We start from the raw sequence: 82,815 nt of genomic DNA on the forward strand, positions 1-82,815 counted from the left end.
CGCCGGGTCGAAGGCCTCCAGGCAGGCCTCGCCCCAGGACTTCGAGTCGCCCGCGTGGTGGATCTCGTCGAGGATCACCAGGGTCTTGCGCTGCTCGCACCGGTTGCGGTGCAGCATCGGACGCACGCCGACACCCGCGTACGTCACGGCGACGCCGTGGTAGTCCTTGCTCAGCGGGCCCGCCGAGTACTCGGGGTCGAGCCGGATGCCTATCCGGGCGGCGGCCTCGGCCCACTGCTTCTTCAGGTGCTCGGTCGGCGCGACGACGGTCACCTGCTGGACCACGTGGTGGTGCAGCAGCCAGGACGCGAGCGTCAGCGCGAAGGTGGTCTTTCCCGCGCCCGGGGTCGCGACCGCGAGGAAGTCCCGCGGCTGGGTCTCGATGTAGCGGTCCAGCGCCCCCTGCTGCCAGGCACGCAGCGCGTTGGCGGTGCCCCAGGGGGCACGGCCGGGGAAGGCGGGTGAGAGGTGGTGGGAGGCGGTAGTAGTCACGGTCTCCGGTTCGTGCTCTCGGCGTACTCGCGTACTGGTACGGGCAGTCGTACGTAGGACAACCGGGCCACCCTACCGGCCCGGGCCCGCCCCTCGCGGAGGGACAGGCCCGTGACCTCGGGCAGTGCGGCGAGCGTCACATCCGGCGCAGCCGCTCCGCGATCCGCCCGGTGTCCGGCTCGTTCCCGGCCGCGACGTCGATGACCAGGCCGTACGCGCGTTCCTGGTCGACGTCCCCGAAATCGACCCCGTTCACGGTGAGGAAGGTCGCGGCGGCCAGCCAGGCGGTCCGCTTGTTCCCGTCGACGAGGGGGTGGTTCACGGCGATGGCGTGGAGGAGGGCCGCTGCCTGCTCGTACGGGTCCTCGTAGGCCGGGGTCCCGAACATCCGGGCCCGGGGCCGGTGCACGGCGGACTCCAGCAGCCCGGGGGCGCGCAGCTCGACGGGCTGCCCCCGGGCGAGGCAGGCGTACCGGGCCAGGTCGAGCACCTCGGCGAGCGTGAGGTGCCGTACGGGGGCGGCGGCGGCCCCGGTTGCGGCGGTCCCGGCGGCGGCGGTCCCGGCGGCGGCCGGGTGGCGCGCCGTCACGAGCCGAGCCGCTTCAGCAGCGCGGAGTGCCGCTCCGCCAGCCCCTCGGCGGCCGCGCCGACCCGGGCGCGCTCGGCCCGCAGGTGGGCCCGTACGGCCTCCAGGGCCACGGCCTCGGGGGTGCTGCCGACGGCGTCGGCCAGATCGGCCAGCTCGGCGCGCTCGGCGGCGTCCAGCCCGATGATCGTCTCGTCCATCCGGCGACCCTAGCGGCGACGGGCACGGAACTCCCCCGGGTTTCGGCGGGGGCCCGGGGGCCGGCGGCTGACGGCCCGCGTCGGCGCCGGCGGTCAGCGGCCGGCGGTCAGCGGTCGGTCGGGGCCGAGGCAGGGGCAGGGGGCCGGTCGGTGTGCAGCCGGGTCGCCACCCAGGCGCCCACCAGCGCGACGCACGCCATCGGCAGGAAGACCACCACGAAGGCCCCCGGGTGCGAGGCGCCCGCATCGGCGGCGTCCGCCACGGCGTGCGCGGCCCCGACCGAGCCTCCGCCGAGCGCGGCGAACGCGGCGCCGCCCCCGGCCAGCAGGACCACGTTCGCCAGCGCGTCGGAGATCTGCAACGCGGCGGAGTTGGTCCCGGCTTCCTGCGGCGCGGACAGCTTCAGCAGCAGCACGCTCGTCGAGCCGATGACCAGGCCCATGCCGAGGCAGCCCAGCGCCCAGGCCAGTGCCAGCGTCCACACCGGCACCGACTGGATCAGCACCGCGGGGGCGGCCGCGATGGCCACCGCCACCATGATCATCCCGCCGACCATCAGCCGTTCCCGGTACGGGGCCATCCGCCCCTTCGACTGCACCCACGAGCCGGCCGCCCAGGTCACGCCGCCCAGCGCGAGCGAGAACCCGGCCATCGTCGGGCTCAGGCCCCGCTGGGTGACCAGCATCAGCGGCACGAAGCTCTCCGCCGCGATGAACGACCCCGCCGCCACCCCGCGCAACAGCACCACCGACGGCAGCCCGCGCCGCGCCCGGTACGTCCCGCGCGGCAGCAGTCCCAGCACCGCGGGCACCATCAGGGCCGCGCCGGCGGCGGCCGGCAGCAGCGACAGCCACCGCAGGTCCTGGGCGGCGTACTGGAGCAGGCCCGCGCCCGCCGAGATGCCGAGGGCCAGCCGGATCCGGCGCCGGTCGAAGGCGGCGGGCGCGCCGCCGGTGTCGACGGGACCGGAGGCCGTCCGGCGGATCGCAGGCAGCGCGACGACCAGGGGGACGACCACGAGGGCCGGTATCCCGAGGAAGACCCACCGCCACCCGAGGTGCTCGGTCACCGTCCCGGAGGCCAGCGGGCCCACGATGGACGGCACGACCCAGCTCGCGGCGAAGGCGGCCATGATCGCGGGGCGCAGCCGTTCCTCGTACGCCCGGCTGACGACGACGTAGAGCGCGACGATCACGAGCCCGCCGCCGAAGCCCTGCACGGCCCGGCCGAGCACGAACACCCACATGGCGCCGGCCGTCCCCGAGAACACCAGCCCGGCGGCGAAGGCCCCGATGCCGACGGTCAGGGGCCGCAGCGGCCCCTGCCGGTCGGCCCACTGGCCGGAGAGGACCATGCCGAAGAGGCTGGTGGTGAAGTAGGCGGAGAACGCGAAGGCGTACAGCGCGATCCCGTCGAGCTCGCGGGCGGCGACGGGCATGGCCGTGCCGACGGCGGTGGCCTCGAAGGCGATCAGGAAGACGACGGAGATGATCCCGATGCTGAGCGTCCGGTACGCGGACCCCAGAATGCCGCCCGCCGGCGGGATCGGAGCCGGGGCGGCCATCTGGGGCACACGGGGTTCAAGGGCACTCATCGCCCCAGAGTAAGGGGCGTGGACACATTTCAGCCCTGTCAATTAGGCGGATCCCCTCTCGGTCCCCGGCCTTAGGACCCGGACCACCGGCCCCTCATCCGAGGCCGGGACGGCCGTTCCGCGCTGCCCACTCGGGCGCCCGGGGCGCGGTCACGGTCACGTACCGCACTGCGTCTGCTGCTTCGCGACGTCCATGAGCTTCGTCATGAGGCCGTTGAAGTGCGGGCGCGAGGTACCTCGCTTCATGTGCTCCACGGAGCCGCTGATCGTCAGTCCGAGCCCGAAGGAGTCCTGCGTGCCCTTGCAGGCGAAGGTGACGAACGCCCCGGTGTCCCATACGTAGCCCTTGTCGCCCAGGGGCAACGGGTCCGGGGCGGGCTGGCCCGGGTCGGGCTGGAAGAAGAAGCTCTCCCCGAGAGGCTGTCGCCTGACCGTGACGCTCACCCGGTGTTCGCCGTCGACGACGACCTCGCACATCGCCTCGCGCCGCGTCGCGGTCAGCCGTGCGTCGATCGGCGACGTCTCCTTGGCGGTCTTCCCGGGCCCCATCAGCGGCTCCAGGTCGGACCGGGTGAACGCGCCGAAGCAGGTGCGTTCGGGCAGATGCGAGGAAGCCGCGGGCTGCTCCCCCGAACAGCCCGCCAGTACCGCGGCCGCGACCAGCATGCCCCCGGCCGCGCGAAAGACCCGTACGCACTCCATCACTGGCCTCCGTTCGACGTGGCAACCTGACCGCGGCCGACCGCGTGGCCGTTCGCCGTCTCGGACGAGGCCACACCGGCCAGCGCGTCGATGCTCCGCTGGTTCATGCCGGTCCCCTCAGCAGCCCTGCGCACCGACTCGGCCGCGGAAATGCCCGCCTCCTTCTGCGCATTCGTGTAGTCGAGTACGGCCGCGTCATCGGCTTCGTCGTTCTTCTTCGCCTGGTCCTTCTTGGCTCCCTCGACCACGCTCTCCGTGATGTCCTCCTGGACCCATTCCAGGACGTCCCCCGCCAACGGGACCAGTTCGAGGTACTTCCCGCCCGCGGCGCTGATCCCGCGGTTGATCCACTTCGCGTTGTCCTCGACGCCCTTGACGTATTCCTCCGCCTTGTGGCCGTTCTCCGCGAACGAACCCTCGGCCCTCGCCTCCGACAGGATTCCCGCGATCTGGCCGCCGGGGTGCACCACGGTCTTGATCGCCGCATCCAATTCTTCGTACTCGTTGCGATGCTCGAAGACGTCGTTGATGAGCATCGTCGTGTAGGTCCGCTGGGAGGTGGTGATGGCGCCGTAGGCTCCGGGGTCCTGGGCCACCGCGCCGATGAAGTCCGTCATGCTCTTCTTGTCGAACACGGCCCGTTCCCCGTTGGCCTTCATCATGTGGCTCGCGTCGTCGGCCGATGCCTGGATGTCCGGCGCGTACTCCGCCGCCATCTGGCCGAAGTGACCGGAGAGTTCCTTCAGCGGCCCGTCGGGCTCGCCCGGCTTCGCCGCCACGAGTTCCGGCTTGTCGCCGATCTTCTCGACGACCCGTTCCATGACGGATGCCATCTCCTTGGTGTGCGCCACGGGAGGCGAGTCCTGATCTCCTGGGCCGCGGTGGGAGACGGCGGCCATGAGCGCGTCGCCCACGGCCTGCTGGGCCGGGTGCAGGTCCCCGGTCCTGGTGATGTCGAAGCTGTCCATGTAGGGCTTCTTGTCGAGCACGTAGTCGACCATGCCCTGGCCCTCGCCGTGCTTCCCGCCGACCGCCTTGTCGTCCTTGGTGACGATGCCGTCGTGGTTGCTGTCCTCGCGGACCGGTTCGTTGAAGAAGGCCGTCGCCGCGTCCGGGTTGTTGCCGAGGGCCTCCATGAGCCCCGTCAGCGGGTAGAAGCCGCGGCCGCCGCCCTCGCCCTGGTTGAGCGCCATGTCCATGCTCATGGGGGTGGTGTACTCCCACACCTGCGGGTCCTTGCGGTCCATGGCGATCATGTCCCGCCCGACCGAGGTCAGGAACTCCGTGTCGTACTTCCCCTCGCGCAGCAGCGCGCCGAGCGCCTGGTAACCGTAGATCTTCGTCACTCCGCCGGTGACGTCCATCTCCTTACGGCCGGCCTTCATGAGTCCGGTCGTCCAGGCGGCGTCGAGGTGGTGGGGGACGTCCTTGTGCGTGGCCAGGCCGAGCATGGCGCCCATGTCGCTCTGGATGTTCGCCACCATCAGCGCGCGGTCCCGGCCGATCGGTCCGAGGCCCGTCGCGTCGAGCGACATCTTCGAGTACATCTCCAAGGTCCCCTCGGGACCGATGGTCCGGTAGAAGCCCGTCGCGAACTCGGGGTCCTCCCGGTTGTCGTCGAGCAGGTCCTCCAGTTCGCGCAGCGCCTCGACGTTCCGGGCCGTGCCGCCGTCGCCGGTGACCTTCTTCATCAGGTCGGCGGCCCGCGCCGCCTGCTCGGCGTCCAGCGTGGTGAACGCGGGTCCGCTGAAGTCGTGCTGGTCCCCCACGTTCGCCCGCAGCACGCGGCAGAGCGACTCGTCGGCGTCCGCCGCGTCCTCGACCGCCCGGTTGATGCGGGCCTGCCAGGCGTCCCGGTTGGTGCGCAGCGACTGCTGGTAGTCGGGGTCGTGCCGCGCGGCGTTCCGCTCCCCCTCCGTGGCGAGCGGCAGGGCCGTCACGCGGCCGGTCGCGTCGACCTGGAAGCCGGCCGCCGGAGCCTCCGCGGCGAGCTTCTTCAGCTGGTCCTGCGCGGCCTTGAAGGTGGCGTGGGCATCAGCGAGAACGCCGTGCATGCCCGTGGCTTCCTTGGCGGCGTCCTCGAACTCCTTGGCAGTCTTGGTGACGAACTCCCGCGCCACACCGGCGGTGACCCCGCTCCACTGGGCCTTGTCGGCCTTCGCCTTCATGCCGTTGCGGGCCGCCTCGGCCATCTCGTCCAGCTTGCCCGCCATCGCCTTCCAGTCGGTCACTGCGGTCTGGAGCTGCCCCAGGGGGGCGTTCATCACGTTCTCGTACGTCAGCACGGGGCGCCTACTTGAGATATCCGTCGAGGGCGGACGTGGTGAAGTCGGCGTGGAGCTGCTGCTCGTCCTTGGCGTGCGAGGAGAGCGAGTAGTTCAGGCCGTTGGAGATGTTCGCGCAGGCGGCCACCAGCGTCTTGACCTGGCTTTCCCACGTGCTCTGCGCCTTGGAAAGCGCCGCCCCGCTCGCGAAGTTCTCCTTCGTGAGCGCACCCGCGGCCTCGGTGGTGGCAGTCGCCGCGTGCTTCCCGTCGGTCTGCAGGCGCGCGTGCAGCTTGTAGGCCTCGGAGCCGACCGCACCTATGTGGTCCTGGTTGACCTCGAGGTCACCTCCGCCACCGCCCCCGGGCTCGGGGGCCACCTGGTTGAGCCGCATGGAGACCTTGGTGGTGGCCGCGGCGCGCGCCGCCGACCATTCCTCGTCGAACGACATCGCGTGAACTCCCCAGTACAGGTCGGATCGGGTCAGCGGTTGGTGCGGCGTACGACCACGGCGGTGACGGCGCCGCCGATCAGCAGGCAGGCACCCAGCCCGATGCCGAGCCAGGGCAGGAGGCTGCTGCTGTCTTTCTCCGCCGCCTCGGCCCGGGGCGCGGGCGTCTCCGCCGCTTTGCCGTCGGCGGAGGCGCCGGGCGCCGGCGACTTGGCCGCGGCGTCGGCGGCCGCGAGGTCGGGCAACGGGTACACGTCGGCGGGCCCGGGGTCCCCGGGGGTGGGCAGTGCGATGCGGGGCCGGACGACGCCGTAGCCGACGTAGTCGTTGCGCTCGGCCCCGTCGGTGGGCTTGCCGGCGGTGTTCAGCAGGACGCGAAGCACCTGGTTGTTGGTCCAGTCCGGGTGCACGGCCCAGAGCAGGGCGGCCGAGGCGGAGGCGAGGGCGGTGGCGTCACTGGTGCCATGTGTTTTGCACAGGCCGGTCTTGCCCTTGCAGGCCGAGACGATGTCGATGCCAGGTGCGGCCATGTCGATCTGGGGGCCGTTCTGTGATTCCTTGGTCGGCATACCGTTCGCATCCACGGCACTAATGCCGACCACTCCGGGAGTGGCAGCGGGGTAGGCGACCTCATTGGTCGTATCGCCCGAATTACCCACCGCGGCAAAGATCAGCTTCCCCTTCGAGAGTGCATACTTCACCGCAGCGGCCCGGCCTTGATCTTGCTCAGGCTTACCGGGCAGACCCATAGAAATATTGATGACCTTGGCATCTGAATCCGCCGCATACCGAATGGCTTCGACAATGGACGGAGTCGAGGCCCCTTCGAGCATGTCCGGTACTCGAATCGGAAGGATCTTGGCACCGGGTGCGAGGCCGTAAGCACCGTCGCCACTGGGGTGTTTTCCGGTGCCGGCAATCATGGCGGCCATCCCGGTGCCGTGTCCACGGTAGTCGTTATCCTTATCGCCCTCGGCGTCACCGACGGGAAACACCGCACCAGGGAGGACTTGTCCCTCAAGTTCCGGAATTCGGTCAACCCCTGAGTCGATCACCGCGACGGTGATCCCTCTACCCGTGCTGATCTTCCACAAGTCGTCGGCCTTCATGGCGTCGAGATGCCACTGCTGCGAACGAATCGTGTCTGCGTGGGCCGGGGTCGCGGCGACCCCGGCCAGCAGGAGACCCACGAGGGCCGAGGTCGCCTTGCGCATGCGCATCCGGTACAACGTCCGTTCTGTTCAGTCGATCACTGGCGGGACAACACGACGGTTGCCCTGCCAGGTCTCTTCGTCCTCGGCCAGGTAGTCGGGACGTTCGCCCGTCTGATCCTCGCGCCTCTTGCCCGCCGTCCGCGCACCGGCGCCCCCGTGGCCCATGGCTCCCGCACCCGTGCCGCCATTGGCGTTCCGTACGAGACCTGAACCGCCGGGAGTGAACGGCTGTCCCCCTGCGGTCGGGCGACCGGCCGCACCCGCCGGGCGTCCTCCGACGACGCCGCCGTGCTCCATGGCCAGTCGGCGGCCCGCGGCAGAACCTGCGGCGCCGTGTCCGCCGCCGAGACCTCCGCCCATGCCGCCGCCCATTCCGCCCATGCCGCGGCCCGCCTGCGCCCCTTCGGCACCGATGACCGTGCCCCGGGGAATGCCCGCGCTGGGGCCGCCGGACGCCACCGGCCGACCGCCGACGATCCCGCTGTCACGCGGAGGCATCCCGGGGAAGCCGCCGACGCCACCGACCTTTCCGGCGCCGAAAGCGCCGGGGCCGGTCGTTCCCGGAAGGTGGCCGATGCCGCCCGGGCCAGGGCCGCCGTGCGCCGTCGCTCCACTGATTGGCGGAAACGTCAACGGGGGCACGAAGCCGCCACCAGGGTTCACACTGCCGCCGGTCGGCAGCGGACTCGGCGTGCCCAGCGTCGGGGGCACAGTTGTGATCGGCAAGGTGGCAACACTGTCAAGGTCCACGTTTACGTCACGGTCCGGAACCCATGGGGTGGGAGTGAGTACGGGCGCCGTGGGCGTCGGAGGAGTGTTGCCCTCTCGCAGAGGGGTACCGGCCGTAGACCCGGGGGCGTCCGAAGGTCCTCCCCCGGGGCCGCCGGACGAGCCATGTGGAGTGAAGACCGAATTACTCACTCCACCCTGGACGCCCCCGCCCCCTCCAGAACGAGCCATGTCCACACCGGAGTCGTAGCCGCTTGGTACCAGCACATCCGGCGGAGGCGGGAAAGTAGGAGCCTCCGCCTTGTTCATCTCCGTCGACGACAGCTCGTACGCCTCGGCAAGCTTCTTCATCAGCTGCACGGCCTCGGTGTGGTCCGTGTTCAGCTTCGACTGCGCCTGAGGGCCGATCGTCCGGGAGTCCGGGTCGTTGTGGTACTTGCGGGCCGCTGCCAGGTTGGCCGCGGCGTCCGTGTCGTAGGCCGGCATGGTCTGCGCCTCATACATCTTCTGGACGGCCTGCGTCATCCAGTGTGAGCCGTGGGCGCTGTACTCGCTCAGTCGCAGCGTCGCATTGCCCGCCCGGCCGACCCACTCCTGGAAGGCGACGGCTCCGGCGCCCTCCCAGCCGGTCACCTGGTGCTTCTTGAGCTTCTCCGCGATCTTGGCGATGTCATCCGCAGCCTTCTTGAGCTGCTCGGCCCGCGCCTTGACCGTCTTCGGGTCCAGCGCGTCGCTCATCGCCTTGAGCTGCTGGTGCGTGAACGCCTCGAAGTTCGTTGCCATCAGACAGTGCCCCCCGTCGCGTTGCCATCGTGAGCCGAAGGCTCGGCGCCCGCGTTCTTGCGCTGCTCCTCAAGGTAAGGATCACGGGAGGGTACGTAATGACGCTCCGCCTCTTTGGCGATGGCCGCCATGCGCCGCTTGGTCTCCTCATCCACACCCGCATACCCCGTGCCCGCCGACAGCACCGCGATGCCCAAGGCCTCGATCTGGCCCGCCAGACCCTTCGAGAGCTTTTCCAGCTCCGTCGTGACCGTGTTGTACGACGCGTAGATGGCCGTCGCCTCCGCGAAGCCCTGGCCCAGGGCCGCCTGGGTCAGCGTGCCGTTCGCCAGGCGCTTGTGGTCCGCCTCGGACCCGCCCAGTTCTTCCAGCAGGGCATCCACCATGCCCTTGTACTCCTTCAGCGAGTCCTGCTCGACCGCCAGGGCCGCCGCCTGTGCCCTGATCGCGTCCGCGATGCCCGCCGTAGGGCCCGGTCCGAACAGGCCCGCCCCGTTGTCCTCTGCCACGATGGCCTCCCCGACTCCCCGTCATCCCCGTAGGCGCGGCGTCTCCGCCGCTCCCCGTCCCCGTTCGCACCCGTTCGCGCGCGAACGCGAGCAGGCTCACTGATCACTCTAGCGACCGGCGCCGACAGTCCCAACCCTGGGTTGCACGTGCAATGCGCGTCACACGGTCACGAGTTGGGTGCGGCCACCGCCGCCGACGGCCTGATCGGGAGCCTGTTCACCGGTCGCCCCGTCGCCGCCCGCACCGCCGAGGCCACCGCCGCCGGCGTCGTGACCACCGGGACCGCGCTCGCCGCCTTCGCGCCGAACGGAGCCACCACGTCCCGCTCCTCCACCAGCTTGACGATCCGCACCGCCGGGGCGTCCAGGGACGTCGGCAGGGCGTAGCCCGTCAGGTCCGGGTGGCGGACGAGACCGCCGACCGTGCGGAGGTTCTCCGTCAGGGCCGCGCCGACGCCCTGCGTGACGCCGGCCTCGATACGGGCCTCCAGCTGGCGGGGGTTGAGGACGCGGCCGACGTCCTGGGCGACGGCCAGTTCGACCACCCGTACCGAGCCCAGCTCGATGTCCACGTCCACCACCGCCCGGATCGCGCAGAAGGCCAGGCCGACGAAGGCGTCGCCCTGGCCGTCCGCGTCCAGGGGCTCCGTCGGGTGCGGGCGGCACTGGGCCGTGGCCCACAGTTCCTTGCCCTCCATGGCTTCCGGTACCGGCATGGAGAACGCGCCGTCGTACGAGGTGATCCGGCCGTCCGTGATCTGCAGGAGCTCGGTGGACATGCCCAGCTTGTGCGCCATCGGCTGCAGCAGCTGGGTGCGGACCATCTTCGCCGCCCGCTCCACCGCGCCGCCCGACACCCACGTGTGGCGGCCGTGCGCCGCCGGACCCGCCGGGGGCTGGTCGGTGTCGACCGGGGCCATCGCGACCTCGTCGACGCCGAGCACCTCCTGGACGATCTGGCGGGCGAGGGTGGCGAAGCCCTGGCCGGTGTCGACCGCCGCGCAGATGACCGTGGCGACGCCGCCCACGACCTTCACGGTGGCCGTCGAGACCTCGTCCGCGCCCTCCGCGCCGAGCATGTGCACCATGCCGACGCCGTACCCGACGCCGCGCCGCACCGCGCCCGGTTCGCCCGCGCCCTCCGGGCCGCCGGGCAGCAGCCACTCGTCCTCCGAGGTGTCCTTCGGGAGGGCCGGCAGCTCGAAGTCGCGTACCGCGCGCAGGAGTTCCGCCACCGGCGCCGGGCAGGTGACCGTCTGGCCGGTGGGCAGGAGGTCGCCGGTGGCCAGTACGTTGCGCATGCGCAGCTCGGCGCCGTCGATGCCGAGGGCCGCGGCCAGCTTGTCCATCTGGCCCTCGTACGCGGCGCAGACCTGCATGGCGCCCTCGCCGCGGACGTGCCCCGACGGCGGGTTGTTGGTGCGTACGACCCAGCCCTCGACGAAGGCGTGCGGGACGACGTACGGGCCGCAGGCGAACGCGACCGCCGCCGCCAGGGACTCCGAGGAGGAGTCGGCGTACGCGCCCGCGTCCATGAGGATCTGGGCCTCGACCTTGACGAGGCGGCCCTCGGCGTCCGCGTGGTGGCGGTAGCGCAGCAGGGTGGGGTGGCGGTGCGTGTGCCCGAGGAAGGACTCCTCGCGGGTGGCGGCCAGCTTGACGGGGCAGCCCGTCCGCAGCGCGAGGAGGCCCAGCGGCAGCTGGAAGGCGGCGTCCTCGCGGTCCGCGGTCGCGCCGGGGACGCCGGTGACCACGACGCGGACCCGGTCCGGCTCCAGCCCGAAGCAGGCGGCGGCCAGGTCGCGGTCGGTGTGCGGGTCGGTGGAGGCGGTGTACAGCTCCACGCCGCCGTCGGGGCGCGGTACGGCCAGTCCGGCCTCGGCGCCGATGGGCGCGGGGTCCTGGCGGCCGATCCGGTAGAGGCCCTCGACGACGACCTCGCCGGTGGCGTCCGGGTCGCCGTAGCGGAGCGGGATGTGCCGGATCAGGTTGCCGTCGGGGTGCAGGGGCTCGGCGCCGAAGGACTGCTCGGGGTCCGTGACGGCGTCGAGGAGTTCGTATTCGACGGCGATCGCGGCCGCGGCGAGCCGGGCGGTGTCGGGGTGGTCGGCGGCGACCGCGGCGATGGCCTCGCCGTGGTGGCGCACGAGGTCGTGCGCGAACACCGGGCGGTCGGCGACCCGGCGGCCGTGCGTGGTGGCGCCGGGGACGTCCGCGTGGGTGACGACGGCGCGCACGCCGGGCATCTCGGCGGCGGCCGAGGTGTCGATGGACAGGATGCGGGCGTGGGCGTGCGGGGAGCGCAGTACGGCGGCCCACAGGAGGCCCTCGGCCCACAGGTCGGCGGCGTAGGGGAAGGTTCCCTCCGCCTTGGCCCGGGTGTCGGCGGCGGGCACGGAGGCGCCGATGCCGCGCGGCGGCTGGTCCGGTGCGGCCTCGGTGGGGTCGCCGGCCGCCTTGGCCGCGACCGAGTTGTTGACCGCTGTCGTCGCCGTCGCCGCGTCCTGCCCGCTCACTCCGTGCCCCCGCTCACTCCGTGCCTCCGTGGTGGATGCCGCCCTCGCCGGGCGGTGCCTGGTGCGGAATGCGCGGCTCGTGCCCGCCCTGCGCACCGGACCCCGCCGGTCCGGCGGTTCCGGTCTGCGTCGCCTGCGGTTCGGCCGCGGCCGCCTCGCGGCCCGCGACGACCTCGCGGACGGCGTCGACGACCCCCGCGTAGCCGGAGCAGCGGCAGAGGTTGCCGCACAGGGCCTGGCGGGTCTCCAGCTCGTTGGGGGCGTGGTTGCCCTCCAGCAGGTCGTGGATGGTCATGGCCATGCCCGGTACGCAGAACCCGCACTGCACCGCACCCGACCTGCACAACGCCTGTTGGACGTCCGAGAGTTCCCCGTCGGTCGCGAGCCCCTCGACGGTGCGGACCTCGCTGCCGGCGGCCGTCGCGGCCGGCACGAGGCAGGAGGCGACGAGCCGGCCGTCGACCTGCACGGCGCAGGCGCCGCACTCGCCCTGCGAGCAGCCGTCCTTGGCGCCGGCGAGGCCGAGGCGCTCGCGCAGCACGTACAGGAGGGACTCGCCGATCCAGGCGCCGGTGACGGGCCGGTCGGCGCCGTTGACGCGCAGGACGTAGGAGGCCGCCGGGTGCTCGTGATGGGCGACGGCGGCGGTACCCGTCTCGTCCTCGTACGCCGGCCCCTCCGCCGGGACCTCCCCGGCAGCGCCCGCGCCCCGGAGTTCCACGGCGCGGTCGGCGGGGTCCGCGTCCGGCGCGTGCGCGGCCCCGGTGTCCGCGGGGGCCGGGCCCGCCCCGGCGAAGCCGCGGCCGTCCGTGTCGGCGTGCTCCGCCGCGGGACCGCCCGCCCCGTCGCCGGCGGTACCGTCCGCGGGGACGGTCCCGTACCCCGACGCGGCCTCCGGGGCCGGGTCGTAGGCGGGATCCGGCGCCGGGTCGTATCCGGCGTCCGGGGCCGGGTGGTACTCCGCGTCCCGGGCGGCGCCGAACTCCGCCTCCGGGGCCGGGTCGTAGGCGGCGTCCCGGTTCGGGCCGCGCTCCGGGTCGGACCGCGCCGCCTCGGGGGCGGCTCCGGCCGGCAGGCCGGCACCGGGCTCGGGAGCCGGACCGGCCCCGCGCCCGGACCCGTCGCCCCGCTCGGGCGCGCGGCCGGGCTCCGGGGCGTGGTCCTGCTCCGGCGCGCGGCCGAAGGCGGCGAAGCCGTGCCCGTCGGTGTCCGTGTCCCGCGCGGCCCGCGCCGAACCGGCGGACGGCTCCGCGGGCTCGGGCAGGGGCTCGGGTTCGGCGCGCACGCCGCCGAAGAGGTCCAGCCCGCCCGGGGCCGGCCGCTCCCCCGGCTCCGGCGTCGCCGCCGGGCCGTGGGCGGCGTCGATGTCGTGCGGGGCCGGGTGCGCGGGCTCGCCCTCGGACACCGGTTCGGCGTCGGGCAGCGGGGTTCCCACGCCGGGGCCGCCCAGCACGCGCGGTCCGCGGCGCGGGGTGCCCGCGCCGGGGCCGCCGGTGGCCCGCCCGGCCGCGGCGGCCGCCACGGCGGCGTCGGTGCCCGGCAGGACGCCCGCGCCGCTCTCGCCGGAGGGCTGCTGCGCGGCGTAACCGCGGGCGCCCTCGAAGTCGGGGTGGTTCGCCCACGGGGCGGGGGCGCCGCCCGGGAGCGTCGCCGGGGCCTGGCTCCAGTCGGCGTCCAGCCCGCCGTGGCGGAACTCCCCGGTCCGGCCGGAGGCGTCGCCCTGGCCGTACGGGGCGGAAGCGCCGCTGAGGTCGTACTGCCCGGACACCTCGCCGGACGCGTACGGGTCCGGCGAGCCGCCCGGCGCGTACGGGCCCGTCGCGGCGCCCAGGTCGTACTGCCCGGAGGCGTCGCCGCCCGGCACGTACTGCCCGGACACGCCGCTCAGGTCGTACTGGCCGGACACGCCGCTGAGGTCGTACTGCCCGGACACATCGCCCTGTTCGGACAGTTCGGGCAGGACCCACTGCCCCGTGCCCGCGTCCGGGACGGTGCCCGCGGCCTGGGCGGCCTGCGCCGCCTCCGGGAACCGCCACTCCGCGGTCCCGCCCTGCCCCTGCCGGTGCTCCTGGACCTGCCCGTGCTCCTGGACCCGGCCCTGGGCCTGGGCCTGACCGTGCCGCTGTTCCCGCTCCTGGTCCTGCTCCGCGGGGGCGAACGCCGCCGCCACCGACGCCGGCAGCGGGATCGACGCCGGGATGGGACCCCCGACCGGAGCCGGCCCCTGGCCGACCACCCTGCCGGAGGCGGTGCCGGGCGCCGGGTCGGCGGGTGCCGAACCGGCCGCTTCCGGCCACTGCACCGGGATCGTCCAGGTGCCGGTGGCGGCCGGGTCGGTCGTGGCCGACCCGAGCGGCACGATCATCGGCGGCGGTACGTACCCGTGGCCCGGCGCGGCCAGGGGCTCACCGGTGCCGAGCGCGTCCAGCATGTCCTGCGGCAGCTTCACGAAGGCCGTCGCGTCGGAGTCGTACTCGCCGCCGTGCGGCACCGGCTCCCAGCCCCATTCGGGGCTCGCGGAACCCGCGTTGCCCGGGTCCCCAGTCGCTCCGCTCACGTACCCGTTCCCGTTCCCACTCATGAGGTCAGTGCCCTCCCCAGGGCCCTCCGTGCCAGTACGGCCACCGTCCGCCGCAGATGCAGGACTCCGGGAGCCACCGGTTCGCCCTGGTCGGGCACGCAGGCCGCCGCGACGTACTCGCCGAAGGCCTCCAGCGCCTCGGGGGCCAGGCTCCGCTCCCCGTCCCAGTCGATCAACGAGGCCACCCACTGCTCGGCCTCCAGCGGACGCAGCGGCATCGGGGCGACCGCCCCGATCGCGCAGCGCACGCCCCGGCGCGCGGGGTCCAGTACGAGTCCCACCGACGCCACCGCGCGCCCCGGCCCGGTACGGCCCGTGGCCTTCAGGAACACCTGGGGCGCGTGCAGCAGCGGCACCCGCACGAAGCCGATGAGCTCCCCGGGCCGCAGCATCTCGCGCCCGGCGAGCAGGTACGACACGGGGATCTCGCGCGATCCGCCCGGGCCGACGATGACGAGCACGGCCTCCAGCGCGGCCAGCACGGGCAGGGCGTCACCGGTCGGAGCGGCGGTGGCGATGTTCCCGCCGAGGGTGCCGGCGTTGCGGATCTGCGGGGGTCCGGCGGCGCGCGCGGCGGCGGCCAGCGCGGGGATCAGGGCGGCGAAATCCGGCCGCCCCATCCGGGCGTGGGTCAGGCCCGCGCCGAGCAGCGCGTGGCCGTCCTGGTACTGCCAGCCGCGGATCTCGTTGATCCGGCCCAGGCCGACGAGCGCGGCGGGCCGCAGCTGTCCGGCGTTGACGGCGGCCATGAGGTCGGTGCCCCCGGCGACGGGGACGGCGGCGGGCATGGCCGTGAGCGCCGCGACGGCCTCGTCGAGCGAGACCGGCAGCGTGACGGACTGCGCCGCCTTCGACCCCTGGGGCTCGTGGAGCCCCTGAGGCGCCTGAGGTGAATGCGATGCGTGCGGTGCGTGCGTGGTCAACCCAGCTGCCCCTTCCCGATGTCCCGGTCCCGGCGCTCACGCCTGTCCGCCGTACGGTACGTGCTCACCGCCGGGACGTGGCAACTCTGGCACATCTTCCGGGCCGCCCGGCGCGAGGGTCGGCCGGGCGGCGGCCGCCCCCGCCCACCTCGGGCGATCGCCCGGTTTTCCCCGTATCCACCGAAATCGAGGAAGAGTTCCGGTTCGGAGGGTTTCGCAGGGCCCGGCCGCCCGCCGTCACGCGTTCGGGGGTTCACCCTCGATCGGACGTCCGAGGAGACCGGGCCGGCGCTGCCAGGGCAGCGGTCCGCCCGGCGGCCGGTAGCCGACGCCGAGGGCGTCCAGCCGCCGGTAGTGCGTCGTCATCCGCTCCTCGAACCCGGCGAAGTCCCGTTCCTCCGGGGCCGGCCGCCCCGACCACACCACCTCGGCGAAGGCGGCGAGGCGGGGGAAGACCTGGTAGTCGACGCGGCCCTGATGTTCCATCACCTCGGTCCACACGTTGGCCTGGGCGCCCAGGACGTGCGCGGCCGCCTCCGGCGACAGCCCGGGCGGCACCGGTTCGAAGCGGTACACGTCCTCCAGCGACCGCACGTACCCGATGGGCACCGGCTCGTCGGGGCCGCCGTCCTGACGGTGGTCCAGGTACACCTGCTGCTCGGGGCACATCACCACGTCGTGCCCGGCCTCGGCGGCGGCGATGCCGCCCGCGTAGCCGCGCCACGAGGACACGGCCGCGCCCGGCGCCAGCCCGCCCTCCAGGATCTCGTCCCAGCCGATCAGCCGCCGGCCGCGCTCCGCCAGCCAGCCGTCGAAGTGCCGGACGAACCAGGACTGCAGGCCGTCCTCCCCCTCCACCCCCAGCTCCGCGATCCTGTCCTGGGCAGTGGCCGAGGCCCGCCACTGCGCCTTGGGGCACTCGTCGCCGCCCACGTGCACGAACGGCGAGATCTCCGCCGGGAAGAGGTCCAGGACCTCCTCGAAGACCCCCTCGTAGAACCGCAGCACGGCCTCGGTCGGCGCGAGCACGTTCTCGTTGACCCCCCAGTCGTCCCACACCTCCAGCGCGGCCGTGTCCACGACGTCGGTGTTGCCCAGCTCCGGGTAGGCGGCGATCGCGGCCTGCGAATGCCCCGGCACGTCGATCTCGGGAACGATCCGGACGTGCCGCTCCGTCGCGTACGCGACGATCTCGCGGATGTCGTCCCGGGTGTAGAAGCCGCCGTGCGGGGTCTCGCTCCACAGCGGCGAGGCCCGGTGCCCCCACCGGCTGCGCGCCCGCCAGGCGCCGACCGCGGTGAGGCGCGGGTAGCGCTCGATCTCGATGCGCCAGCCCTGGTCGTCCGTCAGGTGCAGGTGCAGCACGTTCAGCTTGTGCGCGGCGAGCAGGTCGATGTACCGCAGGACGCCGTCCTTGGGCATGAAGTGCCGGGCGACGTCGAGCATCATGCCCCGCCACCCGAACCGGGGGGCGTCGGCCACGGCGGCGTACGGCAGGCTCCAGGTCCGGCCGGGCAGCGGCGCCCTGCGGTGGGCGTCGGGCCCGAGCAGCTGACGCAGCGTCTGGGCGGCCCAGAACAGCCCGGCCGCACTCGCGCCGGTGAGCTCCGCGCCGTCCGCGCCGATGTCGACGCGGTACGCCTCCGGGCCCGACCCGCCGGCCAGCTCGGGGTCGATGCGCAGCCGCAGCCCCCCGGGCGCCCCCGGTGCGGCGTCCGGCAGGCTCCAGCCGGTGGCCGCGCCCAGCTCGCGGCGCAGCCAGCGCGCGGTGTCCGCGGTGCCCGGGCCGGCGTCGAGGGCCGGGTCGGCCCGGAAGGCGTAGCGGTGTCCGTCCTCGTGGGGAACGGCGTTCCGGGGTGCGGGGATCAGGTCCATGCGTCAGCCCTTCGCGGCAGCCAGTCCGTTGCGCACTGTGCAACGTCCGTTCCACAGTGTGCTCATGCGGCCGACCCTAACCCGCTCCGCGGGCACGGCAAAGGCCCCCGGGGTGCGCCGGTGCGCACCCCGGGGGCCCGGGTCCTGCTCGGAGCGGCCGGACCTACTTGTCCTTGCCGCCCTTGTCCTTGTCCCCGCCGGGGCCCATGGACTCGTAGATCTCCTTGCACATGGGGCAGACCGGGTACTTCTTCGGGTCCCGGCCCGGCACCCAGACCTTGCCGCAGAGCGCGACGACGGGGGTGCCCCCGAGCGCGCTCTCCATGATCTTGTCCTTCTGGACGTAGTGGGCGAAGCGCTCGTGGTCGCCGTCACCGTGGGAAACCTGCGGCGTCGGCTCTACGAGGGTCCCCGTGCCAGTCCCGCGATCGGGCTCAAGAGTGCTCATGGACCCAGGGTACCGACCCCCGCCCGGGTCAGTTCAGCGACGGGTCGTCCGGATAAGTGGCGACCATCGCGAGGTCGCCGCGCTGGCGGCGCAGCACCGCCCGCCAGAGTCGTTCCGGATCGGGGAAGGCGATGTCGCCGGGCTCGGACTCCACCACGTACCAGGCGCCCTCGCCGAGCTCGCCCTCCAGCTGGCCGGGCCCCCATCCGGAGTAGCCGGCGAAGATGCGCAGGCCCCCCAGGGCCGCGGCCAGCAGCTCCGGCGGGGCCTCCAGGTCGACCAGGCCGATGGCCCCGTGCACCCGGCGCCAGCCGAGGGGACCCTCCTCCCCCGGGATGACGGCCACGCCCAGCGCCGAGTCCAGACCCACGGGTCCGCCCTGGAAGACGACGCCGGGCTCGCCGGCCAGGGGCGCCCAGGGCAGCAGGACCTCGCCGACGCCCACCGGGGTCGGCCGGTTGAGGACGACGCCGAGCGAGCCCTGCTCGTCGTGGTCGAGCAGCAGCACCACCGCGCGGTCGAAATTCGGGTCCGCGAGGGCGGGGGTGGCCACGAGCAGTCGGCCTGTGAGGGAGGACACCTCGGTCATGCCGCCATGATCCCGCACATTCGTCCGTCCGGGGGATCGGACGGCGAGATCGAATTCCGCGCAGCTCAGGGCACCCGGCGGCGGCGGGCGGCCCGCGCCGCCGGAGCGGGCGGAACGCGACACTCCGCCATGGGGTGGATACGGAGGGTGTTGTACCGAATTCATGACAGTCCTACGGCCGCGTCAGCCCTACGAACAAAGGGGTGGTGGCCCTTACTCTTCTCACTGGCCCCCTGCCCACCCCTCCCGGAACGCGAGATTCATGACCGGCATCAGTGACGATGTACTGCTTGTCCACGGCGGTACCCCGCTCGAGGGCGAGATCCGTGTCCGCGGTGCGAAGAACCTCGTGCCCAAGGCCATGGTCGCGGCTCTGCTCGGCAGCGAACCCAGCCGGCTGCGCAACGTTCCCGACATCCGTGACGTGCGCGTCGTGCGCGGGCTGCTCCAGCTCCACGGGGTGACGGTCCGTCCCGGCGAGGAGCCGGGCGAGCTGGTGCTCGACCCGACCCACGTCGAGAGCGCGAACGTCGCCGACATCGACGCCCACGCGGGCTCGTCGCGCATCCCGATCCTCTTCTGCGGCCCCCTGCTGCACCGCCTCGGCCACGCCTTCATCCCCGGCCTGGGCGGCTGCGACATCGGCGGCCGGCCAATCGACTTCCACTTCGACGTGCTCCGCCAGTTCGGCGCGACCATCGAGAAGCGCGAGGGCGGCCAGTACCTGGAGGCTCCCCAGCGCCTGCGCGGCACCAAGATCCGCCTGCCCTACCCGTCGGTCGGCTCGACCGAGCAGGTGCTGCTGACGGCCGTACTGGCCGAGGGCGTCACCGAGCTCAGCAACGCCGCGGTGGAGCCGGAGATCGAGGACCTCATCTGCGTCCTGCAGAAGATGGGCGCCATCATCTCCGTCGACACCGACCGGACCATCCGGATCACCGGTGTGGACCGTCTCGGCGGCTACAACCACAAGGCCCTCCCGGACCGCCTGGAAGCGGCCTCCTGGGCCTCCGCGGCCCTGGCCACCGGCGGCAACATCTACGTGCGCGGCGCCCAGCAGCGCTCGATGATGACGTTCCTGAACACCTACCGCCGCGTCGGCGGGGCGTTCGAGATCGACGACGAGGGCATCCGCTTCTGGCACCCCGGCGGCCCGCTGAAGGCCATCGCGCTGGAGACGGACGTGCACCCCGGCTTCCAGACCGACTGGCAGCAGCCGCTGGTCGTGGCCCTGACCCAGGCCTCCGGCCTCTCGATCGTCCACGAGACGGTCTACGAGTCCCGCCTCGGCTTCACCTCGGCGCTCAACCAGATGGGTGCTCACATCCAGCTGTACCGCGAGTGCCTGGGCGGTTCGGCCTGCCGCTTCGGCCAGCGCAACTTCCTGCACTCGGCGGTCGTCTCCGGCCCCACCAAGCTGCAGGGCGCCGACCTGGTCATCCCCGACCTGCGCGGCGGCTTCTCGTACCTGATCGCGGCGCTGGCGGCCGAGGGGACCTCGCGGGTCCACGGCATCGACCTGATCAACCGCGGCTACGAGAACTTCATGGAGAAGCTCGTGGAGCTCGGCGCGAAGGTCGAGCTGCCCGGCGGCGACCTCGTCTGAGCCGTACCACCGGCGCCCGAAGGCCCCCCGGACCCCGCTAGGGGACCGGGGGGCCTTCCCGTGGCCCCGTACGGGCCCGTACGGGGCCGCACGGCCCGCCCGGGCCCCGGAGCCTCCCCCCGGCGGCCGCGGGCGGCCCCGCACGCGCCGAAGGGCGGCCACCCCGTGCGGGGTGGCCGCCCTTCGGCGTTCCTGCTGTCACGCTGCCGTCCCGGGGGCCGGTGCGGCCCTCGGCACAAGGGCGGACTACTTGCCCTTGGCGGCTTCCTTGAGCTTGGAGCCCGCGGAGACCTTCACGCTGTAGCCGGCCGGGATCTGGATGGGGTCGCCGGTCTGCGGGTTGCGCGCGGTGCGAGCGGCACGGTGGGTGCGCTCGAAGGTCAGGAAGCCGGGGATGGTGACCTTCTCGTCGCCCTTGGCGACGATCTCGCCGACGGTCTCGGCGAGCGCGGCCAGAACGGCGTCGGCGTCCTTGCGGGTCACCTCGGCGCGCTCGGACAGAGCGGCCACCAGCTCACTGCGGTTCATGTTGTACTCCCGTGTTCAACTTGCCTTAGAGGCGTGAGATCGAAGCCGATGCTGCCAGGGCCCTCGGACAGTCCCCGGACCCGGGTCTGAACGTCAGACCCTCTCGCCCGGTTACGCATCCTGCCCCCACCAGCGGCGGGAAAGCCAATCCGGCACCCGCCGGGGTCACACGAAAAGCGCCACAGTCACGCGGCGGTGACGCTCCGTCCGCCTTCGGTCGATGCGGACCGCGGACCACACGGGCATCCCCGCAACCCTAGAGGCGGCCCGCCGGGCCCGCATCTCGCGACGCGCCGGGATCGGGGGGCGTGAGGGCGCTCACAGGGACCGTCAGGCCCCCGAGGCGGCCTTGCGGACGGCCCCGGCGACCGCGCCCGCGACCTTGTCGTTGAACACCGACGGGATGATGTAGTTCGCGTTCAGCTCGTCCTCGCCGACGACGTCCGCCAGCGCGGCCGCGGCGGCCAGCATCATGTCCGTGTTCACGGTGCGGGACTGAGCGTCCAGCAGGCCGCGGAAGACGCCCGGGAAGACCAGCACGTTGTTGATCTGGTTCGGGAAGTCGGAGCGGCCGGTGGCCACGACGGCGGCCGTCTGGCGGGCGATCGCCGGGTCCACCTCGGGGTCCGGGTTCGCGAGAGCGAACACGATGGCGCCCTCGGCCATGGCGGCCACGTCGTCGCCGGAGAGCACGTTCGGGGCCGAGACGCCGATGAAGACGTCGGCTCCGACCACGGCCTCCTTCAAGGTGCCCGTGTAGCCCTCGGGGTTGGTGTTGTCGGCGATCCAGCGCAGCGGGGAATCGGCGGCCGCGTCGACGAGGTCGGGGCGGCCCGCGTGCACGACGCCGTGGATGTCGGCACTCACCGCGTTCTTCACACCCGCCGCGAGCAGCAGCTTCAGGATGGCCGTACCGGCCGCGCCGGCGCCGGACATGACGACCTTGACGTCGCCGACCGCCTTGCCGACCACGCGCAGCGCGTTGGTGAGGGCGGCGAGCACCACGATCGCGGTGCCGTGCTGGTCGTCGTGGAAGACGGGGATGTCGAGGGCCTCGCGCAGCCGTGCCTCGATCTCGAAGCAGCGCGGCGCGGAGATGTCCTCCAGGTTGATGCCGGCGAAGCCCGGGGCGATCGCCTTGACGATCGCGACGATCTCGTCGGTGTCCTGGGTGTCGAGGCAGATCGGCCAGGCGTCGATGCCGGCGAAGCGCTTGAAGAGGGCCGCCTTGCCCTCCATGACGGGCAGCGCGGCCATCGGGCCGATGTTGCCGAGGCCCAGGACGGCGGAGCCGTCCGTCACGACTGCGACGGAGTTGCGCTTGATGGTGAGGCGGCGCGCGTCCTCGGGGTTCTCGGCGATCGCCATGCACACGCGGGCCACGCCCGGGGTGTAGATCATCGAGAGGTCGTCGCGGTTGCGGATGGGGTGCTTGGACGCCATCTCGATCTTGCCGCCGAGGTGCATCAGGAAGGTCCGGTCGGAGACCTTGCCGAGGCTCACGCCCTCGATGCCGCGCAGCTTCTCGACGATCTCGTCCGCGTGCGCGGTGGACGTCGCGGCGATGGTGACGTCGATCCGGAGCTTCTCGTGGCCGGAGGCGGTCACATCGAGGCCGGTGACCGAGCCGCCGGAGGACTCCACGGCGGTGGTGAGCTGGGAGACCGCGGTTCCGCTCGCGGGCACTTCCAGGCGGACCGTCATCGAATACGAGACGCTGGGCGCCGTTGCCATGGCCGTGTTCCTCTTCTGTCCCTGGTTTTCGCTGTACACACAGAGCCCCGCGCACGGCAGGCGTGGCAGGACCTGTTGTCCGATCGTCCCACCTACCTGCCGGTACAAGGTAACCAGCTACAAATTTCGGAAAGACACTTCCACCATACGAGAGAGTTGAGGCGCGCGGAATGGTGGGTTGATACAAAACAGGTCCGCGCCCCCCACGGAGTGGAGGGCGCGGACCTGGTCTGACTGCTACTTCGGGTACTGCCGGGTACTGCTGACGTCTATGACACCGACCCGCCATGCTCGCCTCGCGGCAAGTGGTCGCTCTAAGCGACGAAGGTTGGGCCCGGGGGCTTGGATCGAGTCGGTGCCGTTCTCAGGCTAACAAAGGATCGCCGGAAGCGAGCCCCCTCCCGGGGGTTGATTTCGGACACCACGCTCCCGGTCGCCGACCATCCGGCCGTACGCCCCCGGCGGCCAGGCCGTGTCTTTCGGATCGGGGCGGATCAGCCCGGGGTGTCCGGTGCCGTGCGTCGCAAGGCCGAGGAGGGAGTCGACGTGGTGTGTCGGCGACCGAGGAGAACGCCGCGAGGCGCGGTGCCGGACAGCCCGGGCCCGCCATGATCCGAAAGACACGGCCCAGGGGGTGTCGTCACATTCGTTTCGTACGCCCGGAGGGCGGGCCGTGCGGTGTCCGGTGCGTGCGCTCGCAAGGCGGAGGGTCGCCCGTGTACCGGATGTACACGGGCGATCCCGACAACGCGGCGAGCGTGCGTGCCGGACACCGCACGGCAGGAACGAATGTGACGACACCCCCTAGGGCAGCAGCAGCTCCGGCACCCCGTCCGCGCCGGGCCGGTCGCGCTCCGCGGAGACCACCGTGAGCTGCTGGGTCGCGCGCGTCAGCGCCACGTACAGCACCCGCAGGCCCGCCGGGGACTCGTCCGCGATCTCCGCCGGGGAGACCACCACCGTGGCGTCGTACTCCAGTCCCTTGGCCTCCAGGCTGCCCAGCGCGACCGCCCGGTCGCCGAGCTCCGCGAGCCAGCCCGCGGCCTCCGCGCGCCGGTCCATGGCCACGACCACGCCCACGGTGCCGTCCACCTGGTCCAGCAGCCGGCGGGTCTCCTCCCGCACGGCGGCCCCCAGGTCCTGCCCGGCGGCCGTGAAGCGGGGCTCCAGGCCGGTGGAGCGCACCGCGGTCGGCGGCTCCATCCCCGGCATCGCCAGGCGCAGTACCCGGGAGGCCACCTCGGCGACCTCCGCGGGGTTGCGGTAGTTCACGGTGAGGGTGAACCGGCGGCGCGGACGGCTGCCCAGGGCCTCGTCGCGGGCGGCGGCGGCCTCCTCCGGATCCGTCCAGGAGGACTGCGCCGGGTCGCCGACCACCGTCCAGGTCCCCATCCGGCCGCGGCGGCCCACCATCCGCCACTGCATGGGCGTCAGGTCCTGGGCCTCGTCCACGATGACGTGCGCGTACTCGGTGCGCTCCGCCGCGAGCCGCTCGGCCCGCTCCCACTGGGTCTCCTCGCGGGTCGGCATCAGCTCCTCCAGCCCGCTGAGCTGGTCCAGCGGGTCCATCTCGCGCCGCCGCTTGGGCCGGGCGGGCGCGCCGAGGAGCAGCTGGAGCTCGTCCAGCAGGGCCACGTCGTGCACCGACAGGGGGCCCTTGCCGTCGGGGCCGAGCCGGCGCAGCGAGCGGGCCAGCTGGCGGGTCTCGCGGGGGGCCAGGTCCCGGCGCGACCAGCGGCCGAGCCTGCGCTCGTCGGCCATCGAGGCGAGGACGGCGCGCGGGGTCAGCTCGGGCCACCAGGCGTTCAGGAATCCGATGAAGGCGTCCTCGGTGGAGACGTCCTCGTCGAAGGCGGAGCGCAGCTCGGCCGCCAGCTCCGGGTCGCTGTGCCGGCCGGAGCCGCCGGACTTCGCGTACAGCGCGTCGAGCAGCAGCTTGCGGGCGCGCGGACGCAGCAGGTTGACGGGCGCGGTGCCGCTGAGCGCGTTCTGCCGGATGCGGTCGAGCTCGGCGGACTCCAGCTCCTGGCGGCGCCCGAAGGCCACGACGCGCAGCCGGTCGGGCGCGTTCCCGAGCTCCAGGGCGCCCCGTACGGCCTTGCGCAGCACCTTGAGCATCCGGGAGGAGCCCTTGATCCGGGCCGTGGCCGGGTCGTCGTACGTGGTCGCCTCGGCGCCGTCGACCAGCGAGCCGAGCGCGCGGATGGCGACCTGGCCCTCCTCGCCGAGGGACGGCAGGACGCCCTCGGTGTACGCGACGAGCAGCGGAGTCGGGGAGACGATGAGGATGCCGCCGGAGTAGCGGCGCCGGTCCTGGTAGAGCAGGTAGGCGGCGCGGTGCAGGGCGACGGCGGTCTTGCCGGTGCCCGGCCCGCCCGCGACCTCGGCCACGGACGCGGCGGGCGCCCGGATGACCAGGTCCTGCTCGGCCTGGATGGAGGAGACGATGTCCCGCATCGAGTGCGTGCGGGCCCGCCCGAGGGCGGCCATCAGGGCGCCGTCGCCGATGACGGGCAGCTCCCGGCCGTCCAGGGAGGCGGTGACCTCCGGGCGCATCAGGTCGTCCTCCACGCCCAGCACCTTGCGGCCCTTGGAGCGGATGACGCGCCGGCGCACGACGCGGCCGGGCTCCTTGGGCGTGGAGCGGTAGAACGGCGCGGCGGCCGGCGCGCGCCAGTCGATGACCAGCGGCGCGTAGTCGGAGTCCAGGACCCCGATCCGGCCGATGTGCAGCGTCTCGGCGATGTCGGCCGTGAGGTCCTCGCGGATCGCGTCGTCCGCCGGCTCGACGGAGGTGAACGCGCCGTCCGGCCCGCGCTCACCGTCCTTGCCGCGCACGAGGTCGATGCGTCCGAACAGGAAGTCCTCGAACTCGTTGTTGAGCCGGTTGAGGTGGATACCGGCCCGGAAGACCTGCGCGTCGCGCTCGGCGAGGGCGCCGGGCGTCCCGACCTGGCCCCGCTTCGCGGCGTCGTTCATCAGGAACTCGGCCTCGTGGATCTTCTCTTCAAGGCGTCGGTACACCTGGTCGAGATGCGTCTGCTCGACCCCGATCTCCCGATCGCGGACGGAATCCGCCGTGCTGTCGACAGCGGCATTCTGCGCGGCCACCAAGGCCCCCTTCTGACGTGCATGGGCGACCGTCAACCGTACGCGAATCCGCGGCCTGTCCGCATGCCCGTTCCGGAACCGGTCTCGCGGGCCGGGACGCAGCCTTACCGCGGTCCGGCCGCCAGGGCCCGCCGGCGGTGCCGGGCGACGCGCTCGCGGTTGCCGCACAGCTCGCTGGAGCACCAGCGGCGCCGGTGGCCCCGGGAGGTGTCCAGGTAGACCCGGGTGCAGCCCTCTCCCTCGCAGCTCCGCAGGAGCGCCAGGTCGCCGGGGTCGGTCAGCAGCTCGACGGCGTCCCGGGCCACGGCGGCGAGCAGCGCGCCGCATCCGACGCCTCCGCACAACTCCCGTACGAGGTGCCCCTCCCGGTCCCGCACCGCGCACAGGCCGGGGGGTGGTCCGGCGGCCAGCGCGTTGACCCGGGCGAGGGCCCGCGCCGTGCCGGCGTGCGGGGCGGGGGCGGGCGGGGCGGGCGGGTGCGGGGTGCCGACGGGCGGGTGCGGGGTGCCGGCGGGCGGCTGCGGGGTGCCGGCGGGCGGGTCGGCCCCCGGACGCGGCTCCGCCCGTACGAGCACCTCCACATCGCCGCGCAGGTCCCGGAAGGCGGCGACCCAGTCGGGCCCAGGCCGGACCAGCGGCGTCCGGTCGGGCACCAGCCCGGCCCCGACGAGCCACAGCTGCAGGTCGTCGCCGTCGGCGAGCCCCTCGTGGGGCGCGCGCGTGGCCAACAGGTCGAGGCAGAGCCTCCCGGAGTCGAACCACATGCCCGTCACCGCCTCGCCCGCCGGAGCCCGGCCGCCGTCGCTCCTCCCAGAGTGCCCGCGGGCCGGGCGGGGCGGAAGCCCCCGTGCGGACCGGGACGGGCCGCTTCGGCGCCCGTCAGCCGCCGGCGGGCGGCGGGTCCCCGTGCAGGAGCCGCTGGAACAGGCAGTGGTCGCGCCAGGCGCCGTTGATGTGGAGGTAGCGCGGGGCGAGCCCGTACTGCTCGAAGCCCGCCTTCGCCAGGACCCGCTGCGAGGCCACGTTGTCCACGAGGGTCCCGGCCTCGACCCGGTGCAGGCCCACTTCGTCGCGGGCGGCCCGGCAGACCGCCTCGACCCCGGCGGTGGCCAGCCCGCGGCCGTTCCACGCCCGGTCCACCCAGTAGCCGACGCCGCCGCTGCGCAGCGGCCCCAGCACGATGTTGCCGAGGTTGATCGAGCCGACGGGCGCGCCGGTCGCCGTCTCGACGAACACGTACGGGACGATGCGGCCCGCGTCCCGCTCGGCCAGCACGCCTTCGATGCGGGCCCGCTGGCCGGCCTCCGTGTAGAAGGCCTCGGGCCGGGACGGCTCGAAGGGGGCCATGTACGCCCGGTTGCGGGCCAGCACGTCGGCGAGCCCGGCCGCGTCCCCGGGCTCCAGGCCCCTCATCTCCACTCCGTCGACGATCACCCCGGCACGCTAGCCGACGACCGCGGACCCTGCCCGGACCCGGCCGCGACCGGACCGGCCCGCGCCCGCGGAGCGCCGTCGGGCGTCATCCCCGGGGCGCGTCCGCGTACTTGAGGTCGCCGCCCGCGTCCAGCGACAGCCGGTACCCGCGCTTGACCACGGTCTGGATCAGCTTCGGCGACCCCAGCGCCACCCTGAGGCGGGCCATCGCCGTCTCCACGGCGTGCTCGTCGCTTCCGGCCCCCGGCAGCGCCCGCAACAGGTCCGCCCGCGACACCACCCAGCCGGGCCGCCGCGCGAGCGCCCGCAGCAGCGCCATCCCGGCCGGCTGTACGGACCGCAGCTCCGCGTCCAGCAGCACGGCGTGCCCGCGCACCTCCAGCCGGTGCCCGGCCACCGGCAGGACCCGGGCCCGGCCCGGCAGTTCCTGGCAGAGCAGTTGCACCAGGGGGCCCAGCCGGAAGCGCTCCGGATGCACCGTGTCCACCCCGTGCGCCTGGAGCGGCAGCGCGGTGACCGGTCCCACGCACGCGGAGAGCACCGGGCCCCGCAGCGCCGCGAGCACGGGTTCCCGTACGCCGCGCTCCGCGGCCCGGGACAGCAGGGAGGCCGCGGCGGGCGCCGAGGTGAAGCTGACCGCGTCCACCGTGCCGCCGGCCACGGCGTCGAGCAGCCGGTCCAGCGGCGCGAGGTCCTCCGGCGCCATCCACCGGTACACGGGGACGACGACCACCTCGGCGCCGGCCGCCCGCAGCGCCTCCACGAAGCCGGGCAGCGGCTCGCCGTGCAGCTGGAGCGCGATCCGCCGCCCCGCCACGCCCGTCGCCAGCAGCCGCTCCAGCACCTCGGCGAGCGACTCCGACTCCGGCGACCAGGTCTCCACGAGCCCGGCGGCCCGGATGGCGCCCTTCACCTTCGGGCCGCGCGCGAGCAGTTCCGTCCGGCGCAGCCGCTCCAGCAGCACCTCGCCGATCCCCCACCCGTCGGCGGCCTCGATCCAGCCGCGGAACCCGATGGCGGTGGTGGCGACCACCACGTCGGGGGCGGCGGCGAGCAGTTCCTTGGTGGCGGCGAGCAGCTCGCTGTCGTCGGCCAGCGGCACGATCCGCAGCGCGGGCGCGTGCAGGACGGTGGCCCCGCGGCGGCGCAGCAGGGCGATCAGTTCGTCGGCGCGCCGGGCGGCGGTCACCCCCACGGTGAAGCCCGAGAGGGGGCCGGGACCGGTGTGCTGCCTGTGCTCGTACATGTGACCTGCCTTGCCCAGTGGGTCGGTGTCGCGCCGCGGGAGGCGGGGGGTGAGCGGGCGCGGGCGCGGGAACCGAGCCTGCCCGCACGGCGTGTCAGGCTCGGTTCCGCCGTATTTCGCGGCCGTTAACCGCCGTTACACCGAGGTGAGCTGCGCCTTCGCCGCCGCACCCGGCTGCGCGACGATCACCGGGGCCGGCCGGCGAAGGTATACCGCCCAGGTCACCGCGCAGCACACCGCGTAGAACCCGAGGAAGGTCACGAAGGCGGCCGTCCCGGAGCCGGAGGCGGTGAACGCCTGCCGGAACACCAGGTTGATGCCGAGTCCGCCGAGCGCCCCGACGGCGCCGATCAGTCCCATGGAGGCGCCCGACAGCCGACGCCCGTACGCCGCCGCGCCCTCGCCGTCCATGCCCCGGGCCAGCGCCTTGGCCTGGAAGATCCCCGGGATCATCTTGTACGTGGAGCCGTTGCCGAGCCCGCTGAGGACGAACAGCGCGACGAACCCGACCAGGAACACCGCCAGCGACTCCCGCACCGAGGCGAGGACGACGACCCCGGTCGCCGCCGCCATGGCCACGAAGGTGCCCAGCGTGATCCACGCGCCGCCGAACCGGTCGGCGAGCGCCCCGCCGACCGGCCGGATCAGCGAACCGAGCAGCGGCCCGACGAAGGTCAGCGAGGCGGCCTGGAGCGGGGTCCGGCCGAACTGCGTCTGCAGGACCAGCCCGAAGGCGAAGCTGTAGCCGATGAACGACCCGAAGGTGCCGACGTACAGGAACGCCATGATCCAGGTGTGGGGCTCGCGCACGGCCTCCCGCACCGCACCGGTGTCGTTCCGCACGGGCGCCAGGTTGTCCATCCGCAGCAGGGCCAGCACGGCCGCCGCCACGATCAGCGGGAGGTAGGCGGCGAGCAGCAGCCTCGGGTGCCCGGCTCCGGCGGTGGCGATCACCAGCAGGGCCGCGAGCTGCACCACGGGGACGCCGATGTTGCCGCCGCCCGCGTTCAGGCCGAGCGCCCAGCCCTTCTTGCGCAGCGGGAAGAAGGCGTTGATGTTGGTCATCGACGAGGCGAAGTTCCCGCCGCCCACCCCGGTCAGGGCGGCCACCAGCAGGAACGTGCCGTACGAGGTTCCCGGCTCCATGACGACCAGCGCGGCCGCGGTCGGCGCGAGCAGCAGCAGGGCGCTGACGACGGTCCAGTTCCGGCCGCCGAACCGGGCGACGGCGAAGGTGTACGGCACCCGCACCAGGGCCCCGACGAAGGTGGCGGTCGCGATGAGGAAGAACTTTCCGGCGGGGTCGATCCCGTAGCCGGGGCCCATGAAGAGCACCATCACGGACCACAGGGACCAGATGGAGAAGCCGATGTGCTCGGACAGAACCGAGTACAGGAGGTTGCGGCGGGCGGTCCGCTCCCCCGTCTCCTGCCAGAAGGCCTCGTCCTCGGGGTCCCACCGCTCGATCCAGCGGCCCCCCTTGCGCGGTGCGGTCGTACCGGTCATCACACGCCTCCACAGCTGTCGCGTCCGTGGTGACGACGGTAGGAACGGCGCGTTTCAGCCCCGGTCCCCGCCCGATGACCGCCGGGATACCGTGCTCTCACCCGCCCCGGGGCCGGGCTGTGAGCCGCCCGGGGTCCAGCTGCCGGCGGGCGGTACGAGCCACCCCCGCTCGGCGGCCAGCCCGGCGGCCGCGGTGCGCAGGGCGTCGAGCCCGGGGTGGCGGAAGCCCTTGCGCCACACCATCGACAGCGGCGACAGCGGCACCGGCCCGGTCAGCGGCCGCTTCACGCAGCCGGGCATGTCGGGGAAGTCCACCGCGACCAGCACCGGATTGCCGGTCTTGGCCATGACCCGCCCGAACTCCTCCTTGCCCATGGCGACCGGCGCAGGCGGCGCCACCTCGATGCCCCGCCCGGCGAACAGCTCGCGCGCCAGCGCCGTCCACTCCAGGGTCCGCGGGTTCCCGGCGCCGGCGTACACGGACTCCCCGGCCAGCCCGTCCAGCGGTACGGCCTCCCGCCCGGCCAGGGCGTGGTGCTCGGGCAGCAGCACGGCGAGCGGTTCGTACCGCACGGGGCACCGTTCGAGGCGCCCCCGCAGTGCCGGGCCGAGCCCGTCGGCGTACCCGAACGAGACGTCGAGCCGCCCGGCCGCGATCTCGGCGGCGGCATGGGTCAGCCCGCTCTCGAAGCGGGCCATCAGCTCGCAGTCCGGGGCGAGTTCGCGGGCCCGCTCCAGGACGGTGCGGCCGGTGCCGGGCCCGTCGGTGTTCACGTCGACCAGGAGCGGTCGGGGCTCGCCGTCCCCGCCGAAGGCCGCGGCCAGCTCCTCGTGCGCGCGCAGTACGCGGCGGGCCAGGGGCAGCAGGCGCTCCCCGTCGGGCGTCAGCTCCACCTGCCGGGTGGTCCGTACGAACAGGGCGGCGCCCAGGTCCCGTTCGAGCCGCCGGACGTCCCGGCTGAGGGCCTGCTGGGCGACGTACAGGCGGGCGGCGGCGCGGGTGAAGTGCAGCTCCTCCGCGCAGGCGACGAAGCCGCGCAGCAGCCGGGGTTCCACATCGCGGGGCATCACCCCCGGAGACTAACAACGCAGGGGCGTGAATGGGTCCTGAACAGGTGTTGGACCGGAGCCGGGAGCGGGCCCGAGGCTGTGACCATGCCCACCGCGCCCGCCCGCCCCGCCTCCGCCCGCCCCGCGCCCGCCCGGCCGCCCCGGATGACCGTCACCGGCTCCACCCTCGTCATCGCCGCCCCGGTCGGCCCCGGCCCCGGCGCCGCGGCCCGGGCCGCCGGCCGGGCCCCGGCCCGCGCCCGGCGGGTCCGCGCCCGCGGCCCGTACCGCCGGCTGTTCGACCTCCCCGGAACCCGGGCCTTCACCGCCGGGAACCTGCTCGCCCGGCTCCCGATGGGCATGTTCGGGGTCAGCGCGGTCATGATGATCGCGGGCCAGCGCGGCTCGTACGCCCTCGCCGGGGCGGTCACCGCCACCGGCCTGGCGGCCACGGCCCTGGTCGCCCCCTGGACGGCCCGGCTGGTCGACCGGCACGGGCAGGCCCGGGTCGCCCTCCCCGCGGCCCTGATCGCCGTCCTGGGCTCCCTCTCCCTCGTCGCCTGCGTCCGCCTCGACGCCCCGGCCTGGACCCTCTTCGCCTCGTACGCCGCGACCGCCACCACCCCGAACATCGGCGGCATGTCCCGCGCCCGCTGGACCCACCTGCTGCGCGGCTCCCCGGCAGCGCACCACACCGCGATGTCCTTCGAACAGGCCGCCGACGAGCTGTGCTTCATGCTCGGCCCGGTCCTCGCGGCCGTGCTGTGCACCTCCGTCTTCCCCGAGGCGGGCACCCTCACGGCCGCGGCGCTGCTCCTGGCCGGGATGCTGGTCTTCACCTCCCGGCGGGCCACGGAACCCCCGGTGTCGGCGGCGCCGCGGGGCGGCGCGTCGCCGCTGCGCGCCCTCGGCCCGCTCCTGCCCGTCTTCCTGGCCACGGGCGTGGTCTTCGGCTCGATGGAGGTCGCCTCGATCGCCCACCTCGCCGGGCACGGACTGGGCGCCGCCTCCGGGCCGGTGCTGGCCCTCCAGGCGGCGGGCTCCTGCGCGGCCGGCCTGGTCTACGGCACCCTGCGCCCCCGCGGCCTGCCGTTCTGCCTGGCCGCGATGGCCGCGCTGATGGCCCTCCCCTGGGCCGCGGCGGCCGCCGGCTCCCTGCCGGCCCTGGCGGCCGCGCTCCTGCTGGCCGGGATGGCCACGGCCCCGACAATGGTCACGGCGATGTCCGAGGTCCACGCCCGTACCCCCGAGGGCCGCCTCAACGAGGGCATGACCCTCGCGGTCACCGCCATCCTCACGGGCATCGCCGCGGGCTCCGCCTCGGCCGGCCTGCTCGTGGACCGCTTCGGCACCACCACGGCCTACCTGCTGCCCGCGGCGGCGGCCGCGCTCGCCCTCCCGGCGGCCGCGTCCGGCGGATTCGTGCGGCGGGCGAGTGATCGTTCCCGCGTGGTACGCACCGCTTCCGGCCGGGATCGGACATAACTGGGGTGTCTCCCCAGCGCCCTTCCCTTTGCGGAGGAACTTCCCGTGCCTTCTTCCCGTTCCGTACCCGCTGCCCTGATCGTCGCGGCCGTGACCGCGACCTGTCTGGTCCCCGCCGTGCCGGCCCTGGCCGACTCGGCCGGCCTCCGCTTCTCCCAGCCGTACCTGCCCTCGATCGCCCCGGGGCGCACGGGCCGCGTCGTCATCGCCGCCGTCAGCGGTGCGGAGCCCGTCTCCAGCGGCACGTTCCGCATCACCGCGCCGGACCGTACGACCTTCCCCGAGGCCCGCTTCTACTGGAACGGGCAGCGTGCGGCCGCCCCGTGCACCCGCTCGTCCGACGCCCGGCTGCTGACCTGCGAGGCCGGAACCCGCGCCGGCTTCGCCTTCCCCCGTGACGCGCGGACCCAGCTGGGGGTCGCGCTGCGGGTGGACGCGGACGCCCCCGAGGGCACGACGCTGGGCGGCGGCGAGTGGGCCACCGGCACCGGCGAGTCGGCCCTGTTCGGCGTGGCGACCCCGGTGACCGGCCCGAAGGGCGACGACGGCAAGCCCGGCCACGACGGGAAGCCCGGCCACCACGGCAAGCCGGGGCGCCCCGGCCCCCAGGGCGAGAAGGGCGACAGGGGCGAGAAGGGCGACCGCGGTGACCAGGGAGAGCGCGGCGACACCGGCGCGACCGGTCCCGCCGGGCCCCGCGGACCCGAAGGACCCCGGGGGGAGCAGGGCCCGTCCGGCGGCCCCAAGGGCGACAAGGGAGACAAGGGCGACCGCGGAGACCGGGGCCCGCGCGGCGACCGCGGCCCGGCCGGCCCCAAGGGCACCAAGGGGGACCGGGGAACCACCGGCACCCAGGGCCCGAAGGGCGCCAAGGGCCCCAAGGGCCCCAAGGGCGACCGCGGCCCGATCGGACCGCAGGGACCTCAGGGCTCCAAGGGCCCGAAGGGCGACTCCGGGAAGCCCGGGAAGCCCGGCACCTGCACGAAGTGCGGCGGTCACCACGAGACCCCGAAGGCCCGCATCGTCTCCCCCGGCAAGGGCCTCGGCATCCACTCCGGCCCGGGCACCGGGTACGCGAAGAAGGGCAAGGCCCTGACCGGCGACGTCGTCGCCGTCCAGTGCAAGGTCAACGGCCAGACCGTCGACGGGAACGCGATCTGGTACAAGCTCGCCGACGGCCGCGGCTGGATCGCCGCCCGCTACGCGAAGAACCTCAACAAGGTGCCGGTCTGCTGACAGCCCCCCGCCGCACCCCCTGACGAAGGCCCCGCAGCCCCGACCCTGCGGGGCCTTCGCCTTCGCTCGCCCGCCAACGCCCGGCGGCTCATGGAAGCCGTGGCCCGTGACCGCGAGAGCGCACCCACGGTCGCCAAGACCATGGACGAGCTGAGGGATCTGGCAGGAGGCGAGGAGTGAGGAGTGTTCACTTCGACCCGGACGCCTGGGAAGACTTCCTGTTCCGGCTCGGCTCGGACCGCAGGACAGCCCGCAGGATCACCCGCCTGATCGGTGAGATCCAACGCGACCCCTTCAGCGGGATCGGCAAGCCCGCGCCGTTGAAGGGCGAGCTGTCGGGCTACTGGTCACGCCGCATCGACGACGAGCACCGTCTCGTGTACCGGGCGGACGCCAAAGAGGTGAAGATCCTCAAGGCGCGCTACCACTACTGACCCGCGCCACGAGAAAACCCCCTGACCTGGCGAAGTTCTCGCAGGTCAGGGGGTCTTTTCACATGGGGTGGTGGAGATGGCGGGAATCGAACCCGCGTCCAACGGTGCAGAAGCAGGGCTTCTCCGAGCGCAGTCCGCTGCGCTTTTCTCAGCCCCGGAGATCACACGGACAAGTCTCCGACGGGCTCAGTCACTGTTTGATTTCCCTCCAACCCCCGTGACCGGGGCTAGAGGTTTAGATCCCTAATTGACGCCAGGATCCGGACCGGGACCACTTCCGGGCTGACGCTCCTCACAGAGGCTTCAGCTCACTGTTATTAGGCAGCGAGGGTGAAGCGGGAGTTATCGCTCTTGGTGTTGGCGATTATTGTTTGCGACATGTGGTTAGCGAGATCATTGCCGCTTCCTCGGCTCGCTTCCCCTGCATCGACATCCGCTGTCGAAACCGATCATCCCCATGTTTTTTTATCAACGTGCCCCACCGCGAGCGGGAGGCGCTGACGCCATCCTACGCGAAGTGGACCACCGCGTGCCAGGCGATTAAACCGTGCCCCGCTGCTTGCGCCGTACGGCCGAGATCGCCCGGTTCGTCTCGCGCGTGTCCTGCTTCTCGCGGAGCGTCTGCCGCTTGTCGTACTCCTTCTTGCCCTTGGCCAGCGCGATCTCGATCTTGGCCCGGCCGTCCTTGAAGTACAGGGCGAGCGGCACGATCGTGTGCCCCGACTCCTGCGCCTTCCGCTCCAGCTTGTCGATCTCCTCGCGGTGCATGAGGAGCTTGCGCTTGCGCCGGGCGCTGTGGTTTGTCCAGGTCCCCTGGCTGTACTCCGGCACGTGGACGTTGTAGAGCCACGCCTCGTTGCTCTCCATCGTCACGAAGCCGTCGACCAGCGAGGCCCGGCCCTGGCGCAGGGACTTGACCTCGGTGCCCGTGAGCACGAGACCGCACTCGTAGGTGTCGATGATCGTGTAGTCGTGGTGCGCCTTCTTGTTCTGGGCGATCAGCTTGCGCCCTTTTTCCTTAGCCATAGTGCGGTCATTTTCGCACTACGGACCCACCCCGAGGCCACCCAATACCGTGGCGGCCCGTTCCTCGGCCCCGTCGCCCGCCGCCAGGTCCGGGGTGATGCCGCCGCCGTCGAGGCTGCGGCCCGCCGGGGTGCGGTACGTGCCCACCGTCAGCTCCGCCACCGAACCGTCCGGCAGCGCGGTCGGCATCTGCACCGAGCCCTTGCCGAAGGTGCGGCTGCCGACGGCCACCGCCCGGCCGCGGTCCTGGAGGGCGCCGGTCAGCAGTTCGGCCGCGCTCATCGTGCCGCCGTCGACCAGGGCCACCAGCGGCCGGGCCGTGTCGCCGCCGGGGGGTGCGTACAGGGCGCGCTCGTCGCCGCGTACGTCGTACGTGGCCACCAGCCCGCCGTCCAGGAAGGCGGAGGCGGCCGTCACCGCCTCGGCGACCAGCCCGCCCGGGTTGCCGCGCAGGTCGAGCATGACCCCGGCGCCCGCCGGGGCCTCGCGGACGGCGGCCCGCACCCGCTCGCCGGAACCGCGGGTGAAGGAGGCGACCTTGATGACGGTGATCCCGCCGGGCAGCCGGCGTACGGTCACCGGCTCGGTGCGCAGCTGCTCGCGGCGGACGGTCTCGGTGAGGTCGGAGCCGCCGCGGCTCAGGTTCAGGACGACGGGGGTGCCCTCCTCGCCGCGCAGCAGGGAGATGACGTCGTTCACGGCGAGGCCGGTGACGGCGCGCCCGTCGACGCTCAGCAGCCGGTCGCCGGCGCGCAGGCCGGCGCGGGCGGCGGGGCTGTCGGGCTGGACCTTGTCGACCTCGATCATGCCGCCCGGGCCGCGTTCCGCCCAGAGGCCGACGCCGGTCCAGCGGCCGTCGAGGCCCTCCGCGAAGGCCGCGTACTCGCCCTGGTCGTAGACGGTGCCCCAGCGGTCGCCGCTGCGGCTGACGACCTCCTGGGCGGCCTTCTTGCCGGACTTGCCCTCGGCGACGGCCTCGGCCGCGGCCCGGGCGACGGCCTCCCGGTCGGCGGTGCCGCTCGCGCGGGGCGTCGCGGTGGGCTCCGGGGTGCGGGCGCCGGCCGCGAGGACGGCCTGGGCCGCGGGTTCCTCGCGGTCCCAGCAGCCGGTGCTCGCGGCGGTGCCCACGGCCGCGAGGAAGGCCAACGTCAGGACGGCCCCGCGACGCAGGTCGCGGGGCCGGAGACAGAGGCTGGGCAGAGCCGGCATGGCGCCGAGTCTAGGACAAGCCCCGCGCCGGTACGGAGGGTTGACCGGACCGCTCGCGGGGCGCTTGTCACACCTTCAGGTACTTGCGCAACGCGAGGAAGGCGGCCATCGAGGGCATCAGGAGGCCGATGAACAGCACGTACGGGAGCTTGCCGATCACCGAGCTCCAGCCCATGAAGTCGATGATCTGGATCTTGGTCCGCAGTTCGAAGCCGTGGTCGATCACGAAGTACTGCCCCGAGACGAGCATCAGGCAGGCGATGACCGCGCCGATGAGGCCGGCGACGGCCGCCTCCATGATGAACGGGACCTGGATGTAGAAGCTGGAGGCGCCCACCAGCCGCATGATCCCGGTTTCCCGCCTCCGGCTGAAGGCGGAGACGCGCACCGTGTTGACGATCAGCAGCAGGGCCACGATCAGCATGATCAGCATGATGCCGAGGGCCGCGATGTTGACGTAGTTCAGGATCTTGAAGAGGACGTCGATGGCCTGGCGCTGGTCGTCGACGGTGTGGATGCCGTCCCGCCCGGCGAAGGCGGAGGTGACGACCTTGTACTTCTCCGGGTTCTTGAGCTTGACCCGGAAGGACTCCTGCATCTGGTCCGGGGTGATGGAGGAGGCGAGCGCGGTGTGCCCGTACTGCTCCTGGTAGTGCTTGTAGGCGTCGTCGGCCGACTCGTACGCGACGGACTTGACCAGGTCCATCTGCTTGAGCTCGGTCTCGATCTGCTTCTTCTGGTCGGCCGTCACCGCGCCCTTGCGGCAGGTGGCGACGCCCGCGGCCTGCGTGACCGGGCCGTCCGGCTTGGTCGTGGCCTCGCTCGCCTCCTCCGCGTCCTGCTTGTTGCAGAGGTAGATCGAGACGTTGGCCTTGTCGTACCAGTAGCCCTTCATCTTGCTCACCTGCTCGCGCATGAGCAGGGAGCCACCGAACAGGGCCAGCGACAGGGCCACGGAGATGATGACCGCGAAGGTCATGGTGAGATTGCGACGGAGGCCGACGCCGATCTCCGACATGACGAACTGGGCGCGCATGGCGTCCTTTCAGTGCTGGTAGCCGTAGACGCCGCGCGACTGGTCGCGTACGAGACGGCCCTGTTCGAGTTCGATGACGCGCTTGCGCATCTGGTCGACGATCTGCTGGTCGTGCGTCGCCATGATCACGGTGGTGCCGGTCCGGTTGATCCGGTCCAGCAGCTTCATGATGCCGACGGAGGTCTGCGGGTCGAGGTTGCCCGTGGGCTCGTCCGCGATCAGCAGGGCCGGCCGGTTGACGAAGGCGCGGGCGATGGCCACGCGCTGCTGCTCGCCGCCGGAGAGCTCGCCGGGCATCCGCTGCTCCTTGCCGCCGAGGCCCACCAGCTCCAGCACCTGCGGGACCGCCTTGCGGATCTCGCCCCGGGGCTTGCCGATGACCTCCTGCGCGAAGGCGACGTTCTCGGCCACCGTCTTGTTGGGCAGCAGCCGGAAGTCCTGGAAGACGGTCCCCAGCTGGCGCCGCATCTGCGGGACCTTCCAGTTGGAGAGCTTGGCGAGGTCCTTGCCGAGGACGTGCACCTGGCCGTGGCTCGCCCGCTCCTCGCGCAGGATCAGCCGCAGGAAGGTGGACTTGCCGGAGCCGGAGGAGCCGACCAGGAAGACGAACTCGCCCTTCGCGATGTCCAGGGAGACATCTCTGAGTGCGGGGCGGTTCTGCTTCGGGTAGGACTTGGAAACGCTGTCGAATCGGATCACGGATGCACCACGGTCGCCGGGAGTAGGTGTGCGTGACCATACGCGAACGGGCGCGGGGTGTGGACCCGGCCTCCGGAGTTGCCCGTTTTATCCCCGGGTCCGGAGGGGTCCCGACCGGGACTGCCCGGAGGGGCCGCGCCGAATGTCGGCGAAGCTGGCACAGTGGTAGGGGGAACGGACCGGTTCCCACCGCCGTTGTACCCAGCGGAACCGAGGGCGAGAGGAGGAGCGCATGACATATGACCGGCTCGTGTGCGCGAACTGCGCCGCACCCGTCAGCCAGGGCCGCTGCCCGGTGTGCCGGGCGAACCGGGAGCGCCTCCAGCGGGAGCACGAGGGCCCCTTCTCCGGCCTGAATCCCGTGACGCTGATCGCGCTCATGGTGGTCCTCGCGGTGGCGCTGGCCCTCGTGGTCCAGCAGACCGCGTAGGAGGCGGACGCCGGCGCGGCCGCGCCGCGTACCGATCACCCCGGCAGGACGAAGGGCCCGGACACCTGCAGGTGTCCGGGCCCTTCTCCGGTCCGGGAGCCGTACGGCTGCCGGATCCGGACGGCTCTAGGCGGTCTGCTCCTGCTGCTTGCGCCAGCGGATCCCAGCCTCCAGGAAGCCGTCGATCTCGCCGTCGAGGACCGCCTGCGGGTTGCCGACCTCGAACTCCGTCCGCAGGTCCTTGACCATCTGGTACGGGTGAAGGACGTAGGAGCGCATCTGGTTGCCCCAGGAGCTGCCCCCGTCCTTCAGGGCGTCCATCTTGTCCTTCTCCTCCTGGCGGCGCCGCTCCAGCAGCTTGGCCTGGAGGACGTTCATGGCGCTGGCCTTGTTCTGGATCTGCGAGCGCTCGTTCTGGCAGGAGACGACGATGCCGGTCGGGATGTGCGTGATGCGCACGGCCGAGTCGGTGGTGTTGACGCCCTGGCCGCCGGGGCCGGAGGCGCGGTACACGTCGACGCGCAGCTCGCCCTCGTCGATCTCGACGTGGTCGCTGGACTCGACGACCGGCAGCACCTCGACGCCCGCGAAGGAGGTCTGGCGGCGGCCCTGGTTGTCGAAGGGCGAGATCCGCACGAGGCGGTGGGTGCCCTGCTCGACGGAGAGGGTGCCGTAGGCGTACGGGGCCTTGACGACGAAGGTGGTCGACTTGATGCCGGCCTCCTCCGCGTAGGAGGTCTCGTAGATCTCGGTCGGGTAGCCGTGCCGCTCGGCCCAGCGCAGGTACATGCGCTGGAGGCGCTCGGCGAAGTCGGAGGCGTCGACGCCGCCGGCCTCGGCGCGGATGTTGACGAGGGCCTCGCGCTCGGCGTACTCGCCGGAGAGCAGGGTGCGGACCTCCATCTCGTCCAGCGCCTTGCGGACGGAGACCAGCTCGGCCTCGGCCTCGACGAGGGTGTCCGCGTCGTCCATCTCCTGGGCGAGCTCGAAGAGGACCGCGAGGTCATCGATGCGCCCGCGCAGGGTCTCGGTCTTGCGGACCTCGGCCTGGAGGTGCGAAAGCTTGCTCGTGATCTTCTGGGCGGCCTCCGGGTCGTCCCACAGGGACGGCGCGGCGGCCTGCTCCTCGAGCACGGCGATATCTGCCCTCAGCTTGTCGAGGTCCAGGACGGCCTCGATCGACCCCATGGTCGAGGAGAGGGACTTGAGCTCTTCGGAAACATCGACGACTGCCACGGGTCCAGCGTAGCCGGTCCCCGGAGGGCGCCGTCCGGGCAGGCCGAATCACCCGTACTGGTGGCGGGGCGCACGGGCGTACGCTCACGTTATGACCGTTCTCGTCGTCACGCGCCTCGTCAAGCGGCGTCATGTGGACCACATGCGCGTCACGACGACGGGCTGTCAGCCGCCGGACCCTCACCGAGCCTGATCCACCCCGATCCGACTTGGGTCCTGTACGCGGCCCTCGCGGTCCCGGCGCCACCCCTGCCGGCGACCCCTCCCCCTCCGCGGCCCCGCCACCCCCCGGGAACAGGACCCCGTGACATCCGAAACGGAGCCGTCATGCCGTCCGCGCACACCCTCCCCGTCCTGGACCTCTCCCGTGCCGACGATCCGGCCCAGCGGGCCGCCTTCCTGGACCAGCTGCACGCGGCCGCCCGGGACACCGGGTTCCTGCACCTGACCGGGCACGGCATCACCGATGCCGAGACCACCCGGATCCTGGAGCTGACCAGGGCCTTCTTCGCCCTACCGGAGGCCGACCGGCTCGCCGTGAGCAACCTGCGCTCCCCGCACTTCCGCGGTTACACCCGGATCGGCGCCGAGCTGACCGGCGGGGCCTCGGACTGGCGCGACCAGCTGGACGTGGGCGCCGAGCGGCCCGCGCCGGTGATGGGGCCGGACGATCCGGCGTACCTGTGGCTGGAGGGGCCGAACCAGTGGCCCGCGGCCCTGCCCGGGCTGCGCACCGCGGTGCTGGAGTGGCAGGCGCGGCTGGCGGCGGTGGCCCACCGGCTGCTCCGGGAGCTGCTGGCCTCGATCGGCGCCCCGGCCGACTTCTTCGACGCGGCGTTCGCGGACCGGCCGCACCTGCACACCAAGCTGATCCGCTACCCCGGCTCGTCCCCGTCCGGCACCGACCAGGGCGTGGGCGCACACAAGGACTACGGGTTCCTCACCCTGCTGCTCCAGGACTCGGTCGGCGGTCTCCAGGTGGTCCGCGACGGCGGCTACCTCGACGTGCCGCCGCTGCCCGGGGCGTTCGTGGTCAACCTGGGCGAGCTGCTGGAGATCGCGACCGAGGGGTACCTGACGGCGACGGACCACCGGGTGATCAGCCCGCCGGGCGCGGTGGAGCGGTACTCGGTGCCGTTCTTCTACAACCCGCGGCTGGACGCGGTGGTGGAGACGGTCCCGGGCGACTACCTGCGCGCGGCGCCCGGGGTCGCGCACGACGCGGACAACCCGCTGCACGCGGAGTACGGCCGCAACGAGCTCAAGGGCTGGGTCCGCGCCCACCCGGAGGTGGCCCGCCGCTGGCACCCGGAGCTGGTGGCGGCGTAACCGGAGGGGCCGCCGGGGAAGCGGGGCCGTCGCGGGCCGCCGTCGGGGCGGAGGCGGTCCCCGGCGGCCGGCCGGCTACGGCGCGCGGGTTCCGGAGTTCTTGGTGTCCTGCGGGGGCGGGGTCTCCTCGCCGCCGGAGAGCGCGAGCCACGTGCCGACCCCCACCACGGCGGTGAGCGCCAGCGCGGAGGCGGACAGCACCAGCCGCCGCTTGCGCGCGGCCTCGGCGCGGTGCCGGGCCGAGCCCGGGCGGTGGCCGCCGGCCGGGCGCGGGACGCGGGCGGTGCCGAGCGCGCCGCCCGCCAGCTCGTCCGGGCCCGGTACCCGCATCGAGGTGTGCGTGTCCCGGTTGGAGTCGGTCGCCGAACCGGGCACCAGCGGAACCACGCCGCGGCGCCGCACGGGGTCGGCGGGCGGCTCCTCGGCCTCCGGTTCGCCCGGACCGGCGTCGTCCGGCTCGTCCACGTCCAGCGGCGGCATCCCGGCCAGCAGGGGCAGCAGGTCGCGCAGCCGCGCCGAGAGCTCCGACGCGCGCAGCCGCGACGCCGGGGCCTTGGCCAGGCACTGCACGACGAGCTGCCACAGCTCGTCGGGGATCCCGGGCAGCGGGACGACCGTCTCGGTCACGTGCCGGCGCAGCACCGCGCCGGGGTGGCCGCCGCCGAACGGGGTGAACCCGGCCAGCAGCTCGTACAGGACGGTGGCCAGTGCGTAGATGTCGACCGCCGCCCGCGGGGGCAGGCCCTCCACGATCTCCGGGGCCAGGTAGTCGGGGGTGCCGATGATCCGGGTGGCCGGGGCCGAGGACCGGCCCGTGGCGGCCCGCCGCGGGGAGTCGATCAGCTTGGCGACGCCGAAGTCGGTCAGCAGCGCCGGGTGGGCCCCGCCGGGGCCGAGCGGGCCCTGCATGTCGAGCAGGACGTTCTCGGGCTTGACGTCCCGGTGGACGACCCCGGCCGCGTGGGCCGCGGCCAGCGCGTCGGCGACGTCCGCGACGATGGCCACGGCCGCCTCGGGGGCGAGCCGCCGCTCGCGGTCGAGGCGCGTGCGCAGGTCCGTACCGCGGACGAGGTCCATGACGAGGGCGAGGTCGTTGCCGTCCACGACGAGGTCGCGGACGGAGACGACGTGCGGGTGGTCCAGGCCCAGCAGCGCGCTGCGCTCCTGGACGAACCGTCCGACCAGCTCCTGGTCGGACGCGAGGTCCTCGCGCAGCAGTTTGACGGCGACGGGGCCTTCCGGCCCCTCGCCCAGCCACACCGTGCCCGCGCTGCCGCGCCCAAGGATCTGGTGCGCGGTGTACCGGCTGCCGATCTTCCGTGCCACGACTGCTCCCTCAGCGGCTGGCGTACGCACCAAAGCTACGCGGCCGGGTGGGGGTTGGAGGCCAGTAGGGGGCCCGATTTGCGGCGACCTTCGCTTCTGGGGGCGAAATCACTCCCCAGAAGTCGACAAATCTACGAACTCGGCATCAATGCGGCCCGGTTCAGGGCGCTCCGGAGCCTCCGGACCCCGTGGAGTCGCCGATGGAGCCGAGGAAGTCGGCGGCCTCGGTGCCCCACGTCCACAGTTGGTCCCACCAGCCCCGGCCGGTGCCGACCCACTCCTGGAGCGGGGTCAGCTCCCAGACCAGCCAGCCCGCGACGAAGAACAGCAGGATCATGACCAGGCAGCCCTTGAGGCAGCCGAGGCCGGGGATCCGCACCGGGTTGGCGCTGCGGCGGCGGGGCTCCCGCGGTTCACGGGGCTCCCGCGGCGGCCGCTGCTGCGGCGGGCCCTGCGGCGGCTGCTGCGGCGCCTGGGGCTGCCGGTACTGCGGCTGCTGAGGCTGCTGGTACTGCTGGGGCTGGTGCTGCTGCGGCTGGTAGTGCTGCGGCGGCGGGGGCGCGTACTGCTGCTGCGGCTGGTACGAGGGCTGCTGCGGCTGCTGGTACTGCTGCGGCGGCGGGCCCTGGCGGTACGGCTGCTGCTGCGGCGCGCCCTGCGGGGGCCGCTGCTGCGGCGGGGGCGGCGGAGGCGCCTGCCGCTGCGGGCGCCGGCGCAGCGGGTCCTCGCCCGGGTCGAGGTACTGCATCTGCGTCTGCTCGTTGCGGTCGCGGACGGCGCGCATCTGCGACTCCCACGGGTGCGGCTGGTCGGGCCGCTGCACCGGGGGCATCACCGAGGTCGGGTCGGCGCCGCCGGCGGGGCCGGTGCTCGGCAGCACGGAGGTGGCGTCGGCCGCGCCCACCGGGGGCAGGACACTGGTCATGCCGTTCGGGTCGTAGCCGCCCATGGGCGAGCCCGCGGAGCCGGGCAGGACCTGGGTGGCGTCGCCGACGCCCGGGGTCGCGGGGACCGGCGCGGGCGAGGGGTCGGGGGCGAGCAGGGCGCCGACGCCGAGCGCGGCCTCCACCTCGGAGGGGGCGGAGTGCACGCCGATGCCGGCGGCGACCACGCGCAGGCCGCGGGCCAGGCTCTCGGCGCTGGGGCGCTCGTTCGGCTCCTTGCTGAGGCAGCGCTGGATGACCGTCCAGAGCGGCTCCGGCAGGGTCGAGGGGCGCTGGGGCTCCTCGCTGAGGTGGCGGTGGAGCACTTCGAGGGCGGTGCCGCCGGCGAACGGCGGGCGACCGGTGACCAGCTCGTACAGCAGGATGCCGGCGCCGTAGATGTCGACGGCGGAGGTCTGCGGGCGGCCCTCGGCGGACTCGGGTGCCACGTAGGCCGGGGTGCCGACGAACTCGTGCGTGCGGGTCAGGCCCGGGGAGTCCGCGAGGCGGGCGATGCCGAAGTCGGTCAGCATCGGCTTCATCTGGCCGCCGCGCTCGTCGAGCAGCACGTTGGCGGGCTTCAGGTCGCGGTGGACCACCCCGTCGGCGTGGCTGGCGGCGAGCGCGTCCGCGATCTGGGCGGTCAGCAGGCTCGCGGCGACGGGGGTGAAGGGCCCGTTCTGGCGGAGGTACTTGTGCAGGTCCGGACCGTCGATGAGGTCCATGACCAGGGCGAGCAGGTCGCCCTCGACGACGAGGTCGCGCGTGCGCACGATGTTGGGGTGCGTCAGGCGCAGCAGGACCGAGCGCTCGCGCAGGAAGCGCATGACGATGTCGGGATCGTGGGCCAGCTCCTCCTTGAGGACCTTGATGGCCACGGTCTCGCCGGGATGGCCGGCGACCGCCGCCTCCGCGCCCGCGGCCTCCCTCTGGCGGGCACGCCAGACGGTGCCCGTGGCGCCGCGCCCGAGCGGCTCTTCGAGCAGGTACTTGCTGCCGACTGGCCGCACGTCTCGCGCTCCCTGCTGTCGTCTGCCGGCGCGTTTTCGCGCCGCCGTCCCTCGATGGGTTTTCCGGCCCACTCTAGGGGGTGTCCCCGGGGAAGACGCCGGGCGACGGAGGTTGGTTGCCGCACATATGTACGGAGGGTGATGTTCGCGGCGTATGCCGGGGGCGATTTTCCCCGCTTTCCCGGGCCCGCTGTCCGGATCCCGACGGGTCGGGGCGCCCCCGGCGCCGATCAAGATCACTTGTTGCCGGGTGCCGGGCGTGTTGTCGGCGACAGGTGCGAGGATGCACCCGTACGGACGGCACGGGACGGGAGCCCCGCCTTCCGGCAGACCTGACCGGACGACGCGTCCGTGCCGGGTGGGGGGCGACCGGGCAGCCATGTCCCGCGGTTCTCCTGCCGGGCGCACGCACCGCGCACCGCGCAGAAGGGACCGCTGACTGCGATGCAGATCCGGCTGACCGTCCTTGGGTCGCGCAGCGGCCACCAGACCGCGCCCGCCCCCGCGACCTGTGACGTGCTCGTCACCGCGCCCGCGGGCACGGCCCTGGCCGCCGTCGCCTCCGGGCTCGCGGCGACCGTCGGCGGGCCCGACACCGGCGGCACCATCGTGCTCTACGCCGGCGCGGAGCGGCTCGACCTCCAGCGCCGGGTGGTCGGCGAGCCCCCGCTGGTCGACGGGGCGGTGCTGGCGCTGAACGCGCCCGTGCCGGACGTGCTGCCGGAGGACGGCCTCGGCGCGCCCCAGCTGCACGTGGTGGCCGGGCCCGACGCGGGCGGGGTGCACCTCCTGCACAGCGGGCAGATCCGGGTCGGGCGCTCCGCCGACGCCGACGTCCCGCTGGACGACCCGGACGTGTCCCGGATGCACTGCACGGTCACCGTCACGGGGGACGGCCGGGTCTCCGTGGCCGACCTCGACTCGACGAACGGCACCACCCTCGACGGCTCCCCCGTGGGCCCCCGGCCCGTGGCCCTGCCCCCGGGCGCGCTGCTGCGGGTCGGCGAGTCCACCCTGCGCCTCGCGGCCGGGAGCGCGGCCCCGCTGGCGGTCGCCCCCGACCTGGAGGGCCACCTCGCGGTACGGGGCCGCACCGCCCCGAAGCCGGCGCCCGCCACGGCCCCGGCGCCGGACGGGACCGGCCCGGGTGACGGCGCGGCCCACGCCCCGGGCCACGGCGGCGCCCCCGCCGCGGACCACGGCCGGGGCGACGGCCGGGGCGACGACACCCCCGCGTCCGGGACCGCCCGGCCCGGCGGCCCCGGCTACGGCGGCCCCGGCTACGCACCGGGCGGCCGGGGCTCCGGCGCGGCCGGCCCGGGTGCCGCCCCGGTCCCGCACGCCCGCACCGCGCCCGGCGGGCCCTCCGGCGGCGCGGCGGGCCCGCCGCGCGCCCCGGGCGCGCCGTCCGCCGCCGGCCGCGCGCACGCGGACGCGCCCGAACCGGCGTACGGGCCGGCGGACGCGCCCGATCCGGCGGAGCCCCCCGCGGGCCGCCGCAGGGGCCTCGGCGCCTGGGCCCGCAAGTGGGTCCGCGGGGACGAGGCGTACGAGGTCCCGGCCGAGCCGGAGGCGGTGCCCGCCCTCTGCGTCGCCCCCGACCCCGACGACCCGGCCACGCTGCTGCTGGCCGCCCTGGGCCCCACCGAGCGGCTCTGGTCGCGCGGGCCCGGGCACCCCGGGGTGCTGGACCTCGGGCTCGGCGCGGGCAGCCGGGTCGACCTGCGGGCCGTCGGCTCGCTCGGCCTCGCCGGACCGCGCGCCCGCCTCGCCGGGGTGGCCCGCAGCGTGGTGGCGCAGCTGGCCGCCCTGCACGCGCCGGGACAGCTGGAGATCGTGCTGGTCTGCACCGACCGGGCCCGCCCGCTCGCGGAGCGCCGCCGCGACTGGGGCTGGCTCGGCTGGCTCCCCCACGTACGCCCCGCGCACGGCCAGGACTGCCGGCTGCTCCTGGCCTACGACCGCGACCAGGCCGCCGCCCGGACCGGGGAGCTCACCCGGCGCCTGGACGACGGCCCCCTCGGCACGCACTGGGCCGCCGCCGACCCCGAGGGGGTCCGGCAGGCCGCCCGCGTCTACCGGGGCCCGTACACCCTGCTCGTCCTCGACGGCGATCCCGGCGCGGGACCGCTGCGCGACGTCACCGGCCGGCTCGCCTCGCACGGGCCGGCCGGCGGCATCCACGTGCTCGCCCTGGCCGACGCCCCGGCCGCCACCCCCGCCTCGCCCGTCGCCGATACGTACGAGACGGCCTGCGCGGGCACCCCGGCCTTCCGGGACTGCGGCGCGGTCGCCCTGCTCAGCGGGGACGTCGCCACGGCCGTACGCACCTTCGCCGTGACCGGCGGCCGGCCGGTGCCCTCCGGCGACACCGTCACCGCCGACGCCGTCTCCGCCGCCTGGGCCGAGCGGTTCGCCCGCGCGCTGGCGCCGCTGCGCGCCGACGGCGGTCCGACCGAGCCCTACCGCCCGGCCGCGGCCGCCCTGCCCGCCACCGCCCGGCTGCTGGACGAACTGGGGCTGGCCCGGGCCACCCCCGCCTCCCTGATGGCCCGTTGGGCCGAGGCCACCGATCAGGGACAGGGCACGGGCGGGCTCGCCGAGATCGTGCTGGGCAGCGGGCGGCGCGGACCCGTCGGCGCCGAACTCGTCCACGACGGCCCGCACCTGCTGATCGAGGGGCCCGCCGGGAGCGGCCGGACCGAGCTGCTGCGCTCGGTGGCCGCCTCGCTGTCCGCGGCCGCCCGGCCCGACCGGCTGGGCCTGGTCCTGCTGGACGGGGCCGGCGGGGAGCGCGGCGACGGGCTGCTGCCCTGTACCGAGCTCCCGCACGCCTCCGCGCACCTGGTGGCCTCCGACCCGCTGCGCATGCGGGAGTTCGCGCAGGCCCTGGGCGCCGAGCTGAAGCGGCGCCACGAACTGCTCGACGGGGTGCCGTTCGCGGAGTGGCACGCCCGGCGCGAGCTCGCCGACCGGATGGTCTCGCCCCGCCAGCCCACCCCGGGCGAGCAGCGCGGCGACATCGACCCCCAGCGGACCGGGACCCTGCGGCTGCGCGCCGCGGCCCTGCGGACCGATCCGGCCGGGCCGAGCCCGCTGCCCCGGCTGGTGGTGCTCGTCGACGACTTCGACGCGCTGGTCGCGCCGGGGCTGGGCAGTACGGGCCGGCCCGCCGCCGGCTCGGTGGTCCGGGCGCTGGAGGCGGTGGCCCGCGAGGGCGCCCGCCTCGGGGTGCACCTGGTGGCCACCACCGCCCGTCCCGACCGGACGGCCGAGACCGGGCTGGCCCGGCTGACCACCCTGCGGGTGGAGCTCGACGCCCCGGACCAGCCGGGTCCCGGCCGCGGCGTGCTGCGGTACGCGGACGGCCGCACGGTCCCGTTCCAGGCGGGCCGGGTCACCGGGCGGATCCCGCGCACCGCGACCCTGAGGCCGACTGTGGTCCCGGTGGAGTGGGAGCGGATGGGCGACCCGCCGGCCCGCCGCCCGGTCCGCGAGCTGGGCAACGGGCCGACGGACCTCGCGCTGCTGGCCAGCGCCCTGGACCGGGCCTCCCACCTGGTCTCGGCGACGCCGGTGCTCTTCCCTCCGGCCCCCTGAACCCCTGCGGCGCCCCCGTGACGCGGTATTGCGGGGGCGCCCGGGTCGGCGTAGACCTTGTGGTCCGGGACACACCACGGGCATCGGGGGCACAGCCATGCGCAGGCACGGATCGCGTCGTACGACACTCAGCTGGGCGGCCGCGGCCGCCGCGGGCGTGCTCGCGCTCAGCGCCTGCGGAGGCGGATCCGACAAGGAGGAGCCGGCCCGGGGCGGTACGGCGGCGCCGGGGCCCACCGTGGAATTACCGAAGCTGACGGGCGAGAAGCTCGAAGTCGCGGCGGTGTGGACGGGCGCGGAGCAGGAGAACTTCACCAAGGTCCTGAAGGAGTTCGAGAAGCGGACCGGGGCCACCGTCACCTTCGTGCCCGCCCAGGACCCGATCGTCACGTTCCTCGGCTCGAAGATCGCGGGCGGGGCCCCGCCGGACGTGGCGCTGCTCCCGCAGGTCGGGGCGCTGGTCTCGGCGGTGCAGAACAAGTGGGCGCAGCCGGTGGGTCCGGAGGCGAAGGCCCAGCTCGACGCCAACTACTCGGCGGGCTGGAAGACGCTCGGCGCGGTCGAGGGCACCCAGTACGGGGTGTACTACAAGGCCGCGAACAAGTCGCTGATCTGGTACAACGCGAAGGCCTTCGAGGCGGCGGGCGTCAAGCCCCCCACCACCTGGAAGGAGCTGCTGACGGCGGCGGACACGCTCTCCGCGTCGGGCACCCCGGCGGTGTCGGTGGCGGGTGCGGACGGCTGGACCCTCACCGACTGGTTCGAGAACGTCTACCTCTCCCAGGCGGGTCCGGAGAAGTACGACCAGCTGGCCAAGCACCAGATCAAGTGGACGGACGACAGCGTCAAGCAGGCGCTGACCACGCTGGGCGAGCTGTTCGGACGCAAGGACTTCCTGGCGGGCGGGGCGAGCGGGGCGCTGGCCACCGAATTCCCGAAGTCGGTGACGCAGACGTTCACCGGCGGCGACCGGCCGGCGGCCGCGATGGTCTTCGAGGGCGACTTCGTCGCCGTGAACATCGCGCAGACCGAGGCGAAGGTCGGCACGGACGCGCTCGTGTTCCCGTTCCCGGCGGTCGGCGCGAAGTCGCCGGTGGTCTCGGGCGGTGACGTGGCGGTCGCGCTGAAGCCGTCGAAGGGCGCGCAGGCGCTGCTGACGTTCCTGGCGTCGCCGGACGCTGCGGAGATCCAGGCCCGCCTGGGCGGGTTCGTCTCCCCGAACAAGGCGGTCGATCCGGCCGCGTATCCGAACGACATCCAGCGGGGCATCGCCAAGGCGCTGATCGCGGCGGGCGACGACTTCCGCTTCGACATGTCGGACCAGGCCCCGGCGGCCTTCGGCGGCACGCCGGGCGCGGGCGAGTGGAAGGCGCTCCAGGACTTCCTGGCGAACCCGTCGGACGTGGCGGGGGCCCAGGCGAAACTGGAGGCGGACGCGGCCAAGGCGTACGGGAACTGATCCCGTGACGTCCCAGGCCAAGCCGGTCGCGGCCGCCGCGGCCGGCAGGTCCGCCGAGGCGCGGCGCCGCCGGCTGATCGCGGCGGCGTTCCTCCTCCCGGCCCTCGTGCTCCTCGGCGCGCTCGTCGTGCACCCGATCGGCTACTCCCTCTACCGCAGCTTCTTCGACCGCTCCGGCTCCGGCTTCGTCGGCGGCGACAACTACCGGGAGATATTCGGCGATCCGACCATCCGCACGGCGCTGAAGAACACGGCGGTGTGGGTGGTGCTGGCGCCGGCCACGGCCACGGCGCTGGGTCTGATCTTCGCGGTGCTCACCGAACGGGTGCGCTGGGGAACGGCGTTCAAGCTCCTGGTCTTCATGCCGATGGCGATCTCGATGCTGGCGGCGGGCATCATCTTCCGGCTGGTCTACGACCACGACCCCGACCGGGGCGTCGCCAACGCGGTCTGGGTCGGAGTCCACGACACGTTCGCGGAGTCCTCGGCGTTCCCCAAGGCCCGCCCGGGCCGGGACTCCCCGCTGGTGGACGCGGGCAGCGGGGCCTTCGCCACCCGCGACCCCGTACGGGCGGGCGTCCCGGTGCTGCTCCCGCTGGTCGGGGTGGCCCCGGAGGCGCTGCCCGCGGGAACCGCGGTCGCCAAGGCGGCCGGCGCCGACCCGGGGAAGGTCACCGGCACCGTGTGGCAGGACTTCACGCGGGGCGGGGGCGGCACGGTGAACACGGTCGACCCCACCGAGTCCGGCTTCGCCGGGATGCGCGTCGAGGCGGTGAAGGACGGGAAGGTCGTGGAGAGCGCCACCGCGCGCGGCGACGGCACCTTCGTCCTGTCCGCGAAGGCCGACGGGGCGCAGCTGCGGCTGCCGGCGTCCAACTTCCGGGAGGCCTACGCGGGCGTCCAGTGGCTGGGCCCGGCGCTGGTGACCCCGGCGGTCATCGGGGCGTACGTGTGGATGTGGGCCGGCTTCGCGATGGTGCTGATCGGGGCGGGGCTGGCGTCCATGCCGCGGGAGCTGCTGGAGGCGGCCCGGGTGGACGGGGCGAACGAGTGGCAGGTGTTCCGCCGGGTCACCGTGCCGATGCTGGCGCCCGTGCTGGTGGTCGTGCTCGTCACCCTCGTCATCAACGTCATGAAGGTGTTCGACCTGGTCTTCGTGATCGCTCCCGGAGCGGTGCAGGACGACGCGAACGTGCTGGCGCTCCAGCTGTACCGCACCTCCTTCGGCACGGACGCCGATCCGGGGCTGGGCAGCGCCATCGCCGTCCTGCTGCTCGTCCTGGTGCTGCCGGTCATGCTGGTGAACATCCGCAGGCTGCGGAAGGAAAGGTCCCGATGAGCGGATTCGAGCGGACGCCGGACCGGTCGGCCCCGGCCGGGTCGCCCCCCGGCGGACCGGCGACCGGGGCAGGAGCCGGTACGGGGGCCGAAGCCGGTACGGGCACCCTGACCGCGTCCGGGACCGGGACGGCCGCGGGGACCGGGACGGCCGCGCGCTCCGGGGCCACCGCCGGCTCCGGGGCCGTCGCACGGGCCGGGCGGGGTCTGGCGGCCCGGGCCGCGGGCGGGGTGCTGCGCCTGTTCCTGATCGCGGCCGCGCTGTTCTGGCTGCTGCCTACCCTCGGCCTGCTCGTCTCCTCCTTCCTCGCCCCCTCCGACCTCGACAAGGGCGGCTGGTGGGGGGCGCTGACCGCGCCGTCCCGCCTCACGGCCGACAACTACGCGCGGCTGCTGGCCAACGACACGATCACCGGGTCCCTGCTGAACACCCTCGCGATCGCGGTGCCGGCGACCCTGCTCGTGCTCGTCCTGGGCGCGTTCGCCGGATACGCCTTCGCCTGGCTGGAGTTCCCCGGCCGGGACTGGCTGTTCCTCGTCGTCGTGGGGCTGCTCGTCGTCCCGGTCCAGGTGGCGCTGATCCCGGTCTCCGAACTCTTCGGCACCATCGGCCTGTTCGAGACGACGGCGGGGGTGGTGCTGTTCCACACCGCGTTCGGGCTGCCGTTCGCCGTGTTCCTGCTGCGGAACTACTTCGCCGAGATCCCGCGCGAGCTGCTGGAGGCGGCCCGGCTGGACGGGGCGGGCGAACTGCGGCTGTTCGCCCGGGTGGTGCTGCCGCTGGGCGGTCCGGCGATCGCCTCGCTCGGCATCTTCCAGTTCCTGTGGGTGTGGAACGACATGCTGGTCGCGCTCGTCTTCGCCGACTCGGCGAACCCGCCGGTCACGGTCGCGCTCCAGCAGCAGGTGCGGCAGTTCGGGAACAACATCGACGTGCTGGCGCCGGGTGCGTTCCTGTCGATGGCGATCCCGCTCGTCGTCTTCTTCGCCTTCCAGCGGCAGTTCGTCTCGGGGGTGATGGCCGGCGCCGTCAAGTGACGTCCGCGCGCCCTTCCGAAGCGCGCCGAGGCCCTCTGGATCACGGTGCCGACGTGCGGAGTTGACGCTCCGTAACCCGAATGCCGCACGCCGCGTAACCCGATCGCCACACCGGGGGTTCCTGGGCCATATGCCCGCCCGCAGACCCCTGGATGTGCCGTGCCCCGGTTCAGCGTCATCGTGCCCGCGTACAAGGTCCAGGCGTACCTCCAGGAGAGTCTGGACTCGGTCCTGACCCAGTCGTACCCGGATCTGGAACTGATCGCGGTCGACGACGCCTCCCCGGACGCCTGCGGCTCGATCATCGACGAGTACGCGGCCCGGGACCCCCGGGTCACCGCCGTGCACCTGGCGCACAACCTGGGGCTGGGCCCGGCCCGCAACGCGGGTCTGGCCCGGGCCACCGGCGACTACCTGGTCTTCCTCGACGGCGACGACACCCTCGCCCCGGGCGCCCTGCGGGCCATCGCCGACCGGCTGAAGGCCACCGGCTCCCCCGACGTCCTCGTCTACGACTACGCGCGCACCTTCTGGACGGGCGAGCTGGTCCGCAACCGGCTCTCGGACCGGCTCTCGGAGGAGGGCCCGGCCAGTTTCCGGCTCGCCGACCGCCCGGCCCTGCTCGGCATGCTGATGGTGGTGTGGAACAAGGCGTACCGCCGGGAGTACGCGGAGCGCGAGGGCCTGTCCTTCCCGCCCGGCTTCTACGAGGACACACCCTGGACCTATCCGGCGCTGCTGGCCGCCGAGTCCGTCGCCGTCCTGGACCGGGTCTGCGTGCACTACCGCCAGCGGCGGACCGGCTCGATCCTGACCACGTCCAGCCGCCGCCACCTCGACGTCTTCGACCAGTACGACCGGGTCTTCGGCTACCTCGCCGGCCGCCCCGAGCTGGAGCGCTGGCGTCCCGCCGTGCACCGGCGGATGGCCGAGCACTTCTGCGCCCTGTACGCCGACCCGCGCCGCCTCCCGCGCACGAGCCGCGCCGAGTTCTTCGCCCGAGCCTCGGCCCTGCTGCGCCGCTACCGGGCCCCCGGCGGGGGTGCTCCGGCGTCGCCCCCGTCGCGCACCGACCGGGTCCGGCACTCCCTGATGCGGCTGGGCGCCCGGCGCGCCTACCGGCTGCTGTCGGTGCTCCGCTCGGCGGGACTGGCGGCCCTGCGGGGAGCGGCCGTCCTGGGGCGGGGGCTGCGGGAGTGCGCGCTGCGGCTGCACTACCGGGTGCAGCGGCTGCTGCCGCTCCGGCCGGAGCTCGCGGTCTTCTCCGCGTACTGGCACGGCGGTTACGCCTGCAACCCGGCGGCCGTCGAGGCGAAGCTGCGGGAGCTGGCGCCCCGGATGCGCACGGCGTGGATCTGCGACCCGGCGCACGCCGCCACGCTCCCCCGCGAGACGGTGGCGCTGCGGCCCGGCTCGGCCGCGTACTGGAGCGCCCTGGCCCGGGCCACGTACCTGGTCACCAACGTCAACTTCGACCGCGCCCTGGTCAAGCGGCCCGGCCAGATCCTGGTGCAGACCCAGCACGGCACCCCCCTCAAGCGGGTCGGCCTCGACCTCCAGGACCGGCCGGCGGCCACCCCGACCACGGACTTCGCGGGCCTGCTGCGCGGCGCCGACCAGTGGGACTACCTGCTCTCGGCGAACCGGCACTCGACGCTGGTGTGGGAGAAGGCGGTGCCGTCCTCGTACACGACGCTGGAGTACGGCTACCCGCGCAACGACGTCTTCCACCGGGCGAGCCGGGCGGACGTGCTGGAGCTGCGCGAGCGGCTCGGCATCCCGCCGGGCTCCACGGCCGTCCTGTACGCGCCCACGCACCGCGACTACCGGCGCAGCCGGCCCGACCACCTGGACTTCGAGCGGGTCCTGCGGGACCTCGGCCCGCGCTTCACCCTGCTGGTCCGCACGCACCTGACGTACGCCGGCCGGGGGTGGGCGCCGCAGCCGCACCCGCGGCTGGTCGACGTCTCCGCGTACCCGTCGGTGGAGGAACTCTGCCTGGCGTCGGACGCGTTGGTGACGGACTACTCGTCCCTGATGTTCGACTACGCGGCGCTGGACCGCCCGATCGTGATCCACGCGGACGACTGGGAGGCGTACGAGGCGGCCCGGGGCACCTACTTCGACCTGCGGGCCTGTCCGCCCGGGGCGATCGCCCGCACCGAGGACGAGCTGGTGGACATCTTCGCCACCGGGCACTGGCAGGGCTCGCGCTCCGCGCAGCTGCGGGCGGCGTTCCGCTCGCGGTTCTGCTCGTACGACGACGGCCACGCGGCGGAACGCGTCGTGCGCCGGGTCTTCCTCGGGCAGGCCGTCCCGATTCCGGCGGTCGTCCCGCTGGAGGAGCGCCGTCCGGCACCGGCCGCGCCGTCGGCGGTCCCGGAGCCGACGCTGGCGCACCTGACGGCGGGCCGGATGCCCTTCTGACGGGTGCGGGCTGCCGGGGCCGCCGCGCGGGTCGGGCGCCGGTCCGCCCGGCCCCGGCGCCGGTCCGCCGGGGTCAGGCGGCCCGCAGGCCGGCCACCACCGAGCGGGCCAGGTCGTCCAGGTAGTCCTTCGGGACGGCGTCCCGCACCACCACCTGCCGCCAGTACAGCGGCCCGATCGCCAGGTCCAGCGCCCGGTCCGGGCAGGTCCCGTCGGGCAGCTCTCCGCGCGCGACGGCCTCGGAGACGATCCCCTCGGCCATCCGCCGCTGCCCGTCGAGCAGCGCGCCCCGCACCGCGTCCGCGATCTCGGGGTTGCGCGCCGCCTCGACCAGCAGGTCCGGGATGACCGCGGAGGCCACCGGGTGCCGCAGCACGTGCGTCATGACCTCCAGCAGGGCCCGTACGTCCCCGTACAGGGATCCGGTCGACGGCACCGGCAGGCCGTCCACCGCGAAGGCGCCCACCAGGTCGAGCACGAGGTGCAGCTTCGACTTCCACCGCCGGTAGACGGCGGTCTTGCCGACGCCGGCGCGGCGGGCGATGCCCTCGATGGACATCCGCGCGAAGCCGACGGCGGCGAGTTCCCCGACCACCGCTTCCCGGATCGCCTCGGTCACGTCCTCGCGCAGGACGGCGGCGCCGGCGGGCGGGCGGCGGGCGGGGGTGGCGGCGGGGTCGGAGGTCATGCAGAGAGCATAGCCGCGCACTTCGTCACGACGATACGGTTGCGTCCCGACGTCCGACGCCCTACTGTCGCCGTAGCGACGATACGGACCCGTCCCATCGCTCGCGACGCCCCGACCCCGGCGAAAGCGACCCTTGTGACCACCGCGACCGCACCCTCGACCGCCGCAGCAGCCGCGGCCCGCCCGATCCCGCCGGAACTCACCCGGCTCGCGGCCGAACACGGCCTGACCCTCAGCGGCGCCCGGCCCACCCTTCCCCGGTACCTCGCGCAGCTGTGGGGCCGGCGCCACTTCGTGACCACGTACGCGACGTCCCGCATGCAGGCGCAGTACAGCACCGCGAAGCTCGGCCAGGTCTGGCACCTGGTGACCCCGCTGCTCAACGCGGCGGTCTACTACTTCATCTTCGGCGTCGTCATGCGCGCCAGCCACCACGTGCCCGACTACGTGCCGTTCCTGATCACGGGCGTCTTCGTGTGGGACTTCATCGGCAGCTCCGTCAACGCCGGAACCCGGGCCGTCCACAGCAACCGCGGCCTGGTCCGCGCCCTGCACTTCCCGCGCGCCAGCCTGCCCATCTCCACCGTCGTCCAGCTCTTCCAGCAGCTGCTCGTCAGCATGGTCGCCCTGGTCATCCTGCTGCTGGCCTTCGGCCAGACGCCCGCGCCCTCCTGGTTCCTGGTCGCCCCGGTCCTGGTGCTGATGGCCCTCTTCGCGGCCGGCTGCGCCATGGTCATGGCCCGCATCGGCAGCAAGAACCCCGACGTCAGCCAGCTGATGCCGTTCGTCCTGCGCACCTGGATGTACTCCTCGGGCGTCATGTGGTCCATCGACCAGATGCTCAAGACCGACCAGCTCCCCCACTGGGTGTCGACGGCGCTGAAGCTCAACCCGGCGGCCGTCTACATCGACCTGATGCGCTTCGCGCTGATCGACAGCTTCTCCGCCCACTCGCTGCCGCACCACGTGTGGCCGGTGGCCATCGGCTGGGCGCTGCTCGCCGGCATCGGCGGATTCATCTACTTCTGGAAGGCCGAGGAGGAGTACGGACGTGGCTGACACCTCGACGACCCCGACGACCCTGACGACCCCGACGAGCTCGATCACTTCGACGGGCACCCGGCCCGCGCCCGCACCGGCGGCCCCCGGGGCCCGCGTGCCCACCGTCATCGCCCACGACGTGCACGTGGTCTACCGGGTCCAGGGCAGCGGCGGCCGCAAGGGCGGCGCCACCGCCGCCCTGAGCCGGGTCTTCTCCCGCAAGCAGGCCCCCGCCGCGCGCGAGGTGCACGCGGTGCGGGGCGTCGGCTTCACCGCGTACAAGGGCGAGGCCATCGGCCTGATCGGCTCCAACGGCTCGGGCAAGTCCACCCTGCTGGCCGCCATCGCCGGCCTCCAGCCGGTCGCCGCGGGCGCGATCTACTCGCACGGCCAGCCCTCCCTGCTCGGCGTGAACGCCGCGCTGATGAACGACCTGACGGGCGAGCGGAACGTGGTCCTCGGCGGGCTCGCCATGGGCATGAGCCGCGAACAGATCAAGGAGCGGTACCAGAGCATCGTGGACTTCTCCGGCATCAACGAGAAGGGCGACTTCATCTCCCTGCCCATGCGGACCTACTCCTCGGGCATGGGCGCCCGGCTGCGGTTCTCCATCGCCGCCGCCAAGGACCACGACGTGCTGATGATCGACGAGGCCCTGGCCACCGGCGACGCGGCCTTCCAGCGCCGCAGCCAGGCCCGCATCGAGGAACTGCGCGAGCACGCGGGCACGGTCTTCCTGGTCAGCCACGGCATCAACACGGTCCGCGAGACGTGCGACCGCGCGATCTGGCTGGAATCCGGAGTCCTGCGCATGGACGGCCCGTCCGCCGAAGTCTGCGCCGCCTACGAACGCTTCACCCGCTCCTGACCCCACCCCACCCGACCCCACCCCACCCCCGTCGGCCTTTGAGGCGCACCACCCCACCCCAGCCCCGCCGGCGCATGAGGCACCCCACCCCACCCCCGCCGGCCCATGAGCACCCCACCCCAGCCCCGCCGGCGTTTGAGGCGCGGGGGTCCGGGGGCGGAGCCCCCGCGGCCGCCGCCCGGCCGGACGGGACGCACAGGACGTACGCGGAACGGGCCGGGCCCGGGACCACTCAGGTCCCGGGCCCGGCCCGTTCCGCACCACGGCCGATCGGCAGCGCCGATCGGCCGCACCGCTCAGCTGTGCACGCGCAGCAGCGACCGCATCGTCCGCATCGCCACCGACAGGTTCGCCAGGTCGAAGTCGTCCGAGCCCCGGATCTCGTCCAGGGTCGTCCGGGCCCGCGAGATGATCGCCGCGTTCTTCTCCTCCCACGCCTTGAAGCGCTCCTCGGGAGTCGAGGTGCCGTTGCCCACGGACAGCACGTCGGCCGTCAGGGCCGCGTGCGCCGCGAACAGGTCCTCACGGATGGACGCGCGGGCCATCGACTGCCAGCGGTCGGACCGCGGCAGTTCGATGATGCGGTCCATCAGCTGGGTGATCTCCAGGCGGTCGGCGAGGTCGTAGTAGACCTCGGCGACGTCCAGCGGGGTCACGCCCGTGCGGTCGGCGATCGCGACGATGTCGAGCGTCGGGAAGGCCGAGGAGAAGCCGGCGACCTTGGCCGCCAGTTCCTCCGGCACGCCCTCGCCGATCAGCTCGTCCGTGATCGACTGGTACCACTCCAGGTCGGCGCCGCGCACCAGCTTCGGCACCTCGTCCCAGACGCTCCCGACCCGGTCGCCGAAGAACTCGATGGTCTCGGTGATCTCCAGCGGCTGCGGCCGGTTGTTGAGCAGCCAGCGGGTGCCGCGCTCCACCAGGCGCCGCGAGTGCAGCCGGATCCGGGTCTGGACACTGGCCGCGACCTTGTTGTCCAGCGCCTCGACCGCTTCCCAGACCGCGGCCAGACCGAAGATCTCGCGCGCGGCGAGCTGTGCCCGCACGATCTCCTCCGTGGAGGCCCCGGTCTCCTCGCGGAGGCGGTGCAGGAAGGTCGAACCACCCGTGTTGACGGTGTCGTTGACCAGGATCGTGGTGATGATCTCCCGGCGCAGCGCGTGCGCGTCGATCTGCTCGGGGAACTTCTCGCGCAGCGCGCTCGGGAAGTACGCGTAGAGCAGCCGGCGCAGGTACGCGTCGTCCGGCAGCCCGGTGGCGATCAGCTCGTCCGCCGTCGTGATCTTGGTGTACGCGAAGAGGACGGCGAGCTCCGGCTGGGTCAGGCCCCTGCCGTTGCCCAGCAGCTCGCGGATCTGCCGGTCGGTCGGCAGGAACTCCAGCTCGCGGTTGAGCAGTCCGGCCCCCTCCAGGCGGCGCATGAAGCGCTGCTGCGCGTGGAGCAGGCTGGGGGCCTGGGCCGCGCCGTTGGAGAGCGCCACGTTCTGCGCGTAGTTGTTGCGCAGGACGAGGTGGCCGACCTCGTCGGTCATCTCGGCGAGCAGCTTGTTGCGCTGCTTGACGGTCATGTCCCCGTCCGTGACCACCGCGTTCAGCAGGATCTTGATGTTCACCTCGTGGTCGGAGGTGTCCACGCCCGCGCTGTTGTCGATGGCGTCGGTGTTGATCTTGCCGCCTTCGCCGCCCGCGCCGGTCCGGGCGAACTCGATGCGGCCGAGCTGGGTCAGACCGAGGTTGCCGCCCTCGCCGATGACCCGGGCCCGCACGTCGGAGCCGTTGACGCGGATGGCGTCGTTGGCCTTGTCGCCGACGTCCGCGTGCGTCTCGGACGTCGCCTTGACGTACGTGCCGATGCCGCCGTTCCACAGCAGGTCCACCGGGGACTGGAGGATCGCCTTCATCAGGTCGGCCGGCGTCATCTTCGTGACGCCCGCCTCGATCCCGAGGGCCGCGCGGACCTGCGCGTTGACCGGGATGGCCTTCGCCGTGCGCGGGTGGACGCCGCCGCCCGCCGAGAGCAGCGCGGTGTCGTAGTCGGCCCACGAGGAGCGCGGCAGGTCGAAGAGCCGGCGCCGCTCGGCGTAGGAGGTCGCCGCGTCCGGGTTCGGGTCGATGAAGATGTGCCGGTGGTCGAAGGCGGCGATCAGGCGGATGTGCTCGGACAACAGCATGCCGTTGCCGAAGACGTCGCCGGACATGTCGCCGACGCCGACGACGGTGAAGTCCTCGGTCTGGGTGTCGTGGCCCAGCTCGCGGAAGTGCCGCTTGACGGACTCCCAGGCGCCGCGGGCGGTGATGCCCATGCCCTTGTGGTCGTAGCCCGCCGAGCCGCCCGACGCGAAGGCGTCGCCGAGCCAGAAGCCGTAGGCCTCGGCGACCCCGTTGGCGATGTCGGAGAAGGTGGCGGTGCCCTTGTCCGCGGCGACGACGAGGTAGGTGTCGTCCTCGTCGTGGCGGACCACGCCGAGGGGCGGCACGACCTCGCCGGCCACCATGTTGTCGGTGATGTCGAGCAGCGCCGAGATGAAGATCTTGTACGAGGCGATGCCCTCGGCGAGCCAGGCGTCGCGGTCGACCGACGGGTCGGGCAGGTTCTTCGCGACGAAGCCGCCCTTGGCGCCGACCGGCACGATGACGGTGTTCTTGACCATCTGCGCCTTGACCAGGCCGAGGATCTCCGTACGGAAGTCCTCGCGCCGGTCGGACCAGCGCAGGCCGCCGCGGGCGACCTTGCCGAAGCGCAGGTGGACGCCCTCGACGCGCGGGGAGTACACCCAGATCTCGAAGGCGGGGCGGGGCGCCGGCAGGTCGGGGATGGCCTGCGGGTCGAACTTCATCGACACGTAGCTGTGCTGCTCGCCCGCGTCGGTGAGCTGGAAGAAGTTCGTCCGCAGCGTCGCCTTGATCAGCGTGAGGAACGCGCGCAGGATGCGGTCCTCGTCGAGCGAGGCGACCTGGTCCAGGGCCCCGTCCAGCTCCTCCAGCATGGCGTCCACGAGCTCGCTGCCGGCGGTCTGCCGGGCCGGGGACATCCGGGCCTCGAAGAGGGAGACCAGCAGCCGGGTGGTGTGGACGTTGTTGCGGAGGGTGTCCTCCATGTAGTCCTGGCTGAAGGTGGAGCCGGCCTGGCGCAGGTACTTGGCGTACGCGCGCAGCACGACGGCCTGCCGCCAGGTCAGGCCGGCGCCGAGCACCAGGGTGTTGAAGTTGTCGTTCTCCGCGTCGCCCTGCCAGACCGCGGCGAACGCGTCCTGGAACCGCTCGCGGGCGTCGTCGGCGAGGTAGCCGGAGCCGCCGGCGTGGTCGCCGTTGCCGCCGGAGACGGGCATCCGCAGGCCGAAGTCGTAGATCCAGGCGCTGACCCGGTCCGAGCGGCGCAGCTCGTACGGCCGCTCGTCGGTGACCTCGACGCCCAGGCGCTGCAGGACGGGCAGGACCGCGGACAGCGAGACCTGCTCACCGGTGCGGTAGATCTTGAACCGGCGCTCGCCGGGGCCCGCGCCGACCGGCTCGTACAGCGAGAGCGCGAACTCGCGGTCGCTGGCGGAGAGCCGCTCCAGGTGGCAGAGGTCGGCGACGGCCGCGCGCGGCGAGTGGTCGGCCTTGTAGCCCTCGGGGAACGTGGTGCCGTAGCGGCGCAGCAGCTCGGCGGCGCGCTCCTCGCCCAGCTCGGCGACCAGGGCCTCGGCGAAGCCGTCGGCCCAGGAGCGGGCGGCGTCGACGAGCCGGCCCTCGATGCGCTCGACGTCGGCGTCGGTCAGGACGGGCAGTTCCTTGCCCTGGGGGACGCGGACGACGAAGTGGATGCGGGAGAGGATCGACTCGGTGTTCCAGGCGGTGAAGTCGACGCTGGTGCCGTCGAGCTCCTCCTTCAGGATGTCCATCAGCCGCAGCCGGACGCCGGTGGTGAAGCGGTCGCGCGGCAGGTAGACCAGCGCGGAGTAGTAGCGCCCGTACTCGTCCTGGCGCAGGTAGAGCCGCAGCCGGCGGCGTTCCTGGAGGTACAGGACGGAGGTGACGATGCCGCGGAGCTGGTCGACGGGGGTCTGGAACAGCTCGTCGCGCGGGTAGGTCTCCAGGATCTGGAGCAGGTCGCGGCCGTCGTGGCTGCTCGGCGCGAAGCCGGCGCCCTCCAGCACCTCGGCGACCTTGCGGCGCACGACCGGCACCCGGCGCACCGACTCGGTGTAGGCGGCGGAGGAGAACAGGCCGAGGAACCGGCGCTCGCCCACGACGTTGCCGTCGGCGTCGAACTTCTTGACGCCCACGTAGTCGAGGTACGAGGGGCGGTGCACGGTGGAGCGGCTGTTGGCCTTGGTCAGCACCAGCAGGCGGTGCTCGCGGGCCTTGGCGCGGGCGTCGGCCGGCAGCCGGTTGAAGGACGGCGAGACGGGGTGGCCGTCCTCCTTGCCGCTGTGCAGCGGGTCGGAGCGCAGGATGCCGAGGCCGGTGCCGGGCACGGCGGTCAGGGCGTCCCCGTCGACGAGGTTGTACTCGCGGTAGCCGAGGAAGGTGAAGTGGTCGTCGGCGAGCCAGCGCAGCAGCTCGCGGGCCTCTTCGAGCTCGTACTCGCGCAGGTCGGGCGCGGTGGGCTCGTTCGGCAGCTCTTCGGCGATGCGCATCGCCGCGTCGCGCATCTTCTCCCAGTCCTCGACGGACTCGCGTACGTCGGACAGGACGCGCAGCAGGTCGGCGGTCATCTGCTTGAGGTCGGCGCGGTCGGTCTCGCGGTCGATCTCGACGTGGATCCAGGACTCGACGAGGGAGTCGTGGGGGCGCTGGGTGCGCGGACCGTGGGCGTCGCAGTCGGGGCCGAGGATCTCGATCAGCTTGCCGGTGACGTCACGGCGGACGACGACCTGCGGGTGGATCACGACGTGGATGCCGCGGCCCTGGCGGGACAGCTCGTTGGTCACGGAGTCCACGAGGAACGGCATGTCGTCGGTGACGACCTCGACGACCGAGTGGCTGGAGGTCCAGCCGTTCTCCTCGACCGTGGGGGTCTGCACGCGCACGTTCGCGGTGCCCTGTGGCCGGTTCTCGGCGAGCCGGTAGTGCGAGAGCGCCGCCCCGAACACGTCGACCGGATCCCGGTCCAGCAGATCCTCTGGGGCGGTGTGCAGGTAGTAGCGCTGGAGGTAGGAAAGAACGGTGTCCCGGTGCGGACGCCCTCCCTTGTCTGACCCAGTCGGAAGTAGCCCCCCGGCCGGGCTGTTCTCAGCTACCCGGGCCGCCCTCGTGAGCAGCTCGGCCTTTGCTTCGTCCAGCTTGGTCTGCATGTCCTCTGGCTCCTGTCGCGCGCCATTGCGTGACGTAGGTGAAGGAAGGAACGGCACAGCGCCGCGGTGAGGCGGGATGTCCGTCCGTAATCGGGATCGACGCTATGTCGTCGAGAAAGCCGACCGGGAGGGTTTCGGCCATGATCGCCGAGTTCCGGTGGCGGGGACCAGCGATGGCCCGGGCACCGAAGTGCGCCGGGCTGGGTCCGGGGGCATCGGTGCCCCCGAGGACTATCGCGCTGATCACGGGTCAAGGCTATCCCCACCCACCCCCGGCCCGTCATGAGCTGTATGTGTACAAATCCGGGGGTGGAACTTTGACACTCTGGACAGCGACGCGGCGGGCCCGGCGTGCACGGCGCTATTCGGCCAGCTCGCGAGCTGTCCGTACGGCTTCGGCCAGCGTGTCCACGACGGGCACACCGGCTGATTCCAGACTGCTGCGGCTGTGCGAACCGCCCGTGTAGAGCACGGCCCGGGCCCCGACGTGAGCGGCGGCGAGGGCGTCGTCCACGGCGTCTCCGATGAGGACCGTACGGTCCGCCGTCACGCCCGTCCCCTCCAGGGCGGCCAGGTGGCGTACGAGATGTCCTGCCTTGCTGGTGTGGGAGGGGCCGATCCGGCCGTCGACCCGCAGGAAGTGCCGCTCGATGCCGTGGAAGCGGACCAGCGGCACCAGCTTCTCGTGGGGCGCCAGGGACAGCAGGGACTGCGTGAGCCCGTCGCGCTGCCACCCCTGGAGCAGCTCCAGGGCCCCGTCGGTCAGCCCGGCGTCATGGGCCTCGGCCCAGTAGTGCCGGTGGAAGGTGTCGTCCATGACGAGCCACTCCGCCTCGGTGGGCAGCCGCCCCATGAGGCGCTCGTAGAACTTCGGCACGGGGACGACGTACAGGTCGCGGTAGGTCGCCAGGGTGATCGCCGGGAAGCCGAGCTCGGCGAAGGACGCGTTCGTCGCGGCTATGACGGCGTCGATGTCGTGGAGCAGCGTGCCGTTCCAGTCCCAGACGATGTGGGTCGGGTGGTGCGGGGCGGCGGTGCTCACTTCAGCAGCCCCGGGATCTCCTGGACGCCGAACCACAGCAGCTCGTGGTCCTCGGCGCCGTCGACGGCGGACTGCGCGCCGCGGTCCCCGCCGTCGGCGGCCGCGAGGGCCTCGGCGGCCGCGGCGACGGCTTCCCGGGCGTCGTCGGCGTCGAGGTGCACGGCGGCGGCCAGGGTGAGCCGGGCGGCGTCGGCGAGGGCGACCCGGCCGAGCGCGGCCTCGTCCTCGCCGGGGGCCTCCGCGGCGGCCCGGTCGGCGACGTCGAGGGCGATCACGACGCGGGTGCGCGGCGCGGCGGCGTCCTCGGCCAGCATCCGGAGGGAGGCGGCGGCGGCCCGGCCGAGGGCCGCGTACTCCAGCTCCTCCTCGTCGTCCGACGCGTACCACTCGCGCAGCCCGGGGGTGACGGCGTACGCACGCAGCGGGGCGGGGCCCAGCTCACCCGCCTGGTGCGCCGCGGCGAGCCCGGGGAGGGTCAGGGGGACGTACACGCGCATGGCCGGCTGCTTTCGGTAGTCGGAAACGCCCCCAGGATACGACCGGCCCCCTTCCCCCCGCCCGCCCCCTCGCGCGAACCCCCGGCGCGGCCCGCCCGCCGCGGCCCGGCCGGCCCGGGGGTCCGGCCGAGTGACGGCCGCCGTCCCCCATCGGGGTGCCGGGCCGGGCTCCGGCGGCGTCCACCGCCGTACGCGTCCGTGCGCCGCGGGGGCCGCCGGCGGGGCCCGGCGGCGCTTCGGCGCACTCGGATAGGTGAACCCGCGGGCGCTCCGCGGCGGGCCGCGGGGCGGTTGCGGAGCGTGTTCGGCCGCCCGTAGAAGGTCCCCATCAAGTTACCGCCCGGTACCGCTCCGGGCCCGGCCCGTACGGGGGCAGATCGCGATGGACACCACGACGCGCGGCACGACGATCGGCGGCGAGGGGAGCCGGCGGCGGCCGGCCGCCGGCCCGGGCCGGACCCGCCCGGCCGGACGGCGGGACACGCGCCGCCCGGCGGGCGGACCTCCACAGGCCCTGCGGCTGGGCCCCCACCACTGGTTCGCGGAACGCCTGCTGGCGGTGGTCAGCGGCCGCCGCCCGGTCCACTCGCTCCTCGGCCACACCGTCGGCCCGGCGTACCAGCAGCTCGTCGGCCTCGCCCCCGACGGGCCCCTGCGGGACCGGCTCCGCCCCGTCATCCGCCAGTGCGGCCGCTTCACCCCCGGCCCGGGCGTCATCGAGGCCTTCGCCCGCATCGCCACCGGCGACCGGGTGACGGCCATGGCCTTCCGCCTCGAACAGGGCCCGGACCTGCGCTGGCGCTGCGCGGCCGTCGAGATGCAGGCCCCCCGCCCGTGACCCGGCCCCACGACGCGGCCGGGGCCGGACACCACCCACGGTGTCCGGCCCCGGCCTGCGCCCTACCCCTGCGGGGTCACTTCTTGCGGCGACGCCCGCCGGAAGCCTTCTGCGCCTTGCGCCGCTCCGCCCGCGTCATCCCGTCGCCGGAACCGTCGGCGTCGCTCTCGAAGTCGCCCTCGATCACACCGCCCTCGCCGTCCACGGTCGGCGCCGAGAAGTGCAGCCGGTCCGGACGCTGCGGGGCCTCCAGCCCCTTCGCCCGGATCTCCGGGCGGGCCGGGGCCGCGTCCTTGGTCAGCGAAGGCGCCGCGTCCTGCACCGGGACCTCCTCGACCTGCTGCTCGACCTGGACCTCCAGGTTGAACAGGTAGCCGACGGACTCCTCCTTGATGCCGTCCTGCATGGCGTTGAACATGTCGAAGCCCTCGCGCTGGTACTCGACCAGCGGGTCCTTCTGGGCCATCGCCCGCAGGCCGATGCCCTCCTGCAGGTAGTCCATCTCGTACAGGTGCTCGCGCCACTTGCGGTCCAGCACCGACAGCACCACGCGCCGCTCCAGCTCGCGCATGATGTCGGAGCCGAGCGTCTTCTCGCGCGTCTCGTACTGCTCGTGGATGTCGTCCTTGACGGACTCCGCGATGAACTCGGCGGTGATGCCCGCGCGGTCGCCCGCGGCCTCCTCCAGCTCGTCCACCGTGACCTTGATCGGGTAGAGCTGCTTGAAGGCGCCCCACAGCCGGTCGAGGTCCCACTCCTCGGCGAAGCCCTCGACCGTCTCGGCCGCGATGTACGCGTCGATGGTGTCGTCCATCATGAAGCGCACCTGGTCCTGCAGGTCCTCGCCCTCCAGGACCCGACGGCGCTCCCGGTAGATGACCTCGCGCTGGCTGTTGAGGACCTCGTCGTACTTCAGGACGTTCTTGCGCGTCTCGAAGTTCTGGGTCTCGACCTGCGACTGGGCCGACGCGATCGCCCGCGTCACCATCTTGTTCTCGATCGGCACGTCGTCCGGCACGTTGGCCATCGCCATGACCCGCTCGACCATCTGTGCCTTGAACAGGCGCATCAGGTCGTCACCGAGCGACAGGTAGAACCGGGACTCGCCCGGGTCGCCCTGACGGCCGGAGCGGCCGCGCAGCTGGTTGTCGATGCGGCGCGACTCGTGGCGCTCGGTGCCCAGCACGTACAGGCCGCCGAGGTCCTTGACCTCTTCGAACTCGGCCTTCACGGCCGCCTCGGCCCTGGTGAGCGCCTCGGGAAGGGCGTGCGCCCACTCCTCGATGTGCTCCTCCGGGTCCAGGCCGCGCTGGCGCAGCTCGGCCTCGGCCAGGTCGTCCGGGTTGCCGCCGAGCTTGATGTCGGTACCGCGGCCGGCCATGTTGGTCGCGACGGTGACGGCGCCCCTGCGGCCGGCCTGGGCGACGATCGTCGCCTCCCGGTCGTGCTGCTTGGCGTTGAGCACCTCGTGCGGGACGCCGCGCTTGGAGAGCTGCTGGGAGAGGTACTCGGACTTCTCGACCGACGTCGTACCGACGAGGATCGGCTGGCCCTTCTCGTGCTTCTCCGCGATGTCGTCGACGACCGCGGCGAACTTCGCGACCTCGGTCCGGTAGATCAGGTCCGGCTGGTCCTTGCGGACCATGTCCCGGTTGGTCGGGATCGGGACGACGCCGAGCTTGTAGATCTGCTGGAACTCGGCGGCCTCGGTCATGGCCGTACCGGTCATGCCCGACAGCTTCGAGTACAGGCGGAAGAAGTTCTGCAGGGTGATCGTGGCGAGGGTCTGGTTCTCGTCCTTGATGTCCACCCCTTCCTTCGCCTCGATCGCCTGGTGCATGCCCTCGTTGTAGCGGCGGCCGGCCAGGATGCGGCCGGTGTGCTCGTCGACGATCATGACTTCGCCGTCGATGACGACGTAGTCCTTGTCGGCCTTGAACAACTCCTTGGCCTTGATCGCGTTGTTCAGGTAACCGACGAGCGGGGTGTTGACCGACTCGTAGAGGTTCTCGATGCCGAGCCAGTCCTCGACCTTCGCGACACCGGTCTCGTGGATGGCGACGGTGCGCTTCTTCTCGTCGACCTCGTAGTCGCCGGTCTCCTCGATGCCCTTCAGCGGCTGGCCGGCCTCGCCCTTCTTCAGGCGGGTCACCAGCTTCGCGAAGTCGCCGTACCACTTGGTGGCCTGGTCGGCCGGGCCGGAGATGATCAGCGGGGTACGGGCCTCGTCGACGAGGATCGAGTCGACCTCGTCGACCACGGCGAAGTTGTGGCCGCGCTGGACGAGCTCGTCCTGGGACCACGCCATGTTGTCGCGCAGGTAGTCGAAGCCGAACTCGTTGTTCGTGCCGTAGGTGATGTCGCAGCCGTACTGCTCGCGGCGCTGCGCCGGCGACATGTTCGCCAGGATGCAGCCGACCTCCAGGCCGAGGAACTTGTGGACCCGGCCCATCATCTCGGAGTCGCGCTCGGCGAGGTAGTCGTTCACCGTGATCAGGTGGACGCCTTCGCCGGACAGGGCGTTCAGGTACGCGGGCAGCGTACCGACGAGGGTCTTGCCCTCACCGGTCTTCATCTCGGCCACGTAGCCGAGGTGCAGCGCCGCGCCGCCCATCATCTGGACGTCGTAGTGCCGCTGGCCGAGGACGCGCTTGGCCGCCTCGCGGACGGTGGCGAACGCCTCCGGAAGGAGGTCGTCCAGGCTCTCGCCGTCCTGGAAGCGCTGCTTGTACTCGTCCGTGAGCGCCCGCAACTCGGCGTCGGAGAGGTTGACGAAGTCCTCTTCGATGGAGTTGACCTGGTCCGCGATGCGGTGCAGTTTGCGCAGGATCTTGCCTTCGCCTGCACGCATGAGCTTGTTGAAGACGGACACCGAGGTTTGTCTCCTTGCCGGTCGGGCCTGGGCACTGTACGTACACGGGCACGGCAGGTGGGCCCCACCGCAACGGCCATCGTAAGCGAGGACGTGGTCGCGTCGGGAGGTCCGCCGTGTCCGCAGGGCACGGGTGCCCGGAATGAGAACGTACGGGGGACGCCCAAGGTGCCGCCCTTCCGCGAAATCGGTTCGCCCCCGGCGCCGCCGCGGCACCAGAATCGGTTCATGGAGCCCACCACACTCAGCACCGACCGCCTCGACCTGCGGCCCTTCGTCCCGGCGGACGAGGACGAGCTGTACGCCGTCGCCCAGGACCCGGACATCCAGCGCTGGACCATGGTCCCCTCCCCCTACGAGCGGACGCACGCGCACCACTTCGTGAACGAGACGGTCCCCGCCGGCTGGCGCGAGGACACCGGCTACAGCTTCGCCGTCCGCCTCGGCCCCGGCGGCCCGCTCGTCGCGGCGATCGGCGTGCACGTCCGCCCGCCGGACGGGTACGAGATCGGCTTCTGGGCGGCCAAGGAGCACCGCGGCCGCGGCTACATGACCGAGGCGGTCGACGCGGTCGCCCGCTGGGCCTTCACCGTGCTGGACGCGCCGCGCCTGGAGTGGCGCGCCGAGGTGGGCAACGCGGGCTCCCTCGCCGTCGCCCGCAAGGCCGGCTTCCGGATCGAGGGCACCCTCCGGGCGGGCCACCTCCACAAGGGCACCGCGCGCGACTGCTGGATCGGCGGCCTCCTCCCCGGCGACCTGGGCCTCCCCTCCGCCCTGCCGTACCTCCCCGCCCCCGCGCACGAGCCCGCTGTCGGTGGCACCCCCTAGGCTGGCCGACCATGACGAGCCTGCCGCCGCCGACCGTGTCCCTGTCCGCCGACGAGGCCCGCCGCATCGCCCTGCGCGCGCAGGGGTTCCTCGGGGCGCCCGACCGGCGCGGGGGTGTCCGCGGGGTGCTGCGCCACCTCGGCGCCGTACAGCTCGACACCATCTCGGTGCTGGCCCGCTCGCACGAGCTGATCCCGTACGCGCGCCTCGGCGCGGTGGGCCGCGGCGCGGTGGAGGCGGCGTACTGGACGGACCGGCACGCCTTCGAGTACTGGTCGCACGCGGCCTGCATCCTGCCCATCGAGGAATGGCCGCATTTCGCCTTCCGGCGCCGGTCCCGCCGGGCCCGCGGCCACCGCTGGCACGTCCTGGCCGACAAGGAGCGCTCGACGAAGGCCGTCCTGGACCGCCTCGCCGCCGACGGCCCGCTGACCTCCACCGAGCTGGGCGGCGCCAAGAAGGGCGGCGAGTGGTTCGAATGGTCCGAGACCAAGATCGCGGTGGAGTGGCTGCTCGACACCGGCGAGGTGGTGTGCGGCGAGCGGCGCGGCTGGAAGCGCGTGTACGACCTGCCCGAGCGGGCCGTCCCCGACGCGCTGCTCCACGACGACCTGGACGACACCACCTGCATCGCCCGGCTCGTCGCCCTGGCCGGGCAGTCCCTGGGCGTCGGCACCCGCGCCGACATCGCGGACTACCACCGCCTCAAGGGCGAGCAGGTGGACGCGGTCATCGCCGACTCCGGGCTGGTCCCGGTGCAGGTCGAGGGCTGGGCCAAGGCCGCCTGGGCCGACCCGGCGGCGCTCGCGACGGCCCCCCGGGGCCGCCACCGCACGACGCTGCTGTCGCCCTTCGACTCCCTGGTGTGGGACCGGCCGCGCACGGAGCGGATCTTCGGCTTCACCCACCGCCTGGAGGCGTACGTCCCCAGGCCGAAGCGGATCCACGGGTACTTCGCGATGCCGCTGCTGGCGGGCGGGCACCTGCGGGGCCGCGTCGACCCGGCCCGCGAGGGCCGCACCCTGGTCGCCCGCCAGCTCTCGCTGGAGACGCCCGCGGCAGCCGGCGCGATGGCCGAGGCCCTGTGGGAGGCGGCCCGCTGGGTGGGGTGCGAGGAGGTGCGCGTCGAGCGCGCACAGAGCCCCGGGGAGGCGGCGGCCGTCACGGCGGAACTCGCCCTGCGCGCCTAGCCGTTGACGGCGGGGCCCGGACGGGTCCGGGCTCGGCCGACAAGATCCGAAAGAGACGCCCTAGCGGATTTCGAGGATCTTCTCGCGCATCGCGTAGACCACGGCCTCCATCCGGGAGTGCAGCTGCAGCTTCTCCAGGATGTTGCGGACGTGGTTCTTCACGGTGTTCTCGGAGATGAACAGCTGCTTGGCGATGTCCCGGTTGTTCATGCCGGTGGCCACCAGCTTCAGGACCTCCAGCTCCCGGTCCGTCAGTCGCGGCGCGGGCACCAGCCGGCGCTCGTCGGTGCGCTGGATCATCGACTTGAACTCGGTCAGCAGCTTCGACGCCATCGACGGACTGATCTGCGACTGCCCGTCCGCGACCGCGCGGATCGCGGTGGCCACCTCGTCCGTGGAGATCTCCTTCAGGAGGTATCCGGTCGCACCCGCCTTGATCGCGTCGTAGAGGTCCGCCTCCTCGTCGCTGATCGTCAGCATGATGATCTTCGCGGAGGGCGCCACCTCCTTGATCGACGTACACGCCTCGATCCCGCCGCGCCGCGGCATCCGCACGTCCATCAGCACGATGTCCGGCAGCAGGTCCGCCGCCTTGTCCACGGCCTCCGCGCCGTCCCCGGCCTCGCCGACGACCTGGATGTCCTCCTCCTGCGCGAGGACGATCTCCAGCCCGCGCCGGAAGAGGGCGTGGTCGTCGACCACGAGCACCCGGATGGGCTCCCGGGCCGGCTCGGCCGCGTCCGCCGCCCGGCGGACCGCACCGTCGTCACCGCGCACCGGCCCGAAGCTGTCCGCCATCGTTCCTCCCCCTGCATGTGCTGAGCTGCTGGTCCAACCGGACGGAGACTGCCTCCGGTTGACTGCCCGCCATGATTCCATGCCCGCACCACGGCGCGGGGGGACTGTCGGCCACTGCCTGGCGCATACCCGTCGTACGGGTGCCCCCGACGGCCGCTCTCGCGTCCGTCGGGGGCACCGGGATGACGTACTTCCTCAGCCGCCGAGCGCTCCGCCGGCGCCGGCGCCGGACTCGTCCGCGCTGGAGGCACCGTCGGGGTTCAGGTGGATGATGCCGTAGTCGTACGCATGACGTCGGTAGACGACGCTGGGCATCTTGGTTTCGGAGTCGACGAACAGATAGAAGTCGTGGCCGACCAACTCCATCTCGTACAGAGCCTGGTCGAGCGACATCGGCGAGGCCGAGTGGGTCTTCTCGCGGACGATGAGCGGGCCTTCGCCCTGCACCTCCAGCGATCCGATCCGGGTGGTCGGAATCGCGTCCGCCTTCTCGTCCGCGACGAGTTCGCCGTTCCCGTTCAGGGTCGCGGCGTTCGGCACCACGTCGGCGACCTCCGCTGCCGTGGTGCGGCCACTGCCGCGGCGCGTGTTGCGCTTGTCGTGCTGCTTGCGCAGCCGGGCCTCCAGCTTGTCCTGAGCGAGGTCCAGCGCCGCGTACGCGTCGGCGGCTGCGGCTTCCGCCCGGATCACCGGGCCCCGCGAACGCAGGGTGATCTCCACGCGGTCGGAACGGTCGGCCTGCCGCGGGTTGTGCTCCTTGGACACCTCGACGTCCAAGCTGATCACCTTGGCGTCGAGCTTCTGGATCCGCTCCGGATTCAGCTTCTCGGCCACGTGCTTGCGGAACCGGTCGGGCACCTCGGTCTTGCGGCCCTTGACGACGATGTCCACGCAGAACTCCGTTCCCGGATAGCTCCGCCTCGTGGGGCGAAGCGTCTCCCTTTCGCACCAGACTCCGGTGAACACCGGAGCCTCGGACTTGGCGACTTTCACCTCCTCCTCCCCCATCGGCAAGATCTACACCCCACCGACTTCGGAGTCGAGAGACAGCCTCCTGACACGAAGAATTCCGAAACGTGCGATCCGATGCGTGGAGCCAAGGCTCGCCAGTTCCTCACAACCGAACATATCTCTCTATGACGGTTGTCGGCACCCGCTACCGGAACGTACCTCCGTTCAGGTGACTGTTCCCTCTTACTACCTGCAACGATGCGCCTTCCCCCCCAGTTCCAAATCTATTCGCAAGATTTTTGCTCTGTACGGGTTCCCGACCGGTCGGGACCGATACCGAAGGCCCCGGCGGGTGCCGCCACCACAGCCGCCACCGGATCCGACCCCCGCGCCAGGCCCGCCGCACGGACCGCCCGGGCCGCCTCCGCCAGCGTCGCCCCCGTGGTGATCAGGTCGTCCACGAGCACGAGGCGCGCCCCGGCCGTCAGCCGCGCCCCGCCGCGGCACACCACCAGGGCCCCGGCGAGGTTCTCCCGGCGCTCCCGGGCGCCCAGCCCGGCCTGGTCGGCCACCGCCCGCCGCAGCCGCAGTACGGGGGCCACGCGCGCCGGGACCCCGGCCCGCCGCAGCCGCCCGGCCGCCGCCAGCGCGATCCTGCGCGCCGGATCGTGCCCGCGCGCCCGGACCTGCCGCCGGGCCGACGGAACCGGCACCAGGACCAGCTCCCCGGCGCGGCCGCCGACCGACCCGGCCCGTCCGGCGCGGCCCGCCAGGACCGCGGCGGCCAGGGCCCCGCCGAGCGCCCCGGCCAGCGGCAGCGCCCCGCGCTCCTTGTGCGCCAGCAGGACCTCCCGCACGCCCCCGGCGTACGCGGCGGCGGCATGCACCACCGGCAGCCCCTCCGGGCGCGGAGACGGCCGTACGGACCCCGCCCCGGCCCCGCTGAGCGCTTCCCCGCAGTCCGCGCACAGCAGCACGCGCGCGGCCCCGCAGCCGGCGCAGTCGACCGGCAGGACCAGCCCGGCCAGCTCCCGCCACCACTCCCGCATGCGCTCCACTGTGCCGGGCCGGCACCGCTCCCCGCCACCCCTGTGGACGACCTCCGAAAGCGCAGGTCAGCGGGGTGGGTCAGCCGCGCTCCGGATCTCTCGGCAGCGCGCCGGACGGCTCAGCCCGGGTACACCGGAGATCAGCCCGGGTACACCGGGGACCGGCCGCCCGCCGCCGCCGTGCGCCACTGCGCACCCGGCGGCAGCCACACGATCCCGTCCTCCTTCGAGTACGCCAGCACCGGCTTCGGCTTCGCCTCGTCCTCCGACACGGCCACCGCGACCGCCATCAGCTCCGTCGCCCCCGGCAGGCTCGCCGCGACCATCGAGCCGTCCGCCAGCATGTAGCGGGCCTGGTCGACCCCGCCGCTCTCCCGGCCCACCACCAGCAGCCGGCCCCGCGGAGCCCAGCTCATCGCCGTCACGTCCGCCATCTGCGGGGCGGCCGGGCGCAGCTCGCGCACCGACACCGCCGAGGCGGTCGAGGCGTCGGACCGCTCGACCCGCCCCACCCACAGGTTCTTGCGGCCGTTCTTCTGCACGAGCAGCGCGATCCGCACCCCGTCGGGCGAGGCCTTCAGCGAGGTCACCGTCCCGCCGTCGAGCCCGGACACCTCCACCTTCTGGGGGGCGCCGACCCCGCCGGGCACCCGCCACAGCCCCGGGCCCTGCGGGTCCTGGTCGGCGACCCACAGGTCCCCGGCCGCGTCCCAGCTCGGCGACGTCAGCTGCGACTTGGCACCCCGGCCGACCGGCAGCGGCTGCGGCATCGCCCCGGACCCGACCAGGGGCACCACGTACAGCCCGTGCCCGTCCTCGGACACCACGGCCGCGCGCCGCTCGTCGTACGTCACCGCCGCCGAGCCGACCTTGAACGCCGGCGTCCCCGCCAGCGGACCCGGCACCGCCTCCGGGCGGTACTGCTGGTCCTCGTTGGTGACGTCGAGGTTCATCCGGACGAGGTGGCTCTCCCCGTCCACGTAGTACTGGTAGACCGGCGTCCGCGGCCGGTTGGCGATCGCGGCGGCGGCCACCTCGGTGACCGCGCACTGCGGGGTCTTGCCGTCCGAGCGCAGCAGCTCCACCCGTTCGGGCCGCGAGGCCGACAGGTCCTTGACGGTGTACAGGAGTTGGGTGGCCATCTTCTGGCACTGCGGCTGCGCGACGTTGTCGGCCTTCGCGTTGAGCGGCACGCGCAGCGTGTTCTGCCCGTCGTACGAGAGGGACTTGGTGCCCTCGCGGAGTTCCGTCCCCGTGGGGAAGCTGGACTCGACGACCGGACCGAGCCACTTGGACGGCCCCGCGAGCAGCGACTGCACCGTCTGCGTGGTCGGGTCCATCCGCGAATCGGGGTCGCTGCGCTGGCGCACGTACACCGGGTCGGCGACGAGCGTGCCGCCCGCGAAGTAGTACTTGTTCACGGGCATGTAGATGCGCTGGAAGTCCGACTCGCTGAGGACCAGGCTGCTGGGCGGCGTCGCGATCCGCCATTGCTTGTCGACCTGGACGAGCTGGAGGAACTCCTCGTACGATCCCCCGCCCGTCTCCGGCTGGTACGCGCTGCGCTCGTCGACCGTGGCGAGCTTCTTGCCGGTGACCTTCCACCGGGCCCCGTCGGGCTCCTTCTCGCCCTTGACCGCGAACCGGTCGAGGCCGGAGGAGAGCACGGTGACGGCCGAGCCGGGCTTCCAGCTCTCCGCCGCGGCCTCCGTGAGGTACTTGCGGGCCGTCTCCAGCTGCGGGTCGTCGCCGGTCAGGGCCTCCAGGAACCCGTCGACGATGTCCGCCGGGCTGGCCCGGTCCGCGGGCGGTACGCCGAACACCCGGACCTGCGAATCGACGCCCTGCGAGGCCCGCACCGGACGGATCTCGCCGCGGTCCGGCATCGAGGCGCAGCCCGCCAGCAGCACGACGGCCGTGCCCAGGGCGGCGTACGCCCGCACGGTGCGCCGCCGCCGTCCGCGCCCCGGCGCGCTCCCCGCGCGCGTGCTGGTCGGCTCGGGCTCAGGGTCCATCGGTTCGGTCCTCCTGTGGTGCCTGCTCGGCGGGCCGGGCCACGACCCGGGCCCCGCTGCCCGGCAGGGCCGTCGGGTCGGCGGGTACGGGCAGCGCTCCGGCGACCGCCGACCGGGGCGGTATCGGCGACCGGTCGGACCCCTCCGGCTGCCGGCGGTCCGCGGCGCTGCCGGCGGCCTCGGCGGCCGCCCTGGCCCGGTTGGCCCGCGAGTCCTCCGGCTCCAGCGGGATCGGCGATCCGCGCAGCGGCTCGTCGGCGGTGCGCGGAAGGGTCAGGCGGAACTGCGAACCGCCGCCCGGCTCGCCCCAGGCCTGGAGCCAGCCGCCGTGCAGCCGGGCGTCCTCGACGGCGATGGACAGGCCCAGGCCCGTACCGCCGGTCGTGCGGGCCCGCGCCGGGTCGGCCCGCCAGAAGCGGTTGAAGACCCGGGTGGCCTCGCCGGGCTTGAGGCCGACGCCGTAGTCCCGTACCGCGACGGCGACGGCGCCTCCCGCCGAGGCGAGCCGGACCACCACGTCACGGCCCTCGCCGTGCTCGACGGCGTTGACGACGAGGTTGCGCAGCACCCGCTCCACGCGCCGGGCGTCGGCCTCGGCGATGACGGGCTGGGTGTCGCCGAGGACCCGGATCCGGGTCTTCTTGTGTTCGGCGAGCGGCTCCGCCCCGTCGATGACGCGGCGCACCACGTCCCGCAGGTCGATCGGCTCGGCCTCCAGCGCGGCGGCCCCCGCGTCGAACCGGCTGATCTCCAGCAGGTCGGCGAGGAGCGACTCGAAGCGGTCGAGCTGGCCGGCGAGGAGTTCCGCGGAGCGCGCGGTGATCGGGTCGAAGTCGACCCGGGCGTCGTGGATGACGTCGGCGGCCATGCGCACCGTCGTCAGCGGGGTCCGCAGCTCGTGCGAGACGTCCGAGACGAAGCGGCGCTGCATCCGGGACAGCTCCTCCAGCTGCTGGATCTTGTTCTGGAGGTTCTGCGCCATTTTGTTGAAGGCTTCGCCCAGACGGGCGATGTCGTCCTCGCCGGTGACCTTCATCCGCTCCTGGAGCCGCCCCGCGGACAGCCGCTCGGCGATCCCGGCGGCCATCCGCACGGGGGTGACGATCTGCCGCACGACGAGCCAGGCGATGGCGCTCAGCAGGACGACGACGAACAGGCCGGCGGTGGCGATGGTGCTCTTGACCAGGTTGAGGGACTCCTCCTCCTGGGTGAGCGGGAAGAGGTAGTACAGGTCGTACGGGTCGCCCTTGACGTCGGTGAGGCGCTTGCCCACGACCAGCGCGGGCCCGGGCGCCTTGCCTCCGGCCCCGGCGGTGTACCGGATCTCGGAGAAGGTCTTGAAGGTGCCGGTGCCGTCGTTGACCTCGCGGCGCAGCGCCAGCGGGACGCTCGCGGTCGGGTCCACGTTGCCGGAGGCGCGGGCGCCGCGGACGCCCTGGGCGCCCGGCTGGGCCTCGTCCCCGGTGCCCGCGCCGAGCGCGACGACCTCGAAGGCGGTCTGGCCGCCACTGGCCAGCTGTTTGACCAGCGAGTTCATCCAGGTGCTGGCGTCCATCCCGCCGCGGCCGTCGGCGGCGTCGGGCCCGTCCACCGTCGCGGGGGCGTTGGCCTTCTCCTGTGCGACCGCGAACCCGCCCGCGGCCTGGCTCTGCGCGGCCTCCTCCTTGGCGTCGAGGAGGCCCTTGCTGACCTGCGCGATGACGACGAAACCGAGCGCCAGGACCACGGAGAGCGACATCAGCAGGGTGGCGGCGACCACCCGGAGCTGGATGTTGCGCCGCCACAGCCGGACAGCCGGAAGCACCGGCCGGCGTACGAGGCGTACGCAGAGCCGCAGCAGGGGGCCGCCCGGCGCTCCGTCCTGGAGCAGCCGGCCTCCCCGCAGGGGCCCCCTGCGGGAGCCGCCGCGGGTCTTGCCGGGCTGCACGTCAGCTCGGTCCGGCCTTGTAGCCGACACCGCGGACCGTCACGACGATCTCGGGGCGCTCCGGGTCCTTCTCGACCTTGGAGCGCAGCCGCTGCACGTGCACGTTCACCAGACGGGTGTCCGCGGCGTGCCGGTAGCCCCAGACCTGCTCCAGCAGCACCTCGCGGGTGAACACCTGCCAGGGCTTACGGGCGAGCGCGACCAGCAGGTCGAACTCCAGCGGGGTCAGGGCGATCGAGGCGCCCTCCCGCTTGACCGAGTGCCCGGCCACGTCGATGACCAGGTCACCGATGGCCAACTGCTCCGGCGCGGGCTCCTCCGACCTGCGCAGGCGGGCCCGGATGCGTGCCACCAGCTCCTTCGGTTTGAACGGCTTCACGATGTAGTCGTCGGCCCCGGACTCCAGGCCCACGACCACGTCCACCGTGTCGCTCTTGGCGGTGAGCATGACGATCGGCACGCCGGACTCGGCCCGGATCAGCCTGCACACCTCTATGCCGTCCCGTCCGGGCAGCATGAGGTCCAGCAGCACGAGGTCCGGCTTCGCCTCCCGGAAGGCAGCAAGTGCCTTGTCACCGTCCGCTACGAACGACGGCTCAAAACCTTCTCCACGCAGCACAATGCCGAGCATCTCGGCCAGCGCGGTGTCGTCGTCGACGACAAGGACGCGTCCCTTCATGGTTGACATCATCCCATTAGCTAATCGTTACCAGGCGGTGAGCTGTCCCACAGCCAAAAGGGCTGGAAATCGCCCCTCGGACCTGCGTGGGGATCAGCTCGACCAGTCTGCCCCGGATCCGGGTGACAATTGAAGGTACGGGCTGCCGGAGATCCGGGGGGACGGCCGGTCCGTTCCGTGGACCCACGTGGCACGATGGCAGCGACCAGCGCCCCCGCCCAGCAGGTGCACGTGAAGGAGCGACGATGAACGACTCTCCGGGCTGGGCTACGCCCGGATCCTCCCCGTCCGACGGTGAGCGGCAGGGCGCACCCGCCGACCAGCCGGCCACGGGCGACCCGAAGTGGTCCGCCCAGCAGCCGCCGCCCGGCCAGTGGTCGAGCCCGGCCGCCGGCCAGGAAGCCCCTCAGGCCCCGCCCCAGCACCCGCAGCAGCCCCAGCCGGGCCAGGGCTGGGGTTCGTACGGCCAGCAGCAGGGAGGCCCCTACGGCGGCCAGTACGGCCACCCCGGCGGCCCCGGCCCGTGGGGCAAGCCCCCGGCCGCGAAGCCCGGCGTGATCCCGCTGCGCCCGCTCGGCCTCGGCGAGATCCTCGACGGCGCGGTCAGCACGATGCGGTCCCACTGGCGCTCGGTCCTGCCGATCACGCTGGTCGTGGCCACCGTCGTACAGGTGATCAGCCTCCTCGTGCAGAAGCTCCTGCTCGCGGACCTCGTGGTCTCCATGAGCGAGACCCCGACTCCGGAAGAGCTGGTCAACAGCCTCGGCAGCGGCCTGTCGGTGACGGTGGCCACCAACTTCATCGATTTCCTGGGGACGGTCTTCGTCACCGCGATGCTCACGATGATCTTCAGTCGGGCGATCCTCGGCCAGGCCTCCAGCGTCTCCGAAGCCTGGCGCGACGCCCGCTCCCAGCTCCTGCGCCTCATCGGGCTGACGCTGCTGCTGGGCATCGGCCTGTCCCTGCTCGGCGCCGTCCTGGTCCTGCCCGCCTTCCTGCTCGACAGCTACGGCCTGGCCTTCCTCGGCCTGCTCGCCTCGGCTGTGATCTTCGCCTGGCTGTGGATCGCCTTCAGTCTGGCCTCGCCCGCCCTGATGCTGGAGAAGGGCGGAATCTTCACGGCGTTCGGCCGCTCCTGGAAACTCGTCAAGGGCTCCTGGTGGCGCATCCTCGGCATCACCCTGCTCACCTTCCTGATCACCTTCCTCGTCAGGATGATCATCGTGATACCGCTGACGCTCATCGGTTTCCTCGTCTCCGGCACCGGTATGGCGGCCCTGACAGACGGCACCGCCGCCTACACGTGGGGCGCGCTGATCTTCTCGGCCATCGGCCTGGTCATCGCCCAGACGATCACCATGCCGATGCAGTCCGGCGTCACCGTCCTCCTGTACGTGGACCAGCGCATCCGGCGCGAGGCCCTCGACCTGGAGCTCGCCCGGGCCGCCGGCGTGGAGAACTACGGCAGCGGCGCGACCGGAGGCTGATCCACCGATGATGAGTACGGGGGGCCTCATCAGCCACGCCGCCGCACCGCTCCTGCCGGGCGCGGAGACACCACCGGTGACGCGCGACGCCGGCCGGGAGGCGGCCGAGCGCGAGCTGTCCAAGCCGCAATACCACGAGAACGACCCCAGCCTGCTGGACCGCGCCCTGACCAAGGCCCTGCGGTGGATCGCCGACCTGTTCGACGCCGCCGCCGGGGCCGCCCCGGGCGGCGGCCTCGGCCTCTTCGTGATCGTCGTGGCCGTCGCCCTGGCCGTCGCCGCCCTGTGGTGGCGCCTCGGCTCCCCCCGCCGGGCCCTCGCGGGTCCGGGCACCCTCTTCCACGACGGCATCCGCAGCGCCGCCGACCACCGCGCGGCCGCCGAGGCGCACGCCGCCGCCGGCCGCTGGAACGAAGCGGTCCAGGAGCGGATGCGCGCCGTCGTCCGTTCCCTGGAGGAACGCACCCTCCTCGACCCGCGCCCCGGCCGCACGGCCGACGAGGCCGCCGCCGAGGCCGCGGTCTCCCTCCCCGGCCACACCGCGGAACTGCGCGCCGCCGCCCGCGCCTTCGACGACGTCACCTACGGCGGCCGCACCGCCGACTCCGACGCGTACGCCCGCCTGCGCGCCCTCGACGACACCCTGGACCGCGCCAAGCCGCTCCTGACGGGACCCACCGCATGACCGGCCCCACCCCGGACCCCGCCAACACCCCCGGCCCGCCCGACCCGAGGACCCCGGCGACCGGCACCCCGGCCCAGCCCGACGGGCCAAGGCCCGCCCCGGACCCCGCGGGCACCCCCGGCCCGGCGACCGCGCGGCCCGCCGACCCGAGGACCCCCGTCCCGGACGCCGGTGTCCCCGGCAACCCGGCGATCGCCCCCGCCACGACCACCCCCGCCAGTGCGTCGGCCGCCGACCCGACGGGCCCCGCACCGAGCCCCGGAGCCCCCGGCACCCCGGCGACCGGGACCCCGGACCGGCCCGACGCGCCCACACGCGCGCCCGGAACTCCCGCGCCGCCGGCCTCCGTTACGCCCGGCGCCCCCGCCGGGGCCGGCCCCGGAGCGGCGGGTTCCGCCGGCGGGCCCTCCCGCCCCGGACCCACCCGCCCCGCATCCGGCCCCGCCGCCGCGGCCCCCTGGGCCGCGACCACCCCGGCGGCGGCCACGGCGCTCGCCCCCGCGCCCGCCGAGGACGGCACGCCGCCGTCCCCCGGCGGGGCCACGGCCGTGGCCCGCCGGCTGCCGCAGCGCAGGCGCGTGCGCAACGGCCTCGCCGTCCTCGCCGTACTCCTCACCGGCGCCGTCGTGATGGCCGTCCTGAGCTCCGGCACCCGCCACGGCCACCTCGACCCCCGCTCCGCCGACCCCACCGGCAGCCGCGCCGTCGCCGAGCTCCTCAAAGAGCGCGGCGTGACCACCCGCGTCGTCACCACCGCCCGCGAGGCCGCCGCAGCGGCCGGCCCCGGCACGACCCTCCTGGTCACCTCCCCGGACCTGCTCGGCGCCACCCAACGCAGCGCCGTCCGCTCGGCCATGGACCTCTCCGGCGGCCGCACCGTCCTCCTCGCCCCGTCGGAGCCGAGCCTCCCCCTCCTGGCCCCCGGCGTACGCTCCCGCGGCAGCGCCGACCCCGACGTCCTGGCCCCGGACTGCACCCTGCCCGCCGCCGTCTCCGCGGGCCGCGCCACGACCGGCACCGGCCTGCGGTACACCACCCTCCCCGGGGCCACCGCGTGCTACCCCAGCGGCGGTCACCCCACCCTCCTCCTCATCCCCTCCGGCCGGACCGGCGGCGACACCGTCCTCCTGGGCACCGAGACGCCGCTGCTGAACCGCAGCCTCGCGAAGGAGGGCAACGCCTCGCTCGCCCTCCAACTCCTCGGCTCCCGCCCGGAACTCGTCTGGTACATGCCGTCCCTCGCGGACAGCGACCCGGACACCGCCCCCGACGGCGAGGAGCAGAGCTTCTTCGACCTCATCCCCGCCGGCTGGTCCTGGGCCCTGCTCCAACTCCTCGTCGCCGGCGTCCTCGCCGCCCTCTGGCGTGCCCGCCGCCTCGGCCCGCTCGTCACCGAGCGGCTGCCCGTCGTCATCCGCGCCTCCGAGGCCACCGAGGGCCGCGCCCGCCTCTACCGCAAGGCCGGCGCCCGCGACCGCGCCGCGACCGTACTGCGCGCGGCGACCCGCGAGCGCCTGGCCGCGCTGGTCGGCGTACCGCCCGCCCGGGCCCACGACCCCGCGTCCCTCGTCTCCGCCGTGTCCGCCCGCCTCACCGGCACCTCGGCCTCCGGCGACGTGACCGCCCTCCTCTTCGGCACCACCCCCTCCGACGACGCGGCCCTCGTCGCGCTCGCCGACCACCTCGACGCCCTCGAAAGAGAGGTCCGCACGTCATGACGTACCCGGCCACCGAGTCCCCGGCCCCGACCGCGGACAGCGCCCGCGCTTCCCTCGAAGCGCTCCGCACCGAGATCGGCAAGGCCGTGGTCGGGCAGGACTCCGCCGTCACCGGTCTGGTCGTCGCGCTCCTGTGCCGCGGCCACGTCCTCCTCGAAGGCGTCCCCGGCGTCGCGAAGACCCTCCTCGTACGGGCCCTCGCCGCGTCCCTCGAACTCGACACCAAGCGCGTCCAGTTCACCCCGGACCTGATGCCCAGCGATGTCACCGGCTCCCTCGTCTACGACGCCCGGACCGCCGAGTTCTCCTTCCAGAACGGCCCGGTCTTCACCAACCTCTTCCTCGCGGACGAGATCAACCGCACGCCCCCCAAGACGCAGTCCTCGCTCCTCGAAGCGATGGAGGAGCGCCAGGTCACCGTCGACGGCACCCCGCGGGCCCTCCCGGAGCCCTTCCTCGTCGCCGCCACCATGAACCCGGTGGAGTACGAAGGCACCTACCCCCTCCCGGAAGCCCAGCTGGACCGCTTCCTCCTCAAGCTCACCGTGCCCCTCCCCTCCCGCGAGGACGAGATCGGCGTACTGACCCGCCACGCCGCCGGCTTCGACCCGCGCGACCTGGCCGGCGCGGGCCTGCGCCGGGTCGCCGGCCCGAAGGAACTCGACGCCGCCCGCGAGGCCGTCGCCCGCGTCACGATCTCCCCGGAGATCGCCGCGTACGTCGTCGACGTGTGCCGCGCCACCCGAGAGTCCCCGTCGCTGACCCTCGGCGTCTCCCCCCGCGGCGCGACCGCCCTGCTGGCCACCGCCCGCGCGTGGGCCTGGCTCACCGGCCGCGACTACGTCACCCCCGACGACGTGAAGGCCCTCGCCCTCCCGACGCTCCGCCACCGCGTCCAGCTGCGCCCGGAAGCGGAGATGGAGGGGGTCACGGCCGACGCCGTCATCACGGCGATCCTCTCCCACGTCCCCGTCCCGCGCTGATGGCCCTCACCGGACGCGCCGCCCTGCTGGCGGCCCTCGGCAGCATCCCCGTCGGCATCCTCGAACCGAGCTGGACGGGGATGCTCGCGGTGAACGGGACCCTCGCCCTGGCCTGCGCGGTGGACTGCGCCCTCGCCGCTCCGGTCCGGACCCTCGCCCTGACCCGCACCGGGGACACCTCGGTACGCCTGGGCGAACCGGCGGAGGTCCACCTCACCGTCACCAACCCCGGCGGCCGTACGCTCCGGGCCCGCGTCCGCGACGCCTGGCCCCCGAGCAGCTGGCTCCCCGGCACCGAGCAGGCCGCCTCCCGCCACACGGTCGTGGTCCCGGCCGGTGAACGCCGCCGCCTGACCACGCGCCTGCTGCCCACCCGCCGCGGCGACCGCCGGTCCGACCGCGTCACGATCCGTTCGTACGGTCCGCTGGGCCTGCTCTCCCGCCAGGGCACCCACGTGCTCCCGTGGACGGTCCGGGTCCTCCCCCCGTTCACGAGCCGCAAGCACCTCCCGTCCCGCCTCGCGCGCCTGCGCGAACTGGACGGCCGTACGAGCGTGCTGACCCGCGGCGAGGGCACCGAGTTCGACAGCCTGCGCGACTACGTCCCCGGCGACGACACCCGCTCGATCGACTGGCGTGCCACGGCCCGCCAGAACAAGGTGGCCGTCCGCACCTGGCGCCCCGAACGCGACCGCCACATCCTCATCTGCCTGGACACCGGCCGCACCTCGGCGGGCCGCGTCGGCGACGCCCCCCGCCTGGACGCGGCGATGGACGCGGCGCTGCTGCTCGCCGCCCTCGCGACCCGCGCCGGCGACCGCGTGGACCTCCTGGCCCACGACCGCCGGATCCGCGCTCAGGTCCAGGGCCGCGCCGCGGCGGACACCCTGCCCGCCTTCGTGAACGCGATGGCCCCGCTGGAACCGGAACTCGTCGAGACGGACTCCCGCAGCCTGGTCTCGACCATCCTGCGCACCGCTCCGCGCCGCTCCCTCGTGGTCCTCCTGACGAGCCTGGACGCGGCCCCGATCGAAGAGGGCCTGCTCCCGCTCCTCCCCCGCCTGACCCAGCGCCACACGGTGCTGCTGGCCTCGGTCGCCGATCCGCACGTCGCCGCCATGACGACGGCCCGCGGCGACGTGGACGCGGTCTACGAGGCCGCGGCCGGAACCCAGTCCCAGGCCCAGCGCCGCCGCACCGCGGACCAGCTGACCCGCCACGGCGTCCACGTCGTCGACGCCACCCCGGACACCCTGGCCCCGTCCCTGGCCGACGCCTATCTCTCCCTCAAAGCCGCCGGCCGCCTCTGACAGCACCACGGAACCGGGCCCCGAACGGAACGGGACCCGGTTCCTCAACAGCACACGTATCCGGCCCGGAACGCAGAAAAGCCCCGCACCATAAGGTGCGGGGCTTTCCCACAATAATTGTTCGGCGGCGTCCTACTCTCCCACAGGGTCCCCCCTG

At 73.4% G+C, this 82,815-nt stretch carries 63 protein-coding genes and 1 other RNA gene (1 of these 64 only partly in view); 21 read left to right on the forward strand and 43 right to left on the reverse strand.

What is annotated here, in order from left to right:
* The 16 genes from ACZ6S8_RS15495 to ACZ6S8_RS15570 form a co-directional block, all read right to left on the reverse strand.
* On the reverse strand, positions 1-492 hold the 5' portion of the coding sequence (locus tag ACZ6S8_RS15495; protein WP_469455885.1) for a DEAD/DEAH box helicase. It extends 1,293 nt beyond the left edge of the window; the window shows 492 of its 1,785 coding nt (coding positions 1-492); the start codon lies at positions 490-492; its stop codon lies off the left edge, out of view.
* A 136-nt stretch (positions 493-628) separates the two neighbouring features.
* Positions 629-1,081 carry a type II toxin-antitoxin system death-on-curing family toxin gene (locus ACZ6S8_RS15500; RefSeq protein ID WP_469455887.1) on the reverse strand — a complete coding sequence of 151 codons (453 nt, stop codon included), beginning with the start codon at positions 1,079-1,081 and terminating at the stop codon, positions 629-631.
* Entirely contained in the window at positions 1,078-1,278 is a 201-nt protein-coding gene (locus ACZ6S8_RS15505) for a hypothetical protein (protein WP_469455889.1), read from the reverse strand. Before ACZ6S8_RS15505 ends, ACZ6S8_RS15500 begins: the two co-directional genes overlap by 4 nt.
* 107 nt (positions 1,279-1,385) lie before the next feature.
* On the reverse strand, positions 1,386-2,873 hold the full coding sequence (locus ACZ6S8_RS15510) for an MFS transporter (RefSeq protein WP_469455890.1): 1,488 nt from the start codon (positions 2,871-2,873) through the stop codon (positions 1,386-1,388).
* Positions 2,874-3,029: 156 nt separating this feature from the next.
* Positions 3,030-3,575: a hypothetical protein gene (locus ACZ6S8_RS15515; protein ID WP_469455892.1), complete on the reverse strand. Its 546-nt coding sequence runs from the start codon at positions 3,573-3,575 to the stop codon at positions 3,030-3,032.
* Positions 3,575-5,860: a hypothetical protein gene (locus ACZ6S8_RS15520; RefSeq protein WP_469455894.1), complete on the reverse strand. Its 2,286-nt coding sequence runs from the start codon at positions 5,858-5,860 to the stop codon at positions 3,575-3,577. Before ACZ6S8_RS15520 ends, ACZ6S8_RS15515 begins: the two co-directional genes overlap by 1 nt.
* Before the next feature lie 7 nt (positions 5,861-5,867).
* Positions 5,868-6,290 carry a hypothetical protein gene (locus ACZ6S8_RS15525; protein ID WP_469455896.1) on the reverse strand — a complete coding sequence of 141 codons (423 nt, stop codon included), beginning with the start codon at positions 6,288-6,290 and terminating at the stop codon, positions 5,868-5,870.
* A 32-nt stretch (positions 6,291-6,322) separates the two neighbouring features.
* Positions 6,323-7,510 carry a type VII secretion-associated serine protease mycosin gene (gene mycP / locus ACZ6S8_RS15530; RefSeq protein ID WP_469455898.1) on the reverse strand — a complete coding sequence of 396 codons (1,188 nt, stop codon included), beginning with the start codon at positions 7,508-7,510 and terminating at the stop codon, positions 6,323-6,325.
* 21 nt (positions 7,511-7,531) lie between these two features.
* Positions 7,532-9,016, reverse strand: coding sequence for a WXG100 family type VII secretion target (locus tag ACZ6S8_RS15535; RefSeq protein ID WP_469455900.1), 1,485 nt, complete (start codon positions 9,014-9,016; stop codon positions 7,532-7,534).
* A complete protein-coding gene (locus tag ACZ6S8_RS15540) occupies positions 9,016-9,525 on the reverse strand; it encodes a hypothetical protein (RefSeq protein WP_469455902.1) in 510 nt (169 codons plus the stop codon). The genes ACZ6S8_RS15535 and ACZ6S8_RS15540 overlap by 1 nt, the downstream gene beginning before the upstream one ends.
* 167 nt (positions 9,526-9,692) lie before the next feature.
* Positions 9,693-12,041 carry a xanthine dehydrogenase family protein molybdopterin-binding subunit gene (locus tag ACZ6S8_RS15545; RefSeq protein WP_469455904.1) on the reverse strand — a complete coding sequence of 783 codons (2,349 nt, stop codon included), beginning with the start codon at positions 12,039-12,041 and terminating at the stop codon, positions 9,693-9,695.
* Positions 12,042-12,054: 13 nt separating this feature from the next.
* A complete protein-coding gene (locus ACZ6S8_RS15550) occupies positions 12,055-14,598 on the reverse strand; it encodes a 2Fe-2S iron-sulfur cluster-binding protein (RefSeq protein WP_469455906.1) in 2,544 nt (847 codons plus the stop codon).
* Between the two features lie 20 nt (positions 14,599-14,618).
* Positions 14,619-15,545: an FAD binding domain-containing protein gene (locus tag ACZ6S8_RS15555; protein WP_469455908.1), complete on the reverse strand. Its 927-nt coding sequence runs from the start codon at positions 15,543-15,545 to the stop codon at positions 14,619-14,621.
* Between the two features lie 237 nt (positions 15,546-15,782).
* Entirely contained in the window at positions 15,783-17,420 is a 1,638-nt protein-coding gene (locus ACZ6S8_RS15560) for a beta-N-acetylhexosaminidase (RefSeq protein WP_469455910.1), read from the reverse strand.
* Between the two features lie 163 nt (positions 17,421-17,583).
* On the reverse strand, positions 17,584-17,868 hold the full coding sequence (locus tag ACZ6S8_RS15565) for a DUF3039 domain-containing protein (protein WP_112448118.1): 285 nt from the start codon (positions 17,866-17,868) through the stop codon (positions 17,584-17,586).
* 28 nt (positions 17,869-17,896) lie between these two features.
* Complete coding sequence (locus tag ACZ6S8_RS15570; protein ID WP_469455912.1) at positions 17,897-18,457, reverse strand: YqgE/AlgH family protein; 561 nt, start codon at positions 18,455-18,457, stop codon at positions 17,897-17,899.
* Positions 18,458-18,719: 262 nt separating this feature from the next.
* On the opposite strand from ACZ6S8_RS15570, the gene murA reads away from it, so the two are divergent.
* Positions 18,720-20,063, forward strand: a complete 1,344-nt coding sequence (murA, locus tag ACZ6S8_RS15575; protein ID WP_469455914.1) for a UDP-N-acetylglucosamine 1-carboxyvinyltransferase — start codon at positions 18,720-18,722, stop codon at positions 20,061-20,063.
* A 246-nt stretch (positions 20,064-20,309) separates the two neighbouring features.
* Here murA and ACZ6S8_RS15580 read toward each other — a convergent pair whose 3' ends face one another.
* The 8 genes from ACZ6S8_RS15580 to ACZ6S8_RS15615 form a co-directional block, all read right to left on the reverse strand.
* The gene (locus ACZ6S8_RS15580) at positions 20,310-20,591 is read right to left on the reverse strand and encodes an HU family DNA-binding protein (RefSeq protein ID WP_007264399.1); all 282 of its coding nucleotides are present in this window, start codon (positions 20,589-20,591) and stop codon (positions 20,310-20,312) included.
* A 330-nt stretch (positions 20,592-20,921) separates the two neighbouring features.
* Positions 20,922-22,325, reverse strand: coding sequence for an NAD-dependent malic enzyme (locus tag ACZ6S8_RS15585; protein WP_267726323.1), 1,404 nt, complete (start codon positions 22,323-22,325; stop codon positions 20,922-20,924).
* An 804-nt stretch (positions 22,326-23,129) separates the two neighbouring features.
* Positions 23,130-25,436: a HelD family protein gene (locus tag ACZ6S8_RS15590; RefSeq protein WP_469455917.1), complete on the reverse strand. Its 2,307-nt coding sequence runs from the start codon at positions 25,434-25,436 to the stop codon at positions 23,130-23,132.
* 104 nt (positions 25,437-25,540) lie between these two features.
* Complete coding sequence (locus ACZ6S8_RS15595) at positions 25,541-26,200, reverse strand: CGNR zinc finger domain-containing protein (protein WP_469455919.1); 660 nt, start codon at positions 26,198-26,200, stop codon at positions 25,541-25,543.
* Positions 26,201-26,315: 115 nt separating this feature from the next.
* On the reverse strand, positions 26,316-26,849 hold the full coding sequence (locus ACZ6S8_RS15600) for a GNAT family N-acetyltransferase (RefSeq protein ID WP_469456014.1): 534 nt from the start codon (positions 26,847-26,849) through the stop codon (positions 26,316-26,318).
* A 106-nt stretch (positions 26,850-26,955) separates the two neighbouring features.
* Complete coding sequence (locus ACZ6S8_RS15605) at positions 26,956-28,116, reverse strand: uroporphyrinogen-III synthase (protein WP_469455921.1); 1,161 nt, start codon at positions 28,114-28,116, stop codon at positions 26,956-26,958.
* A 135-nt stretch (positions 28,117-28,251) separates the two neighbouring features.
* Entirely contained in the window at positions 28,252-29,622 is a 1,371-nt protein-coding gene (locus tag ACZ6S8_RS15610; protein WP_469455923.1) for a nitrate/nitrite transporter, read from the reverse strand.
* A gap of 54 nt (positions 29,623-29,676) precedes the next feature.
* The gene (locus ACZ6S8_RS15615) at positions 29,677-30,690 is read right to left on the reverse strand and encodes a LysR family transcriptional regulator (protein WP_469455925.1); all 1,014 of its coding nucleotides are present in this window, start codon (positions 30,688-30,690) and stop codon (positions 29,677-29,679) included.
* Between the two features lie 87 nt (positions 30,691-30,777).
* On the opposite strand from ACZ6S8_RS15615, the gene ACZ6S8_RS15620 reads away from it, so the two are divergent.
* The 3 genes from ACZ6S8_RS15620 to ACZ6S8_RS15630 all read left to right on the forward strand — a co-directional run bounded on the left by ACZ6S8_RS15620 (position 30,778) and on the right by ACZ6S8_RS15630 (position 33,827).
* Entirely contained in the window at positions 30,778-32,157 is a 1,380-nt protein-coding gene (locus tag ACZ6S8_RS15620) for an MFS transporter (protein WP_469455927.1), read from the forward strand.
* A 45-nt stretch (positions 32,158-32,202) separates the two neighbouring features.
* Positions 32,203-33,393 (forward strand): SH3 domain-containing protein, encoded by a 1,191-nt coding sequence (locus ACZ6S8_RS15625; RefSeq protein WP_469455929.1) that lies wholly within the window; start codon positions 32,203-32,205, stop codon positions 33,391-33,393.
* Positions 33,394-33,569: 176 nt separating this feature from the next.
* Positions 33,570-33,827: a Txe/YoeB family addiction module toxin gene (locus ACZ6S8_RS15630; RefSeq protein WP_469455931.1), complete on the forward strand. Its 258-nt coding sequence runs from the start codon at positions 33,570-33,572 to the stop codon at positions 33,825-33,827.
* Positions 33,828-33,895: 68 nt separating this feature from the next.
* On the opposite strand, the gene ssrA is transcribed toward ACZ6S8_RS15630, so the two are convergent.
* The 5 genes from ssrA to ftsE form a co-directional block, all read right to left on the reverse strand.
* Positions 33,896-34,284, reverse strand: a transfer-messenger RNA (tmRNA) gene (gene ssrA, locus ACZ6S8_RS15635).
* 83 nt (positions 34,285-34,367) lie between these two features.
* Positions 34,368-34,853, reverse strand: coding sequence for an SsrA-binding protein SmpB (gene smpB, locus ACZ6S8_RS15640; RefSeq protein ID WP_383927626.1), 486 nt, complete (start codon positions 34,851-34,853; stop codon positions 34,368-34,370).
* Between the two features lie 18 nt (positions 34,854-34,871).
* Complete coding sequence (locus tag ACZ6S8_RS15645; RefSeq protein WP_469455933.1) at positions 34,872-36,062, reverse strand: S41 family peptidase; 1,191 nt, start codon at positions 36,060-36,062, stop codon at positions 34,872-34,874.
* Between the two features lie 67 nt (positions 36,063-36,129).
* Entirely contained in the window at positions 36,130-37,098 is a 969-nt protein-coding gene (ftsX, locus tag ACZ6S8_RS15650) for a permease-like cell division protein FtsX (RefSeq protein WP_469455935.1), read from the reverse strand.
* Positions 37,099-37,107: 9 nt separating this feature from the next.
* Positions 37,108-37,797, reverse strand: coding sequence for a cell division ATP-binding protein FtsE (gene ftsE / locus ACZ6S8_RS15655; protein ID WP_267726349.1), 690 nt, complete (start codon positions 37,795-37,797; stop codon positions 37,108-37,110).
* A 232-nt stretch (positions 37,798-38,029) separates the two neighbouring features.
* Between ftsE and ACZ6S8_RS15660 the strand changes: the two genes are divergently transcribed.
* A complete protein-coding gene (locus tag ACZ6S8_RS15660; protein ID WP_469455937.1) occupies positions 38,030-38,227 on the forward strand; it encodes a hypothetical protein in 198 nt (65 codons plus the stop codon).
* A 126-nt stretch (positions 38,228-38,353) separates the two neighbouring features.
* Here ACZ6S8_RS15660 and prfB read toward each other — a convergent pair whose 3' ends face one another.
* Positions 38,354-39,463, reverse strand: coding sequence for a peptide chain release factor 2 (gene prfB / locus ACZ6S8_RS15665; protein ID WP_469455939.1), 1,110 nt, complete (start codon positions 39,461-39,463; stop codon positions 38,354-38,356).
* A 327-nt stretch (positions 39,464-39,790) separates the two neighbouring features.
* On the opposite strand from prfB, the gene ACZ6S8_RS15670 reads away from it, so the two are divergent.
* Entirely contained in the window at positions 39,791-40,792 is a 1,002-nt protein-coding gene (locus ACZ6S8_RS15670) for an isopenicillin N synthase family dioxygenase (RefSeq protein WP_469455941.1), read from the forward strand.
* Between the two features lie 75 nt (positions 40,793-40,867).
* Here ACZ6S8_RS15670 and ACZ6S8_RS15675 read toward each other — a convergent pair whose 3' ends face one another.
* Both ACZ6S8_RS15675 and ACZ6S8_RS15680 read right to left on the reverse strand, forming a co-directional pair.
* Positions 40,868-42,118, reverse strand: a complete 1,251-nt coding sequence (locus ACZ6S8_RS15675; RefSeq protein WP_469455943.1) for a serine/threonine-protein kinase — start codon at positions 42,116-42,118, stop codon at positions 40,868-40,870.
* Positions 42,119-42,278: 160 nt separating this feature from the next.
* Positions 42,279-44,051, reverse strand: a complete 1,773-nt coding sequence (locus ACZ6S8_RS15680; protein WP_469455945.1) for a serine/threonine-protein kinase — start codon at positions 44,049-44,051, stop codon at positions 42,279-42,281.
* 444 nt (positions 44,052-44,495) lie between these two features.
* Here ACZ6S8_RS15680 and ACZ6S8_RS15685 point away from each other — a divergent pair, with 444 nt between their 5' ends.
* From ACZ6S8_RS15685 to ACZ6S8_RS15705, 5 genes are all read left to right on the forward strand, one after another.
* A complete protein-coding gene (locus ACZ6S8_RS15685) occupies positions 44,496-47,651 on the forward strand; it encodes an FHA domain-containing protein (protein WP_469455947.1) in 3,156 nt (1,051 codons plus the stop codon).
* 97 nt (positions 47,652-47,748) lie between these two features.
* Complete coding sequence (locus ACZ6S8_RS15690) at positions 47,749-49,110, forward strand: ABC transporter substrate-binding protein (protein ID WP_469455949.1); 1,362 nt, start codon at positions 47,749-47,751, stop codon at positions 49,108-49,110.
* A 73-nt stretch (positions 49,111-49,183) separates the two neighbouring features.
* A complete protein-coding gene (locus ACZ6S8_RS15695) occupies positions 49,184-50,449 on the forward strand; it encodes a carbohydrate ABC transporter permease (protein ID WP_469456015.1) in 1,266 nt (421 codons plus the stop codon).
* A complete protein-coding gene (locus ACZ6S8_RS15700) occupies positions 50,446-51,486 on the forward strand; it encodes a carbohydrate ABC transporter permease (RefSeq protein ID WP_469455951.1) in 1,041 nt (346 codons plus the stop codon). Before ACZ6S8_RS15695 ends, ACZ6S8_RS15700 begins: the two co-directional genes overlap by 4 nt.
* A 159-nt stretch (positions 51,487-51,645) precedes the next feature.
* A complete protein-coding gene (locus tag ACZ6S8_RS15705; RefSeq protein WP_469455952.1) occupies positions 51,646-53,913 on the forward strand; it encodes a bifunctional glycosyltransferase/CDP-glycerol:glycerophosphate glycerophosphotransferase in 2,268 nt (755 codons plus the stop codon).
* A 73-nt stretch (positions 53,914-53,986) separates the two neighbouring features.
* On the opposite strand, the gene ACZ6S8_RS15710 is transcribed toward ACZ6S8_RS15705, so the two are convergent.
* The gene (locus ACZ6S8_RS15710) at positions 53,987-54,601 is read right to left on the reverse strand and encodes a TetR/AcrR family transcriptional regulator (RefSeq protein ID WP_469455954.1); all 615 of its coding nucleotides are present in this window, start codon (positions 54,599-54,601) and stop codon (positions 53,987-53,989) included.
* Positions 54,602-54,736: 135 nt separating this feature from the next.
* Here ACZ6S8_RS15710 and ACZ6S8_RS15715 point away from each other — a divergent pair, with 135 nt between their 5' ends.
* Together ACZ6S8_RS15715 and ACZ6S8_RS15720 are read left to right on the forward strand one after the other, a co-directional pair.
* Positions 54,737-55,660, forward strand: a complete 924-nt coding sequence (locus ACZ6S8_RS15715) for an ABC transporter permease (RefSeq protein WP_469455956.1) — start codon at positions 54,737-54,739, stop codon at positions 55,658-55,660.
* Between the two features lie 43 nt (positions 55,661-55,703).
* Positions 55,704-56,510 carry an ABC transporter ATP-binding protein gene (locus ACZ6S8_RS15720; RefSeq protein ID WP_469456017.1) on the forward strand — a complete coding sequence of 269 codons (807 nt, stop codon included), beginning with the start codon at positions 55,704-55,706 and terminating at the stop codon, positions 56,508-56,510.
* 296 nt (positions 56,511-56,806) lie between these two features.
* Here ACZ6S8_RS15720 and ACZ6S8_RS15725 read toward each other — a convergent pair whose 3' ends face one another.
* The 3 genes from ACZ6S8_RS15725 to ACZ6S8_RS15735 all read right to left on the reverse strand — a co-directional run bounded on the left by ACZ6S8_RS15725 (position 56,807) and on the right by ACZ6S8_RS15735 (position 63,328).
* A complete protein-coding gene (locus ACZ6S8_RS15725) occupies positions 56,807-61,789 on the reverse strand; it encodes an NAD-glutamate dehydrogenase (RefSeq protein WP_469455958.1) in 4,983 nt (1,660 codons plus the stop codon).
* 361 nt (positions 61,790-62,150) lie between these two features.
* Positions 62,151-62,831 carry an HAD family hydrolase gene (locus ACZ6S8_RS15730; RefSeq protein WP_469455960.1) on the reverse strand — a complete coding sequence of 227 codons (681 nt, stop codon included), beginning with the start codon at positions 62,829-62,831 and terminating at the stop codon, positions 62,151-62,153.
* Positions 62,828-63,328, reverse strand: a complete 501-nt coding sequence (locus ACZ6S8_RS15735; protein WP_469455962.1) for a DUF6912 family protein — start codon at positions 63,326-63,328, stop codon at positions 62,828-62,830. The genes ACZ6S8_RS15730 and ACZ6S8_RS15735 overlap by 4 nt, the downstream gene beginning before the upstream one ends.
* Positions 63,329-63,710: 382 nt before the next feature.
* On the opposite strand from ACZ6S8_RS15735, the gene ACZ6S8_RS15740 reads away from it, so the two are divergent.
* The gene (locus tag ACZ6S8_RS15740; RefSeq protein WP_469455964.1) at positions 63,711-64,166 is read left to right on the forward strand and encodes an Rv3235 family protein; all 456 of its coding nucleotides are present in this window, start codon (positions 63,711-63,713) and stop codon (positions 64,164-64,166) included.
* A gap of 76 nt (positions 64,167-64,242) precedes the next feature.
* On the opposite strand, the gene secA is transcribed toward ACZ6S8_RS15740, so the two are convergent.
* Positions 64,243-67,038 (reverse strand): preprotein translocase subunit SecA, encoded by a 2,796-nt coding sequence (gene secA / locus ACZ6S8_RS15745; protein ID WP_469455965.1) that lies wholly within the window; start codon positions 67,036-67,038, stop codon positions 64,243-64,245.
* A gap of 228 nt (positions 67,039-67,266) precedes the next feature.
* Between secA and ACZ6S8_RS15750 the strand changes: the two genes are divergently transcribed.
* Together ACZ6S8_RS15750 and ACZ6S8_RS15755 are read left to right on the forward strand one after the other, a co-directional pair.
* On the forward strand, positions 67,267-67,866 hold the full coding sequence (locus ACZ6S8_RS15750; RefSeq protein ID WP_469455968.1) for a GNAT family N-acetyltransferase: 600 nt from the start codon (positions 67,267-67,269) through the stop codon (positions 67,864-67,866).
* A gap of 11 nt (positions 67,867-67,877) precedes the next feature.
* A complete protein-coding gene (locus ACZ6S8_RS15755) occupies positions 67,878-69,056 on the forward strand; it encodes a winged helix-turn-helix domain-containing protein (protein WP_469455970.1) in 1,179 nt (392 codons plus the stop codon).
* Positions 69,057-69,116: 60 nt separating this feature from the next.
* Here the strand turns inward: ACZ6S8_RS15755 and ACZ6S8_RS15760 are convergent, their stop codons facing one another.
* The 6 genes from ACZ6S8_RS15760 to mtrA form a co-directional block, all read right to left on the reverse strand.
* Complete coding sequence (locus ACZ6S8_RS15760) at positions 69,117-69,854, reverse strand: response regulator (RefSeq protein WP_469455972.1); 738 nt, start codon at positions 69,852-69,854, stop codon at positions 69,117-69,119.
* Positions 69,855-70,049: 195 nt separating this feature from the next.
* On the reverse strand, positions 70,050-70,745 hold the full coding sequence (gene hpf, locus ACZ6S8_RS15765; RefSeq protein ID WP_469455974.1) for a ribosome hibernation-promoting factor, HPF/YfiA family: 696 nt from the start codon (positions 70,743-70,745) through the stop codon (positions 70,050-70,052).
* 344 nt (positions 70,746-71,089) lie between these two features.
* Positions 71,090-71,854, reverse strand: coding sequence for a ComF family protein (locus ACZ6S8_RS15770; protein WP_469455975.1), 765 nt, complete (start codon positions 71,852-71,854; stop codon positions 71,090-71,092).
* Between the two features lie 140 nt (positions 71,855-71,994).
* Positions 71,995-73,869: an LpqB family beta-propeller domain-containing protein gene (locus ACZ6S8_RS15775; RefSeq protein ID WP_469455977.1), complete on the reverse strand. Its 1,875-nt coding sequence runs from the start codon at positions 73,867-73,869 to the stop codon at positions 71,995-71,997.
* On the reverse strand, positions 73,859-75,796 hold the full coding sequence (gene mtrB / locus ACZ6S8_RS15780; RefSeq protein WP_469455980.1) for an MtrAB system histidine kinase MtrB: 1,938 nt from the start codon (positions 75,794-75,796) through the stop codon (positions 73,859-73,861). The genes ACZ6S8_RS15775 and mtrB overlap by 11 nt, the downstream gene beginning before the upstream one ends.
* A gap of 1 nt (position 75,797) precedes the next feature.
* On the reverse strand, positions 75,798-76,487 hold the full coding sequence (gene mtrA / locus ACZ6S8_RS15785) for a two-component system response regulator MtrA (protein ID WP_189828951.1): 690 nt from the start codon (positions 76,485-76,487) through the stop codon (positions 75,798-75,800).
* A gap of 233 nt (positions 76,488-76,720) precedes the next feature.
* Here mtrA and ACZ6S8_RS15790 point away from each other — a divergent pair, with 233 nt between their 5' ends.
* The 5 genes from ACZ6S8_RS15790 to ACZ6S8_RS15810 all read left to right on the forward strand — a co-directional run bounded on the left by ACZ6S8_RS15790 (position 76,721) and on the right by ACZ6S8_RS15810 (position 82,658).
* Entirely contained in the window at positions 76,721-77,962 is a 1,242-nt protein-coding gene (locus ACZ6S8_RS15790; RefSeq protein ID WP_469455982.1) for a DUF7847 domain-containing protein, read from the forward strand.
* A gap of 10 nt (positions 77,963-77,972) precedes the next feature.
* On the forward strand, positions 77,973-78,647 hold the full coding sequence (locus ACZ6S8_RS15795) for a DUF4129 domain-containing protein (protein WP_469456019.1): 675 nt from the start codon (positions 77,973-77,975) through the stop codon (positions 78,645-78,647).
* A 548-nt stretch (positions 78,648-79,195) separates the two neighbouring features.
* Positions 79,196-80,365, forward strand: coding sequence for a DUF4350 domain-containing protein (locus ACZ6S8_RS15800; RefSeq protein WP_469456021.1), 1,170 nt, complete (start codon positions 79,196-79,198; stop codon positions 80,363-80,365).
* The gene (locus ACZ6S8_RS15805) at positions 80,362-81,348 is read left to right on the forward strand and encodes an AAA family ATPase (RefSeq protein ID WP_469455984.1); all 987 of its coding nucleotides are present in this window, start codon (positions 80,362-80,364) and stop codon (positions 81,346-81,348) included. The genes ACZ6S8_RS15800 and ACZ6S8_RS15805 overlap by 4 nt, the downstream gene beginning before the upstream one ends.
* Positions 81,348-82,658 (forward strand): DUF58 domain-containing protein, encoded by a 1,311-nt coding sequence (locus ACZ6S8_RS15810; RefSeq protein ID WP_469455987.1) that lies wholly within the window; start codon positions 81,348-81,350, stop codon positions 82,656-82,658. The genes ACZ6S8_RS15805 and ACZ6S8_RS15810 overlap by 1 nt, the downstream gene beginning before the upstream one ends.
* Positions 82,659-82,815 lie beyond the last annotated feature (157 nt).

The sequence above is a fragment of the Streptomyces sp. NPDC048461 genome (assembly GCF_055587105.1).

What these genes read in the sequence shown, in the direction of transcription:
- ACZ6S8_RS15670 (WP_469455941.1), top strand. Translation starts at nt 39,791, where the DNA reads ATGCCGTCCGCGCACACCCTCCCCGTCCTGGACCTCTCCCGTGCCGAC.
- ACZ6S8_RS15805 (WP_469455984.1), top strand. Translation starts at nt 80,362, where the DNA reads ATGACGTACCCGGCCACCGAGTCCCCGGCCCCGACCGCGGACAGCGCC.
- ACZ6S8_RS15750 (WP_469455968.1), top strand. Translation starts at nt 67,267, where the DNA reads ATGGAGCCCACCACACTCAGCACCGACCGCCTCGACCTGCGGCCCTTC.
- ACZ6S8_RS15565 (WP_112448118.1), bottom strand. Translation starts at nt 17,868, where the DNA reads ATGAGCACTCTTGAGCCCGATCGCGGGACTGGCACGGGGACCCTCGTA.
- ACZ6S8_RS15795 (WP_469456019.1), top strand. Translation starts at nt 77,973, where the DNA reads ATGAGTACGGGGGGCCTCATCAGCCACGCCGCCGCACCGCTCCTGCCG.
- ACZ6S8_RS15645 (WP_469455933.1), bottom strand. Translation starts at nt 36,062, where the DNA reads ATGCCGGCTCTGCCCAGCCTCTGTCTCCGGCCCCGCGACCTGCGTCGC.
- ACZ6S8_RS15755 (WP_469455970.1), top strand. Translation starts at nt 67,878, where the DNA reads ATGACGAGCCTGCCGCCGCCGACCGTGTCCCTGTCCGCCGACGAGGCC.
- ACZ6S8_RS15775 (WP_469455977.1), bottom strand. Translation starts at nt 73,869, where the DNA reads ATGGACCCTGAGCCCGAGCCGACCAGCACGCGCGCGGGGAGCGCGCCG.
- ACZ6S8_RS15505 (WP_469455889.1), bottom strand. Translation starts at nt 1,278, where the DNA reads ATGGACGAGACGATCATCGGGCTGGACGCCGCCGAGCGCGCCGAGCTG.
- ACZ6S8_RS15660 (WP_469455937.1), top strand. Translation starts at nt 38,030, where the DNA reads ATGACATATGACCGGCTCGTGTGCGCGAACTGCGCCGCACCCGTCAGC.
- ACZ6S8_RS15585 (WP_267726323.1), bottom strand. Translation starts at nt 22,325, where the DNA reads ATGGCAACGGCGCCCAGCGTCTCGTATTCGATGACGGTCCGCCTGGAA.
- ACZ6S8_RS15620 (WP_469455927.1), top strand. Translation starts at nt 30,778, where the DNA reads ATGCCCACCGCGCCCGCCCGCCCCGCCTCCGCCCGCCCCGCGCCCGCC.
- ACZ6S8_RS15770 (WP_469455975.1), bottom strand. Translation starts at nt 71,854, where the DNA reads ATGCGGGAGTGGTGGCGGGAGCTGGCCGGGCTGGTCCTGCCGGTCGAC.
- murA (WP_469455914.1), top strand. Translation starts at nt 18,720, where the DNA reads ATGACCGGCATCAGTGACGATGTACTGCTTGTCCACGGCGGTACCCCG.
- ACZ6S8_RS15615 (WP_469455925.1), bottom strand. Translation starts at nt 30,690, where the DNA reads ATGCCCCGCGATGTGGAACCCCGGCTGCTGCGCGGCTTCGTCGCCTGC.
- ACZ6S8_RS15515 (WP_469455892.1), bottom strand. Translation starts at nt 3,575, where the DNA reads ATGGAGTGCGTACGGGTCTTTCGCGCGGCCGGGGGCATGCTGGTCGCG.
- ACZ6S8_RS15725 (WP_469455958.1), bottom strand. Translation starts at nt 61,789, where the DNA reads ATGCAGACCAAGCTGGACGAAGCAAAGGCCGAGCTGCTCACGAGGGCG.
- ACZ6S8_RS15570 (WP_469455912.1), bottom strand. Translation starts at nt 18,457, where the DNA reads ATGACCGAGGTGTCCTCCCTCACAGGCCGACTGCTCGTGGCCACCCCC.
- ACZ6S8_RS15790 (WP_469455982.1), top strand. Translation starts at nt 76,721, where the DNA reads ATGAACGACTCTCCGGGCTGGGCTACGCCCGGATCCTCCCCGTCCGAC.
- ACZ6S8_RS15735 (WP_469455962.1), bottom strand. Translation starts at nt 63,328, where the DNA reads ATGCGCGTGTACGTCCCCCTGACCCTCCCCGGGCTCGCCGCGGCGCAC.
- ACZ6S8_RS15685 (WP_469455947.1), top strand. Translation starts at nt 44,496, where the DNA reads ATGCAGATCCGGCTGACCGTCCTTGGGTCGCGCAGCGGCCACCAGACC.
- mycP (WP_469455898.1), bottom strand. Translation starts at nt 7,510, where the DNA reads ATGCGCATGCGCAAGGCGACCTCGGCCCTCGTGGGTCTCCTGCTGGCC.
- ACZ6S8_RS15760 (WP_469455972.1), bottom strand. Translation starts at nt 69,854, where the DNA reads ATGGCGGACAGCTTCGGGCCGGTGCGCGGTGACGACGGTGCGGTCCGC.
- ACZ6S8_RS15525 (WP_469455896.1), bottom strand. Translation starts at nt 6,290, where the DNA reads ATGTCGTTCGACGAGGAATGGTCGGCGGCGCGCGCCGCGGCCACCACC.
- ACZ6S8_RS15690 (WP_469455949.1), top strand. Translation starts at nt 47,749, where the DNA reads ATGCGCAGGCACGGATCGCGTCGTACGACACTCAGCTGGGCGGCCGCG.
- smpB (WP_383927626.1), bottom strand. Translation starts at nt 34,853, where the DNA reads ATGGCTAAGGAAAAAGGGCGCAAGCTGATCGCCCAGAACAAGAAGGCG.
- ACZ6S8_RS15700 (WP_469455951.1), top strand. Translation starts at nt 50,446, where the DNA reads ATGAGCGGATTCGAGCGGACGCCGGACCGGTCGGCCCCGGCCGGGTCG.
- ACZ6S8_RS15535 (WP_469455900.1), bottom strand. Translation starts at nt 9,016, where the DNA reads ATGGCAACGAACTTCGAGGCGTTCACGCACCAGCAGCTCAAGGCGATG.
- ACZ6S8_RS15560 (WP_469455910.1), bottom strand. Translation starts at nt 17,420, where the DNA reads ATGGACCTGATCCCCGCACCCCGGAACGCCGTTCCCCACGAGGACGGA.
- ftsX (WP_469455935.1), bottom strand. Translation starts at nt 37,098, where the DNA reads ATGCGCGCCCAGTTCGTCATGTCGGAGATCGGCGTCGGCCTCCGTCGC.
- ACZ6S8_RS15600 (WP_469456014.1), bottom strand. Translation starts at nt 26,849, where the DNA reads ATGAGGGGCCTGGAGCCCGGGGACGCGGCCGGGCTCGCCGACGTGCTG.
- ACZ6S8_RS15740 (WP_469455964.1), top strand. Translation starts at nt 63,711, where the DNA reads ATGGACACCACGACGCGCGGCACGACGATCGGCGGCGAGGGGAGCCGG.
- ACZ6S8_RS15610 (WP_469455923.1), bottom strand. Translation starts at nt 29,622, where the DNA reads ATGACCGGTACGACCGCACCGCGCAAGGGGGGCCGCTGGATCGAGCGG.
- ACZ6S8_RS15605 (WP_469455921.1), bottom strand. Translation starts at nt 28,116, where the DNA reads ATGTACGAGCACAGGCAGCACACCGGTCCCGGCCCCCTCTCGGGCTTC.
- ACZ6S8_RS15580 (WP_007264399.1), bottom strand. Translation starts at nt 20,591, where the DNA reads ATGAACCGCAGTGAGCTGGTGGCCGCTCTGTCCGAGCGCGCCGAGGTG.
- ACZ6S8_RS15595 (WP_469455919.1), bottom strand. Translation starts at nt 26,200, where the DNA reads ATGTGGTTCGACTCCGGGAGGCTCTGCCTCGACCTGTTGGCCACGCGC.
- ACZ6S8_RS15810 (WP_469455987.1), top strand. Translation starts at nt 81,348, where the DNA reads ATGGCCCTCACCGGACGCGCCGCCCTGCTGGCGGCCCTCGGCAGCATC.
- ACZ6S8_RS15510 (WP_469455890.1), bottom strand. Translation starts at nt 2,873, where the DNA reads ATGAGTGCCCTTGAACCCCGTGTGCCCCAGATGGCCGCCCCGGCTCCG.
- mtrA (WP_189828951.1), bottom strand. Translation starts at nt 76,487, where the DNA reads ATGATGTCAACCATGAAGGGACGCGTCCTTGTCGTCGACGACGACACC.
- ACZ6S8_RS15710 (WP_469455954.1), bottom strand. Translation starts at nt 54,601, where the DNA reads ATGACCTCCGACCCCGCCGCCACCCCCGCCCGCCGCCCGCCCGCCGGC.